Here is a 92,115-nt window from a genome sequence, read left to right as displayed (position 1 = left end):
ACGCCCCGCACCGCCCGGCGGGCGAACGGCCGTCAACCGCAACGACGACCCGTGTTGATGCAGGCCACGGCCTGCTTCATCAGCGCATCGGTCATCGCGTTGATGAAGTCACCATGGTCGGTGACAGGCTTGTGGAGCGATTCGGGAAAGCTGTCGATGGCGAAGCTCGTGGATCCCGCGAGTCCGTTGTAGGTGATGCGCTGGACCAGTTGGGGAATCGCCCGGAACCCGGCGGGACACCGGCCCCGCGCGTCGGCGAACGCGACGTGCGACCGGTGGTTGGCACTGTCGGTGTTCCTGCCGTCCCAGCAGCTCTGGAACTTGGCCACCCGAACCAGCCTGCTGCCCCGCGGGCAGACGGGGTACTTGTCCTTCAGCTCCACGCGCTTCTCGAATCCGGTGCAGGTGAAGCGGGCGTTGGCGTTGGCTCCGCCGTTGGCGTTGGCCTTGGCGTCTCCCGTGATGATGCGCAGGAAGCGCGGCATCGCGACGACTTCGGAACGCGGGTTGCCGACGAACTCGAGGCTGACCGCAGCGGGCGTGAGGATCCTGCCGGTATTGCCCTCGGCACCGCCGCCTGGCTTGTCGGCGTCGGACCGCTGGACGCCGCGCCGGTCCCGCAGGACCGGCCAGTAGTAGGTCGACTGGTCACCATTGGTGCAGGTCGTCCTGCTGGCGGCCAGGGATGCGTTGCCGGTGAAGCCGTTCACGCCGATCGCGCCCACGTAGTCGTGGGTGTGGTGGGCGCCATTGGACACTCCGGGCGCCACGATGACGTTGTCGGAGTTGAACTGGCCCCGCGCGTTCACCCCGCACCGCGACCGGAAGCTGCCCGTGGACGCCCCCTGGCCGCCCCACGCCTTCCGCACGTTCGGGGCCACCTTGGTGATGTCCACGAAGTCGTCCGGTGACGGGCCCGAAGGCGGCTGCTGCGCGGCTTGACCGGGCGGCACCTGCACACCGTCGCCGCCGGCCTTCGCCCGGGCCGCACCCGGCGCGGCGGTCGCACAGGCCGCCAGTCTCTGAAGGTTCTGTGGCCGCTCGGCACCGGCACGTTCGACGGCTATCTCGATCCGCTCCAGGGCGGCGGAACGTCGGGACCACAGCGGGCCCAGGACGCTGCGCGGGGCGGCGCCCTCACGGGAGCCGAGGCGCGCCTCGGCCGCCGCGACGTCACGCCGCATCGTGTCGAGTTCGCGGTGCACGTCCGCGCGGGCTTCCGCGGGGATCCCCGGCAGCTGGTCCCGCACCGAAGGACAGACGACTCCGGCGCGCTGGATCCCGGCGCTGCCGGCGTTGGCCGCGGCGTTGACGGCCACCATGCCACCACCGCCCAGTACCAGTCCCGCCATGGCGATGAAGGCCGTGCGGCGGGCGCGGTTCACCTTGTGCCGCTGTTTCATGGAGTGAGCTCACTTTCTGTCGTGCCGGACCGCCCCGGGTGGAATTCCCGAACGACGGGCCCCCGCTGGCGGCTCACTCTGGCAACCCTCGTTCCGGATCCGCCCCGTGCATCCCGGGCGCGTCACAGACTCGTAAGGTGTTCGCCCGGGTACCGCGGCCGCTCGCTGGATTCCCGCCGAGCAAGGCCGGCTCCCGTTGAGCAAGGTCGTCCGCGCGTACGTACTCCCCGGCAGCAAGCCATCTCCGGAGGACCCCCATGGCCGAAGCCGGCAGCAATGTCACCGAGCTCTTCCGCGCGTCCACGGCGCACAGCCCTTCGTACTTCACCCTCAGCAGGGCGGGGGCGGCCGGGCACGGCGGAGCGGGCGACGGGCCGGGGATCACTGACTTCTGCATCCCCTGCAACCCGTACTTCCCGACGCCCGCGATGTTCGACGATCTGGGCGACCGGCTGCGGGACATCCTCACGTACTACCCGAGCAGCGCGGACACCATCACCGCGGAGCTGTGCTCGGTCCTCGGCCTCAATCCTCAGACGGTCGCCATGGGCAACGGCTCGACCGAGCTGATCACCTGGATCGACCATCTGCTGGTGCGCGAGTCGCTCGCGGTGCCGGTGCCGACCTTCGGCCGCTGGACGGACCAGCCAATGGAGACGGGCAAGCGGGTCGACATGTTCCCCCTGCCCGAGACGAACGGGTTCGCTCTCGACCCGGCGTCGTTCGTGGACTTCGTGCGCAGTCGCGGTTCCCGTACGGCCGTGATCTGCAACCCCAACAACCCGGACGGCGGCCTGCTGCCCCGGCACGGGGTCCTGGCGCTGCTGGACCAGCTCCAGGACCTGGATCTCGTCGTGGTGGACGAGTCGTTCCTGGAGTTCGCGGACGCGGAGGCGGACTCCAGTGTGGTCGCCGACGCGGTGCTGCGTCCCAACACGATCGTGCTGCGCAGTCTCGGCAAGAACTTCGGCCTGCACGGGGTGCGCTTCGGCTATCTGGTCGCCAATCCAGGGCTTGCGGGGCGGATTCGGGCCGCGCTGCCGAAGTGGAACCTCAACTCCTTCGCCGAGACGGTGGTCTTCATGCTGAAGGAGCACCAGACGGAGTACACGCAGAGTCTGCGTCTGGTGCAGCGCGACCGCCAGGAGATGATCTGGCAGCTCAGCCGGCTGCCGGGTCTCACGGTCTACCCCTCCCAGGGCAACTTCGTGTACGTGCGGCTGCCCGAGGGCGTCGACGGGGCGGCGCTGCGTGACCGGCTGCTGGAGGAACACGGCGTCCTGGTGCGGGAGTGCGGCAACAAGATCGGCAGTTCGAGCCGCTATCTGCGTCTCGTGGTGCGGCCCCAGCCCGATGTGCAGCGGCTGGTGGCAGGTCTGGAGCGCACGATGTACGCAGCGCCGCAGGCCCCGCCGCAGCGGCCGGCCGCGGTGCCTGTGCAGGCACAGGGGCCGGCGCTTGTGCCGTATCAGGGACCGGTACCGGTGCCCGCGTCGCAGGGCCCCGGTCCGATGCCCGCGCTGGCGCTGCCCTACGGTTCCTACGGCTCGGGCACGGCCGCCGTCGACCGGCTGGTGAGCGGGGCCTGATTCCTGCGCCCGCGGGGTCCGGGGAATCCGGTTGCCCGGCACCTGCGCCTCTGCTGAGGTGGCCGGATGGATCGTGAGGGGATGCTGGCGCGCTACGACCGCCAGATGCGCCGGCACGCATCGGCCGACGGACCCGGGGCGCGGGTGGAGCGGGTGGGTGACGTGGTGCGGCACACCGCCGCCGGCGACGACGGCGGCGGCGGCGGCTGGAACGGGATCGTCTGGTCGGACCTGGACGAGTCCACTGCGGACGCGGCCATCGCCGAACAGCTGCGGTACTTCGACGCGCTCGGGCGCGAGTTCGAGTGGAAGGTGTACGGGCACGACCGGCCCGGCGATCTCGCGGAGCGGTTGACCGCAGCCGGGTTCGTACCCGACGCGGAGGAGACCCTGCTGGTCGCCGGCACTCACGCGCTCATGGCCGGTACGGGTACGCCGGACGGGGTGGAGCTGCGGGAGGTGACCGACGCGGCCGGTGTCGATCTCGTGGCCCAGGTCCACGAGCGGGTGTTCGGCAGGGACGCCTCCGGGCTGCGCGGCCGTCTGCTGGCCCAGCTCGACGCTCCGCAGCCCACGATGGTGGTGGTCCTGGCGATGGCCGGGCCGGAGCCGGTGGCGTCATCGCGGGTGGACCTGCCGGTGGGACGGGACTTCGCGGGACTGTACGGCGGCGGAACGCTGGCCGAGTGGCGGGGCCGGGGTGTCTACCGGGCCATGGTCCACTTCCGGGCCCGGATCGCGGCGGCCCGTGGCCACCGTTTCCTCCAGGTGGACGCGCTGCCCACGAGCCGGCCGATACTTCGGCGCCTGGGCTTCACCGCCCTGGGCACGACGACGCCGTATGTCCGCCTGCCGCGGCCGGCGGCGACGCGCACCGGCTGAGGCCGGTGCGCGTCCTTGCGTTCCGGCAATGCCGCGTCAGGTCTTCGGCCTTGACGTGTGCGCCATGACGAGGAGGAGGAGTCCGCAGACGGCGACCAGGACCCAGCCTGGACGGGAAGCGCCTGCGAGCCCTGCGGGAGCGGAGCCGGCCGCCAGGCCGCCCGCGAGGGCGATGCCGAGCGCCGAGCCGACCTGCCGGGCGGTGGAGGTGATCGCTCCGGCCACGCCGGCCCGGGCGGGCGGCAGCCCGCTGACCGCGGTGTTGGTGATCGGCGCGTTGGCGAAGCCGAACCCGGTGCCGATGAGGAGGTAGGCGAGCAGAAGCAGCGGCACGCCGGTGTGATCGTCGAACCCGACCAGGCAGAGTGCCCCGGCGATGGTGAAGCAACCCGCCAGGGTCAGCGGCAGCCGGGGCCCGGTGCGACCGACGAGACGGCCGGACCAGGGGGCGCAGACGATGGCGCCGAGGGCCATGGGCAGGGTCGCGACCCCGGCGGCCAGTGGTGTGAATCCCCTGGTGTGCTGGAGGTAGAGGGTGCTGAGCAGCAGGGTCACGTTCAGGGCGGCGAAGACCGCCACCGCGCCGAGGACCGCACTGCCGAACACCGGGCTGCGGAACAGCCGGAGATCCATCAGCGGCTCGTGCCGGCGGGCCTCGACCCCCACGAATCCCACGGTCGCCGCGGCGGCGAACCCGTAGGCGACCAGCGCCCAGGGTGATGTCCAGCCGATGTGGGGCCCTTCGATGAGGACGCCGATCCAGAGGCCGATGACGACGGTCAGCAGGGCCTGCCCCGGGATGTCGAGACGCCGTGCCCGGGGCCCGCGGGATTCGGGGACGAACACGGCACTGAGCACCAGGGCGGCGACGATCACGGGGGCGTTGATCCAGAACAGCGCGCGCCAGCCGAGCACCTCGACAAGGGCCCCGCCCGTGACCGGGCCGACGGCCATGCTCAGCCCGAAGACCGACGCCCAGACGCCGATCGCCTGCGCGCGCTCTTTGGGGTCGGGCATCGCGTTCACCACGATCGCGAGGGCCACGGGGCTGAGCATCGAGGCGCCGATGCCCTGGACGGCGCGGGCCGCGACCAGCGCGCCCACCGACGGAGCCACCGCGCAGAGCAGCGAGGCCGCGCCGAACACCAACAGTCCGGTCCGGAACACCCGCCGGCGTCCGAAGCGGTCCGCCAGCGCGCCGGAGGAGATCAGGCATCCGGCCAGGGCGATGGTGTACGCGTCCACCGTCCACTCGAGACCGCGCGTCCCGACGCCAAGCCCGCGCCCGATGGCCGGCAGGCCCACGTTGACGACGGTGGTGTCGAGACCCACCAGGAACATGCTCAGGCAACAGACGGCCAGCACCGTCCAGCGCCGGCGCGCGCTCAGCACGGGCGGGGAAGGGGGAATCGCGGTCATCACGGTCGCGGTCACGGTCTGCCTCACACATCCGGGAGTACGAAGTACCTGCCTGGCAAGGCTCGGTCAGGCCGACGGCCGCCGACGAGGACTTTTGCGAAAACCGCAAAGAGGCGCACACTGGGTCCCGTGGACACGGAGCTGGAGCAGATCATCGACGGCATCGGCCCACGGCTGCGTACGCTGCGCCGGGACCGAGGACTCACGCTGGAGGCCCTGGCGGCCACCACCGGTATCTCGGTGAGCACACTGTCCCGTCTCGAGTCAGGCATTCGGCGCCCGACACTGGACCTGCTCATCCCGCTCGCCCGGGCCCACCGTGTCGCGCTCGACCAGTTGGTGGCCGCACCGGCCACCGGCGACCCCCGGGTGCATCTGACGCCACGGCGCAGACACGACGGCAGCGTCGTCGTGCCCCTGACCCAGTACCCGGGCCGGGTACAGGTGTTCAAGCAGGTGCTGGCTCCCCGCAAGCGGAATCCGAAGCTGGTGACGCACGAGGGGTACGAATGGCTCTATGTCCTCGCCGGCGAGCTGCATCTCGTCATCGGGGACCGCGAGTCCACGCTCCGCCCCGGTGAGGCCGCCGAGTTCGACACGAGGGAACCACACTGGTTCGGTCCGGCGAACGACTCCATCGTGGAGATCCTGCATCTGTTCGGACCACGGGGCGACCAGGCCGTCGTCCGCGCCGACGCCTCGGCCGGCGACCCCGCGACGGCGACCGCCGCACCGCACTCACCACCCGTCGCGCCCTGACCCCTTCCGTACGGAGCGGGCGCACAGCACTCTCCCGTACACAGCCGGGCGCACGTCAGCCGGTGGACAGCCCCGCCGCCGCACGGGCCAGGGCCTGGAGGACCGTGCTGAGCAGCGGATGCGTCTCGGCGCCCCGACGCACCGCCGCGAAGACCCGCCGGGTGGCGGCGGGGCCCTCCACGGGACGGACGACCGTGTCCTTGAGCTCCATCCCGCGCAGTGCGGACCGCGGCACGAGGGCCACTCCCGCGCCCGCGCCCGCGAGGGCCACGACGGCGCGGAAGTCGTCGGAGGAGTGGGTGATCCGGGGTTCGAAGCCGGCGAGCTCGCAGGCGCGGAGCATCACGTCGTGGCAGGGGTTGCCGGGGTACTGGCCGATCCAGTCGCTGTCGGCCAGGTCGGCGAGCCGCACACGCGGGGCGTCGGCCAGCGGGTGGCCGCAGTGCAGCACGGCGTCGAAGGGCTCGGCGTAGAGCGGGACGCGGGCGAGACGGCGGTCGCTCTCGCGGGGCGCGCCGCGGTACTCGACCGCGAGGGCGAGATCGGCCTCGCCGTCCAGCACCATGGGCAGGCTCGCATCGCCTTCGGCGTCCCTGACCCTGACCCGGATGCCGGGGTGCTCGTCGGCGAGGCGCCCGATCGCGGGGGCCAGCACCTCGGCGATACCGGTCGCGAAGGAGGCGACGGTGACCTCGCCGACCGCGCCGCCCTCGTACGCCGCCAGCTCCGCCTCGGCCCGTTCGAGCTGTGCGAGCACGGTGTGGGCGTGGCCGAGCAGGATCTCGCCCGCGGCGGTGAGCCGCACTCCGCGTCCGCTGCGGATGAGCAGCGTGTGGCCGCTCTCCTGTTCCAGCGCCGTGAGCTGCTGGGAGACGGCCGATGGGGTCAGATAGAGCGCTGCGGCCGCGGCGGTCACCGTACGGTGGTCCGCCACGGCACGCAGAATGCGGAGCCTGCGCGGGTCGATCACCCAGCCATTGTCGCCCGCGCGTCGACGAAGGCGGCAATCGCACGCTCCACGTCCTCGGTGGAGTGCGCGGCGGAGAGCTGGACGCGGATCCGCGCCTGGCCCATCGGCACCACCGGGTACGAGAAGCCGATCACGTACACCCCGCGCTCCAGGAGCAGCTCGGCCATCCGGCCCGCCTCGGCCGCGTCACCGATCATGACCGGGGCGATCGGGTGGTCGCCGGGAAGGACCTCGAAGCCCGCCTCGGTCATCTTCGAGCGGAACAGCGCCGTGTTCGCGGCGAGCTTCTCGCGCAGGTCACCGGCCGATTCGAGCAGGTCGAGGACCTTGAGCGAGGCGGCGGCGATGACCGGGGCGAGGGAGTTCGAGAACAGGTACGGGCGGGAGCGCTGACGCAGCAGCTCCACGATCTCGGCGCGGGCCGCGACATAGCCGCCGGACGCGCCGCCGAGGGCCTTGCCGAGGGTGCCGGTGATGATGTCGACCCGGTCCATGACGCCGTGCAGCTCGGGGGTGCCCCGGCCGCCGGGGCCCACGAAGCCGACGGCGTGCGAGTCGTCGACCATGACCATGGCGTCGTAGCGGTCGGCGAGGTCACAGATCTCGGACAGCGGGGCGACATAGCCGTCCATGGAGAACACGCCGTCGGTGACGATCAGCTTGCGCCGCGCACCGCTCTCGGAGGCCTCCTTCAGCCTGGCCTCGAGCTCGGCCATGTCGCGGTTGGCGTACCGGTAGCGGGCCGCCTTGGACAGGCGGATGCCGTCGATGATGCTGGCGTGGTTGAGGGCGTCGGAGATGACGGCGTCCTCGGCGCCGAGCAGGGTCTCGAAGACTCCGCCGTTGGCGTCGAAGCAGGAGGAGTAGAGGATCGTGTCCTCCTGCCCGAGGAAGGCGGAGAGCCGGCTCTCCAGTTCCTTGTGGACCTCCTGGGTGCCGCAGATGAAGCGCACGGACGCCATGCCGTAGCCCCAGCGGTCCAGGGCCTCCTTGCCCGCGGTGAGGATCTCGGGGTGGTCGGCGAGCCCCAGGTAGTTGTTGGCGCAGAAGTTCAGCACCTCGCCGGGCGCACCGCCCGCGGTGACGGCCACGGAGGCGGACTGGGGGGTGCCGATGACGCGCTCGGGCTTGTGGAGCCCGGCGGCGCGGATCTCGTCGAGAGTGGCGCGGAGGTCGTCGCGTACGGACGCGTACATGTGTGGGTCTCCCTGATGGCGGGTGCTGCGGGCGGATGCTGCGCGGCCGGACGGGCCTGCGGTGGGTGGTGAGGCCTGCGAGTGATCCGAAGGGGCGCGCGGGCACCGAAAGGGAGAGCGCGCACGGGCCCCGAGGAACGAGGGGACCGAGCACGATCGGCCGTCGGCGCACGCTCAGAGCGCCCCCGAGGAGAACCGAGCCCGGGAATCATGCCGTCCAGTCGAGGATGATCTTGCCGCTGCGGGCGGTGGCGGCCTCGTCGAAGGCCGCTTCGAAGTCCTGGTACCCGTAGGTGCCGGTGATCACGGGGCTGAGGTCGAGTCCGCCCTCCAGGAGGACCGTCATCGCGTACCAGGTCTCGAACATCTCACGGCCGTAGATACCCTTGATCGTGATCATCGAGGTGACGATCCGGGACCAGTCGACGGCGAACTCCTGCGCCGGCAGACCCAGCATCGCGATCCGGCCGCCGTGGGTCATGTTGTCGATCATGTCGCGGACCGCCTCGGGGCGGCCCGACATCTCCAGGCCGACGTCGAAGCCCTCTTTCAGGCCGAGGGTGCGCTGCGCCTCGGCGATGCTGGACTCGGCGACGTTGACCGCAAGGGTGGCGCCGACCTTGCGGGCCAGTTCGAGGCGCGGCTCGCTCACGTCCGTGATCACGACGCTGCGGGCGCCGGCATGGCGGGCGACGGCCGCAGCCATGACGCCGATCGGGCCTGCTCCGGTGATCAGGACGTCCTCGCCGACCAGCGGGAAGGAGAGCGCGGTGTGCACGGCGTTGCCGAACGGGTCGAAGATCGCGGCGACGTCCAGATCGACGTGGGTGCGGTGCACCCAGACATTGGACGCGGGCAGGGACACGTACTCGGCGAACGCCCCGTCGCGTCCGACGCCGAGCCCGACCGTGCTGCGGCACAGATGTCGGCGGCCCGCCAGGCAGTTGCGGCACTTGCCGCAGACGAGGTGACCCTCTCCGCTGACCAGGTCACCGACGGCGATGTCCTGCACGTCGGAACCGATCGCCGCGACCTCACCGACGAACTCGTGTCCGATGACGAGCGGAGTGGTGATCGTCTGCTGCGCCCAACCGTCCCAGGAGCGGATATGCAGGTCGGTCCCGCAGATGCCGGTACGGAGCACCTTGATCAGCACATCGCCGGAGCCGTACTCCGGCTCGGGTACGTCCATGAGCCACAGCCCGGGCTCGGCGTGCTGCTTGACGAGTGCCTTCATGGTGCGGCTCCAGGCATTGCGGGGCGGGACGTGTTCCGACCAGGCACGACGTTCAGATCGTTCCGGTCAGGCAACGGGCTCCAATCTGCCGACCTTGAACCGTGCAGTCCATCGAGGATTTCTTAAGCGGACCCACAGGAGATCTTCACGCGCCCGCCGTCCGGCCGGGCACAGGCGACCCGGCACCGGTCCAACTCGCCTGCGTGGAAAGGGCCCTGCGCAGTGTTCCGGCCAGGGCGGCGGGCGCCGAGGCGAGCCGGGTGGTACGGCCCGGGTGCGGTACTCCGTGCGGGTGGCGCACACGGCCCGGCGCCCCGGTCCCGTCACGGGTCGGGATCGTCCAGGAACGCGGCGACGGCGCGGCGGAACGCCTCGGGGTCGTCCAGCCAGGGGTAGTGCCCCGCACCCGCCTGGACGACCGTCCTGGCGTGCGGGAACAGTGCGGCGAGCTCGGCCGCTCGGGCGGGGGTGGGGCCGCCGTCGTACTGACCCGCGAGCACCAGCACCGGTGCGTCGAGCGCCTCGAGCGCCCGTACGGTGGCGGGCGGGTCGAAGGCACCGTCCGCGTAGTAGACACCTCGCGCCTGGTGGTTCGACTGGTGGGCGTCGGCCGCGGCGTGCGCCTGGGCGGCGGCGTCCCAGCGGCCGTACATGAAGGGCACGATGTCGGACCAGAGGTCGTCCAGCACGCCGCCGCCGAGGAACGCCTCCCACGCCGCCCGCCCGGCCTCGTACCAGGGCTCGCCCTCGCGCAGGGCGATGGCATCGCGCCAGTCCTGCTCGGTGGCCTCGATGCCGACGGCCCGGGTGCCGGGGGTGACGAGGGTCAGGGTGCGTACCCGCAGCGGGTGGGCGGCGGCGTACAGCTCGGCGAGGTTGCCGGACGCCGAGTGCCCGAGGATATCGACACGGTCCAGTCGCAGATGCTCGCGCAGTGCCTCCACGTCGTCGGCCAGCCGGTCGCAGCGGTAGGTCCCGGGGTCGGACGGCATGGCCGAGTCCCCGGTGCCCCGCAGGTCCAGCCGGACGAGGCGGCGGTGGGCGCCGAGACCACCGAGGTCGCCGAGGTAGGCGGAGGCCCGCATCGGGCCGCCGGGCAGACAGATCAGCGGCTCGCCCGCCCCTTCGAGGTGGTAGGCGAGCGCGGTCCCGTCGTATGCGCTGAACACCGGCATAACGCGATCCTCGCCGCGGCTCAGCCATCACGCCAGCGCAGCCCGCCCCCGAGTCTTGACCCGCGGCCGGGTGCCTGGATTACTGATCCCGAACGGATCGACCGAATGATCGGTCGTCGACCTGCCGGACAAGGGAGTCCTTCGCATGGCCGATCCGACGCACGCGACGCCACCGCCCGCGGACCTGCTCGACACCGGGGAGCGGCTGAGCCGCGAGGAACTGCGGGCGCTCCAGCTGGAGCGGCTGCGGGCGACCCTGCGCCATGCGTACGAGAACGTCAGGTTCTACCGCGAGTCGTTCGACAAGGCCGGGCTCGGGCCCGACGACTGCCGCTCCCTGGCGGACCTGGCCCGTTTCCCGTTCACCACGAAGGCCGACCTGCGGGACCACTACCCCTTCGGGATGTTCGCGGTCGAGCAGTCCCGGGTGCGCCGCGTGCACGCCTCCAGCGGCACGACGGGGCGGCCCACCGTGGTCGGCTACACCGACCGCGATCTCGACACCTGGGCGGACGTGGTGGCCCGCTCGATCCGCGCGGCGGGCGGGCGTCCCGGGCACAAGGTCCATGTCGCCTACGGCTACGGACTGTTCACGGGCGGGCTGGGCGCGCACTACGGAGCGGAGCGGCTCGGCTGCACGGTCATCCCGGCATCGGGCGGGATGACGGCCCGCCAGGTCCAGCTGATCCAGGACTTCCGGCCCGAGATCATCATGGTGACACCGTCGTACATGCTGACCCTGCTGGACGAGTTCGAGCGGCAGGGCGTCGACCCCCGGTCGACCTCGCTCAGGGTGGGGATATTCGGCGCGGAGCCGTGGACCGAGGAGATGCGGCGGGAGATCGAGGAGCGGTTCGCCATCGACGCCGTGGACATCTACGGGCTTTCCGAGGTGATCGGGCCGGGTGTGGCCCAGGAGTGCGTGGAGACCAAGGACGGGCTGCACATCTGGGAGGACCACTTCTATCCGGAGGTCGTGGACCCCTTCACGGGTGAGGTGCTGCCGGACGGCGAGGAGGGCGAGCTGGTGTTCACCTCGCTCACCAAGGAGGCCATGCCGGTGATCCGCTACCGGACCCGGGATCTGACCAGGCTGCTGCCGGGGACGGCACGGGTGTTCCGGCGCATGGAGAAGGTGACCGGACGCAGCGACGACATGATCATCCTGCGGGGCGTGAACCTCTTCCCGACCCAGATCGAGGAGATCGTGCTGCGCACGCCGGGTGTCGCCCCGCACTTCCAGCTGCGGCTGGCGAAGGAGGGCCGGATGGACGCGCTGACCGTACGGGCGGAGGCTCGCAGGGACGCGTCGTCCGAGCAGCGGGCGGCCGCCGCGGGGCTGATCGCGGCGGCCGTGAAGGCCACGATCGGCGTCTCGGTCGCGGTGGAGGTGGTGGATCCCGAGGCCCTGGAGCGCTCGGTCGGCAAGATCAAGCGGATCGTCGACCTCCGTTAGGCGGCGGAGGCCGGCGCGGTGCCGCTGCCTCGGTGGCGAGGCGAAGCGCTCGTCCGTACGACGCCCCGTCAGTCCGACAGCCGGGCGCGGAGCTCCCGCTTCAGGATCTTGCCGCTCGCGTTGCGGGGCAGTTCCTCCACGAACACGATCCGCTTCGGGGCCTTGAAGCCGGCGAGGCGCTCGCGCGCATGGGTGAGGAGTTCGTCCTCCGACGCCGTCGCCGCCGGGTCGCGGAGCACGACGACGGCGGTGACGGCCTCGATCCAGTGCGGGTGCGGCAGACCGATGACCGCGGTCTCGGCCACCGCGGGGTGGGTGTAGAGGGCGTCCTCGACCTCACGCGAGGCCACCAGAACCCCGCCGGAGTTGATGACGTCCTTCACCCGGTCGACGATCGTGTAGTAGCCGTCGCCGTCGCGTACGGCGAGGTCTCCGGAGCGGAACCAGCCGTCCCGGAAGGCATCCGCGGTCTCTTCTGGCTTGTCCCAGTACCCCTGGCACAGCTGGGGTGAGCGGTAGACGACCTCGCCGGGCGTGCCGTCGGGGACGTCCTGGCCGTCCTCGTCCACGACCCTGGCCTCCACGAACCGGACGGGCCGGCCGCAGGAGGCCATCCGGCCGTCGTGTTCCTTGGGGCCGAGCACGGTGGCCAGCGGGCCGATCTCGCTCTGGCCGAAGCAGTTGTAGAAGCCGAGTCCCGGCAGCTTCTCGCGCAGTCGCTCCAGCACGGGTACCGGCATGACCGAGGCGCCGTAGTAGGCCTTGCGCAGGGCGGTCAGATCGCGGGTGGTGAAGTCGGGATGGCCGCTGACACCGATCCAGACCGTGGGCGGTGCGAAGAGGCTGTCCGCTCGTCCTGCCTCGACCAGGTCGAAGATCTGCGCCGCGTCGGGTGCGTCGAGGATGGTGTTCGCTGCCCCGACCGCGAGGTACGGCAGCAGGAACACATGCATCTGGGCGGAATGGTAGAGCGGAAGCGAGTGGACGGGGCGGTCGTCCTCGTCCAGATCCAGGGCCGTGATCGCACTGGCGTACTCGTGCACCAGCGCGCGGTGCGTCATCATCGCGCCCTTCGGCAGTGCCGTGGTGCCCGAGGTGTAGAGCAACTGGACGAGGGCGTCGGTGCGGTTGCCGATGGCGTGGTCCCTCGGCTCGGCCAGGGAGTTCAGCAGGGAGTCGTCGGTGTCCCGCAGGGCCCGCACGGCGAAGCCCTCGGGGACATGGCCGGCGAGTGCGGGATCGGCGAGCACGAGCGAGCTTCCCGACTGGTCCAGGATGTAGGCGAGATCGCCGCCGGTGAGGTGGTGGTTGACCGGCACGTGGACCAGCCCGGCGCGCGAGCAGGCCAAGAAGGCGATGAGATAGGCGTCGGAGTTGTGTCCGTAGGCGGCGACCCGCTCCCCCGGGCCGAGGCCGTGGTCTTCCAGCACGCCGGCCGCGGTGGAGACGGCCTGGTCGAGTTGCTCGTAGGTCCAGGAACGGTCGGCGTAGCGTACGGCGATGCGGTCGGGGGCGCGCCGGGCGCTGTGGTGCACGACGCCGTCGACGGTGCTGCTGAGGAGTCGCTCCAAGGCTGCCATGGCTGGATCCTTGGGGGCTGCGGGGCGACCGTCAAGCATGCCGCAGCGCGGTCAGGGGCGGTCAGGGGCGGTCAGGGACTGAACGAGAGGAAGACGAAGGCGGCGAACAGCACCAGGTGCACACCGCCTTGGAGCAGCGTGGCCCGTCCGGGCACCACCGTGAGGGCACTGACCAGTGCGGTGAGCGCCAGCAGCACCATGTGGGTGGCGTCCTCACCGAGGATCAGCGGCCCGGGCAGCCAGATCGTGGCCAGCGCGATCGCCGGGATGGTCAGGCCGATGCTGGCGATGGCGGAGCCGTAGGCCAGGTTGAGGCTGGTCTGCATACGGTCGCGGCGGGCGGCGCGCACGGCGGCCAGGGTCTCGGGCATCAGCACCATCAGGGCGATGACCACGCCGACGACCGAGTTCGGCAGTCCCGCGGCGCCGACGCCCGTCTCGATGGCGGGTGACACGAGTTTGGCGTCGCCGACCACGGCCACGAGCGCCACGAACAGCAGCGCGAGGCTCCACCAGGTCTTCCGGAGCGTGGGCGGCGGGGCGTGCTCGTCGGGGTCGCTCTCGTGCCCGTCCCGGGCGACGGGCAGAAAGTAGTCGCGGTGTCTGACGGTCTGTACGGTGACGAAGAGCCCGTACAGGCAGAGCGAGGCGATGGCGGCGAACGTCAGCTGCGCCGCGGTGAACTCCGGGCCGGGGTGGCTGGTGGTGAAGGTCGGCAGGACCATCGTCATGGTGGCGAGGGTGCAGACCGTGGCCAGGGCCCCGCCCGAACCCTCGGCGTGGAAGACGGCGACCCGCTTGCGCAGGGCGGTGACCAGGAGGCACAGCCCCGCGATGCCGTTGCAGGTGATCATGACGGCGGCGAACACGGTGTCCCTGGCGTACGTGGACGCCTCGGCTCCGCCGCCCGCCATCAGGGTGACGATCAGGCCGACCTCGATGATGGTGACGGCCACGGCGAGTACCAGGGAGCCGAAGGGCTCCCCGACCCTGAGCGCGATGAGTTCGGCGTGGTGGACGGCGGCGAGGACCGCGCCGACCAGGCAGACGGCGACCAGCACGACGGCGTAGCCCGGCAGGGAGCGGCCCCAGCCGAGGAGGAGGGCGACCGCGGCGGCGACGGGTACCCAGGTGCTCCACTGTGCCGCCGTCACGGACGTGCCGGTCTTCATGGAGCCACGCTGTCAGGCGGTCACGTGCCGCGCTCGGAGTGATGAGCCGATGGGGGCTCCTCCCCCCTCGGCCGCCCCCGACGGCCATCCGGGTCACAGCGCGCGGTCGCGGCCCTCCCAGTAGGGATCGCGCAGCCGGCGCTTGTAGAGCTTGCCGTTGGGGTCGCGGGGCAGCACATCGATGAAGTCGATGCTCCTGGGGCGCTTGTAGCCGGCGAGCCGCTGTTCGCAGTGGGCGAGGATCTCCGCGGCCAGGGCGGGACCGGGGATCTGGCCGTCCGCCGGTTCGACGACGGCCTTGACCTCCTCGCCCCAGTCGGTGTGGGGGATGCCGAAGGCCGCCGCGTCGGCCACGGCCGGGTGGCCGAGCAGGACGGACTCGATCTCGGCCGGATAGATGTTGACGCCGCCCGAGATGATCATGTCGATCTTGCGGTCGCGGAGGAAGAGATAGCCCTCCTCGTCGATGACGCCGAGGTCCCCGACGGTGAAGTAGTCGCCGATGCGGTTCTTACGGGTCTTGGCCTCGTCCTTGTGGTAGCTGAACCCGCCGGTCGACATCTTCATGTAGACCGTGCCGAGTTCTCCAGGCGGCAGCCGGTTGCCGTCGTCGTCGAACACGGCGAGCTCGCTGATGGGCCAGGCCTTGCCGACGGTGCCGGGCTTCTTCAGCCAGTCCTCCGCGGTGGCGAAGGCCCCGCCGCCCTCGCTCGCGGCGTAGTACTCCTCCACGCAGGTCCCCCACCAGTCGATCATCGCCCGCTTCACATGGTCGGGGCAGGGTGCCGCACCGTGGATCGCGTGCCGCATGGACGACACGTCGTAGGGACGGCGCACGTCGTCGGGGAGGGCGAGCAGCCGGTGGAACTGGGTCGGGACCATATGCGTGTGGGTGCAGGCGTGGGTGTCGATCAGCCGCAGCATCTCCTCCGGGGTCCACTTGTCCATCACCACCAGTTGGTGGCCGATGTGCAGCGACGCGCCCGCGAACTGGAGCACGGCCGTGTGGTAGAGCGGCGAGCAGACCAGATGGACGTTGTCGCCGAAGGGCCGGATCCCGAAGATCCCGAGGAACCCGCCGAGATAGGTCTCCTCGGGGAGCTTGCCGGGCAGCGGGCGGCGGATACCGCGGGGTCTGCCGGTGGTGCCCGAGGTGTAGTTCATGACCCAGCCGAGCGTGCGGTCGGCGGGCTCCGACTCCGGTTGCCCGTCGAGCAGCTCCGCGTACGGGCGGAAGCCGCCGGCCTTGCCGACCGCATAGCGGTGGCTCGCGGGCAGCTTCGCCTCGTCGGCGGCGGCGGTCGCGGTGGTGGCGAAGCGCTGGTGTGTGATGAGCACCTTGGCCCCGGAGTCGGCGATGATCCAGGCGATCTCGGGCCCGACGAGGTGGTGGTTGACGGGGACGAGGTAGAACCCGGCCTGGGTGGCGGCGAGGTAGGCGGTGAGGAACGCGACGCTGTTGGGCAGTACGACGGCGAAGGCGTCGCCGCGTTCGAGTCCGGCGGCGCGCAGTCCGTGGACGAGTCGGTTGGTGTCGGCGAGCAGCCGGCCCGCCGTCCATTCCTCGCCGTCCGGTGCGATCAGCACGATGCGGCCGGGGTCGGCTGCCGCCTGGGCCCAGAAGCCTCCGGGGGTCTGCGTCAGGGGCGACCCACCCGACTGCTCACTCATGATGCGCTCCTTCCGGTCATTCCGGCGATACGGCTGATGCGGTCCACGGCGCGCTCGAATCCGCGCGTGAGGTCGTCGAAGACCTGCTGGACGCTGCGTTCGGCGGTCATCCGTCCGACGATCTGGCCGACCGGGGTGCCGAGCAGCGGCTCGACCTCGTACTTCTGGATGCGGGAGACGGCTTCGGCGACGAGCAGGCCCTGGAGGGGCATGGGCAGCGCCCCGGGCCCGTCCGGGTCGTCCCAGGCGTCGGTCCACTCGGTGCGCAACTGGCGGGCGGGCTTGCCGGTCAGGGCCCTGGAGCGGACCGTGTCGCCGGAGCCCGCGGCGAGCAGCTTGCGGGTGAGGGCCGGGGAGTGCAGGTCGGCCTCGGTGGTGGTGAGCCAGATCGAACCCAGCCAGACCCCCTGGGCCCCGAGTGCGAGCCCCGCCGCGATCTGCTCACCGCTCCCGATGCCTCCGGCTGCGAGCACGGGCAGCGGCGCGACGGTGTCCACCACTTCCGGGGTGAGCACCATGGAGGCGATCTCGCCCGTGTGGCCGCCCGCCTCGTAGCCCTGGGCGACGACGATGTCGATACCGGCTTCGGCGTGGCGGCGGGCGTGCCGGGCGCTGCCGGCGAGGGCCGCGACGAGTACCCCGCGGTCATGGGCACGGGCGACGACATCGGGCGGCGGGGAGCCGAGGGCGTTGGCGAGCAGCTTGATGGGGTAGTCGAAGGCCACGTCGAGCTGACTGCGGGCCACCTGCTCCATCCAGCCGGTGATTCGCCAGCCGGACGCCTCGCCCTCGGCGAGGGTGGGGACGCCGTGCTTGGCGAGGGTCTGTTCGACGAAGCGGCGGTGCCCTTCGGGGATCATCGCCTCGACGTCGGTCTCGGTGACGCCTTCGACCTTTCTGGCGGGCATCACGACATCGAGGCCGTAGGGTTTCCCATCCGTGTGCTCCTGCATCCAGTCGAGGTCGCGGGCGAGGTCGCCGGGTGCGGTGTAGCGGACCGCGCCGAGCACTCCGAAGCCCCCCGCCCGGGTGATGGCGGCGGCGACCGCGGGGAACGGCGTGAAGCCGAAGATGGCGTGCTGCACGCCCAGTCGCTTGCTCAGCTCCGTCTCCATGGGCGCAGGATGCCGCAGCGGAACGGCCGAGGGAAGAGATTTTCTGATGCTGTGTCAGATTTGGCGGATGTCGGCCACACACCTCCCTTCCCGCCCCTGTGTGCCGCGTGTCCCTTGACGGCCTCCCGCCACGGCAAGAAAGTTTCACGCGTTCGCATGCCGTTTGAAGGATTTTTTCAGGGAGGCGCGATATGACGGGGATCAGCCGTCGTCGGCTGGGCGGCGGAATGCTGGCACTGGGAGGTGCTCTGGTGGTGGGAGCCTTCCCGGACAGTGCCGGCGCCGGGACCGGCGCAGTGGCACCGGAAGCGACCCTCCGCCATGGGACCCCGGAGCGCGCCGGTCTCATCGGGGCGCATCTGGACCGGTTGGTCACCGCCGCCGAGTCGTACCTCTCCCCCTCCCCCGAGCACCCCTGGTACGCGGGGGCCGTGCTGCTCGCGGGGCGGGGGGACACGGTCGCCCTGCACCGGGCGATCGGCTCGGCGGTGCGGTACGCGGCCTACGACGAGGTGCGGGACGAAGGGGTGGAACTCCCGGCGGACCAGCAGATCCCGATGACTCCGGACACCGTCTTCGATCTGGCGTCCGTGTCGAAGCTGTTCACCTCGGTCCTGGCCGTTCAGCAGCTCGAACGGGGCTCGCTGGAGCTCGGCGAGAGGGTGGCCGCCTACCTCCCGGAGTTCGGGCACGCCGGGAAGCAGGACATCACCGTCGGCCAGTTGCTGACCCATACGTCGGGGCTCCGGGCCTGGATCCCGCTGTACGAGGAACCGACCCGCGAGGCGCGGCTGCGTCGCCTGTGGCAGGAGGCGCCGGCGTACCCTCCCGGCACGAAGTACCTGTATTCCGACCTCAATCTGATCACGCTTCAGCTGGTCCTGGAGGAGATCACCGGCCGCGGTCTGGAGACGCTGCTCCACGACGAGATCACCGCTCCGCTCGGGATGCGGCGCACCCTGTTCAACCCGCCACCGTCCTGGAGACGTGCGATCGCGGCGACCGAGGACGCCCGTCCACCGTGGTCCGGACTGGACCGGGGTCTGGTGTGGGGTGAGGTGCATGACGAGAACGCCCTTGCGTTCGGGGGCGTCGCAGGCCATGCCGGGGTGTTCTCCTGCGCCTGGGACCTGGCCGTGCTCGCCCGTACCCTGCTGAACGGCGGGGTGTACGGGCGATCGAGGATCCTCTCCGCAGAGTCCGTGGAGCTGATGTTCACGGACTTCAACACAGGCTTCCCGGGGGATGAGCACGGGCTCGGGTTCGAGCTGTACCAGCACTGGTACATGGGCGCCATGGCCACCCCGCGCAGCGCCGGGCACACCGGATTCACCGGCACCAGCCTGGTCCTGGACCCGTCGACCGACTCGTTCCTCGTGCTGCTCGGCAACTCCGTCCACCCGGTGCGCACCTGGCGCTCCGGCAGCGCCCCGCGCGTCGCCGCCGCGAACCATCTGGCGCGAGCCGTCGCCGTACGTCCGCGGCACGGCCGCACCGCCTGGTTCTCCGGGATGTCCCCCGCCACCACCGCGACCCTCACGCTGCCCCGGCTCGCCCCGGCCACCGGGCGGGTGCGGCTGTGCTGCGCTCTGTGGTGGGACACGGAACCGGGCTCCGACAAGGTCTCGCTCGAAGCGTCGGCGGACGGAGGCGCCACTTGGCGGCCCGTGCCGTTCACCACCATGGGCGGCGGGCAGCCGCCGTTGGTGCACCCCGACGGCTGGGCGGCGGGCTGGTCCGGCCGCGTCTGGCACCGCGTGGAGGGAGATCTGTCGTCGTGGCGCGGTGGTCCGCTCACGGTGCGCTGGCGCTGTACGACGGACCAGTCGTCCGTGGGACGCGGGGTGTACGTGAACGGTCTGCGGGTGGAGGACGGCCGACGGACGCTCTTCGACGAGTCCCGGCCTGCGGACGCCGCCCGGATCACGGCGTCAGGCTGGACCGCCGAGACCGACTGAAGCACCGGATTGCCGGATAGGGTGCGGGACATGGCTGTCGACACGGATGTGGCAGTGGTGGGGGCGGGTCCGGTGGGTCTGAGCGCCGCGCTGCTGCTGGCACGGGCGGGACTCGGTGTGGTGGTGCTGGAGCGCCGTCCCGGCCCGGTCACCGAGTCCCGGGCGACCGATCTGCACGCGCGGACGCTGGAGGCTTTGGCCCCGAGCGGGCTGGCCGATGCGCTGCACCCGCTGGGCCGTCGCGTGGACACGGTGGAGATGTGGGCGCAGGGGCAGAGGCTCGGCGGCTTCGACATGGCCCGGCTGCGCTCCCCGTACCCCTACATCCTGACCGTCCCGCAGTGCGCGACGGAGGGCCTGCTCGCCGCCGAGGCCGAGCGTGCGGGTGTGCGCGTGCACCGCTCGACGCCCGTCCGTTCGGTCGTCGACGACGACGCCGACGCCGTCACCGTGGTGCCGGAGGGCCTCGATCCGCTGCGTGCCAGCTGGGTGGTCGCGGCCGACGGTGCGTCGAGCACCCTGCGTGCCCTGGCCGGTACGGCGTTCCGCGGTCGCACGTACGCCGGCACCTGGCAGCTCGCGGACCTGCGGGTCGACAGTCCCTCGCTGGATCCGGCGCGGGTCCACATGGTCGGCGGGCCACGCGGACTGCTGGTGGTGCTGCCGATGCACCTCGACGGCTGGGCCCGGGTCGTCCTGCACATGCCGCACGGCCACGCACCGGGCGGCCCTGACGACGGGGGCGACGGACTTGCGGCACTGGCCACCGAAGCGGCGGCCCGGGGCTGGACGGCGGACGTCCGCGAATGCCGCTGGACCAGTACCTTCCGCACCCAGCGGCGCATCGCGGCACCCCACGGCAGCCGGCGGGTGCTGCTGATCGGCGACGCCGCCCATGTGTGCAGCCCGGTCGGCGGCCAGGGCCTCAATCTGGGCCTCCGGGACGCCGTGTCGCTCGCCGACGTGATCCCCGCCGCGACCGCACACGGTGGCGCGGCGGCTGACGGGCTCACCGCCTGGCGCCGCGCACGCCGCGCCGACGCCCTGCGGGTGCTCGCCCGCACCGACCTCGCCACCCGTGCCTGGACCCTGCGCTCGGCGCCCGCCCGCGCCGTACGCGACATGGCGCTGCGCGGCATGCTCACCGCCCCGGCCGGGCGCCGTCTGCTCGTCGAGGCCGTCGCGGGGCCGCGTTCGGGCAGGTCCCGCCCGGAAGGTCCTTGAGGGCCGGCCCGCCGCGCCAGGTGCACGGGCCTCCCCCAGGTCCCTGGGGCCGGGGAGACCACAGACCGTCGCCGGCGCCGCGGGGCCCGGGAAGATCGCCCGGAAAGCCCCGGGGCGCAAGGACCTGGAGGGCGAGCCCCCACCCCGGCACGCCCCGGGCTCGGTGCCGTACTCAGCCCTCCCGTACCGACAGCACGATCTTCCCCCGGGTGCGGCCGGTCTCGCCCTGACGGTGGGCGTCGGCGGCCCGCTCCAGGGGGAAGACGCTCTCCACGAGCGGACGCAGCCGTCCTTCCGCGGCCAGTTCGGCGATGGCTCGCATTCCCGTGGAGTCGGGTTCCACCAGGGTGAAGCCGGAGCGGCTGCTCCTCGGGTCGGCGTCGATGGCGGGCGGGACCTCGTCGGGTGAGGGCAGGGTGACGAGGGTGCCGCCGTCGCGCAGGACGGTCAGGGAGCGGGTTCCGTAGTCGCCGCCGATCGCGTCGACGACGATGTCCACGCTGCCCTTGTCCAGCGCCTCCGCGAAGTCCTGCCGGGTGTAGTCGATCAGCTCGCCGGCGCCCAGCTCCTTGAGCAGGGCGTGCTTCTCCTCGCGGGCCGTGCCGATCACGTAAGCTCCGCGCGCTGCCGCGATCTGCACGGCGAGGTGGCCGACGCCGCCCGATGCCGCGTGGATCAGCACCCGCTGCCCCGTGCTCAGCCCGGCCGTCTCCACCAGGGCCTGCCAGGCGGTCAGCCCGGCCAGCGGCAGTGCCGCCGCTTCGATGTGGCTGAGCGCCGCGGGCTTGGGGGCGAAGTGCCGGGCCGGGCCGGTGACGTACTCGGCGTAGCCGCCGGCCTGGCGCGGGAACTCGGGCATGCCGAAGACCTCGTCGCCCGGCTGGTACAGGGTGACGCCGATGCCGACGGCCTCCACGACACCGGAGACGTCGTAGCCCAGCACCGGCGGCTCACCGTGCATCCCGAACCCTCCCGTGGCCCGGGTCTTCCAGTCGATGGGATTGACGCCCGCGGCGTGCACCCTGACAAGGATCTCCGTCGGCCCCGGGACCGGTCGCTCGATGGTCACGGTGCCCAGCACCTCGGGCCCGCCCCAGGAGGCCGGGCTGATTGCGCGCATCGTCGTGACGTCGTTCATGGGAAGTCTCTCCGCTCCTTGCATTCGCTTGGTACGACACCACCATCGGCGCCGGGAGCAAGATCCTGAACTGGCCTGATGGCCATGATGTGACAGAATCTGGCCATGGCCAGGATGGAGCAGCAGCGCACGGTGCAGGGCGAGTGGAACGCGTACGAGGGCTGTGTCGTACCGCCAGGACCCGATCCGCACAGGGTCGCCGTGCTCGCCCTCGACGGGGTGATGACCTTCGAGCTCGGCATCCCGGCGCGGATCTTCGGCAGCGCGCGGTCCGCGGACGGGACGGCGCTGTACGAGGTGGTGGTCTGCACACCGGACGGGCGCCCGGTGCGCACCGAGGCGGGCTTCTCCATCGACGTGGAGCACGGCCCCGAGGCGCTGGAGCGCGCGGACACGGTGATCATCGCGCCGACCCATCTGCTGGGTGCCATCGGCACCGACGGGGTGCTCCCCGAGCCGCTGGCCGCGGCGCTGGCACGGATCAGGCCGGGCACACGGACGGTGTCGATCTGCACCGGGGCGTTCGTGCTCGCGGCGGCCGGATTGCTGGAGGGGCGCCCTGCCACGACCCACTGGGCCGAGGCGCAGCACTTCCGGAGGCTGTTCCCGCGCGTGCGGTTCGACGAGGACGTGCTCTTCGTCGACGACGGCGATCTGCTGACCTCGGCGGGGGCCGCGGCGGGCGTCGACGTGTGCCTGCATCTGGTGCGGCGCGACCACGGCAGCGCCCTCGCGAACCAGGTGGCGCGGCGCTGCATCGTGCCGCCATGGCGGGACGGCGGCCAGGCGCAGTACATCGAGCGGCCCGTGCCCGCCCCGACGACGGCCACGACGGCGCCCACCCGTGCCTGGGCGCTGGAGCGGTTGCACCGGCCGCTGACGCTCACCGAGCTGGCGAGCCATGCCCGGATGAGCGTACGCACCTTCACCCGCCGGTTCCGCGACGAGGCGGGTGTCACCCCCGGCCAGTGGCTCACCGCCCAGCGCGTCGAGGTCGCCAAGCAACTGCTGGAAGCCAGCGATCTGTCCATCGATCTGGTCGCGGACCGCGCGGGATTCGGCAGCGCGAACTCGCTGCGGCAGCACATGCGGGAGCTGGTGGGTGTCTCACCGGCCGCGTACCGGCGCACGTTCCACGCCGCGGCGTCGGCTGAGGGCCGGACTGCCTGAGCCGCCCGGCCCCATCACCCCTGCGGCGTCACTGCCCCAGTGCCGCCATCGCCGCGTTGTGGCCCGGGATGCCGCTCACCCCGCCGCCGCGTACCGCCCCCGCCCCGCACAGCAGCACGTTCGGGTGGGCGGTCTCGACGCCCCAGCGGCCCGTCGCTTCGTCCCCGTAAGGGAAGGCGAGATCGCGATGGAAGATATGGCCGCCCGGCAGCCTGAGGTCGTGCTCGAGGTCCAGCGGGGTCTTGGCCTCGATGCAGGGCTGCCCGGCCTTGTCCAGGGCCAGGCAGTCGGTGATGGGCTCCTCCAGATGGGCGTCCAGCGCGGCGAGCGTCGCCTTGAGCAGGGCGTCGCGGGTGGCGTCGGGGGCATCGGCGAAGAGCCGGGCGGGGGTGTGCAGGCCGAACAGGGTCAGGGTCTGGTAGCCCTGTGCGGCCAGTTCCGGCGAGAGGATCGAGGAGTCCGTCAGGGAGTGGCAGTAGATCTCCGACGGCGGAGTCTCGGGCAGCCGTCCCGCCGCGGCCTGGGCGTATGCGGTAGCCAACTGCTCGTAGCCCTCGGCGATGTGGAAGGTGCCGGCGAACGCCTGGCGCGGGTCGACGGAGTGGTCGCGGAGCCTGGGCAGCCGGCGCAGCAGCATGTTGACCTTGAGCTGGGCGCCCTCGGGTGCGGCCGGGGGCTCCTCGCCGAGCATCGCGGCCAGGGCCTGCGGCGCGGCGTTGACCAGCACCCTGCGCGCGGCCACGGTGCTTTCGCCGTCCTCCGTGCGGAACACCACCTCGGCGTTTCGGCCGTCGGTGTGGATACGCAGCACCTCGTGACCGGTCGCGATCTCCGCGCCGGCGCCGCGCGCCGCATCGGCCAGCGCGTCGGTGAACGTCCCCATGCCGCCGACGGGTACGTTCCAGTCTCCGGTGCCGCCACCGATGACGTGGTAGAGGAAGCAGCGGTTCTGTGCCAGGGACGGGTCGTGCGCGTCGGCGAACGTACCGATCAGCGCGTCGGTGAGGACCACGCCCCGGACCAGGTCGTCGGTGAAGTGCTCCTCGACCGCCGTTCCGATGGGTTCCTCGAACAGCATGCTCCAGGTCGCGTCGTCGCCGAGCCGGTCCCGCAGCTGCTCGCGGGACGGCAGCGGCTCCGTGAGGCTGGGGAAGAGCCGCTCGGCAGCCGTCCGGGTCCGCTCGTAGAAGCGGAGCCAGGAGGTGTACTCCGCGTCCGACCCGGTGAGCTCCGCGAACGAGGCGCGGGTGCCTTCCTCGTCACCGCCGACGAGCAGCCCGGTGGCCCGGCCTCCGCGCAGGGTCGGGGTGTACGAGGAGACGGTCCGCCTGCGCACGGCGAAGGGCAACCGGAGATCGTTGACGATCTTGCCGGGCAGCAGCGAGACCAGGTACGAGTAGCGGGACAGGCGTGCGTCGACCCCCGCGAACGGACGGGTGGAGATCGCCGCTCCCCCGGTGTTTTCCAGACGCTCGAGGACCAGGACGTTCTGCCCCGCCCGCGCCAGGTAGGCAGCGGCGACCAGTCCGTTGTGGCCACCGCCCACGATGACGGCGTCGTACACGGCTCGGGAGAAAGCTTCGGCTGCTGGCATGCCTCTTCGTAGCACGTGGTGATCGCCGTGGACCAGAGGGCGAAAGCGTGGCCCTGCCTCAGACGCCCCGCTTCGCGGTGACCACGCCGGCCGTGATCGCCGCCTCCAGTGCCGCGTGGTCGGCGACGGTGCGGTCCGCGTAGGCCATCGCGAAGTCGGCCATCGCCCGGTCGAACCGGTCGGACGAGCCGAGGTAGGCGGCGATGGCGATGCGTTCGCCGGTACGGGCGTGGGCGCGGGCGAGCACCCTGCCGCAGAGCCCCGCGTACTCGCCGAGCAGTGCGGGGTTCATGGACGGAACATCCGCCGAGCCCTTCATGTCACGCAGTTGCCGCCAGTAGAAGTGCCGGCCGGCCGGGCCGCTCACCCAGCCGAGGAAGATGTCACTCGCGGCCTGGAGCAGCCGCTGGCCCGCGACCACCCGCTGGCCCTGGTGCTTGTAACCCGAGCGGGGCAGATGGGGTTCGAGCACGGACCGTTGCGCCTCCTTGATCTGGAGGAAGAGCGGGTCGCCGTCGTCGCGACCGGTCAGCAGCGCCACATAGCAACGGGTGCCGACGCTGCCCACGCCCACGACCTTGCGGGCGGCCTCGACGAAGCGGAACCGGTCCAGCAGGATCCGGCGGTCCTCGGGCAGTGTGCTGCGGTAGTCGCTGAGGATCTTCCGTACGGCCGAGGAGTCGAGCAGGTCGAGCACGTCGAGCAGCGGCGGGTCGTACACGATGCGGCGCCGGCCCTCCACGAGCGTGGTGAGCTTCTCGAGTGCCTGAAGGCTGGTGCGGCGGCGCGCCTTGGCAATCCGGGTCTCGACGCGTGCGCGGTCCACCTTGCCGGCGAGTGAGAGGAGATCCGCCGCGTCGATGCGCTCGTACCAGACGGCGAGCTCACCGAGTCCGGCGAGGCGGCGCATGGTGGTGCGGTACGACTGTGCCCCGGTCAGCGCGGCCTGGCGGGCCTTCGCCTCGGGGTGGCCGTTGTCGAGTCCGGCCACGGCGATGCTCGCGACGAGTCGTTTGAGGTCCCATTCGAAGGGGCCCGGCAGGGTTTCGTCGAAGTCGTTGAGGTCGAACAGCAGCGTGCGCTCCGGTGACGCGTAGCCGCCGAAGTTGAGGAGGTGCGCATCGCCGCACAGCTGGACGGTGAGTCCGCTGTGCGGCTGCGGGGCGAGATCGGCCGCCATGACGGCCGGGGCGCCGCGCAGATACGTGAACGGCGAGACGGCCATCCGGCCGTAGCGGATCGGGACCAGGTCCGGCTCACGGCTCCTGGCCTGCTCCTCGAGGATCGCGAGCGGGTCCCGGCGGTCCGCGGCGGGGATCCAGCGCCCGTGCGAGGAGCGGGACACCTGCTTGCGCGCGGCACGGCCGCGCTGCTCCTGCTCGGCGGAGTCCGTCATAGGGCCATTGTGCGCCGGGGGCGGCGACCTGACCTGCCCAGGCGTCCGCGGGGGTGAGGGCCGTACCTGCCCGGTCGCGGCGGAAACGGGCGGGTGGTGCGGTGAGGGGCGGTGGCGGCTCAGCGGGGGCCGGCGCCGCTCTGCTGTCTCAGCGCGGCGACTCGGCGGTACAGCTCCACCGCCTCGGCTCCCCGGCCCAACTGCTCCAGGCAGTGCGCCTCGTCGTTACGGCTGGCGAGGGCATCGGGATGGTCGGCCCCGAGCACGCGTTCGCGGGCCTCGGCGACCTGACGGTAGACGGTGAGCGCGTCGGCCCAGCGGCCGAGCCAGCCGAGGCCCACAGCGACCTCACGACGGCTGACGAGGGTGTCGGGGTGGAGCGGCCCCAGCACCCGTTCCCGGATCGCGCAGACGTCGCGGGCCTCCACCACCGCCTCCTCCCAGCGGGCCAGCCGCCCCAGATTGACGCCGAGGCCGTGGCGGGCGCGCAGGGTCTCGGGGTCCTCGGGGCCGTGCACACGGGTGCGGTCCCCGACGAGTGCCCCGTACACCTGGAGGGCTTCCGCGCTGCGGCCGAGGCGGCCGAGGCTGATCCCTACCTCGTAGCGGGCGGCGAGGGTGTCCGGGTGATCGGGACCCAGGGAGTGCGCCCTTGCCGCGGCCACCTCCTGGTAGGTCCCCAGGGCTTCCGTCCAGCGGCCCAACTGGCCCAGTGCGTAAGCCACCTCATACCGGGTGACGAGGGTGTCCGGATGTGCGGGACCGAGCACCCGGGCCCGGGCGGTGGCGACCTCGCCCGCCATCCGGTGGGAGTCCTCCAGCCGTCCGAGCCGGCTCAGGTTGAACGCGAGGTTGTGCCGGCAGCGCAGGGTGTCGGGGTGTTCGGGGCCCATGGTGCGCTCGCGGGACGCCAGCACCGTCGCGTACACCTCGTGGGCCTCGAAGTGCCGGCCCAGCCGGCCGAGTACGTACGCCGCCTCCTGGCGGGCGGCCAGGGTGTCCGGGTGGTCGGGGCCCAGCGAGCGCGCGCGTCCTTCGGCGACCCTGCCGAACGCCTCCAGGGCGTCCAGGGCACGGCCGGTCCTGCTGAGCGTGAAGCCGACCTCGTAGCGGCTGGTGAGGGTGTCGGGGTGCCCGGGGCCCAGCAGGTGCTCCCGCTCGGCGAGCACGGCGCGGTGCACCTCGCCTGCCTCGTCCCAGCGGCCGAGCCTGGCGAGGCTGAGCCCCGTGTTGTGCCGGCTGGTGAGCACGGCGAGCGCGTCGGGTGGCGGGGTGGGGCGATCGGGGCGCGGGGGCACGGTGGCGAGGGATCCGCGCTGGTTGGCCGGGGTGGTGGTCCAGGCGCCGGTGAGACCCGAGGTGAAGTCGGGCAGCGGGATGCCGAGGGCACAGGCGCCGACCGCCTTGTGCCCGGCTGTCATCGCGTGGGTCCAGGTGGGCAGCGGCTGGTCCTGGCCGGACGCCGGGGACACGGGGTGGGCCGCAGGGGCGGCGGACGCGGAGGGGGCTGCGGACGCCTCGGACGCCGACCGGGCGGCGGCGATCCGGTGGCGCAGTTCCCTGGCGTCGGTGGGTCGTCCTTCCGGCGTCTTGGCGAGCAGGTCGAGGATGATGCGGTCGAAGGCGCCGGGGAAGTCGGCCCGGTGGGCTCGGGGTGGGTCGGGAGGGGTGTCACGGTGTCCGACGAGGATCGCCCAGGTGTCGCCGAGGTCGAACGGCGGGACGCCCGTGGTCATCTCGTAAAGCACACAGCCCAGCGAGTACAGGTCACTGCGGTGGTCGATGTGTCCGCCGCTGATCTGCTCGGGCGACATGTAGTGGGGAGTGCCCATGGCGACGCCCGTGCCGGTGAGCCGCGAGGTGAAGCCGATGTCGTGGCCGAGCCTGGCGATGCCGAAGTCGCAGATCTTCACCGTGCCGTCGGTGAGGCGCATGATGTTCGCGGGCTTCAGGTCCCGGTGGATGATGCCCTGCTCATGGGTGTAGGCGAGGGCGTCGGCGACCTGCTCCGCGATGTCCACGATCTCGGGCACGGTCAGGGGGTGCGGCTCGTTGTCGTCGAGGATCTGGCTGAGATTGCGACCCTCCAGGAACTCCATCACCAGATAGAGCACGCCTTCGTGCTCGCCGAAGTCATGGACGACGGTGACGCCGTGGTGCTGGAGCGAGGCGGCCACGCGGGCCTCTCTGCGGAAGCGCTCTCTCAGGATGTCGCTGATGGCCTGGTCGTTGCGCTGTCCGAGCGGTTTGAGGCATTTGACCGCGACACGCCGATCCAGGGACTCATCATGAGCCTGCCATACCTCGCCCATGCCACCGCGCCCGATCAGATCGAGCAGCCGGTAGCGGCCGTGGATCAGCCTGGTGTCCGCCATCGCGTGCCGTCGCCCCCGTTGTTTCTCTTCGCCCTCCCCGGATCGTCCAGTATGGCCGCCTCGTTTCTGAGTGTGTACGGCGCGGGTCGGCTGCCGGGGCCGAGCCGCGCCATGGCCTTCAGGATGTGGCCCGGTGGAAGCTGCCAGCGCACCCGGCTGGGGATGCAACGCAGGGCGTTTCCGGTGGCGACCAGCCGGTGGTTCACGCGGTCGGGCGGGGGCGCCGGACGCCCGTAGAGCTCATGGGCGTAGGGCGGCAGAGCGTTGTACGCGAGCGACGCCACCCGCCGCCAGAGCAGCTCGCGCGCCGGGAGCAGGAGAGGGTGGATCGGCGGGCGGCACAGGAAGTCGTCGACGGCGCGGGCATCGGCCCCGGCGGCCAGCTCCGGCCGGACCTCGTCGAAGTAGGCGGCCAGTTCCGCGGTGGACGCGGGCACCCGCGCCGGATCGAGACCGACCAGCCTGGCGCTGGTCCGGTGCTCGTCGACATACCGGTCGGCCTGGGCGTCACTCAGCGGGAATCCGGAGCGCAACTGGACCTGGAGGTAGGAGTCCACCTCGGCGCAGTGCACCCACAGCAGCAGCTCGGGCTCGTCCACACCGAGCAGCCGGTGGATCCTCCGGACCCGGGCGCCGGCCCGCTCGGCAGCCTCGGCGGTGCCGTACGTGATGGTGCCGACGAAGTCGGCGGTACGCAGCAGACGGCCCCAGGCGTCGCGCCGGAAGTCGCTGTTGCTGATGACCCCGCGTACCGCGCGGGGGTGCAGTGCCTGGAGGTAGAGCGCGCGGACTCCGGCCACCCACATCATGGGGTCGCCGTGCATCTGCCAGGTGACGGAGCCGGGGCCGAAGAGCCCGGGGTCGCCGCCGTACGTATCGCCGCTCATGGGTCGGCATGCACCTCGCAGACGTGGTCGGCACCTTTAGGCGCGAAGACTGTTGCGCCCATCGGATTATCCGAGCAGTTCGCCGCGGTGACGAGCCCTGCGAGCACTGCTTCGATGACCCGACCGCTTGGGTCCAGGTCAGTAGACGTCACGGACATGGCGCCTTTCCGTGGCGAGGCGCCTGACGTAGGCGGCGGCTTCCTCCTCGCCCATGGACCCGTGGGTGGCGGCGATTTCCCTGAGTGCCTGGTCGACGTGGCCGGATGCCGGGCGGGCCTCGAGGTCCCTGCGGTGGTGGAAGTCGGTGGCCTGACATTGTTCGCCGAAGAGCCGGTTGGGGCCGACGTGTCCGCGCCTGCGGTCGAGGAAGCCGACGAAGGGGGCCACTCCGGTCCCGGGCCCGGGGCAGCGGATGGGATTGCGATCCGGGCGTCGGCAGCGGGTGCCGGCCACTGGACCGGTGTAGTGCACAGCCGTTCACAGTGCGCACCGCGCAGGTGCCGGAGTAGAGCTCGTGCACGTACGCCCGCGTCTCCTCCTCCCGGCCCTCGACTTGGAGGATGCAGCCGGAAACGGCGGCGGCCACCGTCGGGCAGACTGCGTCCGCTACCTGCTGGGCGATGTTGCGCACGCCCCGGCCGCGGCCGACGTGACGCCACGGATAGTCCCCCGTGAAGCGCGGGGGTGGGACGGGGTGTCCCACGCGCGATTCGCGGGCAGGGGAGGCTGTGAACCGATGCCGACGTTAGGATCCCGGTACATGGCAGCGATTCCCCGCGAACTGATCAGGCTGGAACGCTCTTCTGAAGTCGAGCGGGCGAGGCTGGCGGGCCTCAAAGGCGAAGAATTCGAGGCTCAGCGGCAGACGTGGCGGACGGCCGACGAGGCCTTCCACGCCGCCGTCACGGAGTACGCCGCGCGAAAGGACGTGACGATGTCTCGCGAGGCCGTTGAGCGGGAGGTCCGCAACGCCGCCCGTCGCGCGGACGAGGATCCCGCTGTCGAGTAGTCCCGTCGGGCCGGAGGCCCCGTTGGCTGGTCGGACTCACGCCGATGACGGCGGCGAGCCGCCGTCCATCATGACCTTGCGCCCGCTCAGCGCCCATCCCCATCCCCGTCCTCGACGCGATGGACGCGTATCCGTGGCGTCCAGACAACACCCAAGGTCCAGGAGCGCCGGCTGCCACCAAGGCTTGGCCAGGGATCGGTACCAGTCGCTGTCCGCGTCGACCTCCACAGATCCCACGGCCGGCGTCGCTGCGGTGGCCGGAGCCGTGGCCGCCTATGCCTTTCACACTCCTGGCGCAGGATCTCATCCGGGGCATCGCGCAGCACCCATTCCCCCTGACGGCGGATCCTGGACCTGCGGCCCCGTCTGCCGAGAAGGCGTCAGCGGACCGGCCGCCGGCACCGCGGCCAGCCACACGCCCCGCACTCTTCCGTAGTCGGTGGTGACGGTCGGTGGCATTAACTGGGAGAAGGATGCGGTGACGGAGGAGGTCGAATCCTGCTCGGCCGTGCATCTGTCGCATGATCCTCTTTGTTCGGGTATTGATGCCCTCAGTGCGGCCGTTGTGGTGGGGCAGGGTCAGGCCGGCGTTCACGGCGGCGCGGTCGAGTTCGAGGCCGTTGCAGAAGCTGTGCAGGTGGGGCGGGCCGGCAGTGCGGACCGTGGTGATCCACTGCGTGAGCTTGTCGCCGTTGGCCTGGGCCGGGGTCAGAAGCGCGGCGAACTCGCCGGTGAGTCGGGCGAGCGCGGTCATCTCCGGGCAGGCCGCGGTGAGGAGGCCGAGCAGGTCGGTGTACTTGGTCCACAGGCGCTCGGGGTGAGTGAGCAGGAGCCGGGCGAAACGACGGGGGTGTCCCGGGACGGTCGCCTTCGGCACGGCCCTGATTGAGGTAGCGGACCAGCAGGTTGGCACTGTCGGTGTAGCCCAGCTCCCTGATCTCGTGCAGGAGGTGCGTGACGGGGACGGCCGGGCTGTCGGACCGGCGTCGGCGCAGGTGCTCGCGGTATGGGTCGACCAGTGGGCCGGTAGCGTGGAGCGATGCGGTCGGCAGACCCGTTCGGGTATGCGGGCGTAGCGCTTGATGGTGTTCAGGGAGAGGTTGAGTCTGCGGGAGCAGTCGAGCAGGCCGACGCCGGAGTCGAGGAGGGTGTGGACTTCGTGCCAGCGCTCGCGGGTGGTCTGCTCGCGGATGCCGCCGGGCCGGGGCGGGTTGACGGTGGCCCAGCAGGGAGCGTGGGCCCGGACCTCGGCCGGAACCCTGTCGCACAGGTCTCGCCACAGATGCCAGCGGTCGCTGACCTGCACCGCGTCAGGCAGCGCCCGGCGGATCGCCTCGGCATAAGTGGCCGAGCCGTCCCGACACACGACCTCGACCCCCTTCTTCCCGCGCAGCCATGCCTCCAATGTGGCGGCCTCGCGGTCGGGCAGGACACATCGACACGCTCCCCGGTCTCGGCGTCGATGATGATCGTGGCGTAACGGTGACGGCGGCGCAGGGCGAAGTCGTCGACCCCGACCACCCGGGGGACGCGCACTCTCGGCCGGGGATGCGCCGCAGCAGGCGCAGGGCAGTGGCGCAGGAGAGAGGCATGGCCAGGAACCGGGTGAGACGGGAGGCCGCACGGCCGCATAACTCCTTGACCACCTCGGAGACCTGGCTGGTCAGACGCGTGGTGCGGCGCTGAAGGCGCTCGATCAGCCCAGGAACTTGCTCGCGGAAGGTCTGCCGCCGGCAGCCCAGGACCGGGCAGACCAGGCGCCGTACCCGGACACGGGCCACAACCTGCCTACGGTACGGAGACCAGGCGCACGTCGGTACAGCCACGGAGTTGTGCCTCGTGGTCGGCGAAGGTCTTGAGTGCGGATTTGGCGTACTCGGCGGAGTAGCGGGCCACGGGGAAGGTGTCGGTGTCTCTCTCGTAGAGGCGGTAGATCGCGAAGACCGCCTCTTGAGCGGACTGGGGGCATTTGGCCGTTGCCAAGGCCCGGTTCTTGTCGTCGGACTCGGACGTGGCAGACTGGAAGTCCTTGGCGGCAGTCCCGTAGTACGCGTAGAGGCCGTACCCCGGTTTCTGGTCCTTGGTGACCAGGTAGCAGTTGATCTGCGGGGCATGGGCGTCGGTCGGGTACTCCATGAATTGCGGTGTGCCGTTCTCTGCCGCCTTAGTGCCTCGCAGGGCCTCGCAGGATCCTTGAGCCTGTGCGAGGGGCTTGGGCGTGCCCGATTTGCCGAGCTGGTCTGCGTATACGCCAGTGAGTTGCTTGCCGGCCTTGGCCTCGCATCCGTATTTCTCGGCTGCGTTCTGGGCGGTTTCGGTGGTCACCTGGCCGAGTCCGGTCAGCGCGTTGCCGTCCGATGCTCCGTACAACTCTCCGTAGGCGACCAGAGCCTTGCTTTTCTGGTTTACGCAGTCGAGCGCGACCATGACCTTGCCGTCATCTCTGATAACACCGGGCCAGCCGTTTCCCAGGGGTGCAGCCTGCCCCTGTACTCCGTTGCCGGCTGCCTGGTACCCGGCGTCAGTGCCGGAGGGCGCTCCGGAGGTGCTCCATCGCAGGGTGATGTGTACGGCGCGTCCGTTTCGGGACGAGGAGTCCTTCACGAAGCAGTCGGCCAGCGCGCTGTCGTCGGTCTGCTCGGCCCGTAGGTGCGATGTGCCCACCGCCGAGGTCAGCCCTCCCTGAGCGAGGGTGCCCTCGCATGCCTGGTCCAGCGATCGGCCGTCGCGCCAGGAATCGTATGCACCCGTGGCGTACAGTGCCCAGGTCGCGATCCCCAGAGACAGAACGAGTGCCAGCGCGTACCACCTTGCGCGTATGCGTCGGAATCCGGGTTTCATCTGCGTCGTGCTCATTCTGTCGGAGGTACTTCCTTGTCGGATCAGCGATCGGCGCGAAGAGCGAGCAGAGCTCGGTCGCGCCCGTGTCCGTATGCATCCTGACCGTCGTGGACGAATGATTTCGTCCAGTCGCTGTCGATGCCGTGGCCGCGACTGTCTCCCCAGGCCCTGACGATGTTCTCGACGTCGTTCTGGCCGGCCTCGTAGGTCTTGGCGTTCTCCATGGTGGCCTCGAGGTTGGCTTCGGCGGTGTGCGCCTTGTTGGACTCGTACACCCATGCATCGATCGCCTTGCCGACGAGGTCTCCGGCGGGAGCGATGTCGGCGATGGGGTTGAACTTCAGCGCCGTGCCGTAACCGATGCTGGCGTACTGGTTGAAGTCCGCGGCCCACTGTGTCTTCTTGAATCGTTCGTCGAAGATGATGTCCGAGCGTATGCCGTCATAGGAACCGATGGCGCGCGAGGACTCGACGATGCGGTTCTCAATCGTCGTGGTGCTTGCACCCTGAGGAAGATCGGCCAGGATCTGGTTGAAATGCTTCTGTTCGGCTCCGTAGAGATGACCGAAGGCTTCCGGGTTGTCGGCGATACCTCGCATGACAGCGACGAGGCGGTCTTGTCCCACGGTCATGTGCGCCCCGTCCTTGTCACTCCAGACCGAACCGGGGCTGCCCGCGGGGACGTCGTACTTCGCTGCTGCCCTGGACGGCCGGGTCGGGTGGCGTCATGCGGGTTGCTCCGGTCGTAGGTCGGGTGGGGGCCGGGGGATGCGGGGCAGGCAGAAACCCTGGCACCGGCCTGCGCCTGCGACGGCATGCGAGGAACCCGCGACGAGTTTTCGCACCGAGTACCTGGAAGGTCCCCGCCTTCAAGCGCGAGCTGAAACAGGGGCCCATCAGTGATGCGGAACGAGCGCGACGGGGCACGCTGAGTGATGGAGCACGGCGTGGTTCACAGACCCGAGCTGCATGCCTGCGTGACCATTGCGTCGCCGTGCCCCGACCACCAAGAGGGCGGCATCGCTGGAGGCACCGAGCAAGGCGTCGCGAGCGGATCCCTCCTTGACCCTGCGCTCGACGGTCAGGGAGCCGAGATCGAGGCCAGACTGGCCGAGGACTTCGGCGAGTTCTGTTTCAGCATGCTGCATGCCGGACGTCTCGACGGCCGCTACGCGCCTCCCTGGCAGCTCCGGGGTGGAAGAACGCCATGCGTGGACAGCCGTCAGGGGAAGCTTCCGTAGCTCGGCTTCACGCAGTGCGAAAGCGAGGGTCTCCGCGGCGGCGGCCGGCTCGCCCACCCCTACGATCACGCTGTCCCCGGCAGCGTCAAGATCGGTGCCGCGTACGACGAAGACGGGTGACTCCGCATGCGCTGCCACCGCCAGGCCCACCGATCCGAGTAGCAGACCGGTCAGGGTGCCCAGCCCCCGACTTCCGACGACGAGCGCACTGGCTTCGCGGCTGCGCCGCACGAGCGCCGTGGCAGGGTCTTCCGCGGTGATCTCAGTGGACACCTTGACCGATTCGACACGCCGAGAAGCGCGCTCCGCCGCTGCACCGACGATGTCCTCTGCGTAGATCCGCGCAGCAGGCCGATCGACCGAGAACGACGGCGCTCGCTGTTCGTACCGTTGCCAACGCGACGCATAGAGAACGGTCAGCGGCACGCCGTGGAGAGCCGCCTCTGCCGCTGCCCAGTCGAGAGCGCTGAGGCTCGGATCTGAACCGTCGACTCCTACAACCAGCGGTCGCTCCATCATCCTCACCGCTCTCCGCCTGTGGTCGGCTCGCTCATTGCGACCCTTCCACCCACCGTGCGCCGGGAGGAGAGGCAGAGCGGCCCTGCCCCAGGGCCGTTCGGCCCATGTGATCCGCTCCGGCATAGCTGAGCCTGGATTCAGAGGCTTGCGCGCGGCACGGCACGCCTACGTCGGGCGGGGCAGGCCGCAGGCCAGTACTGATGGCGGTCACGAACCTGAATTGCCATCGGACCTCTTGCCGACCGGACAGGCGCGGCCGTCGCGGTGGTCGGACGGACGCGGAGCGATGCTCACCAGGAGAAGTGCCATGACCGATGCACCGCACATGGTGGGGGACGTGATGACCCGTACTGCCGTCGCAGTGGGACGTCATGCCTCCTACAAGGAGATCGTGGCGCTCATGCAGCAGTGGAAGGTCAGTGCTCTGCCAGTGCTGGAGGGCGACGGCCGGGTGATCGGTGTGGTCTCAGAGGCCGACCTGTTGCCGAAGGAGGAGCGGCGGCTCGATGATCCCGACCTGACGACGGGTTCACGGGCCCACACGCTGAAGGCGCGCGGGGTGGAGGCGGATGAACTCATGTCGAGCCCGGCCATTACGGTGCACGCGGACGCCACACTCGCCGAGGCCGCTCGGATCATGGCCAGGCGCCTGGTGAAGCGGCTTCCTGTGGTCGACGGTGTGGGAATACTCGAAGGCGTCGTCAGCCGCAGTGACCTGCTGAAGGTCTTTTTGCGCACCGACGAGGACATCTCTGAGGAGATTCGCCGCCTTGTCTTCGCGGACCTTCCAGGCGCGTGCGGTGTGGACGCGTCCGTTGACGACGGTGTCGTCACACTGCGCGGAGTCCTCCCGGACCGTGCTCTCGTCCCCCTGCTCGCCCGGGCTGTGCGTGCCGTCGAGGGTGTTGTGGACGTCCGGGTCGATTTGAACGAATCGGCCCCGTCGGGAAGGGGACGCCTGTCCAGCGCCGGATGATCCCGGCACATCGTGGCCACGGCGCATATCCTGGATTCTTGGTCGATGTGCGGTCTCCCGTAGTAGCAGTCTCTGTCGAAGGCACTAGCAGGTCAGTAGGTCACCATGTCCGAGACACTCGTCTTCTCCGCCGAGACTCCCATCAGGGTGTTCCTGCTCGATGATCATGAAGTCGTTCGTCGTGGTTTGCACGATCTGCTCGACTCGGAACCAGATATCGAAGTGGTGGGCGAGGCAGGCAGCGCCGAACAGGCGCTGGCGCGCGGGCCGGCTCTGAGGCCCCATGTCGCTGTGCTGGACGTTCGGCTTCCGGACGGCGACGGCATCACGGTATGCAGGGAGCTCCGGTCTCGTATGCCGGATGTGGCTTGCCTGATGTTGACGTCATTCGACGACGAGGACGCGTTGCTCGACGCGATCATGGCTGGCGCCGCCGGGTACGTACTGAAGCAGATCCGGGGTTCAGATCTCGTTGCTGCCGTGAGGACGGTCGCTACAGGGCAGTCGATGCTTGATCCCGCTACCACCGCACGCCTGATGCGGTCGCTGCGTGACCCTGACGACGCCGAACACAGCGAAGACGCACGTCTTTCGTCCCTGTCCGAGCGGGAGCACGCCGTGTTGGGTTTGATCGGTGAGGGCTTGACCAACCGTCAGATCGGCAAGAGACTCTACCTCTCGGAGAAGACTGTCAAGAACCATATTTCACGGCTGCTGGCGAAACTGGGTGTGGAGCGCCGTGTGCAAGCAGCAGTCATCGCGGCTCAGGCACACGAGCATGAGCAGCGCTCCGGCTGAACGACTTCAGCGATCAGTGATCTGCGCGCAGGGGGACGCGCCAGTGCAGTCGAGTCCCTCCGTCCCAGCCGGGCCCAAGGGTCAGCGAACCGCCTAGGCTTTCCGCTCGTTCGGCCAGGTTGCGCAGCCCGCTCCTGCGCCCGTCCTTGCCGATGCCGACCCCATTGTCGACAACGGTCACGCTGAGCGAGTCGCCTTGCGCGACGATTCTGACCTCCGCCCGGCTCGCGTGTGCGTGCCGGGCGACATTCGTGAGGGATTCGCTCAGCACGGCGATCACCGCGTCCGCGATGCTGTCGGACGAATCTGTGTCGACGAGCCCTTCCACCCGCAGGGCTGGGGTGAAGCCGAGGGCCGACGAGGCTTCTTCCACAGCGCGTGCCGAGCGGACGCGGAGACCTCCTGGCCTCTCCGGTGCCTCGTGGTGCCGGAGGCCGAAAATCGTCGACCGGATGATCTTGATCGTCGCATCGAGGTCGTCGATCGCGCGCGTCAGCCGTTCCGACGCTTCCGGATGATCGACGAAGCGCAACGTGCTCTGCAGGGTGATGCCGGTGGCGAACAGCCGTTGGATTGCAAGATCATGCAGGTCCCGGGCTATTCGCTCATGATCGGTCAGGAGATTGATCTGCTCCGCGTCCCGCCTGCGATCGGCCACCTCGAGGGCAAGAGCTGCCTGCCCGGCAAAGCTGGACAAGGGGGAAGTCTCCACCTCCACAAACGGCGTCTGACCAGCTCCCCGCCCGAGCACCAGGACGCCTCGGACGCTCTCTTTTGTACCCAAAGGCACGGCGACAGCAGGGCCGAAACCCTTCCACCGGTCTCGCTCAAATGTGACCCGAGGGTCCTCTGCCACATCGGTCGTCATGACCAAGGCGCCTGCTGTGAGGGCCTCGGAGGCTAGTGTTCCGCCTTCTGGGAGTATCCGGTCGCGGTGCTCTTCGGCCCGATCCCCGGCAGCGAGGACTCCTCGAAGTCCGCCCGCAGGCTCCAGCAGGTAAACGACGCCGATGTCCGCGGTGGTGATATGAAGGGCACGCTCGAGCATGAGCGAGAGCACGTGAATGTCGGAAGATCCCGACAGCAGGGAGCTGGTGCACTCCGCACTCGCCTCCTGCCACCGCTCCCGCAAACGGACTTCCTCGAAGAGCCGGGCGTTTTCGATCGCGATCCCCGCTGCTACGGCGAGGGCGGAGAGGACGGCTTCATCCTCGGAGTCGAACTCGGTGCCATCGCGCTTCTCGGTCAGGTAGATGTTCCCGAACACCTCATCACGGACCCTGATCGGAACGCCCAGAAACGAGTGCATGGGCGGGTGATGAGCAGGGAATCCGGATGAAGCGGGATGTTGGGACAGGTTGCTCAGTCTCAGTGGCTGGGGATGCCGGATGACCTCGCCGAGCAACCCGTGCCCGGCCGGTAGGGCGCCGATCAGGGCGCGACGCTCGTCGCTGATACCCACTGTCAGGAACTGAACGAGCCTCTGGCCGTCGTCACCTATGACGCCGAGGGCGCCGTACTCCGCGTCCACCAGGGACACAGCGGTCTCGACGATCCGGCGCAACACCTGCGGAAGGTCCAGCTCCCGGCCCACGGACAGGACAGCCTCAAGCAAGCCGTGCAGACGATCCCTGGTTCCGTGAACCTCGTCTATGCGGCTGCGCAGCTCATCGAGTAGTTCGTCCAGCCGCATCCGCTGAACGCGGCTCACCGGCTGATCCTCGCTGGCCATGTGTCCTCCGCCTGCGTCCACCGCCCACTACTCATTCACGTTAGCCTCTGCCCACGGTCACGGCCTGTCGCGGCCCGTCCACGTGCCTGGGCAGGATCGTGGAGATTCCTTGACGGCGAGTGCCGGCCTCCCGACCGTCGATGCACACAAGCCCCCGCCGCCCTATCCGCCGGCCTTTCAACGCCTCGTGATCAGCTGCTTCACCCGGGGCCGGCCGCTCACTCGCGCGGCGGCGAAGCCGACCAGCCCGACCACCGTCGCCGCTCCACACGCCGGCCAACCAAGAGGCTCTGTCTCCAGGACCGAGCGGAGGAATGGCATGTATATGGCCGCAAGTCCCAGCGCGGCCGACACGACAACCGACAGGGGCAGGAAGGGGTTGTCGGTGGTGAACAGGCGCCCACGAAGGCCCAGTACGACCCCCAGCTGAGCGGTGAGAAGAGACAAGAAGAGCACGCTCTGCCACGGCGCGGCCATGGATTGCGCTGCGAGTCCCGCAGCCAGGCAGGAGACAGTGACCACCATGCCGAGGAAGAGCACCCGCTGCCAGAGGCCATGCCCGAGCACATGCTGGTGGGGTGGCCGCGGGGGCCTTCGCATGGCCTGAGGCGACACGGGTTCTGCCCCTACGGCGACCCCGGTGAGACCGTGGGTCAGGAGGTTGATCCAGAGGATCTGTCCTGCCCGCAGCGGGAGAGGAAGACCGAGCAGAGGACCGATGAGCATGACCAGGATCTCGGCTGTGCCGCCTGCCAGGGCGTAGACGAGGAACCGCCGGATGTTGTCGTACACCCGGCGTCCCTCTTCGACCGCGGCCACCACGGTGGCCAGCTCGTCGTCGGTGAGCACCAGGTCGGCCGCCTGCCGGGCGACCTCCGTACCGCGCCGCCCCATGGCCACGCCGATGTCCGCGGCCCGCAGCGCGGGGCCGTCGTTGACGCCGTCGCCGGTCATCGCGGTCACATGGCCGCGCTCGTGCCACGCCTGGACGATGTCCAGCTTCTGTTGCGGGTCCGTGCGGGCGAAGACCGTCACGACCGTCGGATCGAGGATCCTGCCTGCGGCCAGGTCCCGCCCCGTAGCGACGGCGCCCTCGCCGGATTCCGAATCCAGGAGCCCGACGCGCGCGGCGACGGAGCGGGCGGTCGCCGGGTGGTCCCCGGTGACCAGCACGGGTGTGATGCCCGCTGCTCGGCATGCAGCCAGAGTGGTGGTGGCCGCGGGTTTGGGGGGATCACTCATCGCAGCCAGGCCCAAGAGCCGCAGGCCGCGCTCAGCGGCTGCTGCCGAGGTCGGTGCCTCGGCCAGGGTGCCGGACGCCACCGCGAGGACACGATAGCCGTGGGAGGCAAGCAGGGCCGCCTCCTGTCGCGCGCGCTCGAGACGTCCTGTTGAATCGTCGATCACGTCGGGGGTGAGTACGGCTTCGGGTGCCCCCTTCAGACAGATCAGCAGGTGTCCGGACGGTGTCGCGTGCACCGTGGTCATGCGCTTTCGGAGACTGTCGAAGGGCGCTTCGCCGGTCCTGGGGTACCTGTCCCGGAGCAGGTACCGGTCGTCGCAGCCCGCCTTGGCCGCCGCTGTGAGCAGTGCGGCGTCGGTGGGATCTCCCAGTGCCGTCCAGCGGTCGTCCGACGTGTCGGCCGACGGCCGGAGCTCGGCATCGTTGCATAGCGCCGCGACGGTCAGCAGTTCCCGTACTGAGCCGAGTTGCCCGGCCGTCGCCACTCGGCCGTCGACGAGGACGTCGCCGTGCGGTGCGTAGCCGAGCCCGGTGAATTCGACGGTGCCCTGGGGTGTCCAGACGCGCTCGACCGTCATGCTGCCCTCGGTGAGCGTGCCGGTCTTGTCGGTGGCAAGAACAGTCACGGAGCCCAGCGTCTCCACCGCGGGCAGCCTGCGCACCACTGCATGACGGGCTGCCATCCGTCGCGCGCCAAGGGCCAAGGCCAGCGTGACGACGGCCGGCAGTGACTCCGGGACGGCCGCGACGGCAAGACTGATCGCCGTCACCGCCATGGTCGCCGGCGCCAGACCACGGATCAGACCGAGCCCGAACACCAACAGGCACAGCGCCAAAGTGACCAGAGCGAGGATCCGGCCCAAGGCCGCCAGCCGCCGCTGCAAGGGAGTCGGCTCCGCATGTCCCTCCAGGAGCGAGGCGATGCGGCCAAGCGCACTGGCCGCGCCCGTGGCCGTCACCTCGGCCACCACCCTCCCCCTGAGCGTGACCGTTCCAGCGCTCAGCGTAATCGCTTCGGGGTCACTTGCCTCGGGGCCTGCCAGTACGTCCTTCTCCACCGGAACGGATTCTCCGGTGAGCATGGACTCGTCGACGAGCAGGGCTGAGCCCTCCACGAGCCGGGCGTCGGCGGCCACGATGTCACCCTCGCCCAGAAGCAGCACGTCTCCCGGGACGACGTCCGTTGCCGGCACCGCGCACCCGGCGCCGTCCCGCAGAACACGCGCGGTCGGCGCGGACAGGGCCGAGAGCGCGGCCACCGCATGATCGGCCCTGACCTCCTGCACGACACCGACGGTGGTGTTCACGACGATGACGAGGGCGATGACCACGGCATCCGGGTGATCTCCGATCGCGACGGTGAGGACGACCGCGCCGAGCAACACCATGATCAGGGGATCGCGGAGCTGCGCCAGGACACGGGCATGAAGTGGCACGCTGCGGCGTGCCTCCACCTCGTTGCGGCCGTAGGCGTCCAGCCGGCGCACCGCTTCTTGCTGTGTCAGGCCCGTCGGCGGTTTTCCGGTGACCGGCGCGGCTCGGGCTTCGTGGTGCGTCACGCGGTCGCTCCGTTCCGCATCGTCATGGAGCCGCCTCGCTGCTGGCGAGCCCGGATGGTCACGTCTATCCGGGCCCAGTGCGCAGGGCGTTCAAGCGTCGCCGGTACTCCTCTTCGTTGATCTCCCCCCGAGCCAGTCGGACATCGAGGATCTCCTCTGGTGCTGAGCGGGTACGGCCGTTCTCCTGTGGGCGATTCAGGCCCCGGACGAGCAGGAACACCACGCCGATGACGAGCGCCCAGAAAAGGATCATGCTCACGGACATGGCGAACAGACCCCATCCGCCGATGCCGTGGTCGTACCAGAACATCATCACTGCTCACCCGCTTCGACGGCTGGGTACGAGGCGTGCAGCCCGAGGCCCAGAAGATGCGTTTGTTGTTCGTATCGTCGCCGTTCCGGCATGGGCCGGGCTGGGGCCGGATGGTGCCGGTCCCTGGGACGTTCGGGCACCGTCCGTGCGGGAGCCGGGTGCGGGGAGCCGTGGAGTACCAAGCGGGCAGACGGGCAGCCACTTCCCTGCGTGAGCTTGCAGGTGCGCGACGACCAGGGCCGTTCGGTCCCGGCGGAGGACCCTCGGCCCCTGCATCCGCGGCGCGATGGGCAGGAGGCTGGGAGCGTATCCGGCGCAGTGGCGCCAAGGAGGTTCACGACGATGACTCGGCCGGTGATCGTAGGGTTGGACGGCTTCCCCGAGAGCCGCGCCGCCGCAGAATGGGGGGCCGCGGAAGCCCTTCTGCGAGGTGTTCCCCTGCGCCTGGTGCACGTCGAGGAGTGGCTCAGCCCCGCCACCGTGGAGCTGCCCGCGGTCGACCGTGAGGATCATCGCAGGTGGGCCGATGAACTCCTGGAAGAGGCGGCCGAAGACTTGCAGCAACGCCACCCTCAGCTGAAGGTCACCTCTCGGCGGCTGACCGGCCGGACGGCCGCCGCCCTCGGCATAGAGGCGGCCGGTGGACAGCTGCTGGTGCTCGGTTCACGTGGGCTGGGCGCGATCACGGGCTTCCTGCTCGGCTCGATCGCGACGGCCACGATCGGGGTGACCGACACTCCGGTGGTGCTTGTCCGGGCCCCGAGGGCCACCGAAGCCGAGCAGGGGCCGTCGACGCCCGAGCGGGACGTGATCGTGGGAGTGGACATCCACGAGACGGGCGTAACCATGCTCGAATTCGCCTTCGACGAGGCAGAACGGCGCGGCTGTGGCCTGCGGGCCGTGCACGGATGGACGCTGCCCTTCGCCTTCGGATACGCACCCATGCTGGACCCGGGCGTCACCCGGGAGGTGGCGAGCGCGGTGAGCAGGAGACTCCGCGACGTGATGCAGCCGTGGCGGCAGAGGTACCCCGCGGTGAAGGTCGAAGAAAGGGCTCTGGTCGGCGCTCCAGCCGAGCAGGTGCTGTACGAGGCCGAAGACGCGGACCTGATCGTCGTGGGCCGCCGAATCCGGCGGTCCCCGGTGGGCGGGCATCTGGGCCACGTGGCCCATGCCGTCATCCACCACGCCACCGCCCCGGTCGCCGTCGTCGCCCACGAGTGACGTGGAGCGCGGACAGGAGGACGTCGTGACCGCTGCATCCCTTGGTGCGGACGCCGTTGCCGCACTCGTCGAGGAAGCCGGGCTGGCTCCGTCCATGCACAACGCCCAACCGTGGACGTTCCGCTACCTCAGCGGCCGCTGCACAATGCAGCTGCGTGGCGATCCCTCACGGACAATGGCGAAGGCCGACCCGCAGAACCGTGCCCTGCACCTGGGCTGCGGTGCCGCACTGTTCAACCTGCGGGTAGCCGCCGCCCGTATCGGCAGGGAGCCGCACACCACGCTCCTGCCCGCTCCCGACGACCCCTGGCTCCTCGCCGAGGTGCACCTCGACCTGCCCGTACGCCACGACGATGACCTCGCCGCTCTGCATCCCGCGATCCGGCGCCGGCACACCAGCCGTTTCCCCTTCACCGACGAGCAAGTCTCCGATGCTGTGCTGGACGGACTGCGCGCTGCCGCCCGACTGGAGGGCGCACGGCTGCACATCCCCGGTGCCTGGCATCTGCAGGAGCTCCTGAGCCTGATCCACGATGCGGAGAGCCGTGAGGCCCTGGACCCTGAAGTACGCGAGGAGTTGGTCCGCTGGATCCGCACCGGCCCCGAGGACTCCACGGCACCCAAGGAAGGCATTCCAGCGCGGGCATTCGGCCCCCGGCAGCATGACGTCACCGCTCCGGTACGGGACTTCGCCGCCGGACGACCGGTTCCCGGCCGTGACACAGCCGCCTTCGAGAAACACCCACGTCTCGCCCTGCTGGGCACCGCCGGAGATGAACCAGGAGACTGGCTCCGAGCCGGCCAAGCCATGGAACGCATCCTCCTGCAGGCCACCCTGGACGGGCTGGCCTGCTCACTGATGTCCCAGGCGCTCGAATGGCCCCAACTGCGCTGGGCCGTACGCGACCCGGTCTCGGCGATGGGCCACGTCCAGATGGTGATCCGGCTCGGCTACGGTCCAGCGGGCCACCCGACGCCCCGCCGGCCGGTCAGCGATGTGCTCGAGATCGCATGAGTGTCCCGGCGCGTCGTCGCCGACCGATGCAGCGCGCAGAATGGGGCGGTGCTCACGGCCCACCCATCGGATCGCGCGCCAGGACAAGAGTAGGGTCGCGTCTGGGGTGCGCCCATGAGCACGCCGTCGGAGCTCTCCACCCGCGGCGCCGCAACAAGCGGGCAGTCACCGCCGGACGTCCACGCGAAGCCCGTCCAGACGCTGCCGTCGTCGCAGGTCTACGCGAGCCTGCGGAGCTCTCCGCGTGGAATCACGACGCACGAGGCGGAGGACAGACGCCGCCGGTGCGGCGCCAACGAGATGCCCCGCCCGGCTCGCAGCCGGGTATGGCGTCAGCTTGCCGCCCAGTTCACCGACCTCTTCGCCGTGGTCCTCCTCATCGCCTCGGGGATCACTTTCCTTGCCTACACGCTCCAGGAACCACATGTCGCCGGGACGCTGCAGCTGGCTGTCGCGATCCTGTGCGTGGTGCTGTTGAACGCGGCCATCGGATTTGCCCAGGAGTACTCGGCCGAACGCACCGCAGAGTCGCTTCAGGAGATGGTCCCCCACGCCTGCCGTGTACTGCGTGATGCGGTGCTGCGGGAATTGCCGGCCCGGGAGCTCGTGCCCGGAGACGTCGTGTCGCTCGAAGCCGGCGACGCGGTGTCCGCCGACTGCCGGTTGGTGGAGGCACACGACGTCATGGTGAACAACGCGGCGATCACCGGTGAGAGCGACGCGGTCGGCCGCATCAGTGAACCTGAGCGCTCCGGTTTTCCCCTTCTGCAGGCACGCAACTGTGTGTTCATGGGAACCGACGTCGTCGCGGGCACCGGAAAGGCGGTCGTGTTCGGTACCGGACAGTCGACGGAGTTCGGGAGGATCTTCCGGCTCACCGCGGCCGCGCCGCGCCAGAAGACGCCGCTGCAGCTCCAGGTCGCTTCGATGGCACGTCGTGTCGCGGGCACGGCACTCGCCGTGGGTGCCCTCCTGTTCGTCGTACGCGTTCCCGCAGGAGAGGAGCTGGTGCCCTCGTTCGTCTTCGCACTGGGAGTCATGGTCGCGCTCGTCCCCGAGGGTCTTCCCGCGACGCTCTCGGTGTCGCTTGCCATCGGCGTACGGCGCATGGCCCGTCGACACGCCCTGGTCAAGCAGCTGCTGGCCGTCGAAGCGCTGGGCTCGACCACCGTCGTGTGCACGGACAAGACCGGTACCCTGACGCAGGCGGAGATGACCGTGGTCCAGGCCTGGGCGGCGGGAGGCGAACATTCCGTGACCGGTGCAGGGTACGAGCCGACCGGTGAGGTTGCCGACCCCGAGCCCGTGCGCCCGTTGCTGCGGGCCGCGGCGCTGTGCAGCAACGCGCGGCTGGTGCCGCCCTCACACCAGGATTCCGGCGCCGGACGGTGGCACGTGCTCGGCGACACCACTGAAGGCGCGCTGCTGGTGGCCGCTGCGAAGATCGGGGTCGACGCGGTCGCCGAGGAAGCCGCGGAACCCCGGGTCGCCGAGTTCCCCTTCGACTCCGGACGCAAGGTGATGACCACCGTGCACTCCGGACGAGGAGGCAGCCTGCACGCCTACGTGAAGGGTGCTCCGCAGGAGGTGCTCGACCGATGTTCCGCCCTCAACTGGTGTGGACGACGGCGTCCCCTGACCGACGACCTGCGCGCAGAGGTGACGGCGGCGCAGGACCGCCTGGCCGCGCAGGGGCTGCGCGTGCTCGCCGCCGCCGAGCGCGAGCTGCCCGGGGCCGGATCCTCCCGCGAGGCGACCGAGTCGGAGCTTGTGTTCCTGGGACTCGTCGGAATGCTCGACCCTCCGAGACCCGAGGTGTCGGAAGCCGTCCACGCCTGCCATCGAGCCGGAATCCGCATCGTCATGGTGACGGGAGACCACCCGCTGACCGCGGAGGCGGTGGCCCGCCGAGTGGGCATCGTGCACGGCATCTCTCCGACGGTGGCCACGGGCATCCGACTCGACGATCTCGACGACGCAGGTCTGGACGGTCTGCTGGGCGGATCCGAGGAGCTCCTACTGTGCCGGGTCAATCCCGAGCACAAGATGCGCGTCGTCACCGCCTTCCAGCGGCGGGGAGAGGTCGTCGCCGTCACGGGTGACGGAGCCAACGACGCACCTGCGCTGAAGCACGCCGACATCGGAATCGCGATGGGTGCTTCCGGCACGGACGTGGCACGCGAAGCCTCGGTCATGGTCCTGCTCGACGACTCGTTCGCATCGATCGCCACAGCCGTGATGCTGGGACGCTCCGTCTACCGCAACATCCGCAAGTTCCTGGTCTATCTCTTCAGCCACAACATCGGAGAACTCGTCCCCATCCTGGCCGCCACCTTCGCCGGCTTCCCACTGGTTCCCATCAGCGCGGTGCAGATCCTCGCGATCGATCTGGGCTCCGACGTCCTGCCCGCACTCGCGCTCGGGGCGGAACCGCCGGAGCAGGACGTCATGGACCAGCCTCCACGAGCCCGTCACGACAGGCTGTTCTCACCTGCCGTGATGGGACGCATCCTCTTCCTCGGGGGCATTCAGGCGGCCGGCGTGTGCGCGGTCTTCTTCTGGCACGTCAACGCGTCCGGCATCCCCTATGCCGACTTCGCGCAGGACACCCCCGTGTACCGGGAGTCGATCACCATGGTGCAGGCCGGAATCGTGGTCAGTCAGTTCTTCAACGCCCTGGCAGTGCGCACCGAACGGGAAAGTGTCTTCACCGTGGGGCTGTGGTCCAACCCCTGGCTCCTCGCGGCCGGCGGTTTCGGGATCGCGCTCATGGCTGCCATCAGCTATCTGCCAGTGCTCCAGTCCGTCTTCAACACCGCTCCGCTCTCCCCCGCCGAGTGGATGCTGCTCGTCGCCGTGGGCGTCATGCCGCTCGCAGCGGACGAGGCTCGCAAGGCCTGGCTGAGGCGGAGGAGCAGGGAGAAGGGAGAGCAACCGTGAGGGTGATCATTGCGGGCTGCGGCCGGGTGGGGTCCGCACTGGCCGCGCAACTCGCCACGGAAGGGCACGACGTACGCCTCGTGGACCGGGATGCCGACAGCTGCCGCCGCCTCCCGTCGAACTTCGCGGGGCAGTTCCACCTGGGCAACGGCTTCAGCCGGACCGCTCTGGCTGCCGCCGGGATCGAGCACGCCGATGCGTTCGTCGCCGTCACCTCCGGCGACAACAGCAACATCGTGAGCGCACGTACCGCCAAAGAGACGTTCCGTGTCCCGGTCGTCCTCGCCCGCATCTTCGATCCGCGGCGGGCTGACATCTACCGTGAGCTGGGCATCCCGACCATCGCCAGTGTCCGGTGGACTGTCAACCAGATCCACCAGATGCTCCTGCACCGCCATCTGTCACCCGAACTCACCTTCGGGAACGGTGAGACAGTGCTGGTCCGCTCACAGATCCCGGCTTACCTCATCGGGCGACGGCTCAACGAGTTCGACATCGACGGTGAGATCCGGGTCGTCGAGGTGACCCGCGGGGGCCGATCACTCGTTCCCGCCCACGGTACGGCCGCCGAGCCAGGTGACCTCGTCACCTTCACCGTGGCGGCAACCGCCCTGAACCGGCTGCGTGACTTCCTCGACAAGGAGTTGGGGTCATGAAGGCTCTGATCGCCGGCGCCGGACGCCTGGGCACACAGATTGCGCAGGTCCTCGCAGCGGCCGGCAACAACGTCACACTCGTCGACGCAGACGCTCACCGGATCGCGGCCCTCGAAGACCGGATCACCGCCCGTCTCGTCGTCGGCGACGCCTGCGAACCCGTGTTCCTGGAGAACGCGGGCGCTCACGCCGCAGACCTGGTCATCGCCGTGACCGGAAAGGACGAGGACAACCTCGTGATCGGCCTGCTCGCCAAGAGGCAGTTCGCCGTGCCCAGGGTTGTCGCCCGCATCAACGACGACGAGAACGCGTGGCTGTTCGACCACCGCTGGGGCATCGACATCGCCGTACCGGCCGCCACCCCACTGATCTCACTCATCGAGGAGGCCACCGGAGCAGCCGACACGGTCGCTTTGCTGCGGCTGAGCAAGGCCGGGGTCGACATCATCGAGACGGTGATCAGCGCACGTTCCCGAGCCGTCGGCAAACGTCTCGCTGACGTTGAACTCCCTGATGGAACCGTCATCGCCACCGTGGTCAGGGACGGTCAGCCCACCGTGCCGGAACCGGAGGTACGGCTCCGGCCCGGCGACGAGCTGCTCCTGGTCTCACACGCGGCCACCGAGCAGGAGGTCCATTCCGCATTCCAGTGAGAGCGACTCGCGATGCTCGCGGCCGTCTCGTGAGGCCGCTCGCCCTTTCAGGGCCGCGTCAGGGACGGGTCGCCAGTTCGGCACTGATGTGGTGTGCCCAGTCTTGAATCTGCTCTGGGTTGCGGAAGTCGCCCGCCGCGGCGTGGCGCACCAGGTATCGGGCGATCCACCCTGGTGTCGAGGCGGTGATGCTGCCGCCGAACGTGATGTGTTCGCGGGCGTGCAGCCGTTCCATGTGCCTGACCACGTCTCGAACCGGCGGGAGATCGTGCTGCTCTGCCGAACTGTCCACGGGCCCGCTGCTGAACATCCAGACCGGCCGGTGACCGAGGTCCGCCGCGTGGAGCCGCGCGAAGCGGGACGCGTCCCGGTGCCAGCGGCCCGCGTAGACCGAGCCGCCGAGCACGACGGCGTCGTAGCCGCTGACGTCCCTCACGTCCCCGGCCGGGAGTACAGCCGCTTCGTAGCCGTCCTCGCGCAGTGCGGAGCCGATCTCCTCCGCGATGCCTGATGTGGCGCCGTGCCTACTGCCGTAGGCGATGAGTATGCGCTTGGTGGCCATGCCCGCTCCTTGCTCGCCCTGGCCGATCACGGAGTCCTGCCGACCAGCTCAGGGAGGGTGTCCGCCGGCAGAGGTGATGGGACAACGTGCTGCCTGATCCACGGTCACACTCGCACCGACCCGCTGTCGTGTGCCCTTCGGTACCGTTGGGAGACCCGAAGGGCACACGCGGTCGGAACCCGCCGGGAACTCACGGTGAACGTTCCCTGACAGCTTTCCGACGTCTGACCTTGTCTTCGGACTCCTGGCCGCTTGGGGAGTCGTCGAAGAGATAGCCCACTCTGTCAATGACCCCGATGACTCCGTCGACCTGCTGGGCCAGCTTGACGGCCACAAGGATCTCACTGAGCCGCTCCAACTGACCCTCCAGGGTGACGACTCCGTCCGCCACCTTCACCGTGAGCTTGCCCGGAGGTAGCCACAGCGTGCGTTCGAAGAGATCGTCGACGATCTCGCTCCGGATCTCTGCGTCGGGTCGCAGGAAGACCTGCAGTAGGTCACGCCTCGTCACTATTCCGACCAGGTGTCCCTGCCCGTCGACGACAGGCAGACGTTCCACTCGATGCTCTGCCATGACCCGTGCTGCCCCGGCGACGGTCTCGTCGGTGTCGACCGTGACTGCCGGGCGGGTCATCAGCTGGGCGGCGTTCGGAGCCACGGCTGCTCGGTCTCCAGCCGTCGCGCCGGGACCGGCTTCCCAGTTCGGCGCCTCGTCCGACTGGCGGAAGACCAGGTCGCTCTCGGAGATCACGCCCCGAACCCTGGCCTCGGAATCGACAACGGGGACTCCGCTGATGCGGTGCTCGGCGAGAAGCCCGGCGATCTCCTTGAACGGCATTTCCACCGTCACCGAGACCACGTCCTGCACCATGAGATTGCCGATCTTGCTGTGCCTCATCACGGGCTCCTTCCGCCCAGGACGGTCCTGCCCCCGGACCGTGCGGACGGATTCAAAATCGAACACGGACTCTCACCGTGCAAGGTCCTGATGGGGCCGTCCCACAGGGCCGACAGGTCCCTGTACACAGTGGAGCCCGTCGTGGCCGGCGCGCACGCGTGTCCCCCACACCGTCGAGTAGCAGACTCACGCACCCCGCGACCGCCGCGGAGCAGACTCGCGGCGGTCGGCGTGGGGGATGCCTTCTGGTTCGGCCGGTGCGGCGGGCCTCGCGACGCCTCCATACGCGGCCTCGGTCGTCGGGCCATTCCGTTCGACGTGCAGGTCGAGAAAGTGGGCCGAGCAGGAGATGCACGGGTCGTGGTTCCGGATGACCCGTTCGCACAGCCGGGCGAGCTCGGTCTCGTCCGTGACTCCGCGGGCCAGCTCGGCCTGAACGGCATGGCGAAGGTCCTCCTCGATCGCGCCCTGGTTCTGTGCCGTCGGCGGGACCAGGCATGCTTCGGCGATGCGGCCCTCGCCGTCGAGCGTGTAGCGGTGGTAGAGCAGCCCGCGCGGAGCCTCGGTCGCACCGTGCCCCACCGCCGCCCGGGGCGGCACGTCCACATGAGCTCGTGGCGGGGGCTCGTACGCGTCGATGATCCGGAGGGCCTCCTCCACCGCGTACAGGACTTCGACGGCTCGGACGAGGATGCTTCGGTACGGGTTCGTGGAGCCCTCGTCGGGGGGGCTGCCGTTCGTGCGGGCGAGCAGCGGAGGATCGTCCAGACCGGCCTCCCGTGCCGCTTGGAGGGCGAGCGGGGAGAGCAAGTGGCCGCTGATGGCGTACCGGGCGAGGGAGCCGGTGAGGTGCCGGCGGCCGTCCAGCCTTGAGTGGAGTGCGGTGGAGTGCGGGACCTGCTCCTCGACGACGTGGTCCGAGAAGGCGTGGACGGGAAAGCTGACTGGAGCCCTTCCTCCACCGGCCCTGAGCACTGTGGGCGCGCCCGACTCGATGGCGTACGTACCGGGCTCGGCAAGAGCCAACAGATCGACGTCACACGCGGCTTCGGGGACGTCGAACCCCGAGACCCAGCGCACGGTGTCCCAGGCATCCTCCAGAGCGATGCGCAGGCGTGCTGTCAGAGGCCGGAGTTCGGAAGGGGTGGGAGCGCGATGGAACCCGCCGAGGCGGACGTTGATGGGGTGGATCGCGCGTCCACCGAGCAGTTCGATCACGGCGTTGCCCGCCTGCTTGAGCCGCAGCCCGCGTTGCACATGGGCGACGTGCCTACGGGACATGCCGAACACGTCGTCGTAGCCGAGGAAATCGGGAGCGTGCAGCAGATGGATGTGCAGGGTCTGGCTCTCGATCCACTCGCCGCAGTACAGCAGCCTGCGCAGAGCGGCGAGTTGGCCGTCCACCGTGACTCCGCAGGCGTCCTCGATGGCCCGGCAGGCACTGAGCTGGTAGGCGACGGGGCAGATGCCGCAGATCCGGGAAGTGATGTCGGGAGGCTCGGTGTGCGCGCGGCCTCGGAGGAAGGCTTCAAAGAACCGTGGGGGTTCGTAGATCTTCAGCTGGGCCCGGATGACAGTGGTGCCCCGGGTCACCAGATGCAGCGCGGCCTCGCCCTCGACGCGGGCGAGTGCCGGGATGCGCACGACACGAGACTCTGCAGCGGACTCGGTCACGGCAGGTCGTCCTCCTCCATGGCGTCCTCCAGGGCGGCGAAGGCGGTGACGTTGAAGGTGTGCAGAAACCTCCCGACCTCCTCCTCGCTCATCCCGTCACGGTGCATGAGCGGCACGAGGGCCTGCAGGTTGGTGGTTGCCGCGGGTCCGAAGCAGCCGTAGCAGCCGCGCCCGTAGGCCGGGCAGATGGCTCCGCAGCCGGCGTGGGTGACAGGCCCCAGGCAAGGTGTGCCGCGGGCGACGGTGACGCACACGGTGCCGCGGCGCTTGCAGGAGAAGCAGACGCTGTGGTTCGGAATGGCGGGCTTGCGTCCGGCCAGGAAGGCGGTGATGACCTCCAGGAGCTGGGAGCGGTCGATGGGACAACCCCGCAGCTCGAAGTCGACGGGCACGTGGGCGGAGATCGGGGTCGAGGTGGCGAGGGTAGCGATGTAGTCCGGGCGGGCGTAAACGACCTGCAAGTACTCGGCGACGTCGGCGTAGTTGCGTAGAGCCTGAACGCCTCCGGCCGTGGCGCAGGCACCAATGGTGACCAGCCGGTGGGACTCGGCACGGATGAGCCGGATTCTTTCCTCGTCCTCGGCGGTGGTGACCGAGCCTTCGACGAGTGACAGGTCGTACGGCCCGCGCCCGACGTCGCTGGAGGCCTCGAGGAAATGGGCGACTTCGACGTCTTCGGCGATGGCCAGCAGCTCGTCCTCGCAGTCGAGGAGGGTGAGCTGGCAGCCGTCGCACGAGGCGAACTTGAACACGCCAAGTCGGGGGCGGCCGGATTTCGGGAACTGGAGAGGGCCGGTCACGTCACAGCTCCCTTACGGCGAGAAGGGGCTCGGCCAGGTCGTGTGGGACGACGGGACCGTCACGGCAGAGCAGCAGTGGTCCGAGCTGGCAGTGCCCGCAGTGGCCGGTGGCGCAGCGCATGTTGCGCTCCAGGGAGACCCGGATGCGGTCGGCCCGTACCCCGCGGTGCATCAGCGCCCGGGCGGTTGCGCGGATCATGACCTCGGGGCCGCAGACGAATGCGGTGGTGTGCGTCGGGGTGAAATGGGCTTCGTCGATCAGGGAGGTGACGACTCCGACCCGCCCGGTCCAGCCGTCGGTGGGCCGGTCGACCGTGACGCCGCAGAAGGGGTGTCTCCAGTCGGGGAACTCGTTCTGGTACAGCAGATCGTCCGGTGTCCGTGCACCGGCGAGGACGTTCACGTGCCCGTATGCGTGCGGGTCGGCCAAGACGGCATGGATCAGCGGGCGAAGGGGGGCGAGGCCGATTCCCCCACCGAGGACAAGCAGATCGTGGCCGCGCGCCTCTTCTGCGTTCCAGCCGGTGCCGAACGGGCCGCGCACACCCACCGACGCGCCTGTCGGCAGATCGCACAGTGCCCGGGACACTGCGCCTACGGCCCGGATCGTATGTGTGAGCCGTTCCCCGGTGGTGCGGGACACCGAGACGGGGATCTCGCCGACGCCGAAGGCATACACCATGGCGAACTGGCCGGGGGCGAAGGTCTGAAGAGCATCACCGGCCGGCTCCAGGTCTACCGTAACCGTGTCGGCCGTCTCGTGTCGGCGATCCGCGAGGCGATACGGCAGAGGGACCGTGGTCATGCGGATGGCCCGCCCCCCTGCGGCCCGTACAGGTCGAGGAGCCGGGTGCGAGTGGCGCGCAGTCGGTCTCCGATGGTCTCGGCGACCAGGGTCACCAGCGCCAGTCCGAACGCCGGATGTGCGGCGAAACGGTCACGGACCGCGGAGGCATCGAACTCCCATGCGGTGACGGCACTTCTGGCCTCCGCCCCGAGATGCCACTGGCGCGGGGGACACAGCCACGACCAGCCGAGGAGGTGACCCGCGCAGATCGTCTCCACAACCGCACGCCCGCGGCCGGGGATCTCCACGTCGAGGGCGACGCTGCCCGAGCGAATGACCCAGAAGCGATCGGCCCGCTCACCCTCCTCGAAGAGCCGGGTGGCCCCGGGAAGGCTGACTTCGTGCGCGAGCCCCATCAACTGCTCGCGATGCTCCGTGGAGAGTGAACTGAGCATGTCCGCCGCAGGTTCAGCGCTGGCCGGAATCGTCACCGCGGCCTCTTGTCCTCGTGGCCTCGTCGTGCAGGGCGTGAGCTTCCTCGGTGAGGTCGATTCCGGTGGGGCACCAGACGATGCAGCGCCCGCAGCCGACGCATCCGGAACTGTCGAACTGGTCGTGCCACGTGCCCAGTTTGTGGGTGAGCCACTGGCGGTACCGGCTGCGTGGTGTGGCTCGGACCGGACCGGTGTGCAGTGCTGAGAAGTCCAGGTCGTAGCAGGAGTCCCAGCGGCTCCAGCGCTCGGCGTGGTCGCCGGTCAGGTCGGTGATGTCCTCGGTGGTCGTGCAGAAGCACGTCGGGCAGACCATGGTGCAGTTGCCGCAGCTCAGGCAGCGTGAGGTGACGTCGTCCCAGCGCTCGGCCTCGAGGTTGTCACGCATCAGGGTGCGCAGGTCGACCGGGGGCATGGACCGGCCCATGCGCTCGGCGGCCTGGTGTACGGCGCCGGCGGCAGCGGTGCGCGTGGCGTCGTCCGCGGTCCGGTGCGGGAGTTCCGCCAGTACGGCAGCTCCCTCCTCGCTGCCGCTCCTGCAGAGGAAGCGGTGGCCCTCGGCGTCCAGCACCTCGGTGAGCGCGAGGTCGTACCCGGCATCCACCGCCGGACCTGCGCCCATGGACACACAGAAGCAGGTCGCTCCAGGCTCCGTGCATTCGACCGCGATCAGGAAGGCGCCGGTGCGGCGGGAACGGTAGGAGGGGTCCTGGTAGCGTCCGCCGATCATCACCCGGTCCAGGATCCGGATGGCCCGCAGATCGCACGGCCTCACTCCGAGGAACGCGTAGGAGACGCTCCGTGGCGTTTCCTCGCGTACAGCCAGGTCGCCGCCCGGGGTGCGGTCCGCGGTCCACTGCCGCACACGTTCCGGATGCAGGAACGACTTCCATGACTGCGGCCCGGCACTGTGCGCGAACACGGCGGCGTCGTCCCGTCGGCGGATCCGGTACTGTCCCGCTTCCAGCTCGACACCCCAGCCGTCGGGCAACTCGTGGGCGGAGTCCAGCTCGGCGAGCACGATCGCGCCGTCCCGCACCGTGGGACCGACCACCGTGCGGCCGTGCCGCTTCAGGACGCTCACCAACGCGTGAAGACCTTCACGGCCGAGGGTCACCGACTCGGACTGTGCGTCGACAGATGTTCCGTCATTCCCGGAGTCCGGCATCCTCGGTCCTTGTTCCTGGCCGTCGGGACGGGAGCATCGCCGGCCGCTGGGACTCACCGTGTCGCAGCAGGCGACAGCCGCCGCAGCGGCCACGGACAGCGTGCCAGATCTCCGGCTTTCACGTTCGGTGCGCCGCCCCGGCGTGTCTCGGCGGGCACCGGCTCAGGACCTCCCGTGCAACAGTCGGGTGTTCCATGAGGTGCGGTGGCCAGGCCATTCGGGCGAGGCAGGTAGTGTCTGCCTGGCCTCAGGCCCGGTTGCGTTGCACGTGCCCGATGTGATTGATGTGCGCGTCAGGCCCGGGGAAGACCAAGGTCACCTTGTCCGTGTCCGACCAGCGCACATCGTATGGAGGTGTTCCGTCGTCGCGGTGAAGTCCGACGATCTCGCCGTCGCGCTTGGTGGCGCCGGTCGCCGGACTCTCGATGACGAGTTGATCGCCGAGGTGAGCTCGCATGATCGCCGCTCCCTCCTTGGAAGTTGCAGTACCCCACGTGTCCTCGGGCTTCCGTGGCCGGTGAGCACAGCGGTCACCACTCTGCCGTGTGCGGCATCGTCAGCCTCCTCACCTCGCTACCGTCAGCCCCGCGGATACCGTCAGCCCCGCGCTGATCGAGACCGATGGCGGTCGATGGCGAGCACTCGAGCCAGTCGGAGGTACGGCTGAATGGATCCGCCCCGGGGACTGATGCCTCCGCAGTGGGTGCGGGCTCGATGCCGACGGCGAACCCTCATGCACTCATGCTCTCGCCTTCAACATGTCGCTGGTCCATTGGCCACCACCATGGAACGACAGCAGCCTCCCGTCACAGGGGCCGAAGGTCCCCGACGGTGGGCCTCCAGGCCCTCCCCAGGGGAGTCGGCGACGTCCGCCCCGCGGGTGCGGACATCCCTGTGACAAGACGCGATCGGCCGCGGCCCGTGATGCAGTACCGCGTTGTTGGTCAGATCCGGTTGCAGGCCGAGCGGACGCATGCGTCGAAGTCCTGTCCCGAGTGCTCCTCGGATAAGGGAAAAGGCCGTGCTTGGCGTGTCGACGCCGCCCGTACGGAGGGACTCGTCCACCGTCATTCCAGCGTCGTACGAGTCTGAGGAAGTCGCCATGAAACCAGTCATCACCGTGGGCCTCGACGGCTCACCGGAGAGTGTTGCTGCTGCCCGTTGGGCCGCCGATGAAGCCGAGCGGCGCAAGCTCACGCTGCGCCTTCTCCACGCGTGGCCCATGCTGGTGCCGGAGCCGGCCAGCATCCCCGCGGAGATCGATCAGAACTACTGGGCGAATCGGCTCGTGCAGCACGCGCGGGCGGAGCTTGAAGGGCGCCATCCTGGCCTCTCGATCGTTGCCGACTTGGTGGCCGATGACGCCCAAGACGCATTGCTCCGGGCCGCAGCGGAGTCTGCGATGACCGTTCTCGGATCGCGGGGGCTGGAGCTCGTCGAGAGCTACTTCTTGGGCGACATCAGCCTGCCGGTCGTGGCACGAGCGGAGCGACCAGTGGTCTTGGTCCGGGCCGAATCAAGCAAGGAAGAGCCACCGCCCAGACAAGGTGCGACGGGCGGCGTGGTGGTAGCGCTGAAATTGCATGGCCCCTGCGACGATCTCCTCGACTTCGCCTTCGAAACGGCTGCGGCGCGCAACACACCCCTGCGGGCCGTTCACGGGGAGCGCCTGCCTCTCCACGCTTACGTTCCCTGGGGGGTGGACCACCACGTCACACAAGAGATCACGCAGAAGGCACACAGGCAGCTGAGCCAGGCCCTCTGCGCGTGGCGCGAGAGGTTTCCCCACGTGGAGGTGGAGGACAGCATCAGTCTCGAAAGCCCCGCCAGGGCAGTGGTGCAAGCTGCAGAGGACGGCGGGCTGCTCGTCGTCGGTCGGCGCAAGCACCGTGCCCCTCTGGGGCCCCGTCTGGGCCCCGTAGCCCAAGCCGCCGTCCACCACGCGCGCTGTCCCGTCGCTGTCGTTCCTCATGACTGAGGCGGACGGCCCCAGGGAGCCAGTGGGGTCGGTGCACCAGGCCGACCCGTCTGCCCTGCGGTCCATTACCGACCGTGACGTTGCGCCGCTCCCGCGCGCGGAGGTGCGCGAGACCCACACCGCCATCGTGTTCTTTGTCGGCGACCGCGCCTACAAGGTCAAGAAGCCAGTCGATCTGTCATTCCTGGACTACACCACCGTGGCGGCACGCCGGGTCGCCTGCGAACGCGAAGTCGCCCTCAACCGTCGCTTCTCCCCTGATGTCTACCTAGGGTTGGGAGAGATCCGGAGCCCGCATGCGGAGGCGCCCGAACCGCTCGTCGTGATGCGCCGCATGCCACCGGACCGCCGTCTCTCCCGGTTGGTACGAGAAGGGAGAGCGGTCGACGATGCCCTCCGGGCCGTCGCCCGACAGCTCGCCGCACGTCACGCGGACGCGCCACGCAGCCGAGAAGTGGACGAACAAGGCACGCGCGACGCGCTGTCGTCACGCTGGGAAGCCAGCTTCGCGCAGGTCCGGGCGCTGATGGACGACGGTTTCGCGCCGGACGGTGCAGCGGAGATCGAGCGGCTGGTGCGTCGCTATCTCGCCGGCCGCAAGCACCTGTTCGACACCCGGATCGAGCAAGGGCGCGTCGTCGACGGCCACGGCGACCTGATGGCCGAGGACATCTTCTGCCTTGACGACGGACCCCGCGTCCTTGACTGCCTGGAGTTCGACGACCACCTTCGCTACATCGACGGCCTCGACGACGCCGCCTTCCTCGCCATGGACCTGGAGCAGCTCGGCGCTCCAGAGGCTGCGGCGTACTTCCTGGCGCAGTACAGCGATTACTCGGGCGACCCCGCGCCCCCGTCGCTGTGGCACCACTACGTCGCCTACCGTGCGTTCGTCCGTGCCAAGGTCTCACTGATCCAAGCACGTCAAGGCGCTTCCGGCGCCGAGGCGGATTCCCGGCGACTGGTCACGACGGCGCTGCGCCACCTGCGCACCTCCGCGATCAGCCTGACGCTCGTCGGCGGGCTCCCGGGCAGTGGGAAAACCACCCTCTCCGGGGCACTGGCCGATCGTCTCGGCGTCACGTTGCTCAGCAGCGACCGCGTGCGCAAGGAACTGGCAGGCATCCCGGCAGACGAGTCCGCCGCGGCAGGGTACGGCGAAGGCCTGTACGCACCGGAGTGGACCGCGAAAACCTACGCGGCCCTGCTCGACCGCGCATCCGCCCTGCTGTCCACCGGCGAGTCCGTCGTACTGGATGCCACCTGGTCGGATGCGCGCCAGCGCGAAGCGGCTCTGCGTATGGCCGAGCGTGTCAGCGCCGATCTCGTGGCATTGCACTGCCGGGTTCCCGGTGATGTGGCAGCGGCACGTCTGGACACCCGCGCCCCCGGAGCATCCGACGCTGACCTCGCGGTTGCCACCGCCATGGCGGCCAACGAGCCCCCGTGGGCGGAGGCCGTCACGATCGACACCAGTGGGTCTTTGGACTCCGCGGTCGTCCAGGCGCTCTCGGCGGTACGTCCATGGGGTACCGGCCAGGCGCCGGTCTTCCGGCGCTCCTACATGGAGCCGGACTGAGGAGGACGGAGACGACGGCGCGGTGCGCACCGCCAGCCGCGCGTACGAACTGCTCGGCTCGCAGGATCCCGCCGTTCGGCGGCTGGAGGTGCAGAACGTCAAGCGCCTGCCGGTCGTGGACGACAGGGACCGGCTGGTGGGCATCGTCAGCCGTCGCGATCTGCTGAGCATCTTCCTGCGCGACGACGAGACCATCCGGGATGAGATCGTGACAGACATACTCATGCGCACCCTCCGGCAGGACCCGTCCACCACGGCCGTCGAGGTCCGCGAGGGTCAGGTCACGCTACGCGGCTCGGTGCCGTACCAGGGCATGATCCCCGCGATCGTCCGTATGTGCAGCACCGTCGACGGCGTAGTCTCCGTGTCGGAGCACCTCACCTACGGAGCTGACGACACCACGGAGCCGGACCCGTGCCTCCTCCAAGGCCGACCGCCCACCAGTGACGTCGAAGCTGACTCGACATGTCCACGGCCGCTCCCCGCCCCCAGTACCGGCAAAGGTGGGCCGTTCGGCCCGGACCGGGGTCCCTCGGCCTCTGCTCCTGGGGCCACTTCCTGGGTGAATCTGGACTTCTGGCCCCGTAGACGGCCGGACCGAGGAGGTGCTCGACGATGACTCAGCCTGTGACCGTTGGCGTGGACGGTTTCCCCGAGAGTCGCGCCGCCGCTGAATGGGCCGCAGGAGAGGCGCTTCTCCGAGAAGCGCCCTTGCGCCTGGTGCACGTGGAAGAACGGTGGCCGACGGTTTCCGGCGCCATGCCACCGGTCGATCCTGATGGTTACCGGCGATGGTCGGAAACGTTCCTGGAGGAGCATGCAGGTGAACTGCAGGGAAGCCGTCCGGGACTGGAGGTGTCGGTGTGCCGGCGTGTCGGCCGACCGGCCGCGGCATTGGCAGTCGAGGCCGACGATGCGCAGATGCTGGTGCTCGGATCGCGAGGGCGGAGCAGGATGGAGCAGTTCTTCGTCGGATCCGTAGGCACAGCCACGATCGGGCTGACCGATACCCCTGTCGTCCTCATACGCGCCCTGGAGCAGTCGACTGCCGAGGAGCTGAATGGAGACGTCGTCGTGGGGGTGGACATCCACGAGACGTCGGATGAAGCCCTGTCGTTCGCCTTCAACGAGGCGGCACGGCGCGGGTGTGGGGTCCGTGCCGTTCACGGATGGACGTTGCCTTTCGCCTTCAGCTACGCGCCACAGCTCGATCACGGTGTCCAGAAGGAAGTCGCCGAGGCGGTCGCCGGGGCTCTCGCCGAGATGCTCCGACCGTGGCGGCAGACGTATCCCTCGGTCAAGGCCGAGGAGAGGGTCCTCGTCGGAGCCCCGGCAGAGCAGTTGCTGTCCGAAGCCACCGACGCCGGCCTCGTCGTCGTCGGACGTCGCATTCGCCGCTCTCCGGTGGGGGGACACCTCGGTCACATCGCCCACGCCGTGCTCCATCATGTGACGGCCCCGATCGCCGTCATCGCTCACGACTGAGCGTGACAAGTATTGCCGATGTGTGACCGTCAGGGGCCCGGCAGGCGATACCAGCGCTCTTCGCCCGCCTGCACGGTGACACGCCGTCCACCCGGCAGGATCACCGTGAGGGGAGTTCGTTGCGCCGCGGGCACACTGATGCCCAGCCTCCCGGGACGGGTCTTCACACGAATCCCGCGATGCCCCCAGAAGCACACGGTGAACGAGAATCGCGTGAGCTCGTGGAGCGGAACGGGGTCGAGCGTCAAACCGTCTGGACCAGTTTCGATGCCGGTGATCCCCCGCTGCACGAGATCCAGGGTGCCGGCCATCGCCCCGAGATGAATGCCTTCGCCAGTGGTGCCCCCTTGGACATCTGCGACATCACTCAGCAGGGCTTCTTCGCAGTAGCGCCAGGAGTCCGGGCCCTTGAGCCTGGCCAGCACCCAACCGTGGACGAGACTGCTCAGCGTCGAGCCGTGGCTGGTGCGGGCCAGGTAGTAGGCGACGGTTCGCCGCCACAGGTCATCGTCGAGGCGGTGGCCGAGACGCTCGAAAAGCCCGGAGAGTTCTCGTGGGGAGAAGAGATAGCCGAGCATGAGAGTGTCGGCCTGCTTCGACGCCTTGTACCTGTTGACCGAATCGCCTTCGGCCTCCAAGATGCGGTCGAGACGGCGGATGTCGACGTACCGGCTCCGATAGGCGCCCCAGTCGAGCTCGGACAGGTCGCCGTATCCGTCGAACTGGCTCACCACTCCGTCGTGAAAGGGCACGTGCAAGCGGCGTGAGATGTCCTCCCAACGCTCAAGTACTTCGTCATCGAGCGAGAGACGCTCGCTCAGCTCCTCCCTCCGCGCGGGCAGGAGCCGGCCGAAGAGCTCGAGTGCACGGGTGAGGACCCAGGCTGCGGTCACATTGGTGTAGGTGTTGTCGTCCAGGCCGGGCTGCTGCGCATTCGGGTAGCAGTCGTGGTACTCGTCGGGGCCGACAACTCCTCTGATGCGGTAGCGGCCGAGAGCCGCGTCATGGGTGGCCGCACTGGCCCAGTACTGCGCGATCGCGAGCAGCAGATCCGCTCCCGGGCCGTGGAGGAATCCGTCGTCACCGGTCGCCTCGCCATAGTGCCAGACGTTGTAGGCGATCGCGGATCCCACATGCCGCTGCAGGTGGCTGTGGTCCGGCAGCCACCGGCTCGAGCGGGGATTCAGGTGGAACTCCTGAGTCTCCTCCCGGCCGCTGCTGGCGCTCTGCCAGGGAAACATCGCGCCCTGCCGTCCTCCTGCTGACGCTGCTGCGCTCGCTTGCGGGAGACGTCGGTGACGATAGGTGAGAAGGGCCCGCACCACCTCGGGAAAGTGCAGGGTGAGGTAGGGCAGTGCGAACAGTTCGTCCCAGAACACGTGACCGCGATAGGCCTCACCGTGCAGTCCTCGCGCGGGCACGCCGACATCGAGCTCCGCGGTGTGAGGCGACAAGGTCTGGAGCACGTGAAACAGGTGCAGCCGCAGAATACGGCCGGCGTCACCAGGAACGTCCAGCTCGGCCTGGTTCCACAGGCGCGACCAGGCGGCACGGTGGGATGCCAGCAAGCCGGGAAAGCCGGGGGCGTCGGTTACGTGGTCGACGGCGGCGCGAAGAGGATCCTCGGATGGCCGGTCCAGTGACGTGTGCACTGCGACCGTCTTCACCACGGTCACCGGTCTGCCCCGGGAGATCGGCAGCGCGTACGTGCCCATGGCGGTGGACTCGGTCAGGCTCGTACGGCGTTCGACTGACGGGCGGACCGTGGTCCGCAGAGCCATACTGATCCGCACGCAGGAAGCGGCAGTGCTGCACGACAGCCACAGAGTGCCGTCCGGCTCCACGCCGACCTCGTGTCCGATCAGGTGACGGCCATTCAACTCGCGATACCGCTCGACCCCTGAGTTGATGATCTCGCCGTCGAGCCCGGACTCCACTTCGACCCTTCCGCTCCAGCCGTAGGCGCGAAGCGTGGTTCGCTGACCCGCCAGATGCGGCTCGGCCATGTGCACGATGCGGGTATGGGTGACACCGAGGCGGCGTCCACGACCATCCTGGAACAACATCTGCCGGACGAGGATCCCTGCGCGCAGATCGAGCTTCAGCCGGTAGTGGCGCAGGGTGGGGTGATCAGGGGTGAGCCAGTCACCTGCGGCATCGTCGTCCGGAAGGCATCGATAGCGAAGAGGCAGCCAGTTGGGCAGGTTGACCATGTCCTCGTTCCACACTCGACGGCCCGCCACCACGGACTCCGACCGGTCGTAGCAGCCAGCCACGTACGTGCCGGGGTAGTGCACGGGCCCGGCGCAGTTCTCCGACCCCGCCCCCCGGGTCGCGAAGTAGCCGTTACCGAGGGTGCCCAATGCCTCGCGCAGGCGTTCCTGTTTGGGGTCGTACCCCTCGTACACCCACGCCCATTCCGCGGTCACGACCATGCGTCCCTCGTCACGTATGCGTCGGCGCAGTCGCTCGGCTCGACGTCGGCGAAGGCACGGGCGTTACGTCTCGGAAGTGCCGGAGCCTCGAGCGACGCGTCGCCCGCCACCTCCATGTCCTCACTCCTCGGTCGTGCTCAGTGGGTTTACGATCCGGCGCCCGGTGAGTCGGGAGGGAGTGATGAGCAACCACAGATCGCGCTGCCCTCCGGCCCACGGTGATGTCGGCGCTTCGGACTCCAGTCGCCGAATGAGGGGCTCCTCGGTGACGGCCCGTGCCATGCCCACGGCCATGACACTCCAGCCCTGGCTGAAGACGTCATCGATGTGGTCCACCTCGAACGCCACTTCGCTGCCCGCGGCGAAGGCGGGGACCTTGCCGAGGGCCGTGCGGAACGCGATCTCGCCGTCAATGCTCTGGTAGTTCACCGGCACCACAGCAGGCCCGTCGGGTGTGAGCACACCGATCCTGCCCACACCGTGCGTGGACATCAGAGCCAGGCATGCTGCCTCGTCAAGCTCAGCCAGTCCGGCGTCCCGCAGCGCCATGCCGCGGCCGGGGGGCTGGTCTACCGTCGCGCCGGACAATTCCTCGACGGTTGTCTCCAGGGCTGCGGCGACCCGGCGCAGGGTCGACGCATCCGGTGCGGCTGGCCGCTCCTCCAGGTACTGGATGTACGCCGTCGCCGCTCCGGCGCGTGATGCCACGTCCTCCAGAGTCAGTCCCAGGTTTTCGCGACGGGCAGCGAGCCGCCGCCCGAAGTCGGTGAGGGGACGTTGTGACGGCGATTGCGGCGAAGCGCCGGGAGTTGTACTCGGCATCTCGTTCACCTCTGTTCGTGCTGCTCGGGCGATAGCGCCACGGAGTCGTGGCGGGGGCCGGCGAGCACCACCTTCAGGGCGCCGGTATCGGCCGCGCGGGAGAACACGTCATATGCCTCCTCCATCTGTCCCAGCTCGAAGCGGTGGGTGACCAGAGCGGAGGTGGGCAGCTTGCCCGCTGCCATCATGCGCAGCAGGAGGGGGGTGGAGTGGGTGTCGACGAGACCGGTCGTGATCGTCACGTCCTTGATCCACAAATCCTCCAGGTGGAGAGCCGCCGGCTTGCCGTGCACGCCGACGTTGGCCACCCGACCACCGGGCCGGACCATGCGGGTGCACATCTCGAACGACTCGGGCACGCCCACCGCCTCGATGACGACATCGGCCCCGAGGCCGTCGGTGAGGTCCTCGACCAGCTGTTCGGGGCCCTCGCCCGCGTTGACGGTGGCATCGGCACCGAGGGCGTGCGCCGCGGCGAGACGCGTTTCGGCGAGGTCGACGGCGATGATCCGGCCGGGGGTGTAGAGACGGGCGGTGGCAATGGTGGCGAGTCCTATCGGTCCCGCGCCGACCACGACGACGGTGTCGCCCGGCTGGACCGCGCCGTTGAGAACCCCGACCTCGTAGGCGGTGGGGAAGATGTCCGCGAGGAGTACGGCATCCTCGCTGGCGACGCTGCTGGGCAGGGGATGGACTGAGAGATCGGCGAAGGGCACGCGGACGTACTCGGCCTGGGTGCCGTCGATGAGGTGGCCGAGGACCCAGCCCCCGCCACCGCGGCACTGGCCGTAGTGGTTCTCGCGGCAGAAACGGCACCGCCCGCAGGCCGCGATGCAGGACACCAGCACACGGTCGCCGGGTCGAACGGTCCGGACGTCGCCGCCGACCTCCATGACCTCGCCCACGGCTTCATGACCGAGGATCCGGCCGGGTTCCACTTCCTGCACATCGCCCTTGATGATGTGCAGGTCTGTGCCGCAGATGGTGACCGCGACCACCCTGACGACCGCGTCCGCAGCGTCCTTGATGGCCGGGTCGGGGACGTCGCGCCACGCCGTCCGCCCCACTCCCTCGAACACGAGTGCCTTCATGATGACGTCGCCTTCCAGCTCGTCGAGGCTCCGTTCCTTGCCAGCGTGTGCCGGGCAGCGGCTGCGCCGCTTGGGCCGGACGGCCCCGCGGCGGTCCCTCTCGGCCCATCCGAAGCGGAGCCGCAGGTGCAAGAGTGAGGAACAGGCACGCGAACGAGAGAGCCGGCGCGTCGCGGCCCGCCGCAGGTCACACCTAGCGAACCGCCCGCCCCGCACCCACGGCGGCGGACAGCCGCCGATGCTCAAGGATCGGCGCTTCAGGAGGCACCGTCATGGTCTCCACCCCGTACACCGTCGGCGACGTGATGACGCGAACCGTTGTGGCCGTGGAACGCAATGCGCAGTTCAAAGAGATCGTCGCCGCCATGGAGCAGTGGAAGGTCACTGCGGTACCGGTCGTCGAGGGCGAGGGCCGCGTGGTGGGTGTGGTGTCCGAAGCGGATCTGCTGCCCAAGGAGGAATTCCACGACACCGGGCCCGGCCTCATCGAGCAGATGCAGAACCTGGACGACACCGCCAAAGCCGGCGCGGTGCGCGCCGGAGACCTGATGACCACTCCCGCAACCACCATCCGCGCCGACGCCACCTTGCCTCAGGCCGCCCGGACCATGGCCCGTCAACGGATCAAACGGCTTCCCGTGGTCGACGCCGACGGGACCCTCCAGGGGATCCTCAGCCGCGCCGATCTCCTCAAGGTCTTCCTCCGTCCTGATGACGACCTTGCCGCGGAGGTCCGGCGCGAAGTGGTCGACCGCCTGTTCACGGTCTCCCGGCACGCCATCCGTGTCGACGTCACCGATGGAGTCGTCACCCTCACCGGCACCGTCCGTGACGGCACCCTCGTTCCTGTCGCCGAGCGCCTGGCCCATGCGGTTGAAGGCGTCGTCGAGGTCAATTGCCGGCTCACCAGCCCTCGAGAACCGTGACATCTGTGCATCAGGCCGGTGCTGCCGACGTCAATACACGGGACAGCCATGAGGTCCCCCTTGAGGCCCAGGCAGGAGGCGGACAGCTCCCGCTGACTCGCTCCTTCGACGCACCTGGCGTCATGAGAGAGCCTGCTCGGTCCAGATGGTCTTGCCGTGCTCGGCGTACCGAGTACCCCAGTGCTGGGCGAGTTGCGCGACGATGAAGAGGCCGCGGCCCCCTTCGTCGACGGTGCGGGCATGACGGAGGTGGGGGGCGGCGGGGCTTGTGTCCGAGACCTCGCAGGTGAGGGTCCGGGCCTTGATCAGACGTAGCTGCACCGGCGGTGCGCCGTGACGGATCGCATTGGTGACCAGTTCACTGACGATGATTTCGGTGGGGAGGGAATCCCCGGTCAGCTTCCAGTCGGCGAGTTGCCGCACCGCATGGGCGCGGGCTACGGCGACGGCCTCCGGATGGGAGGGAATGGTCCAGGTGGCGACGTGGTCCGCGCTGAGAATCCTGGTGCGGGCCAGCAGCAGGATGGCGTCGTCACCCATGGGTGGGGTGGGCTGGAGGGCATAGACAGCATCGTCGCGCAAGTCGTTGAGCGGGCGGTCATGACGGGACAGCGCATGCCGAAGGCGCTCCATGGCAGTTTCTGCGGCGGCACGGGAAGCCGCGAGGAATCCGTCGGTGTACAACGCCAGCATGCTGCCCGGGAGGAGCCGGAACTGCGAGGCTGCGAAGGGGGCGTCCTCGTCTCCGAGGGAAGGGCCGCCCGGGGTGTCGGGGATCTCGGTGGTGCCGTCCGGGTGAACAAGCACGGGGGCCGGGTGTCCGGCGCGGGCGATGGCGCAGTCACCGGTGAGCGGGTCGTAGACCGCGTATACACATGTGGCTCTCACGGGTTCGTCGCGCAGAGGGTCCGCGGGCGGCAGGGCAGACCGTTCCCGCGCCAAGCGGATCACGGTGTCGTTGAGGCGTGCGAGCAGATCGTCCGGGTACAGGTCCAGTGCTGCCAGCGCGTTGATGGCGGTGCGCAGCTGACCCATGGTGGTGGCGGTGTGGATGCCGTGCCCGGCCACGTCGCCCACCACGAGGCCGATCCGGGCGCTGGAGAGCGGAATGGCGTCGAACCAGCCACCACCCGCCTCGGCGGGCAGCTGGAAATGAGCGACCTCGGCGGCCATCTGGAAACTCGGGCCCTGAGGCAGGAGATGCCGTTGCAGGGTGAGCGCGATCGTGTGTTCGCGCGTGTACCGACGTGCGTTGTCCAGGCACACGGCGGTGCGTGCCGCGAGTTCGAGGGCCAGGACCAGGTCGTCGGGGGTGAAGGGCTCGGGCCGGGTCGAGCGGTAGAAGCAGGTCATTCCCAGCACGGCGCCGCGCAGGACGAGTGGAACCACGATCATGCAGTGAACCCCGCCGAGACGCATCACGTGGGCGCGTGCCGGGTCGGCGGCCAACCACGGGGTGGCCTCGTCCACGGTCACGAGGCGAGGTTCGAGGTCGCCCAGGCTCTGCGTGTACGGGGTAGGGAAGGGGAATCTGCTGGTGCCGCCCACCGGGTATGCCTGTGGCTGTCCGGTTCCTGACTTGAAAGCGGTGCGCCGCATGGGTTCGTTGCCGAAGAGTGGACCCAGTGGGGGCTCCTCCCCGCCTACCACGATGTCCAGGACATCCACCACCGCGGTGTCCGCGAAGCCGGGTACGGCCACGTCCACGAGCTCACGGCAGGTCGTGATCACGTCCAGAGAACCGCCGATCCCCTGGCGTGCGGCGTTGCGCACCGCTGCGCGTACCCGCCCCCGTTCGCGTTCGGTGACATCCACCAGGGAGGCGGCGGCCCCCATCACGCGACTGGTGGCGTCCTGGAGGCGGAAGACGGAGACCGAGTAGATGTGCTCGGGGCCGGCAACCGCTGGTGGACGGCCGTGCACGAGCCGGTCGAGGACCGGCACACCGTTGTCGAGCACTGTGCGGACCATTGCCTTCACTCCGTCGGGGTCGGCCATGTCGAAGGCCTCGGTCACGGGCCGGCCCAACAGCTGCTCGACCGAAACTCCTCGCATGCCCTCGGAGGCGGTGTTGACGCGCAGGATGCGCAGATCCGCGTCCACGACGACGAGTCCGACCGGGGACTGGGTGAACAGAGCGTCCAGGAGGGCCGAGCCCATCTCGTCAGCTTCGCTGCCCCTTCGGCGGACAGCCCAGACGCCCCAGGCCACCGACCCGTCCCCGCGCAGAACAGGCTCCACGCGCAAATCCAAGCCCTCCGGCCCGCCGGGAACGCCGGGCCGCCCGGGCCTCACGGACTCGCTGTCGTGAGCATGTCCTTCGACCAAGGTCGCGGCAGGCCGACCGACCGCATCGGCAGCGGTATGTCCCAGGAGGCGTGAGGCGCCCTCGCTCCACTCCGACACCACACCGTCCGCGTCCACGATCAACAAGGGTTCTCGTTCCGTCATGGGCCCGATCACCTCCGCCGCACACTCTGCCCTCGCCGTCCGCAGGTGGCCTGCCTTGTGGCTGCCCAGTACCCCTTCACGGAGGAGCAGCACTTCCAGCCTGCCTTCGACTGTCGTCGTGCGCTAACGCGCCTCCAGGCCCACGGTCGGCCGCAAGGGCTGGCAGTCACCCGGTGTGGCCTGCGAAGACATCCCGGCCGCCGCGCTCCCCAAAGGACTCGTCATCGGCTGCCTGCAGCGCCGCTCGGCCGGCCTCGAGTCGTGCGACGGGCACCCGGAACGGTGAGCAGGAAACGTAGTCGAGTCCGGCCTCGTGGAAAAAGCGCACCGAGGACGGGTCTCCGCCGTGCTCCCCGCAGACGCCGATCTCGAGGTCCGGGCGCGTCGCCCGGCCCTCGGCCACAGCGATGTGGACCAGGCGGCCCACGCCTTCACGGTCAATCGTCTCGAACGGCGACGCGGCGAACACGCCCTTGTCGAGATAGGCGGAAAAGAAGGCCGCCTCGACGTCGTCACGCGAGAAACCCCAGGTGGTCTGGGTGAGGTCGTTCGTGCCGAACGAGAAGAACCGGGCGGCTTCTGCGATTCTGCCGGCGGTAAGGGCCGCCCGGGGAAGCTCGATCATCGTTCCGACCGGGCACTCCACAGCGATGCCTGTCTCCGTGGAGACCGAGGTCAGCACGCTGTCCACCTCGTCCTTCACGAGACGTAGTTCCTCCACGGCGTCGACGAGCGGAACCATGATCTCGGCCCGGGGGGTACCGCCTGCCCGTCTGCGTGTCACGACGGCCTCGGCAATGGCCCGTACCTGCATGGCGACGAGGCCGGGCACGATCAGTCCGAGCCGGACCCCGCGCAGGCCGAGCATCGGGTTTTCCTCGTGCATGCGGGTGACCGCAGCCAGGAGAGAGGTGTCACGGGGGGCGGGTGACGTGCCGAGGGCCTCCTGCCGGGCCATCCGCACGGCCAGCTCCGTTCGGTCGGGCAGGAATTCGTGCAACGGCGGGTCAAGGAGACGTATCGTCACCGGCAGGCCATCCATCTCCTCGAGGATGCCGATGAAATCCGAGCGCTGCAGTGGCAGCAGCGCGTCGAGCGCGGCATTCCGGTCCCCCGCACTCTCCGCCAGGATCATGGCTTCGACCAAGGGCCGTCGGTCACCGAGAAACATATGCTCGGTACGGCACAGCCCGATCCCCTGGGCGCCGAAGCGACGGGCCCGTGCCGCGTCGTGTGGTGTGTCCGCGTTAGCCCGCACCTCCAAACGCCGTACCGCGTCGGCTTGCTGCAAGATCCGGTGTACGGGACGTACGGCCTCCTGAGCAGCGCCGTCCGGTAGTCGCCCTCCCCCGTCGAAGTAGCGCATGACGTCGGACTCGACCGTGGGTACCGCACCCACGTGGACGAGTCCCTGGGAGCCGTCCACGGAGATCACGGTGCCTTCGGAGATGGTCAGATGGCCGGCTGTGAAGCATCGTGACCGCGCGTCCACCACGATGCCTTCCACCCCGCACACGCACACCTTGCCCATGCCCCGTGCCACGACCGCTGCGTGGCTGGTCTTTCCTCCGCGGCTGGTGAGCACCGCCTGTGCGGCGACCATTCCGGGCAGATCGTCGGCCGTGGTCTCGCTCCTTACGAGAACGACCTTCTCTCCTGCTTCGGCCCTGCGGACCGCTTCGGCCGAGTCGAAGACGGCGGCCCCCACGGCCGCGCCCGGCGAGGCGGGGATTCCTCGGGCGACCACGTTGCCGGCACGGGTGGTGTCGAAACAGGGGAACATGAGCTGTGCCAGTCCTGCGCCGTCGACCCGCTCCAAGGCCTGCTGCGGTGTGATCACCCCTTCATCGGCCAGCTGTGAGGCGATGCTGAAGGCGGCCTGGGCGGTGCGTTTGCCCACGCGTGTCTGGAGCATCCAGAGTTTGCCGCGCTCGATGGTGAACTCGATGTCGCACAGGTCGCGGTAGTGCGCCTCCAGAGCGGCCATGTGCTCGCGGAGCTGTGCGAACGAGGCCGGGTCCAGCGTGGCGAGCTCCCGGAGCGGCACAGTGTTGCGCACTCCCGAGACGACGTCCTCGCCCTGGGCGCTGGGCAGGTAGTCGCCGTAGACGCCGGGGCTGCCGGTGGCCGGGTCTCGGGTGAAGGCGACGCCGCTGCCGGAGTCGGGCCCGAAGTTTCCGAAGACCATGGTCTGAACGGTGACCGCGGTGCCCAGGTCGTCCGGGATGTGTTCGCGCCGTCGGTAGAGCCGGGCCCGTTCACCGTTCCACGAGGCGAACACGGCGAGCACGGCTTCCCACAGCTGGTCGGCGGGTTTCTGGGGGAACTCGCGACCAGCCCGCTCACGGACCAGATCCTTGAAGGACTCCGTGATCCGGATCAGATCACAGACATCCAGACGGCTCTCGTCCGGTGTGCGATGCTGCTTCTCGACGCGTGTCAGCACCTCGCCGAACAACGATCCGTCGACGCCCATCACCGTATTGCCGTACATCTGCACGAGCCGCCGGTAGGAGTCCCAGGCGAACCGCTCGCGCTCCGGTGTCTTGCCCAGTCCGAGCACCGAGTAGTCGTTCAGCCCGACGTCGAGGACCGTTTCCATCATCCCGGGCATCGAAACCCTCGCCCCGGACCTGACCGAGACGAGCAGCGGGTCATCCGCCTGCCCCAGACGTTTTCCGGCCGCGCCCTCGAGGGTGGTGAGGTGGTCACGGAGTTGGTGCCTCAGTTCGACCGGAGGAACACCAGTGGTCAGGAACGTCCGACAGGCTTCCGTGGTGATGGTGAACCCGGGAGGAACCGGCAGGCCCATGCGAACCATCTCCGCGAGGTTCGCGCCCTTGTTCCCGAGCAGATCGGCCATGTCCCGGCCGCCCTCCGCGAAGTCGTACACGTAGGTGTTCATCCGTCCCGCCTGTCCCTGCGGTCGTCATCGTTCCGCGCGGGCCGCCCTTGCCCCGTGCACCTTCCACGCTGACCGGAATCGGTGCCGAGCGAGAGGGGCCGTACGTCCCTGCGTGGGGACGTTCGGTCCCAAGCGGAGCACCGTCCCAGTACAGCCCGCTCGGGTCTCCTTGGCGAAAGGACGTCCTCGTCAGCCTGCGAGCCCGTGTCGAGGCGAGCATCCGCACAGTGGCGATGGTCCTCGATGCCGCCGGGCAAAGCGTCAGGCAGGGACCGTCCCTCCGCGCGGAGGGGGCCGGTTGGACCTTGGGGCGCGGCCCTCGATCAAGAAACACTGGTCGAAGAGCCCCTCCGGACGAGGAGACAGCCCATGAACGAGCCCGAATGCCCTGCGTCCGGCGCCCGCCCCGTCGCAGGCGAGGGAAGCCGCACCGGCGAACCACGAGAGCAGCACACCCTGCTTCGGCACCTAGGTGCAGTGGCGACGGCGTTCGCCCGGCAGGCCGCTGTCCGCCATCCGGCCGCTCCGTCAGCACATCCACCTCACACGAGGGGGGCGGAGCAAAGTGATCGCGCGTCCGACATGGAGGCCACCCCGCTATTGGTCCGGGACGTCATGCACGTCTCGGCAGCGTCGGTGCGCAATGACGCGTCCTTCCTGGCGATAGCCCGGGCTCTGACCGATGCGGGCGTCGGATCGCTGCCGGTGACTGACAACCAGGGGCGGGTGGCGGGCGTGGTGTCGGAATCCGACCTGTTGGCGCAGGCCGCCGTCTTGGCAACGCGGTACCAGTCGGGTGCGCGCGGCCCCCTCGTGCGCCGACGACTGCACGACAGCGCACGCGCCCAGACTGCCGAGGAGCTCATGACCGCGCCGGCGATCACGGTGCACCCCGAAGCGACCGTCGCCGAGGCGGCATGGCTCGCCTCACTCTCGCGCCTCAAGAGACTGCCCGTGTCAGACCAGGAGGGACACCTCGTCGGCGTCGTGAGGAGGAACGACCTGCTGAGTGCCCTGGTGGGGGAGGATGCCGGCATCCAGAAGGAGATCGAGTCCACGATTCTCGCAGAAGAGTTCCCTACCTCCCACGAGACAGTGACGGTCACCGTTCATAACGGGGCAGTCGAGGTGCGTGGACGAATGGCCCGTGGCGACGCAGAGCGCCTCCTCGCCAGGATCGGTGGGCTGGCCGACGTGACCGAGGTGATCGACAACCTCACGTCGACATGATTACGGGCACACCCGCACCCTCAGTCGGCATGGCGCTACGTCATGTCCACGTACCTCAGACGACAGCGGCACGGTCGCCTTGGGGCGCCGCGCTGCACCGAGAGGAGCCCTGCCTGGATTGGGCCGATGGGCCCGAACGACAGGGACCGTTGCCTCAATGACGCGAGGATCCACATCGCCGAGTGTGGAGACGACCGCGAAGCCGGGATGCGCTGCGCGCTCCCCGTGCCGCGGTGATGCAGGGAGGCCCGCCATGTCGCAGGATCTCTCCGAACCGCAGCCACCCAGGTTCGAAGGAGGCACGTTCTGGCGCCATCTGCTCCGCGCAGCCGGACGGGGGACACCGGGTCTGAGTCGACCCGTCGACCGAGCCCGCGGCCGTCTGGTGGTCGGATTCGCCCTCTCCGTGATGATGCCACTGTCCCTCGCGATAGCGGCAACCTTGATGACCTGGAGCAGCGAGCAACACCGCGCCCTCCTCGAAACTCAGCAGCGCCGACAGGTCAGTGCGACCACCGTGACCAAAGCGGAACCTCAGGCTCAGACGCGAGCGGGTGTCGCGGACAAGGTTCTCGCCGAGGCGACATGGCGGCTGCGAGGAACCGCTCACCGGAGCGTCCTCGAAGTCCCCGCCGAGACCGAGCCAGGCAGCGCGATACGGATCTGGGTGGACACTGACGGTCAACTCGCCTCGAAGCCAAGGAGAACCGCCGAAGCGGCTTCGGCCGCGGCCGCATCGGGCCTGTCCGCATTCATCGGGCTCTCCGCCGCTTTCCTTGGCACCTTTGGCCTTTGGGCGCGCCGACTCGAGAGACGAACCCTGGAGGAATGGGGTGCGGAATGGGAGACGGTTGAGCCCTACTGGTCCGGGCGCCAGGGATTCTTACGGGCGTCCCAGGCCGATTGGTGCTGCGTCGGCCCAGCGCGTCAACCCAGCGGTACGGGCTCACGGTCCGGCGTGCCCCTGTGGTTGACGTCTGGGGCCGCGGCCATCACCGCGTCGCAAGTCCTGGCGAGGTCGGTCCAGGCCCGTTGTCGACCGGAGCGGTGAGCCGGTCGATCACCGCCACGACGCCGTCCATCTGCTCTGTCAGTCGGCGCAGGACCGGGATTTCGCTCTGCTTTGCCAGTGTTCCCTGCAATGTGACCGTGCCGTCGACGACATGGACCTCGACGGTGTCAGGCGCCAAGCCCAGCGTGTCCACCAACAGCCCCTCGATCACCCGGCGACGGATCTCCTGGTCCGGCCGCAGGAACACCTTGAGGAGGTCGCGGCGGGTGACGATTCCCACCAGGCGGTTGTCCGCGCCGATCACCGGCAGCCGTTCCACGTCGTGGCGCAGCATCGTGCGGGCGGCATCCGCCACAGTGTCGTGGTCGTGCACCGTAATGGCGGGCACGGACATCAGCTGTTCCGCGGTGGGTGCACCCGGACCGTCGGTATCCGACCAGGCCCGGTAGTCGGGCATGGCCCCGTCACGGGCGGGGCGTCCGGCCGATGCCTGGTGCGCCAGAAGATCGCTCTCCGAGATGACCCCGACCACCCGGTCCTCCTCATCCAGAACCGGCACCCCGCTGATGTCGTACTGAGCAAGCTGCTTGGCCACTTCCTTGAACGGCGTCGAGGGGACGACTGAGACGACCTCACTCACCATCAGGTCGCCGACCGTGCTGTGCTCCATCTGAGCAACTCCCTTCGCTCTAGTCATCGGATCCGTGGGGATCCCTGCACCCAGAACGACCTCAGGGCTTCGAGGGCCTGAGCTTCAGAAGGGGCGGGTGAATTCCCGGCCGTGCACTGCCCGAAGACCGAGGCTGCCCGCCTCGATGCGTCGGTGGACATCGGCTGTGAGGTCAGCCAACTGACTTGAGATCACGGGGCGTTCGTCCCGCAGGCCGATCACGTCCGGTGCGTCTCGGTGACGGAAGACTTGTCTGGGCGCAGCTGCCGTCACCTTCGCCGAGGAGAGCTTCATGACCGGGCGTCCGTCGTACTCGACGAGCCTGTATGCCGAGTCCAGGTACGGGGCGTCGGCGGGTGCTTCTCCGGGTCCACGGTGTCGTTCTCGTCGAATGACAGCCGATTGATGACCTCGACGACCCCGTCGACGCTCTCGCATAGCCGTACAGCGATCCGCAGGAGGCTTTTGCGCTGCACGGAGCCGCTGAGCGTCACTCTTCCGTCGGCAACATCGACCGTCAGAGCCGAAGGCGACAGCCCGAGCGTGCGGGTGAGCACGTCCTCCAGGATTTCCTCCTGGATCGCCCTGTCTCGGCGCAGGAACACCTGGATCAGATCACTGCGGCTGATCACCCCGATCAGACGGCCGTCGTCGTCCACCACTGGCAGCCTCTTGACCCCGTGTCGCTCCATCACCCTGGCCGCCCTGACCACGCTCCATCCGGGTCGTGCCACCACGGGCGGGCTCGTCATCAGTCCCTCGGCTCTATCGCTCCGCTCACGGAGCTCCGCCTGTGCAGCAAGTCCGCTTCCGATACCACGCCGACGGGCCGCTCGTCGTCGTCCACGACCGGCACGGCAGTGATGCCGTACGCGTCAAGGAGTCGCGCGATCTCCTTGAACGCGGTACCGCGCCTGACCACGACGGCCTCGGGCGTCATCAGGTCGACAACACTGCGATGTCTCATCGCATGCCGCTCCTTTCCCGTCGTCATACGGGATTTCCTCGTTTCGAGGGTGACCGACGTGCCCACGAGTGGTGAGGCCGCGCCCGGGCGATGCGCACCGCCGCATGGAAGTCGCCTGGCTAGGCCCCGGTTCGACTTGACGAGCCCGGCCAGGTGGGGCTGTTCCTCAGGGCGCTCATCGAGGCCCGTCAGCGGGGTGCCTGACGTCGATGTGCTTCGTCTCCGACTTCTCTTGGCCGAGGCCCACGCTGATCGTGAGCATGCCGTCGACGTATTCGGCACGGACGTCGTCCTCGTCAGCGCCTTTGGGAAGGCTCATACTGCGCGCGAGGGACCCGTAACGGATCTCGCTGCGTCGCTTGTCCACATTGCGCTCGGTGCGCTCTGCCTTGATGGTGAGGACGCCCTCCTCCAGGGTGACGTCCAGGCCCTCGAGGGCGATGCCCGGGAGCTCGGCCCGGACGATGCACCGGTCGTTCTCGGTGTACTCCTCGAGCCTCATGGGGTAGAGGTCTGCCATCGCGGGCATGCTCAACCGGCTCGGAAAGGCCTCGAACCATTCAGGCAGGTCGGGGAAGGGGAACCTCTGCTTGCGTTCGAGTACGCCCATGATCAGGCCTCCTCGGTTCCACTGGTTGCGATACGTCCAGTCCACTACGCCACAGGCCTCCGCACTGAGGGCCGACCAGGCCTTAACCAGGCCCGAAGGTCCCCGAAGGACGGCCGCGGGGACCCGGGATCATCAGGCCGCTGTCTTGGTTCGGATGGTTTCTCACCGCATGACCACGTTTTGTCCGCGGAGGCTTCCGGGGCAGACCAGTCAGGTAACCGCGTCCCCGCGGGCCGGTCCCGGCACGCGCTCTCCTCGTGGCGGCTCGACGTCGAGTCCCATGTTGTCGTAGGCGTAGTCCAGCCGCTGGTGGACGGCGACCACGCCGTCCACGCAACGGCAGAGCCTTTCGATGACCGGGATGTCTGCTCTTTCCGGGACCTGGCCGGTCAGGGTCACCACGCCGTCCCGGACTGCCGCTTCCACGCTCTCGGGAGCGAGCCCGATGGTCCGGTCCAACACGTCACCGCGGATCACTTCTTCGATGGCTTCGTCCCGGCGCAGGAACGGGCGCAGAAGGTCGCAACGGCTGACGATGCCGATGATCCTGCCTGCCTCGTCGATGACGGGAAGACGCTTCACGCCACTTCGGGCCATGGTCCGGGCTGTCTCTACGATGTTCCACGTGGGACGCGCTGTGACGGCCGGCGAGGTCATCATGGCCTCGGCGGACTCCGCTTCGGCGCGTGTCAGGTCACTCGGCGCGAGCATGAGACGGGAAGGGCGCCCTTCTGGGTCCGGAAGGCTTGCCGCTTTGCGCAGCAGGTCGGCCTCGGAGACGACACCGAGCGGATGGCCGTTGTCGTCGACTACCGGAACAGCGGTGATGTCGTTGTCACGAAGCAGCTGGGCGATTTCCTTGTACGTCGAAGCAGGGCGCGCCGTGACGACGCTCCGTGTCATGACTTCGGCGACGTTGCGATGCTGCATGTCCTCACTCCTCGGGCTGTGCGCAGCACGACCTGTCCGCGTGGCCGCCCGACCTTGCTCATGGCCCCCTGGAGGCGTTCACTTCCGGGACAGGCCTCTTTTCGGCCGTCGGCTCTGGCAAGAGAGACCAGATGCTCCAGCATCAGCGTCCCCACGCCGCGGTGGTGCCAGCGATCGGAGACAGCCAGACCGACGTCCGCAGCCATGCCGTTGACCCGCTCGTACTCCGCGAGGCCGACGAGCGTGTCACCCGACTCGGCGAGCAACGCTCGGCGGCCCGGAACAGCCGAGGCACACAGCCGGTCTGCCGACCGCTCGGCCGAGCACCGGTTCACGGTGAAGAACCGCAGCCGCAGGTTCTCAGGGGACATCTCCTCGTACAGAGCCGGCACCCGCGCGTGATCACTCGGCAGGACCGGCCGGATGCGTACGGTGGTGCCGTCCGTGAGGAGTGCGTACGCCTCCTGCTGCGCGATGGGGCGACTCGCCAGCTGAGGCGTTTTCCTTGTCTCGGTCATGGCAGACGTCTCACCTCCGGTGGCTGTTCCCAGCGTCGGCTGCACGCGCACGCCCCACACAGGGCTGCTCGGGACAACCAACTGGGCCGGACGGTCCCCTCGCGTCTGACGTGATGCTGCTCCCGCACGGCGCACATCAGCTCACCTCCAGTCCTCCCCGGTGGCGCTCGATCTCGCAGATCACGCGGTCAGCGACGGAATCGACAGCAGCCGCAACGACCGGGGAGAGGCCCCTCCCCACGGAGATGTCGGCGACCTCGACGGCGTAGACCACAAGCTGATGCGGCAGCCGCCCGAGCACCCTGGCGAGGCTCCATGCTTCGCCGGGGCCGAACCCGTGTGAGCTGGCGGTTGCGGTCCGGGACGGTGGCCGGGCACCCAGCTCCGTCCGGTGCACACGGCCCGGATGCCCGGGGTGCACGCACGCCGCGTCGATCACCACGGCGAGATCCGCACCCTCCCACCACTCGATGAGCCGGACGGGATCTCCGCCGCAGATACGCAGCTCCGTCCCGGAGGGAAGGGCGTCGAAGCAGGCGCGGCTTCGCAGCTTCTCCACCACAGCCCAGCCGACCCCGTCATCGCGCCGGAAATCATTACCGACACCGACAACCACGGTACGCATTTCGGACTGCACAGGAACTCCTCAGGCTCTCCAGGCCGGACAGACACGCGTAGGTGATGCTCTGAAAAGTGATCAGAAGCCTTACCAGAGAAGTCCCTGCTTCGCGCAGAGACGAGCGGTGGCACGAGCAAATGTGTCGTCCACCCCGTCTGAGCGGCGGGCCAGCCGCGACTGCCTTAGCGTCGGACGATCCTCGTTCGAGTGAACACCGTTCCCACGGGCACCACGTGTTGCACCCCGTATGGTCGCCTCGACCACTCCTGAGCTGCATGAACCTTCACTGCACGCTCGCGGCGCCCTGGAGAGACATCGGTGCCACGGACCGCTCGGCGGCATCAACCAGCTCTTCCCACTGTTCGACGTCGCCAACCGGCTCCTCGCGGCGATCGCCTTGACGGTGTCCACAACACTGCTCATCAAGGCCGGCAACCTGCGCTGGGCATGGGTCACGGGTAACCCGCTCGCCTGAGCCATGGCCGTCACGTCGCCGGCATGTTCGAGCAGACCGGTGTCGTGCCTGGGTGCCCTCCGGGTCCTAGCCTTCGGGCGGAACTGTGTGGCACAGCAGGAGGCAGACGTCGTCGTCGCGCTCGGAGTCGTGTACCAAGGGCTTGAGCAGCGACTCGGCGCACCCGTCCAGGTCTTTCACCGCGGTTTCGTCCAGGGCGGCCAAGGTCCGGCCGAGCAGCTCGATACCTGGGTCGATGCCATGTGCTCGCCGCTCCACCAAGCCGTCGGTGTACAGAACCAGCGTCGAGCCGGGCGGCAGTTCGGTCGTATGGTCCTCGTACTCGTAGGGAAAGGGCACTCCCAGCATCACGCCGGGACGGGAGTCCAGCAGGCGAACGGTGCCGTCGGGCGCGCGGACCATGGCTGGAGGGTGCCCGGCGGCGGCCCACACGACGTGGGGGTCGCCGGGCCGGAAGCGGGCGATCACGGCGGTCGCGTACAGGTTCGGCTGCTGGTGGCACAGCATGCGGTGCAGGCGGGTGAGGATCCGCGCGGGGCTGTCGTTCTCGACCGCGTAGGCACGCAGGGCGGTGCGCAGCTGGCCCATGATGACAGCGGCACGCAGCCCATGCCCGGTGACGTCTCCTACCACGGTCATCAGGCTGCCGTCAGGTTGGGGAAAGGCGTCGTACCAGTCGCCGCCGATGTTGAGCCCTCGAGTGGCAGGGAGGTAGCGGGCGGCGAGGCGCAGCCCGTTGGTGGTGGGCAGGTCGGTGAGCTGGGCACGCTGCAGGGCCTCGGCGGTGTCCCGGTGCTGTTCGTACTGGCGGGCGTTGTCCAGAGCGATGGCGGTCCGGCGGGCCAGTTCGACCAGCATCACGCTGGTGTCCTCGTCGAAGCGGTCACCGGGCGCGGTCAGCGTCAGCACGCCCGAGGTGCGGCGCACGGTGAGGGGGATGCACAGCAGCGGCCGGTCCGGGGACAGTACGGAGGGCGGGAGGTCGTCGATGCCGGGGAGTGCGCCGGGGTGCGCTCCGGCATGCTGTGGACGGTCGCAGCGGGCGGCTGCGACCGCGGCGGCGGAGCGGGCACCGTTCGAACTTGCCGACTCGTCGAAGAGCCACACGTCGACCTGGCTCGCGTACTCGGGAACGAGCAGCTCGGGGAGGCACCGGAGGATGTCCTCCTGGTCCAGCGACGCGGTGACGGCGGCGCTGGCGTCGGCGAGGAAGGTCAGCAGGCGTCGTGCTCTCTCCGCCTGACCGCGTGCGGTTCGTTCAGCATCGAGCAGGTCTCTCTGGGCTCGCGCGGCGGCGTCCAGTTCGGCGTGCAGGGCCAGCACACCCTGGTTGGTCTGGTGGAGCTCCTCGCGGTGCAGGTGGAGCTGTCTCTCCGTCTCGTCCAGCTGGTGCAGAATCACTGCGGCCTGCTCGTCGGCCGCCAGGATTGCCTCTGTGTCAATGGTGCCGTCCGGACCCTCTGGCTGGAGGGTGTTCCGTGCCAGAGGGCCGGGACAGGCGAGGGTCAGCCGCCAGGGAGGCGTTCGATCAGGCCCGGGTGACATGGGCTCTGCGACAGCGCGCATGAGCAGGGTCCCGTCGGATGCGGACGGCTTGACGGTGAGAGTGAGTTTCGCGCCGCCCTGGTCCAGCCCCTCGCGCAGGCGCATCGTGAGCGCTGTCAGGAAACGAGCCTGCTCAGCCGCGGGCACGCCCAGAGTGGCCGTGAGACCCGCAGCGAAGATGCGGGCGTGGACAGCCTCGGCGGTTGAGGTGATCTTGCGAACATCCGGCGGGATCACGGGCGAGCGGCCTGTCGGTCGGAGGTCAGTACGGCCACACAGGTGTCATCACGCACGGGGCTGGCGGCGCTGCTGGCGTCCCGGAGGATGGTCGCGGCGATCGCCGCCGGGTCGTGGGCCAGGAGGTCGTCATCGGCGGGCGGCACCCACCGGCTGGGCAGTCCGTCGCTGTGCAGGACGAGCAGGTTGCCCGGCCTCCAGGGCAGGCGTCGCACGGGTACGGTCGCCGGGTAGTGGGCGCCGACGATGCCGGGGTGGGAGACGAGGTGCTGCCACGAACCGGCGGTGTGCAACCGGGCACCTATGTTGCCGACCCCGGCAAATGCGAGTTCCCCGGTGCCTGAGTCCAGCTGGGCCACGGCGACCGCCGCCCCTCGGGTGGGTCGTAGTGCCAGGTGGAGGTGCCGCAGAATCTCAGCGGATGGCAGGTGCGCGACACGGTGCAGCTCGTCGACCGCGGCACTGGATGCGTGGGCGGCCTTGGCTCCATGGCCAAGGCCATCGGCGAGCATCAGGGTCGAGCGAGAGCCCGACCGGGCGCAGCTCCAGGAATCTCCGGAGAGATCCGCCTGGGCGAGGGAGATGTTGATCCCTCCGGCCGAGAAAGTGGACCGCGTCTCCTCCTGTCCGGCGATCTGATCGATACGGGCCACCGCGACTGTGCCACGAGGCGTGCTGTACAGATCGAACGCGCTGGAAATACGCAGACAGCTGCCCAGCCCGGCGCCGAGTGACGCCTCGCTGGTGGTGTAGCCGTCACGCATGGCTGCGCTGACATCGCGGATCCCGGGTCCGTGGTCGAGGGCGACCAGCTGTACTGACGGACCGCGGGCGTCCGCTCCTCGATCGACGAGGTCGATCAACAGGCGGCCACCACCGGCGTGCTTGAGCAAGTTGGTCGCCAGCTCGGTTGCGACCAGGGCCGCAATCGCGGTGCGTTGGGCGTCGAGGCGGGCCCGGGCGCTGGCCTCCTCGGTCGCCACCCGGACGTCCCGCACTCGGGTGGAATCGTGCACCGGGATGATCCAGACGCGCGTCATCGGGACCCCGGACGAGCACCGGGTACGCCGGTGGCCCAGGCGACGAGAGTGACGCTGGTTCCCTCACCGGGCTGGGTGTCGATGGTGAACTCGTCCACTAGGCGCTTGGCTCCGCTGAGGCCCAGCCCGAGACCGCCCCCTGTGGTGTAGCCGTCAGTCAGCGCCAACTCGACGTCGCGGATGCCGGGGCCGGTATCGATGAAGGACAGCTGCAGTCCAGACGTCGATCCGTTGATCAGTGGGGTGATCTTCGCCTGCCCGCCCCCACCATGGACCAGGGTGTTCCGGGCCAGCTCGCTGGCAGCGGTGACGAGTTTCGTCTGCTGCACGAGCCCGAACCCGATCTCGGCCGCGAACTGCCGCACTCGGTGACGTACCCATGCGAGGTCCGCGTCCGAGCCGATCGGCAGGCTCGTCGCGGTCGCGGGGTCGGAGGTCGGCGTCACGTACACCCCACACGTGTGCCCAGAGCGATCTGAGAGGCATCCTGCTGGAGCAGTTCGAGCGCACGTTCGACGTCAAGTGCGGTCAGCAGGCCTGGCAGGGTCAGACCCAGTTCCACCAAGGTGATCGCCACGGCGGGGCGCATCCCGCACAGGACAGTACGAGCGGCCAGAAGGCCGGCATTGGCGGCGATCTCGGCGATGACCCGGCCCAGGAACGAGTCGACGATCTCGACGCCGGAGACGTCGATGATCACGCCGCTCGCCTCGCTGCGGGCGACACGATGGGTGATGTCCTGTTGGAGCTGCTCGGCCACGCCGTCGTGCAGCTCTCCTTGGAGGGAGACCAGGAGGATGTCCCCCAGTGCCAGGACCGGCACCACGGCCGAGTTGCCCGGAACGGAGGTGGTCATCGCGGGTTGACACCGGCCGCGCGAGAGACCTCGATGCCCTGCTGGGTGAGCGCGTAGGCCAGGGCGTCGGCCAGAGAACTGCGAGTGAGGACCGAACTCAGGTCGATGCCGAGGTGCACGATGGTCTGTGCGATGGCCGGACGAATGCCGGAGACAATGCATTCGGCGCCCATCAGACGGGCCGCGGCAACCGTCTTCATCAGGTGCTGCGCGACAAGCGAGTCGACCGTGGGCACGCCGGTGATGTCGAGGATCGCGTAGCGGGCCCGCTGATCCACGATGGCCTCCAGCAGCGACTCCATGACGACTTGGCTGCGGGCGCTGTCCAATGTGCCGATCAGGGGAACCGCGACGATGCCTTCCCACAGGTTGATCACGGGGGTGGCCACTTCGAGCAGTTGCTGCCGCTGTCTTGCGATCAGCTCCTCGCCGGCATTGACTGTCGTCTCCATGATCACCAGGCTCAGCGTGCCCATCAGGACGGTCAGAGCCAGCAGAACTTCCTGCGACTCGTCGCCGGACAAGTCCTGGACCTCGCCGCGCAACAGCTCGGCGATCGTCACCCGCAGACCGGCGGCCTCGTCCGCGACCTGGGCGGCGCTGAAGCCACTGCGCGCGCGGGAAGCCGCCATGCGCCCCAGTTGCTCCCGGGCCGAGTCGAAGCCGGGGGCCGCTATATTTTCCAGCCGACCGGTCGAGGCCACGTCCGCCAGTGCATCCACAACGGTCTTGCACGCTTCCACGGCTTCGTCACGGGAGACGGTGAAGACCGTTCTGAAAAGAGGCGCGTCCGCCCACCGCTGGGCTATCTGTTCGCGGCGGCGCTCCAGGAAGGCCCCCAACTCCCGCGCTGCCAAATCGGCCGCCGCCTGCTCCGACACCTGCATCGTCTCCCTCCAGAACAGGCTGTTGCGCCAGGATCGGCACACACAGCAATTATTGTCTCATGACAAGCATTGCCGCCGCACATACGGCGGAAGCGACACAGCATCAACACATTCACGGTTCGCGAGCTCAGCCGCTCAGCGCCCGTACCAGTCCAGACAGACAACCAGGGCGTCGTCCTTCGGGAGAGACTGCCCGCGATGTCCGGTCAGCTCTCGCAGGATGGCACGCGGCACCTCGGCGGCCGGCAAGAGACGAGTGGACATGATCGCCCGGGCCAGAGCGGCATCCCCGTACGCTTCCCCCTTGGGTGAGGCGACCGCGTGCACTCCGTCACTGACGAAGACGAGCCGATCACCAGGCTCGGCCCGGAAATCCTGAACCACGTAGTCGGTCTCCTCGAACATTCCCAGCGGGAGCTGCGCCTCGAAGGTGACACGCTCGACCACGCCGTCACGCAGACGCAGCAGTTGCGGGGAGCCGGCGTCCACGACCTTCGCCCGGCCCGTCGCGAGTTCGAAGTCGAACATCAGCACCGAGAGGTAACAGCGTCCCTGGTAGTGGGCATACACCGCCTGGTCGGCCAAGGCAGCCTGGTCGTCGATGGCGATACCGGCGCGCCGCGCGTTGCGCAGGGCATTGATGCCGAGGTTCGTCAGCAGGGAGGCTTCAATGCCCTCTCCCATACCGTTGGTGACGTAGAGCGTGAGGTGGTCCGCGGTGGCGGACCAGTCGAAGTTGTCACCGTAGATCGCGTACGCCGGCTCCAGCTGCGCACCGAGTTCGTACTCGGGACGGGCACAGGAACGGCCGGGCAGGAGCTGCCACTGCATCTCGGCGGCCAGGGTCAGCCGGTCCTTGCGCCGCGCCTGCAGGTACACATCCGTGTCACGCTCGGCCACGACCACCTCGTGCCCGAGTACCTCGGCGATGTCCGCGAGCTCGTCCAGACGGTCGCGCGCACCTTCCCCGTCCGGCAGCGTGACCGACAGCACGCCCAGCCGGTCCCCACGCACAGTGACCGGCAGATGTACGCGCATGGCACCGTCGCGGATCCCTTCCACAAACGGCTCCTGTGCGCCGAAGGCACGACCCTCGGGGCTGTTGTGCACCGACACCGGCTCTGCGGTGTACGGCAAATCCCGTACCGGCTGCAAAACGGTGAGGCCGTAGTCGGCCAGGAACAAGTCAACGGACTGCGCCGCGTACTCTTCTGCGAGCACGCGGCGCACGGCGTCGAGCAACTCGTGTGGGGCCGCTGTGCGCAGAGCACGCTCAGCGATCACGAATCTGTTCACGATCGTAAATACACCTATCCTTCGACAGACACATGGGCCTCGCCCAGGCGACGAGGGCGCCCCAGTCGTCACACCGGGCCCGCCCGAACCATCTCTTGCCACAACGGGCACCTAGTACGCTGGCAGACGTCCAGGTGCCTGCGAGAGTGTGACGGTGACTGTCTTCCGCCCCCGCCCCGAGTCCGTCGAGGTCGCACGTGTGACCTTGACAGCCGTGGAGTTGCTGGAAGTCCTGTGGGGCCGAGCCTCGACCGCACCGGCCTCTCCTTCCCAGATGCGCGTGCTCTTGATGCTCGAACACCAGGACGGCATCAATCTACGCACCCTCGCCGACTCCCTCGCCTCCACACCCCCGTCCACCAGCCGGCTCTGCGACCGACTGGTAGCCGCCGGTCTCGTTGAGCGCGTGGTCAGCCCCGCCGACCGTCGCGAGGTACAGCTGCATCTCAGCGACCGCGGTCGCACCTTCCTCGACGGCCTGCGTACACGCCGGGAGCAGAAGCTGCAGGCGGTGCTGGAGCTGATGCCCGTCGCCAAGCGGACCGCGCTCCTCGAGGGGCTGGAAGCGTTCTGCGACACAGCGGCACTGCAGATACACGACAAGGCCTCGCACACCGGGGACCAGACGGCCTGATCACAGGGTCGGGCCACCACTCGCCCCGACACTCCGATGCTTGGGTGGCCGGCGTACGGAGCGACCTCCGCCCACCGGAACATGGCAGATCCTTCCCCGTGCAGTGCGACTCCGCTACTTTGTTGCCTGACCACTATAGTTGTCAAACGACAACAGTCAGCCGGCGTCAGCGTCTGAGCCCACCGGCATCAGACGATGCGCCGGTCTTCGCCCAGGACGATCTCCACGTGGGGAATGGTCCGGGAGGAGCGATGTCCCACTCAGTGTGGCTTCGATGGAGGCAACGCCATGCCAGCGACCGATCACCAACTGACCGAGCCGGTCAAGCGGCCGGCCGAGGCCCTCTCCGATAACGGCATTCGAGCTTATCTTCGACCGCGACGACGTCGGCGTGCAGAGCCCCAGCCACCTGGTTGACAACAGGGTGCGGCTCGCACTGGCCATCCTCGGCATGTGACGACCGACGTCTGTGGTCATAAACGTCAGCGCCGCACGCGCGGCATCCCGAGGCCGATCCAGGAGATGATCTCGCGCTGGATCTCGTTGTTGCCGCCGCCGAAGGTGAAGATGACGGCCGAGCGGTAGCCGCGTTCGAGCTCCCCGTGCAGCACGGCTCCGGCCGAGCCCTCTTTGAGCGGTCCGGCGGCCCCGACGACCTCCATCAGCCAGGCGTAGGCGTCCCGGCGCGCCTCGGAGCCGTACACCTTGACGGCGGAGGCGTCCTGCGGGGTGAGGCTGCCGGCCTGGACGGCGCCCACCATCTGCCAGTTGAGCAGCTTCATGGCGTCCAGCCGGGTGTGTGTGCGGGCGAGGCGGCCACGGACCCAGCCGAGGTCGATGACCCGGCGACCGTCGGCGAGCTTGGTCTCCGCAGCCCAGCGCTGCACGTCGTGGAGCGCGCGGATGGCCATGGTGCCGTGGGCAGCCAGGGTGACGCGTTCGTGGTTGAGCTGATTGGTGATCAGCCGCCAGCCCTTGTTCTCCTCGCCGACGCGGCGCGACACGGGTACGCGGATGTCCTCGTAGTAGCTGGCGGTGGTGTCGTGCGAGGCGAGGGTGTTGATGATGGTGCAGGAGTAGCCGGGATCCGAGGTCGGCACCAGCAGCATCGTGATGCCCTTGTGCGGCGGAGCGTCGGGATCGGTGCGCACGGCGAGCCACACCCAGTCGGCGGTGTCCCCGTTGGTCGTCCAGATCTTCTGACCGTTGACCACATAGGTGTCGCCCTCCCGGACGGCCCGGGTCTTGAGCGCGGCCAGGTCGGTGCCCGCGTCGGGTTCGCTGTAGCCGATGGCGAAGTCGATCTCACCGGAGAGGATCCGCGGCAGGAAGTGCGTCTTCTGCTCGTCCGTGCCGAACTGCATGATCGTCGGCCCGACGGTGTTCAGCGCCATCAGCGGCAGCGGGACACCGGCCTGGGCCGCCTCGTCGAAGAAGATGAACTGTTCCATCGGGCTCAGCCCGCGCCCCCCGTACTCCTTCGGCCAGCCGACACCGAGCCATCCGTCGGACCCGAGCCTGCGGATCGTCTCGCGGTAGAACCGCTTCTGCGCCGCGGGGTCGGCATAGCGGGCGTGGACGTGGTCGGGTACGAGCCCGTCGAAGTACGCACGCAACTCGGCGCGCAACTGCTGCTGCTCGGGCGTGTAGGCGAGATGCACGGCCCCTCCAGGCGTCTCGCGGCCCCGGTGACGGGTCCGCGCCGGCTTGCGTCGTGGTGCGTGCGGCGCGGACACGGTAGAACGTGTTGCAGTAATTCGGAAGGGGCGTGCGGCAAGCGGGGTGGAGGGGAGGAGTGGCGGCTGCTCCCCGCGCGCGGGGAGCAGCAGGTCGTCGACCGCGCCACGGCCGGCACAGCACTCCTTACGGTTTCCGCGGCGCTGCGTCGACGAAGGAGTCCCGTCCGGCCACACACAGACCCCAGATCACGAACACACAGAAGGCGATGGCCAGGATCGCCCACACCGGGGTGTACGGCAGGGACAGGAAGTTCGTGATGATCAGCAGCGTCGCGACGACGATGCCGAGCACCCGGGCCCAGGCCTGGGCCTTGAACAGGCCGATGCCGGCCGCGAGGGCGATCACCCCGAGAATCAGGTGGATCCAGCCCCAGCCGGCCAGGTCGAACTTGAAGACATAGCCGGGGGTGACGACGAAGATGTCGTCCTTGGCGATCGCCATGATGCCGCGGCAGATGTCGAGGATGCCCGCGATCACCAGCATCACGGCGGTGAAGAGGACGAGGCCTTCGGCCACCTCTCCGGATGTCCCGGATCGGGACGGGGTCGTGGAAGTCATGTGTGCCTCGATTCACTTGAGGGTGCAGCTCCCGGACGGTGCTGCCGGTCAACTCCCCCGTGCCGACTGCTGCGACCCGCTCCGTATCGCCGAGCGGAGCGCGAACGCGCCCGCCAGCTCGACGATGCCCAGCAGTACGAGCCACAGGCCGAGCAGCCTGGCCAGGGCGACCGCGGAGTCCAGGGGGAAGGCCAGGACGACGATTCCGGCGATCACGCCCAGCACTCCGGTGGCGAAGGTGACGCCTCGGTGACGTCTGCCGCGGTCCGTGACGGCGACGAAGGCCGTCAGCAGGCCCGAGAGCAGCCATACCGCTCCGACGATCAGGCTCAGTGCGGCGACGGTCTGGAGCGGGTTGCGCAGCACCAGGACCCCGGCGAGCACCGCCACTACCGCGATGAGCACGCCGGACAGCCTGCCGCCTTCGTGACCGCCGTTTCGCGAGAGCGCGGTGACGAAGCGGAAGCCTCCGGCAATCAGTAGCTGGAGGCCGATGATGACCGCGAGGACATGCAAGGTCTCGTTGGGCCAGACGAGCACGAGGATCCCTGGGATCAGGGTCGCCAGGGCCAGGCCGAGTGCCCAGCCCCATGAGCCACCCACCTCGCCGAGGACGTCGAGGGGATCCTTCGGGCCGTGCCCGTCCTGGAAACCGGAGGATGTGGTCATGGCATGCCTCCCTCCTCCTGCCGCCAGTGTCGGGCAGCCGGCCGGCGGGGGACTCACCCGCCAGGAGTGATTCCCGGGCCGGTGCCGCCGTCAGGCCGCCGGCGGCACCGACCGGCTACGCCGTTTCCGCGCGGACGATGACGACCGGGCACTTCGCGTGCTGCGCCACCTGCTGGCTCACGGAGCCCAGCAGCATCCGGGCGAAGCCGCCGCGGCCCCGGCTGCCGACCACCAGCAGCTCCGCTCCGTCCGATGCGGCGAGCAGCACTTCGACGGGGTTACCACGGGTCAGGTGGTGGTCCACCCGGGTGCCCCCGGTGTCGCCCAGGACCTTGCGGAGTTCGTCGGCGAGCGCGGTGCTGGCGTTCTCCTGGTCGAGGTCGGCGTCCACGGCGGGTGCGGACCAGCCGTGGGCGCCCGGGACCTCGTACGCCCCGACCGCCTCCACCGTGGCTCCGATCAGCGCGGCGTGCCGTACGGCCCAGCGCAGCGCGGCGTACGACGAGGGTGAACCATCGACGCCCACCACGACACGCAGGGCCGGTTCGTGCGTGCTCATCCTGCTCACCTTTCTCACGGTCCCCGTCATCCACGCTGCGCGACGCGGGCCGGGTCCGCCAGGCGAGGGCCGCCGGTCAGCGCTCCAGCCGTGCCTGGCTGACCGCGAGCGCCGCCGCCATGATGCTGAGCTGGGGGTTGACCTCGGGGCAGCCCGGCAGCACGGACGCGTCCGCGATGAGCACACCGTGTACGCCGCGCAGACGCCCCGCCCCGTCGGCGGGGAAACGCTCCGGGTCGGCACCCGCCGCCACCGTGCCGGTGGGGTGGTAGGCGGACAGATGCAGTTGCCCCGGACCGACCCGCGCGAGCACCTCGTCCAGCTCCTCCAGGGTGCGTACGCGGGGTGCCACCGGGATACCCGTGAGGACTTCTTCCGCTCCCGCGGCGAAGAGCAACTCCCCCATGGCCCGGACGGCGCGCATCAGCCTCCCGGCGTCACGGTGGTCGAGGTCGTAGCGGAGCAGGGTCCGGTCCCGCCCGATCACCTGTCCGGAGGGGCGGTCGGCGATCATGGCGCCGAGTGTGGCCAGCCGGTCGGCCGCGTCGAGTTCGCGCCTCAGCTCGCTGCCGAGCCCCGGCAGGACGAAGGAACCCATGCCGGGCGGGGTCGCGGTGGCCTCGATGAGTACGCCGGCGTGGTGGTGCTCCTCCACGCCGACGCTCTGGAGCACCCCTTCCCAGGCGGTGACGGGCTCGGCGAAGCGTCCGGCGACGCTGGTGGCCGGGTGGACGCTGAGGTTGCGGCCCAGGCGCGGGTGGCCGCCGAGCCCTGAGCGGCGCAGCAGCGGCGGTGACTGGAGGGCGCCCGCGGCGACCACGACCAGCGGGGTGAGGATCTCGAAGACGCCGCCGTCCTCGCGCCGTATCCGGACGCCCGCGGCGCGCGGGCCTCCGGGGCGGTCGCGGTCGACCAGGATCCGCCGCACCTCGGCACCGGTGACGATACGCGCCCCGGCCGCGCAGGCCTCCGGCAGCACGGACAGTTGCACACTCTGCTTGGCGCCGCTCGGGCAGCCCACCACGCACTGGCAGGAGCCCTGGCAGCCGGGGGCGTTGCGACGCAGTGGTGCCGCCTGCCAGCCGAGCCGCTCGGCGCCCGCGAGGGCGAGCCGGCCGTTGTTGCCGAGCACGTCGAGGGGCTGGGTGGCGACGCGCAGGGTACGTTCGGCCTCGTCGAGGCAGGGCCCGAGGCGCTCGGCGAGCGCCCAGCCGAATTCGCGGCTCCACCGGGTGAGGACATGGTCCGGTGTGCGGTAGCAGGTGCCCGAGTTGACGACGGTGGTGCCGCCCACCGCCCGGCCCACGGGCAGCAGCAGCGGCTGGCGGCCGATGGCGACGGTGGCGCCGCCGTCCCGGTAGAGCTCGGCGAAACGGTCGAGCGGGGCCCGCCGTCCGAACGACTCGGTGGAGTGGTGGTGGCCCTCCTCCAGGACGACCACGTCAAGGCCCGCGCAGGCCAGGGTGCGTGCGGCCGTCGCGCCGCCCGCTCCGGAGCCGATCACGACGGCGTCCGCGGTGGACCGCGCGGGCCACTGGCTGGACGGTGTGCAGTCGAGCGGCGGGTCCTTACGGGTCAGCAGCGGTGCCCGCAGGCCTCCGTTCTCGAGCATCCGCTCGGTACCGGCGGCGAGTAGCACCGGCACCTTGAGCACATCGAGCAGCGGGGCGAGCCGAGGCCGGGCGCCGAGGCCCGCGAGCACGGCGTCCCGCTCCTCCCTGGTGAGACGGGCGAGCCCGCGTCCGGTGCGGGCGACGGCATAGGCGTCGATGGTGCGGGCGGCGGCCCGTACCCCGGCGCGGGCGGGCAGCGGCATCGTCTTCAGGACCGCGTCCAGCCTCCCGGGTACGCGCGCGGGCCAGGTGTCGGTGCCGTCGTCGGCGATCAGTGCCGCCACGAACCCCCCGAGGCTCCCCGTAAAGGTCTGGCTCATCGGGTCCCCACCTCCGCGTGCGCCGTGCCCGTCAGCGTCCATTCCGCCTCGGTGCTCCAGCCGCTCCACCGCCGGCGCTCCAGGAGCACCTGTGCGTCGGCGCTTTCGCTGTTGCGGCAGACGGCATGTGCCCCGTCGGGGTCGGTGTAGTCGAGCGCCAGGGTGCGCTCGTCGGGCTGGGTGACCTCGACGCGGATGCGCCGCAGCCCCGCCCGCCCGGTCACCGTCCAGGTGGGGAGCCCGATGGCCGCGTGGAAGCGCCCGATCCCGGCCCAGCCGACGGCCGAGCGCTCCGCCCGTCGCGGCCAGGTGCGACCGTCCTTGCGCAGCCTGAGAAAGACCAGGGGCGGCAGCCGTCGCAGTACGGGCCGCATGGAGACCGCGGCGACGATTTCCAGCACGTCTCCCCCGCCGAGGTCCGCGTGGAGCCAGGACCAGCGGCGGGCGTTGCCGTGGCCGTAGATCCGGGCGGAGGCCCCGGGCGCCGAGTCGAGGGTGAGGGTGGTGTCCCCGTACGAGAAGGTGCCGCGGTACGTGGCGCGCGCGGCCGGCAGGATCTGAGCCGCCGGGAGCAGCGGGCGTTGCCAGGACCAGCGGGGGAAGGTGAACAGCGGTGCGTCGGTGGGCTGTTCGGCGAGGTCCCAGTGCAGGGCGCCGACCGCTCCGGTGAGCCGCCCGGGCTCGGCCGAGATCCCTTCGGCGGCGAAACCGGTCTCGCCGCCGGTCCACTTGCCGGGCCCGAACCTGGCGTGCCGCACCGGCTCGTCCTTGGGGAACACGGCGGCCCAGCCGTGCGCGTAGGGTTCGGATCCGTCGGCGGGGGCGACGAGTTCGTGGTGGAGCCACACACCGGTGCCGGTACCCGGGTCGGTCAGGGTGGTGTACCAGACCTCGGTACGGCCGGGCTCGCCGTGCCAGCGAGGCGCCATCAACGGGCCGGTGTCCTCCGGGCGCGGAAGCCCGGGGCCCGGAAGCGCGGAACCCGCGGCTGCGGAGCGCGGGAGCTCACGGCGCGGGAAGCGGAAGCTCGCCAGGAAGGGCAGCAGGCCCGTGGTCACGGGGAACCGCAGGGTGCCCGTGCCGATGCGGGTGCCGTCCTCGTACAGCGTGTACGGCAGCACGGTCATCGAGGTCACCGGCCGCAGGGGGGTCACGGACTTCCAGCCGTCGAGGCTCAGGCGGCGACCGCCGGCGGTGAACGAGAGCCGGTAGCGGATACGGCGCCTGGCGAGCGGCGAGATCTCCAACTCGCCCTCGGTGCCCGGGTCGTCCGCCCAGTCGGCGATGCGTATCCGGCCGCTGGTGGCCGCGTGGGTGGTGCCGAGGAGGCTCAGCACCCGGTCCGCCGACACGCTCAGGTCGAGACGGACCCGGCGGGTCCGGTCCTCGCCGTCGAGCCGGACGGTGCCGAGCATCGTCTCGCGGAAGTCCGTGCCACGGGTGCCGCCGGTCAGGATGCCGCTGCTCGTGCTCATGCGAGGCCCTCCAGCATGATCCGCTCGGTCGCCGTCAGATACGCCTCGGCCGCGGCTCGCGCGCCGCTCCCGTCACCGGCCGCCACGCACTCGACCACGGGCTCGAGCCGTGCATGGGCGGCTTCGGCGTCCGTGAAGGGGCCGACCAACGCGGCCCGTACGGGGAGATAGGCGTTGAAGAGGGTGTTGGTGAGCAGGACGTAGACGCGGTTGCCGGTGGCGCGGGCCAGGGCCCGGTGCACGTCGATATCGGCGAGCTGCACCGCGTCGGGGGTTCCGGCGGCCCCCACGGCCGCGAGCAGGGTCCGCAGCTCGGTCCGGTGCTCCCCGGTGGCCCGGGCCGCGGCCCGTTCGGCGATCAACGCACCGATGCCACGCCGCACTTCGAAGATCTCGCCGATCCAGTCCGGGCTGTGGCGGACCAGCATGGGCAGCAGGTCCGCCCCTCCGAAGCGCGCGTAGTCACGCACTCGGGTGCCGACACCGTGCCGGGTCTCCAGGAGCCCAGCCTGGGCTAGGCGGCCGAAGGCGTGCTTGAGGGTGGTGCGGGTGACGCCGTAGCCGTCGGCGAGCTGGCGTTCGGGCGGCAGATAGCTGCCCGCGGGATGGCGCCCGGTGAAGATGTCGTCACGCAGACGGCTCTCGAGGACGTCGACGATGGTTTCGCGGGGCAGTGCCTCCACGCAGTCCCTCCCAGTGGCTCAGTGGATGAGCCACTGAACCAAGAGGAGTTGGCGAAGTCAATGGGCGCGACCAGCCCGATGACCCGGGAGTTGAGCCGGCCACCCATGGGGAGACCTCACGAACGGCCACACTAGATGGGGCATACACCCGGAAGCGGTCACCGGAAATCGGGCATATGGTTTCAGACGTACGGTGCCGCTCCGGTGACCGAGGAGGCTCTGATGTCCGAGCTGGTAGTCATCGGCTACGACAGCCGCCAGACCGCCCACGAGGCCCTCAGGACGGTGCAGCGGATGCCGAGCGACGCGGTCGCCGATCTCACCGGGGTCGCGGTCGTCTCGGTGGACGACGCGGGTGAGACGCACGTGGACGCGCCACGCCGGGATGACAAGATCGCGCTGTCGGCCACCTCGGGTGCCCTCTGGGCGATGGTCATCGGGCTGCTCGTCGCCACGCCGGCTCTCGGCGTACTGGGCGCGGCGATCGGCGGACTCTACGGGAAGTTGCGCGCGATGGGGGTCGACGACACCTTCCGCGAGCAGGTCCGGTTGCTCCTGGAGCCCGGTTCCGCAGCGGTCGTGATCATGGCTTCGGGCATCGGCGAAGAGGAGTTCGCCGCGGCGATGCGGCCGCACGGGGGCACCGTACTGAAGACCTCGTTCGACGAGGAGGCCGAGACAGAGCTCGCCGAGCAGCTCACCGGCTCCGCGTAGGCACCACCCGCGTCCGGACGGCACCACGGCGCCGTCCGGACGCCCCCACCAACCCCCCGCATGCTCAGAAAGGGGTCCGATGCACCCGTATCTCAGCTGCGAAAAACACGGCCGACAGCGG

Annotated in this window: 76 protein-coding genes and 5 pseudogenes; 24 read left to right on the top strand and 57 right to left on the bottom strand. The window is 69.6% G+C overall.

Annotated features, from left to right (window positions below; all coding sequences use genetic code 11):
* Positions 1-32 precede the first annotated feature (32 nt).
* Positions 33-1,403, bottom strand: a complete 1,371-nt coding sequence (locus tag ACFV6V_RS12350; protein WP_385562925.1) for a DUF1996 domain-containing protein — start codon at positions 1,401-1,403, stop codon at positions 33-35.
* A gap of 257 nt (positions 1,404-1,660) precedes the next feature.
* On the opposite strand from ACFV6V_RS12350, the gene ACFV6V_RS12345 reads away from it, so the two are divergent.
* Both ACFV6V_RS12345 and ACFV6V_RS12340 read left to right on the top strand, forming a co-directional pair.
* Positions 1,661-2,992, top strand: a complete 1,332-nt coding sequence (locus tag ACFV6V_RS12345; protein ID WP_385562923.1) for a pyridoxal phosphate-dependent aminotransferase — start codon at positions 1,661-1,663, stop codon at positions 2,990-2,992.
* A gap of 66 nt (positions 2,993-3,058) precedes the next feature.
* Positions 3,059-3,874: a GNAT family N-acetyltransferase gene (locus ACFV6V_RS12340; RefSeq protein WP_385562920.1), complete on the top strand. Its 816-nt coding sequence runs from the start codon at positions 3,059-3,061 to the stop codon at positions 3,872-3,874.
* A gap of 36 nt (positions 3,875-3,910) precedes the next feature.
* Here ACFV6V_RS12340 and ACFV6V_RS12335 read toward each other — a convergent pair whose 3' ends face one another.
* The gene (locus ACFV6V_RS12335) at positions 3,911-5,320 is read right to left on the bottom strand and encodes an MFS transporter (RefSeq protein ID WP_385562917.1); all 1,410 of its coding nucleotides are present in this window, start codon (positions 5,318-5,320) and stop codon (positions 3,911-3,913) included.
* 102 nt (positions 5,321-5,422) lie between these two features.
* Between ACFV6V_RS12335 and ACFV6V_RS12330 the strand changes: the two genes are divergently transcribed.
* A complete protein-coding gene (locus ACFV6V_RS12330) occupies positions 5,423-6,052 on the top strand; it encodes a helix-turn-helix domain-containing protein (RefSeq protein ID WP_385562914.1) in 630 nt (209 codons plus the stop codon).
* A 55-nt stretch (positions 6,053-6,107) separates the two neighbouring features.
* Here ACFV6V_RS12330 and ACFV6V_RS12325 read toward each other — a convergent pair whose 3' ends face one another.
* The 4 genes from ACFV6V_RS12325 to ACFV6V_RS12310 all read right to left on the bottom strand — a co-directional run bounded on the left by ACFV6V_RS12325 (position 6,108) and on the right by ACFV6V_RS12310 (position 10,630).
* Entirely contained in the window at positions 6,108-7,022 is a 915-nt protein-coding gene (locus ACFV6V_RS12325; RefSeq protein WP_361287210.1) for a LysR family transcriptional regulator, read from the bottom strand.
* Positions 7,019-8,218, bottom strand: a complete 1,200-nt coding sequence (locus ACFV6V_RS12320; RefSeq protein WP_385562912.1) for a glycine C-acetyltransferase — start codon at positions 8,216-8,218, stop codon at positions 7,019-7,021. Before ACFV6V_RS12320 ends, ACFV6V_RS12325 begins: the two co-directional genes overlap by 4 nt.
* Positions 8,219-8,426: 208 nt before the next feature.
* The gene (tdh, locus tag ACFV6V_RS12315; RefSeq protein ID WP_385562910.1) at positions 8,427-9,455 is read right to left on the bottom strand and encodes an L-threonine 3-dehydrogenase; all 1,029 of its coding nucleotides are present in this window, start codon (positions 9,453-9,455) and stop codon (positions 8,427-8,429) included.
* Between the two features lie 323 nt (positions 9,456-9,778).
* Positions 9,779-10,630: an alpha/beta fold hydrolase gene (locus ACFV6V_RS12310; RefSeq protein ID WP_385562907.1), complete on the bottom strand. Its 852-nt coding sequence runs from the start codon at positions 10,628-10,630 to the stop codon at positions 9,779-9,781.
* A gap of 145 nt (positions 10,631-10,775) precedes the next feature.
* Between ACFV6V_RS12310 and paaK the strand changes: the two genes are divergently transcribed.
* Positions 10,776-12,086 carry a phenylacetate--CoA ligase PaaK gene (gene paaK / locus ACFV6V_RS12305; RefSeq protein WP_385562906.1) on the top strand — a complete coding sequence of 437 codons (1,311 nt, stop codon included), beginning with the start codon at positions 10,776-10,778 and terminating at the stop codon, positions 12,084-12,086.
* Positions 12,087-12,154: 68 nt separating this feature from the next.
* On the opposite strand, the gene ACFV6V_RS12300 is transcribed toward paaK, so the two are convergent.
* From ACFV6V_RS12300 to ACFV6V_RS12285, 4 genes are all read right to left on the bottom strand, one after another.
* Positions 12,155-13,666, bottom strand: coding sequence for a fatty acyl-CoA synthetase (locus ACFV6V_RS12300; protein ID WP_385562903.1), 1,512 nt, complete (start codon positions 13,664-13,666; stop codon positions 12,155-12,157).
* Positions 13,667-13,737: 71 nt separating this feature from the next.
* Positions 13,738-14,838 carry a calcium:proton antiporter gene (locus ACFV6V_RS12295; protein ID WP_385562900.1) on the bottom strand — a complete coding sequence of 367 codons (1,101 nt, stop codon included), beginning with the start codon at positions 14,836-14,838 and terminating at the stop codon, positions 13,738-13,740.
* 93 nt (positions 14,839-14,931) lie between these two features.
* Complete coding sequence (locus ACFV6V_RS12290) at positions 14,932-16,509, bottom strand: acyl-CoA synthetase (RefSeq protein ID WP_385562898.1); 1,578 nt, start codon at positions 16,507-16,509, stop codon at positions 14,932-14,934.
* Positions 16,506-17,624 carry an NAD(P)H-dependent flavin oxidoreductase gene (locus ACFV6V_RS12285; protein ID WP_385562895.1) on the bottom strand — a complete coding sequence of 373 codons (1,119 nt, stop codon included), beginning with the start codon at positions 17,622-17,624 and terminating at the stop codon, positions 16,506-16,508. Before ACFV6V_RS12285 ends, ACFV6V_RS12290 begins: the two co-directional genes overlap by 4 nt.
* A 191-nt stretch (positions 17,625-17,815) precedes the next feature.
* On the opposite strand from ACFV6V_RS12285, the gene ACFV6V_RS12280 reads away from it, so the two are divergent.
* Positions 17,816-19,582: a serine hydrolase gene (locus tag ACFV6V_RS12280; protein WP_385562892.1), complete on the top strand. Its 1,767-nt coding sequence runs from the start codon at positions 17,816-17,818 to the stop codon at positions 19,580-19,582.
* A 30-nt stretch (positions 19,583-19,612) separates the two neighbouring features.
* A complete protein-coding gene (locus ACFV6V_RS12275) occupies positions 19,613-20,806 on the top strand; it encodes an FAD-dependent oxidoreductase (protein WP_385562890.1) in 1,194 nt (397 codons plus the stop codon).
* Between the two features lie 172 nt (positions 20,807-20,978).
* On the opposite strand, the gene ACFV6V_RS12270 is transcribed toward ACFV6V_RS12275, so the two are convergent.
* Positions 20,979-21,944, bottom strand: a complete 966-nt coding sequence (locus ACFV6V_RS12270) for an NADP-dependent oxidoreductase (protein ID WP_385562887.1) — start codon at positions 21,942-21,944, stop codon at positions 20,979-20,981.
* Positions 21,945-22,058: 114 nt separating this feature from the next.
* On the opposite strand from ACFV6V_RS12270, the gene ACFV6V_RS12265 reads away from it, so the two are divergent.
* Positions 22,059-23,114, top strand: a complete 1,056-nt coding sequence (locus ACFV6V_RS12265) for a GlxA family transcriptional regulator (RefSeq protein WP_385562944.1) — start codon at positions 22,059-22,061, stop codon at positions 23,112-23,114.
* Positions 23,115-23,142: 28 nt separating this feature from the next.
* Here the strand turns inward: ACFV6V_RS12265 and ACFV6V_RS12260 are convergent, their stop codons facing one another.
* The 5 genes and pseudogenes from ACFV6V_RS12260 to ACFV6V_RS12240 all read right to left on the bottom strand — a co-directional run.
* Positions 23,143-24,708 (bottom strand): phytoene desaturase family protein, encoded by a 1,566-nt coding sequence (locus ACFV6V_RS12260; RefSeq protein ID WP_385562884.1) that lies wholly within the window; start codon positions 24,706-24,708, stop codon positions 23,143-23,145.
* Between the two features lie 58 nt (positions 24,709-24,766).
* On the bottom strand, positions 24,767-26,104 hold the full coding sequence (locus ACFV6V_RS12255) for a DUF2252 domain-containing protein (protein WP_385562881.1): 1,338 nt from the start codon (positions 26,102-26,104) through the stop codon (positions 24,767-24,769).
* 119 nt (positions 26,105-26,223) lie between these two features.
* Positions 26,224-28,479: a tetratricopeptide repeat protein gene (locus tag ACFV6V_RS12250; protein ID WP_385562879.1), complete on the bottom strand. Its 2,256-nt coding sequence runs from the start codon at positions 28,477-28,479 to the stop codon at positions 26,224-26,226.
* Positions 28,461-29,366: an oxygenase MpaB family protein gene (locus ACFV6V_RS12245; RefSeq protein WP_385562876.1), complete on the bottom strand. Its 906-nt coding sequence runs from the start codon at positions 29,364-29,366 to the stop codon at positions 28,461-28,463. Before ACFV6V_RS12245 ends, ACFV6V_RS12250 begins: the two co-directional genes overlap by 19 nt.
* A 138-nt stretch (positions 29,367-29,504) precedes the next feature.
* Positions 29,505-29,783: pseudogene (locus ACFV6V_RS12240) on the bottom strand (hypothetical protein); the annotation flags it as partial.
* 343 nt (positions 29,784-30,126) lie between these two features.
* On the opposite strand from ACFV6V_RS12240, the gene ACFV6V_RS12235 reads away from it, so the two are divergent.
* Entirely contained in the window at positions 30,127-30,375 is a 249-nt protein-coding gene (locus ACFV6V_RS12235; protein ID WP_385562941.1) for a hypothetical protein, read from the top strand.
* Here the strand turns inward: ACFV6V_RS12235 and ACFV6V_RS12230 are convergent.
* The 4 genes from ACFV6V_RS12230 to ACFV6V_RS12215 form a co-directional block, all read right to left on the bottom strand.
* Complete coding sequence (locus ACFV6V_RS12230) at positions 30,269-31,999, bottom strand: ISL3 family transposase (RefSeq protein WP_385562873.1); 1,731 nt, start codon at positions 31,997-31,999, stop codon at positions 30,269-30,271. The two genes, ACFV6V_RS12235 and ACFV6V_RS12230, sit on opposite strands and share 107 nt — an antisense overlap.
* Before the next feature lie 164 nt (positions 32,000-32,163).
* Positions 32,164-33,231 carry a hypothetical protein gene (locus ACFV6V_RS12225; RefSeq protein ID WP_385562870.1) on the bottom strand — a complete coding sequence of 356 codons (1,068 nt, stop codon included), beginning with the start codon at positions 33,229-33,231 and terminating at the stop codon, positions 32,164-32,166.
* Positions 33,232-33,257: 26 nt separating this feature from the next.
* Positions 33,258-33,848, bottom strand: coding sequence for a hypothetical protein (locus ACFV6V_RS12220; RefSeq protein ID WP_385562868.1), 591 nt, complete (start codon positions 33,846-33,848; stop codon positions 33,258-33,260).
* Positions 33,849-34,112: 264 nt separating this feature from the next.
* Positions 34,113-34,973 carry a universal stress protein gene (locus ACFV6V_RS12215; RefSeq protein ID WP_385562938.1) on the bottom strand — a complete coding sequence of 287 codons (861 nt, stop codon included), beginning with the start codon at positions 34,971-34,973 and terminating at the stop codon, positions 34,113-34,115.
* Between the two features lie 310 nt (positions 34,974-35,283).
* Here ACFV6V_RS12215 and ACFV6V_RS12210 point away from each other — a divergent pair, with 310 nt between their 5' ends.
* Complete coding sequence (locus ACFV6V_RS12210) at positions 35,284-35,952, top strand: CBS domain-containing protein (RefSeq protein WP_385562865.1); 669 nt, start codon at positions 35,284-35,286, stop codon at positions 35,950-35,952.
* A 105-nt stretch (positions 35,953-36,057) separates the two neighbouring features.
* Positions 36,058-36,750 (top strand): response regulator, encoded by a 693-nt coding sequence (locus ACFV6V_RS12205; RefSeq protein WP_385562862.1) that lies wholly within the window; start codon positions 36,058-36,060, stop codon positions 36,748-36,750.
* 13 nt (positions 36,751-36,763) lie between these two features.
* On the opposite strand, the gene ACFV6V_RS12200 is transcribed toward ACFV6V_RS12205, so the two are convergent.
* The 3 genes from ACFV6V_RS12200 to ACFV6V_RS12190 all read right to left on the bottom strand — a co-directional run bounded on the left by ACFV6V_RS12200 (position 36,764) and on the right by ACFV6V_RS12190 (position 41,597).
* Positions 36,764-38,482 (bottom strand): GAF domain-containing protein, encoded by a 1,719-nt coding sequence (locus ACFV6V_RS12200; RefSeq protein WP_385562859.1) that lies wholly within the window; start codon positions 38,480-38,482, stop codon positions 36,764-36,766.
* A 177-nt stretch (positions 38,483-38,659) separates the two neighbouring features.
* Complete coding sequence (locus ACFV6V_RS12195; protein WP_385562856.1) at positions 38,660-41,284, bottom strand: cation-translocating P-type ATPase; 2,625 nt, start codon at positions 41,282-41,284, stop codon at positions 38,660-38,662.
* 64 nt (positions 41,285-41,348) lie between these two features.
* On the bottom strand, positions 41,349-41,597 hold the full coding sequence (locus tag ACFV6V_RS12190; RefSeq protein ID WP_385562853.1) for an SHOCT domain-containing protein: 249 nt from the start codon (positions 41,595-41,597) through the stop codon (positions 41,349-41,351).
* A 342-nt stretch (positions 41,598-41,939) separates the two neighbouring features.
* On the opposite strand from ACFV6V_RS12190, the gene ACFV6V_RS12185 reads away from it, so the two are divergent.
* The 5 genes from ACFV6V_RS12185 to ACFV6V_RS12165 all read left to right on the top strand — a co-directional run bounded on the left by ACFV6V_RS12185 (position 41,940) and on the right by ACFV6V_RS12165 (position 48,085).
* Positions 41,940-42,821 (top strand): universal stress protein, encoded by an 882-nt coding sequence (locus ACFV6V_RS12185; RefSeq protein WP_385562850.1) that lies wholly within the window; start codon positions 41,940-41,942, stop codon positions 42,819-42,821.
* 25 nt (positions 42,822-42,846) lie between these two features.
* Entirely contained in the window at positions 42,847-43,836 is a 990-nt protein-coding gene (locus tag ACFV6V_RS12180) for an Acg family FMN-binding oxidoreductase (protein WP_385562847.1), read from the top strand.
* Positions 43,837-43,950: 114 nt separating this feature from the next.
* Positions 43,951-46,776 carry a cation-translocating P-type ATPase gene (locus ACFV6V_RS12175; RefSeq protein WP_385562844.1) on the top strand — a complete coding sequence of 942 codons (2,826 nt, stop codon included), beginning with the start codon at positions 43,951-43,953 and terminating at the stop codon, positions 46,774-46,776.
* Positions 46,773-47,432, top strand: coding sequence for a potassium channel family protein (locus tag ACFV6V_RS12170; protein WP_385562841.1), 660 nt, complete (start codon positions 46,773-46,775; stop codon positions 47,430-47,432). The genes ACFV6V_RS12175 and ACFV6V_RS12170 overlap by 4 nt, the downstream gene beginning before the upstream one ends.
* Positions 47,429-48,085, top strand: coding sequence for a potassium channel family protein (locus tag ACFV6V_RS12165; protein WP_385562838.1), 657 nt, complete (start codon positions 47,429-47,431; stop codon positions 48,083-48,085). The genes ACFV6V_RS12170 and ACFV6V_RS12165 overlap by 4 nt, the downstream gene beginning before the upstream one ends.
* Before the next feature lie 58 nt (positions 48,086-48,143).
* Here ACFV6V_RS12165 and ACFV6V_RS12160 read toward each other — a convergent pair whose 3' ends face one another.
* From ACFV6V_RS12160 to ACFV6V_RS12125, 8 genes and pseudogenes are all read right to left on the bottom strand, one after another.
* A complete protein-coding gene (locus ACFV6V_RS12160; protein ID WP_385562835.1) occupies positions 48,144-48,647 on the bottom strand; it encodes a flavodoxin domain-containing protein in 504 nt (167 codons plus the stop codon).
* A 190-nt stretch (positions 48,648-48,837) separates the two neighbouring features.
* On the bottom strand, positions 48,838-49,545 hold the full coding sequence (locus ACFV6V_RS12155) for a CBS domain-containing protein (protein WP_385562832.1): 708 nt from the start codon (positions 49,543-49,545) through the stop codon (positions 48,838-48,840).
* Between the two features lie 186 nt (positions 49,546-49,731).
* Entirely contained in the window at positions 49,732-51,219 is a 1,488-nt protein-coding gene (locus ACFV6V_RS12150; RefSeq protein WP_385562829.1) for a Ni/Fe hydrogenase subunit alpha, read from the bottom strand.
* Complete coding sequence (locus ACFV6V_RS12145) at positions 51,216-52,019, bottom strand: oxidoreductase (protein WP_385562827.1); 804 nt, start codon at positions 52,017-52,019, stop codon at positions 51,216-51,218. The genes ACFV6V_RS12150 and ACFV6V_RS12145 overlap by 4 nt, the downstream gene beginning before the upstream one ends.
* Before the next feature lies 1 nt (position 52,020).
* On the bottom strand, positions 52,021-52,824 hold the full coding sequence (locus ACFV6V_RS12140) for an FAD/NAD(P)-binding protein (RefSeq protein WP_385562824.1): 804 nt from the start codon (positions 52,822-52,824) through the stop codon (positions 52,021-52,023).
* Entirely contained in the window at positions 52,821-53,261 is a 441-nt protein-coding gene (locus ACFV6V_RS12135; protein ID WP_385562822.1) for a cyclic nucleotide-binding domain-containing protein, read from the bottom strand. The genes ACFV6V_RS12140 and ACFV6V_RS12135 overlap by 4 nt, the downstream gene beginning before the upstream one ends.
* A gap of 13 nt (positions 53,262-53,274) precedes the next feature.
* Positions 53,275-54,465, bottom strand: a complete 1,191-nt coding sequence (locus ACFV6V_RS12130) for a 4Fe-4S dicluster domain-containing protein (protein ID WP_385562819.1) — start codon at positions 54,463-54,465, stop codon at positions 53,275-53,277.
* 268 nt (positions 54,466-54,733) lie between these two features.
* A pseudogene (locus ACFV6V_RS12125) lies at positions 54,734-54,922 on the bottom strand (DUF1918 domain-containing protein); the annotation flags it as partial.
* A gap of 645 nt (positions 54,923-55,567) precedes the next feature.
* Here ACFV6V_RS12125 and ACFV6V_RS12120 point away from each other — a divergent pair.
* The 4 genes from ACFV6V_RS12120 (at position 55,568) to ACFV6V_RS12105 (ending at position 59,507) form a co-directional block, all read left to right on the top strand.
* Positions 55,568-56,443: a universal stress protein gene (locus ACFV6V_RS12120; RefSeq protein WP_385562816.1), complete on the top strand. Its 876-nt coding sequence runs from the start codon at positions 55,568-55,570 to the stop codon at positions 56,441-56,443.
* 103 nt (positions 56,444-56,546) lie between these two features.
* A complete protein-coding gene (locus tag ACFV6V_RS12115; RefSeq protein WP_385562813.1) occupies positions 56,547-58,022 on the top strand; it encodes an AAA family ATPase in 1,476 nt (491 codons plus the stop codon).
* Positions 58,023-58,044: 22 nt separating this feature from the next.
* On the top strand, positions 58,045-58,641 hold the full coding sequence (locus tag ACFV6V_RS12110) for a BON domain-containing protein (RefSeq protein WP_385562810.1): 597 nt from the start codon (positions 58,045-58,047) through the stop codon (positions 58,639-58,641).
* On the top strand, positions 58,638-59,507 hold the full coding sequence (locus ACFV6V_RS12105) for a universal stress protein (RefSeq protein ID WP_385562807.1): 870 nt from the start codon (positions 58,638-58,640) through the stop codon (positions 59,505-59,507). Before ACFV6V_RS12110 ends, ACFV6V_RS12105 begins: the two co-directional genes overlap by 4 nt.
* A gap of 29 nt (positions 59,508-59,536) precedes the next feature.
* Here the strand turns inward: ACFV6V_RS12105 and ACFV6V_RS12100 are convergent, their stop codons facing one another.
* The 4 genes from ACFV6V_RS12100 to ACFV6V_RS12085 are packed head-to-tail and all read right to left on the bottom strand — an operon-like array spanning position 59,537 to position 63,855.
* Positions 59,537-61,942, bottom strand: coding sequence for a glycoside hydrolase family 65 protein (locus tag ACFV6V_RS12100; protein WP_385562804.1), 2,406 nt, complete (start codon positions 61,940-61,942; stop codon positions 59,537-59,539).
* Positions 61,933-62,058: a hypothetical protein gene (locus ACFV6V_RS12095; RefSeq protein ID WP_385562801.1), complete on the bottom strand. Its 126-nt coding sequence runs from the start codon at positions 62,056-62,058 to the stop codon at positions 61,933-61,935. The genes ACFV6V_RS12100 and ACFV6V_RS12095 overlap by 10 nt, the downstream gene beginning before the upstream one ends.
* A 4-nt stretch (positions 62,059-62,062) precedes the next feature.
* Positions 62,063-62,764 (bottom strand): helix-turn-helix domain-containing protein, encoded by a 702-nt coding sequence (locus ACFV6V_RS12090; protein WP_385562798.1) that lies wholly within the window; start codon positions 62,762-62,764, stop codon positions 62,063-62,065.
* A gap of 5 nt (positions 62,765-62,769) precedes the next feature.
* Positions 62,770-63,855: an alcohol dehydrogenase catalytic domain-containing protein gene (locus ACFV6V_RS12085; RefSeq protein WP_385562796.1), complete on the bottom strand. Its 1,086-nt coding sequence runs from the start codon at positions 63,853-63,855 to the stop codon at positions 62,770-62,772.
* A gap of 272 nt (positions 63,856-64,127) precedes the next feature.
* On the opposite strand from ACFV6V_RS12085, the gene ACFV6V_RS12080 reads away from it, so the two are divergent.
* Positions 64,128-64,781, top strand: a complete 654-nt coding sequence (locus tag ACFV6V_RS12080) for a CBS domain-containing protein (RefSeq protein WP_385562793.1) — start codon at positions 64,128-64,130, stop codon at positions 64,779-64,781.
* 120 nt (positions 64,782-64,901) lie between these two features.
* On the opposite strand, the gene ACFV6V_RS12075 is transcribed toward ACFV6V_RS12080, so the two are convergent.
* Both ACFV6V_RS12075 and ppdK read right to left on the bottom strand, forming a co-directional pair.
* Positions 64,902-66,941, bottom strand: a complete 2,040-nt coding sequence (locus tag ACFV6V_RS12075; protein WP_385562790.1) for a SpoIIE family protein phosphatase — start codon at positions 66,939-66,941, stop codon at positions 64,902-64,904.
* Between the two features lie 457 nt (positions 66,942-67,398).
* Positions 67,399-70,137, bottom strand: coding sequence for a pyruvate, phosphate dikinase (gene ppdK, locus ACFV6V_RS12070; RefSeq protein ID WP_385562787.1), 2,739 nt, complete (start codon positions 70,135-70,137; stop codon positions 67,399-67,401).
* A gap of 582 nt (positions 70,138-70,719) precedes the next feature.
* On the opposite strand from ppdK, the gene ACFV6V_RS12065 reads away from it, so the two are divergent.
* The gene (locus ACFV6V_RS12065) at positions 70,720-71,367 is read left to right on the top strand and encodes a CBS domain-containing protein (RefSeq protein ID WP_385562785.1); all 648 of its coding nucleotides are present in this window, start codon (positions 70,720-70,722) and stop codon (positions 71,365-71,367) included.
* A gap of 992 nt (positions 71,368-72,359) precedes the next feature.
* Here the strand turns inward: ACFV6V_RS12065 and ACFV6V_RS12060 are convergent.
* The 7 genes and pseudogenes from ACFV6V_RS12060 to ACFV6V_RS12030 form a co-directional block, all read right to left on the bottom strand.
* Complete coding sequence (locus ACFV6V_RS12060) at positions 72,360-73,049, bottom strand: CBS domain-containing protein (RefSeq protein ID WP_385562783.1); 690 nt, start codon at positions 73,047-73,049, stop codon at positions 72,360-72,362.
* Positions 73,050-73,244: 195 nt separating this feature from the next.
* Positions 73,245-73,403: pseudogene (locus ACFV6V_RS12055) on the bottom strand (nicotinate phosphoribosyltransferase); the annotation flags it as partial.
* Positions 73,340-74,016, bottom strand: a pseudogene (locus tag ACFV6V_RS12050) (CBS domain-containing protein). The pseudogenes ACFV6V_RS12055 and ACFV6V_RS12050, both read right to left, overlap by 64 nt.
* A gap of 175 nt (positions 74,017-74,191) precedes the next feature.
* Complete coding sequence (locus ACFV6V_RS12045) at positions 74,192-74,626, bottom strand: Hsp20/alpha crystallin family protein (RefSeq protein WP_385562781.1); 435 nt, start codon at positions 74,624-74,626, stop codon at positions 74,192-74,194.
* Between the two features lie 210 nt (positions 74,627-74,836).
* Positions 74,837-75,556: a CBS domain-containing protein gene (locus tag ACFV6V_RS12040; protein ID WP_385562779.1), complete on the bottom strand. Its 720-nt coding sequence runs from the start codon at positions 75,554-75,556 to the stop codon at positions 74,837-74,839.
* Positions 75,526-76,074, bottom strand: coding sequence for a GNAT family N-acetyltransferase (locus ACFV6V_RS12035; RefSeq protein ID WP_385562777.1), 549 nt, complete (start codon positions 76,072-76,074; stop codon positions 75,526-75,528). Before ACFV6V_RS12035 ends, ACFV6V_RS12040 begins: the two co-directional genes overlap by 31 nt.
* A 136-nt stretch (positions 76,075-76,210) precedes the next feature.
* A complete protein-coding gene (locus tag ACFV6V_RS12030) occupies positions 76,211-76,711 on the bottom strand; it encodes a hydrogenase maturation protease (RefSeq protein WP_385562775.1) in 501 nt (166 codons plus the stop codon).
* A 229-nt stretch (positions 76,712-76,940) separates the two neighbouring features.
* Between ACFV6V_RS12030 and ACFV6V_RS12025 the strand changes: the two are divergent.
* Positions 76,941-77,165: pseudogene (locus tag ACFV6V_RS12025) on the top strand (carbon starvation CstA family protein); the annotation flags it as partial.
* A gap of 69 nt (positions 77,166-77,234) precedes the next feature.
* On the opposite strand, the gene ACFV6V_RS12020 reads toward ACFV6V_RS12025, so the two are convergent.
* The 6 genes from ACFV6V_RS12020 to ACFV6V_RS11995 form a co-directional block, all read right to left on the bottom strand.
* The gene (locus ACFV6V_RS12020; RefSeq protein ID WP_385562772.1) at positions 77,235-78,950 is read right to left on the bottom strand and encodes a PP2C family protein-serine/threonine phosphatase; all 1,716 of its coding nucleotides are present in this window, start codon (positions 78,948-78,950) and stop codon (positions 77,235-77,237) included.
* On the bottom strand, positions 78,947-79,990 hold the full coding sequence (locus tag ACFV6V_RS12015; protein ID WP_385562769.1) for an ATP-binding SpoIIE family protein phosphatase: 1,044 nt from the start codon (positions 79,988-79,990) through the stop codon (positions 78,947-78,949). Before ACFV6V_RS12015 ends, ACFV6V_RS12020 begins: the two co-directional genes overlap by 4 nt.
* A complete protein-coding gene (locus ACFV6V_RS12010) occupies positions 79,987-80,436 on the bottom strand; it encodes an ATP-binding protein (RefSeq protein ID WP_385562766.1) in 450 nt (149 codons plus the stop codon). Before ACFV6V_RS12010 ends, ACFV6V_RS12015 begins: the two co-directional genes overlap by 4 nt.
* Positions 80,433-80,846: an STAS domain-containing protein gene (locus tag ACFV6V_RS12005; RefSeq protein WP_385562763.1), complete on the bottom strand. Its 414-nt coding sequence runs from the start codon at positions 80,844-80,846 to the stop codon at positions 80,433-80,435. The genes ACFV6V_RS12010 and ACFV6V_RS12005 overlap by 4 nt, the downstream gene beginning before the upstream one ends.
* On the bottom strand, positions 80,843-81,733 hold the full coding sequence (locus ACFV6V_RS12000; RefSeq protein ID WP_385562760.1) for an STAS domain-containing protein: 891 nt from the start codon (positions 81,731-81,733) through the stop codon (positions 80,843-80,845). The genes ACFV6V_RS12005 and ACFV6V_RS12000 overlap by 4 nt, the downstream gene beginning before the upstream one ends.
* A 135-nt stretch (positions 81,734-81,868) precedes the next feature.
* Positions 81,869-83,029, bottom strand: coding sequence for a PP2C family protein-serine/threonine phosphatase (locus ACFV6V_RS11995; RefSeq protein WP_385562758.1), 1,161 nt, complete (start codon positions 83,027-83,029; stop codon positions 81,869-81,871).
* Between the two features lie 148 nt (positions 83,030-83,177).
* On the opposite strand from ACFV6V_RS11995, the gene ACFV6V_RS11990 reads away from it, so the two are divergent.
* Positions 83,178-83,663 (top strand): MarR family winged helix-turn-helix transcriptional regulator, encoded by a 486-nt coding sequence (locus ACFV6V_RS11990; RefSeq protein ID WP_385562755.1) that lies wholly within the window; start codon positions 83,178-83,180, stop codon positions 83,661-83,663.
* A 482-nt stretch (positions 83,664-84,145) separates the two neighbouring features.
* Here the strand turns inward: ACFV6V_RS11990 and ACFV6V_RS11985 are convergent, their stop codons facing one another.
* The 7 genes from ACFV6V_RS11985 to ACFV6V_RS11955 form a co-directional block, all read right to left on the bottom strand.
* On the bottom strand, positions 84,146-85,324 hold the full coding sequence (locus ACFV6V_RS11985; RefSeq protein ID WP_385562752.1) for an acyl-CoA dehydrogenase family protein: 1,179 nt from the start codon (positions 85,322-85,324) through the stop codon (positions 84,146-84,148).
* 202 nt (positions 85,325-85,526) lie between these two features.
* Positions 85,527-85,961, bottom strand: coding sequence for a hypothetical protein (locus ACFV6V_RS11980; RefSeq protein ID WP_385562749.1), 435 nt, complete (start codon positions 85,959-85,961; stop codon positions 85,527-85,529).
* 48 nt (positions 85,962-86,009) lie between these two features.
* Positions 86,010-86,630 carry an HdeD family acid-resistance protein gene (locus ACFV6V_RS11975; RefSeq protein ID WP_385562747.1) on the bottom strand — a complete coding sequence of 207 codons (621 nt, stop codon included), beginning with the start codon at positions 86,628-86,630 and terminating at the stop codon, positions 86,010-86,012.
* Positions 86,631-86,745: 115 nt separating this feature from the next.
* Positions 86,746-87,189 (bottom strand): universal stress protein, encoded by a 444-nt coding sequence (locus tag ACFV6V_RS11970; RefSeq protein ID WP_385562744.1) that lies wholly within the window; start codon positions 87,187-87,189, stop codon positions 86,746-86,748.
* 76 nt (positions 87,190-87,265) lie between these two features.
* Positions 87,266-89,122 carry an FAD-dependent oxidoreductase gene (locus tag ACFV6V_RS11965; protein WP_385562741.1) on the bottom strand — a complete coding sequence of 619 codons (1,857 nt, stop codon included), beginning with the start codon at positions 89,120-89,122 and terminating at the stop codon, positions 87,266-87,268.
* A complete protein-coding gene (locus tag ACFV6V_RS11960; protein ID WP_385562738.1) occupies positions 89,119-90,597 on the bottom strand; it encodes a hypothetical protein in 1,479 nt (492 codons plus the stop codon). Before ACFV6V_RS11960 ends, ACFV6V_RS11965 begins: the two co-directional genes overlap by 4 nt.
* Positions 90,594-91,280, bottom strand: a complete 687-nt coding sequence (locus ACFV6V_RS11955) for a FadR/GntR family transcriptional regulator (RefSeq protein WP_385562736.1) — start codon at positions 91,278-91,280, stop codon at positions 90,594-90,596. Before ACFV6V_RS11955 ends, ACFV6V_RS11960 begins: the two co-directional genes overlap by 4 nt.
* Positions 91,281-91,502: 222 nt before the next feature.
* Here ACFV6V_RS11955 and ACFV6V_RS11950 point away from each other — a divergent pair, with 222 nt between their 5' ends.
* Positions 91,503-91,994 carry a DUF1269 domain-containing protein gene (locus tag ACFV6V_RS11950; protein WP_385562734.1) on the top strand — a complete coding sequence of 164 codons (492 nt, stop codon included), beginning with the start codon at positions 91,503-91,505 and terminating at the stop codon, positions 91,992-91,994.
* The last annotated feature ends 121 nt before the right edge of the window (positions 91,995-92,115 follow it).

Source organism: Streptomyces sp. NPDC059828, assembly GCF_042731955.1.
Lineage (GTDB): Bacteria > Actinomycetota > Actinomycetes > Streptomycetales > Streptomycetaceae > Streptomyces.
Note: the sequence above shows the minus strand (reverse complement) of the source record. Positions and strands in the feature narration are given on the sequence as shown.

What these genes read in the sequence shown, in the direction of transcription:
- ACFV6V_RS12015 (WP_385562769.1), bottom strand. Translation starts at nt 79,990, where the DNA reads ATGACGCGCGTCTGGATCATCCCGGTGCACGATTCCACCCGAGTGCGG.
- ACFV6V_RS12205 (WP_385562862.1), top strand. Translation starts at nt 36,058, where the DNA reads ATGTCCGAGACACTCGTCTTCTCCGCCGAGACTCCCATCAGGGTGTTC.
- ACFV6V_RS12165 (WP_385562838.1), top strand. Translation starts at nt 47,429, where the DNA reads ATGAAGGCTCTGATCGCCGGCGCCGGACGCCTGGGCACACAGATTGCG.
- ACFV6V_RS12040 (WP_385562779.1), bottom strand. Translation starts at nt 75,556, where the DNA reads ATGCAGCATCGCAACGTCGCCGAAGTCATGACACGGAGCGTCGTCACG.
- ACFV6V_RS11960 (WP_385562738.1), bottom strand. Translation starts at nt 90,597, where the DNA reads ATGAGCACGAGCAGCGGCATCCTGACCGGCGGCACCCGTGGCACGGAC.
- tdh (WP_385562910.1), bottom strand. Translation starts at nt 9,455, where the DNA reads ATGAAGGCACTCGTCAAGCAGCACGCCGAGCCCGGGCTGTGGCTCATG.
- ACFV6V_RS11970 (WP_385562744.1), bottom strand. Translation starts at nt 87,189, where the DNA reads ATGAGCACGCACGAACCGGCCCTGCGTGTCGTGGTGGGCGTCGATGGT.
- paaK (WP_385562906.1), top strand. Translation starts at nt 10,776, where the DNA reads ATGGCCGATCCGACGCACGCGACGCCACCGCCCGCGGACCTGCTCGAC.
- ACFV6V_RS11980 (WP_385562749.1), bottom strand. Translation starts at nt 85,961, where the DNA reads ATGACTTCCACGACCCCGTCCCGATCCGGGACATCCGGAGAGGTGGCC.
- ACFV6V_RS12060 (WP_385562783.1), bottom strand. Translation starts at nt 73,049, where the DNA reads ATGGAGCACAGCACGGTCGGCGACCTGATGGTGAGTGAGGTCGTCTCA.
- ACFV6V_RS12310 (WP_385562907.1), bottom strand. Translation starts at nt 10,630, where the DNA reads ATGCCGGTGTTCAGCGCATACGACGGGACCGCGCTCGCCTACCACCTC.
- ACFV6V_RS12100 (WP_385562804.1), bottom strand. Translation starts at nt 61,942, where the DNA reads ATGGTCGTGACCGCGGAATGGGCGTGGGTGTACGAGGGGTACGACCCC.
- ppdK (WP_385562787.1), bottom strand. Translation starts at nt 70,137, where the DNA reads ATGAACACCTACGTGTACGACTTCGCGGAGGGCGGCCGGGACATGGCC.
- ACFV6V_RS12105 (WP_385562807.1), top strand. Translation starts at nt 58,638, where the DNA reads ATGACTCAGCCTGTGACCGTTGGCGTGGACGGTTTCCCCGAGAGTCGC.
- ACFV6V_RS11975 (WP_385562747.1), bottom strand. Translation starts at nt 86,630, where the DNA reads ATGACCACATCCTCCGGTTTCCAGGACGGGCACGGCCCGAAGGATCCC.
- ACFV6V_RS12255 (WP_385562881.1), bottom strand. Translation starts at nt 26,104, where the DNA reads ATGACGGACTCCGCCGAGCAGGAGCAGCGCGGCCGTGCCGCGCGCAAG.
- ACFV6V_RS12085 (WP_385562796.1), bottom strand. Translation starts at nt 63,855, where the DNA reads ATGAAGGCACTCGTGTTCGAGGGAGTGGGGCGGACGGCGTGGCGCGAC.
- ACFV6V_RS12245 (WP_385562876.1), bottom strand. Translation starts at nt 29,366, where the DNA reads ATGAGCGGCGATACGTACGGCGGCGACCCCGGGCTCTTCGGCCCCGGC.
- ACFV6V_RS12155 (WP_385562832.1), bottom strand. Translation starts at nt 49,545, where the DNA reads ATGAGGCACAGCAAGATCGGCAATCTCATGGTGCAGGACGTGGTCTCG.
- ACFV6V_RS12095 (WP_385562801.1), bottom strand. Translation starts at nt 62,058, where the DNA reads ATGGAGGTGGCGGGCGACGCGTCGCTCGAGGCTCCGGCACTTCCGAGA.
- ACFV6V_RS12295 (WP_385562900.1), bottom strand. Translation starts at nt 14,838, where the DNA reads ATGAAGACCGGCACGTCCGTGACGGCGGCACAGTGGAGCACCTGGGTA.
- ACFV6V_RS12220 (WP_385562868.1), bottom strand. Translation starts at nt 33,848, where the DNA reads ATGACCGTGGGACAAGACCGCCTCGTCGCTGTCATGCGAGGTATCGCC.
- ACFV6V_RS12090 (WP_385562798.1), bottom strand. Translation starts at nt 62,764, where the DNA reads ATGCCGAGTACAACTCCCGGCGCTTCGCCGCAATCGCCGTCACAACGT.
- ACFV6V_RS12340 (WP_385562920.1), top strand. Translation starts at nt 3,059, where the DNA reads ATGGATCGTGAGGGGATGCTGGCGCGCTACGACCGCCAGATGCGCCGG.
- ACFV6V_RS12210 (WP_385562865.1), top strand. Translation starts at nt 35,284, where the DNA reads ATGACCGATGCACCGCACATGGTGGGGGACGTGATGACCCGTACTGCC.
- ACFV6V_RS12300 (WP_385562903.1), bottom strand. Translation starts at nt 13,666, where the DNA reads ATGGCAGCCTTGGAGCGACTCCTCAGCAGCACCGTCGACGGCGTCGTG.
- ACFV6V_RS12235 (WP_385562941.1), top strand. Translation starts at nt 30,127, where the DNA reads ATGGCAGCGATTCCCCGCGAACTGATCAGGCTGGAACGCTCTTCTGAA.
- ACFV6V_RS12225 (WP_385562870.1), bottom strand. Translation starts at nt 33,231, where the DNA reads ATGAGCACGACGCAGATGAAACCCGGATTCCGACGCATACGCGCAAGG.
- ACFV6V_RS12320 (WP_385562912.1), bottom strand. Translation starts at nt 8,218, where the DNA reads ATGTACGCGTCCGTACGCGACGACCTCCGCGCCACTCTCGACGAGATC.
- ACFV6V_RS11965 (WP_385562741.1), bottom strand. Translation starts at nt 89,122, where the DNA reads ATGAGCCAGACCTTTACGGGGAGCCTCGGGGGGTTCGTGGCGGCACTG.
- ACFV6V_RS12265 (WP_385562944.1), top strand. Translation starts at nt 22,059, where the DNA reads ATGGAGCAGCAGCGCACGGTGCAGGGCGAGTGGAACGCGTACGAGGGC.
- ACFV6V_RS12045 (WP_385562781.1), bottom strand. Translation starts at nt 74,626, where the DNA reads ATGGGCGTACTCGAACGCAAGCAGAGGTTCCCCTTCCCCGACCTGCCT.
- ACFV6V_RS12275 (WP_385562890.1), top strand. Translation starts at nt 19,613, where the DNA reads ATGGCTGTCGACACGGATGTGGCAGTGGTGGGGGCGGGTCCGGTGGGT.
- ACFV6V_RS12005 (WP_385562763.1), bottom strand. Translation starts at nt 80,846, where the DNA reads ATGACCACCTCCGTTCCGGGCAACTCGGCCGTGGTGCCGGTCCTGGCA.
- ACFV6V_RS12250 (WP_385562879.1), bottom strand. Translation starts at nt 28,479, where the DNA reads ATGGCGGACACCAGGCTGATCCACGGCCGCTACCGGCTGCTCGATCTG.
- ACFV6V_RS12190 (WP_385562853.1), bottom strand. Translation starts at nt 41,597, where the DNA reads ATGATGTTCTGGTACGACCACGGCATCGGCGGATGGGGTCTGTTCGCC.
- ACFV6V_RS12080 (WP_385562793.1), top strand. Translation starts at nt 64,128, where the DNA reads ATGGTCTCCACCCCGTACACCGTCGGCGACGTGATGACGCGAACCGTT.
- ACFV6V_RS12000 (WP_385562760.1), bottom strand. Translation starts at nt 81,733, where the DNA reads ATGCAGGTGTCGGAGCAGGCGGCGGCCGATTTGGCAGCGCGGGAGTTG.
- ACFV6V_RS12185 (WP_385562850.1), top strand. Translation starts at nt 41,940, where the DNA reads ATGACTCGGCCGGTGATCGTAGGGTTGGACGGCTTCCCCGAGAGCCGC.
- ACFV6V_RS12200 (WP_385562859.1), bottom strand. Translation starts at nt 38,482, where the DNA reads ATGGCCAGCGAGGATCAGCCGGTGAGCCGCGTTCAGCGGATGCGGCTG.
- ACFV6V_RS12260 (WP_385562884.1), bottom strand. Translation starts at nt 24,708, where the DNA reads ATGCCAGCAGCCGAAGCTTTCTCCCGAGCCGTGTACGACGCCGTCATC.
- ACFV6V_RS12065 (WP_385562785.1), top strand. Translation starts at nt 70,720, where the DNA reads ATGGAGGCCACCCCGCTATTGGTCCGGGACGTCATGCACGTCTCGGCA.
- ACFV6V_RS12120 (WP_385562816.1), top strand. Translation starts at nt 55,568, where the DNA reads ATGAAACCAGTCATCACCGTGGGCCTCGACGGCTCACCGGAGAGTGTT.
- ACFV6V_RS12140 (WP_385562824.1), bottom strand. Translation starts at nt 52,824, where the DNA reads ATGACCACGGTCCCTCTGCCGTATCGCCTCGCGGATCGCCGACACGAG.
- ACFV6V_RS12160 (WP_385562835.1), bottom strand. Translation starts at nt 48,647, where the DNA reads ATGGCCACCAAGCGCATACTCATCGCCTACGGCAGTAGGCACGGCGCC.
- ACFV6V_RS12350 (WP_385562925.1), bottom strand. Translation starts at nt 1,403, where the DNA reads ATGAAACAGCGGCACAAGGTGAACCGCGCCCGCCGCACGGCCTTCATC.
- ACFV6V_RS12345 (WP_385562923.1), top strand. Translation starts at nt 1,661, where the DNA reads ATGGCCGAAGCCGGCAGCAATGTCACCGAGCTCTTCCGCGCGTCCACG.
- ACFV6V_RS12280 (WP_385562892.1), top strand. Translation starts at nt 17,816, where the DNA reads ATGACGGGGATCAGCCGTCGTCGGCTGGGCGGCGGAATGCTGGCACTG.
- ACFV6V_RS12035 (WP_385562777.1), bottom strand. Translation starts at nt 76,074, where the DNA reads ATGACCGAGACAAGGAAAACGCCTCAGCTGGCGAGTCGCCCCATCGCG.
- ACFV6V_RS12130 (WP_385562819.1), bottom strand. Translation starts at nt 54,465, where the DNA reads ATGCCGGACTCCGGGAATGACGGAACATCTGTCGACGCACAGTCCGAG.
- ACFV6V_RS11950 (WP_385562734.1), top strand. Translation starts at nt 91,503, where the DNA reads ATGTCCGAGCTGGTAGTCATCGGCTACGACAGCCGCCAGACCGCCCAC.
- ACFV6V_RS12285 (WP_385562895.1), bottom strand. Translation starts at nt 17,624, where the DNA reads ATGGAGACGGAGCTGAGCAAGCGACTGGGCGTGCAGCACGCCATCTTC.
- ACFV6V_RS12075 (WP_385562790.1), bottom strand. Translation starts at nt 66,941, where the DNA reads ATGGGCTCGGCCCTCCTGGACGCTCTGTTCACCCAGTCCCCGGTCGGA.
- ACFV6V_RS12270 (WP_385562887.1), bottom strand. Translation starts at nt 21,944, where the DNA reads ATGAACGACGTCACGACGATGCGCGCAATCAGCCCGGCCTCCTGGGGC.
- ACFV6V_RS12175 (WP_385562844.1), top strand. Translation starts at nt 43,951, where the DNA reads ATGAGCACGCCGTCGGAGCTCTCCACCCGCGGCGCCGCAACAAGCGGG.
- ACFV6V_RS12135 (WP_385562822.1), bottom strand. Translation starts at nt 53,261, where the DNA reads ATGCTCAGTTCACTCTCCACGGAGCATCGCGAGCAGTTGATGGGGCTC.
- ACFV6V_RS12290 (WP_385562898.1), bottom strand. Translation starts at nt 16,509, where the DNA reads ATGAGTGAGCAGTCGGGTGGGTCGCCCCTGACGCAGACCCCCGGAGGC.
- ACFV6V_RS12215 (WP_385562938.1), bottom strand. Translation starts at nt 34,973, where the DNA reads ATGGAGCGACCGCTGGTTGTAGGAGTCGACGGTTCAGATCCGAGCCTC.